Origin of the sequence: Streptomyces griseoloalbus (assembly GCA_014650015.1) — a bacterium.
GTDB classification, from domain to species: domain Bacteria; phylum Actinomycetota; class Actinomycetes; order Streptomycetales; family Streptomycetaceae; genus Streptomyces; species Streptomyces griseoloalbus.
This window is the reverse complement of sequence record BMUD01000006.1, coordinates 129,378-244,720: the sequence shown is the minus strand read 5'-3', so window position 1 is coordinate 244,720 and position 115,343 is coordinate 129,378. Positions and strand designations below refer to the sequence as shown.

Below are 115,343 nucleotides of genomic sequence, written 5' to 3'. Positions count from 1 at the left end.
TGGCGGCACAGCCCCATGCCGCCCATCGGCACGGCCTCGCCGTCCAGCACACAGACGTCGATGCCGCCCCGGTCCAGCTCCGTGAGCACGGCGGCCGGGGTCGCGCACTCCACGAACTCCACGACGGGCACGTCCGGCGCCGGCCGCCGCCCGGTGGCCAGCCGCACCTGCTCCCGGGTGTTGGCGTCGTCGCTGTAGACCAGCACCGTGGCGGTCGCCTGCATTGTTCCTCCACGCGTAAGAGAGAGGGCACGGCTCTGTCGGGAACTTCGGGTACCGATGGCGCGGATGCTACCCCCTCGGACCGCTTGTCAACACTGGTTCGGACACGGCTTCGAAGGGGCGTCCGGTGGGCCATCCGGGCAGTACAGGACGGGCGAACACACCGAACGGCACCCCCGGGAGTGAGGGCGGGATAAGCGACCGACATAATGTCGGCGTGGCGACAGCAACGACAGTAGATACCGGGCACGCGCACCCGTCGGTCAACCGACCGAACCTCACCAGCGTCGGAACCATCATCTGGCTGAGTTCCGAGCTGATGTTCTTCGCGGCCCTCTTCGCGATGTACTTCACCCTGCGATCGGTGACCGGTCCGGAGTTCTGGGCCGAGAAGGCCGACACCCTGAACTTCCCGTTCTCGGCGACGAACACCACGATCCTGGTGCTCTCCTCGCTCACCTGCCAGCTCGGCGTCTTCGCCGCCGAGCGCGGTGACGTGAAGAAGCTCCGGATGTGGTTCATCGTCACCTTCATCATGGGTGCGATCTTCATCGGCGGTCAGGTCTTCGAGTACACCGAGCTGGTCAAGCACGAGGGCCTGTCCCTCTCCTCCGACCCGTACGGCTCGGTCTTCTACCTGACCACCGGCTTCCACGGCCTGCACGTGACGGGCGGTCTCATCGCCTTCCTGCTGGTCCTGGGCCGGACCTACGCGGCTCGGAGGTTCACCCACGAGCAGGCGACCGCGGCCATCGTCGTGTCCTACTACTGGCACTTCGTCGATGTCGTCTGGATCGGCCTCTTCGCCACGATCTACATGATCAAGTAGCCGGGCCCACACCCGCGCGCGCTCGAAGCGGCGCACCAACCAGAAGCATCGACGCAGAAGATCCTGACACCGGGGTAATCCGTGAAAAAGCTCTCCGCACGACGACGCCACCCGATGGCGGCGCTCGTCGTCCTACTCCTCGCGCTGGCATGCACCGGGGGGCTGTACGCCGTGTTCGCACCCGCGGGCAAGGCACAGGCCGACGAAACTGCCCAGTCCCTCACGATCGAGGAGGGCAAGAAGCTCTACTCGGTCGGCTGCGCCAGCTGCCACGGCACCGGCGGTCAGGGCACGTCCGACGGCCCGAGCCTGGTGGGCGTGGGCGCCGCGGCCGTCGACTTCCAGGTGAGCACCGGCCGCATGCCGGCCGCCACCTCGCAGGGCGCGCAGGTCCCGCGCAAGAAGAACATCTACAGCCAGGCCGAGATCGACCAGCTGGCGGCGTACATCGCCTCCCTGGGCGCCGGCCCGGCCGTTCCGACCGAGCAGCAGTACGGCCCCCAGGGTGCCGACATCGCCAAGGGCGGTGAGCTGTTCCGCAACAACTGCGCGCAGTGCCACAACTTCACCGGTAAGGGCGGTGCGCTCACGCACGGCAAGTACGCCCCGACCCTCGAGGACGTCACCCCCAAGCACATCTACGAGGCCATGCTCACCGGCCCGCAGAACATGCCCTCCTTCCCCGACAGCACGCTGTCGGAGCAGAATAAGAAGGACATCATCGCGTACCTGCACGCGGTCAACGGCGAAGAGACCGAGAGCCCCGGCGGCCTGGAGCTGGGCGGCCTCGGCCCGGTCTCGGAGGGGCTGTTCGCGTGGGTCTTCGGACTGGGCGCGCTGATCGCGGTCGCCGTCTGGGTCGCCGCTCGGACCGCAAAGGCCAAGAAGTCATGAGTAGCCAAGACATTCCCGAAGAGAACCTGCCCGCTGAGCAGGGCACCGCACACGGCGCGGTACGCGTCGCGGACGAGAAGAACCCGTTCGCCGACCCGGGCCTGCCGCCCCACGAGCACCGGATCCAGGACATCGACGAGCGGGCCGCCAAGCGGTCCGAGCGCACGGTCGCCCTGCTGTTCACGCTGTCGATGCTGGCCACCGTCGCCTTCATCGCGTCCTACGTGACGATCCCGGTCGACAGGTCGGTCTACATCTTCCCGCTCGGTCACCTCAGCGCGCTGAACTTCGCGCTCGGCATGACCCTCGGTGTCGCCCTGTTCGCCATCGGCGCCGGCGCGGTCCACTGGGCCCGCACGCTGATGTCGGACCAGGAGCTCGCCGACGAGCGGCACCCGATCGAGGCACCTTCCGAGGTCCGGGCGAAGGTCATGGACGACTTCCGCCAGGGTGCCAAGGAGTCGGCGCTCGGCCGCCGCAAGCTGATCCGCAACACGATGTTCGGCGCGCTCGCCCTGTTCCCGCTCTCCGGCGTGGTGCTGCTGCGTGACCTCGGGCCGCTGCCCGGCACCAAGCTGCGCCACACCCTGTGGTCCAAGGGCAAGCTGCTCGTGAACATGAACACGAACGAGCCGATGCGGCCGTCCGACATCATCGTGGGCTCGCTGACCTTCGCCAAGCCCGAGGGCCTGGAGGAGCACGACCACGAGTTCCAGACCGAGATCGCCAAGGCCGCCCTGATGCTGGTCCGTATCCAGCCGGACGACATCAAGGACAAGCGCCAGCTCGAGTGGTCGCACGAGGGCATCGTCGCGTACTCGAAGATCTGCACCCACGTCGGTTGCCCGATCTCGCTGTACGAGCAGCAGACGCACCACGCGCTGTGCCCCTGTCACCAGTCCACCTTCGACCTCGCCGACGGTGCCCGGGTGATCTTCGGTCCCGCCGGTCACGCCCTGCCGCAGCTGCGCATCGGCGTGAACGACGAGGGCTACCTCGAAGCGCTCGGCGACTTCGACGAGCCTGTCGGTCCTGCCTTCTGGGAGCGCGGATGAGTACTACGACCTCCACCACGGGCACACCGGCCGCTGACGCGGCGGGCCGCTCGCGCGGTAAAGCCCCGGCCGGCGAACGCGTCGCCGACTGGGCGGACGGCCGGCTGGGGATCTACTCCCTGGCCAAGGCCAACATGCGCAAGATCTTCCCCGACCACTGGTCGTTCATGCTGGGTGAGGTCTGCCTCTACAGCTTCCTCATCATCATCCTCACGGGTGTGTACCTGACGCTGTTCTTCCACCCGTCGATGAACGAGGTGGAGTACCACGGCAGCTACGTCCCGCTGCAGGGACAGCTGATGAGTGAGGCCTACAAGTCGACGCTGGACATCAGCTTCGACGTCCGCGGCGGTCTGCTGATCCGGCAGATCCACCACTGGGCCGCGCTGGTCTTCCTGGCCGGCATGTTCGTGCACATGATGCGCGTGTTCTTCACCGGCGCGTTCCGCAAGCCGCGTGAGATCAACTGGCTGTTCGGCTTCCTGCTGTTCGTCCTGGGCATGTTCACCGGTTTCACCGGCTACTCGCTCCCGGACGACCTGCTCTCCGGCACCGGTATCCGCTTCATGGAGGGCGCGATCCTGTCCGTGCCGATCGTCGGCACGTACCTCTCGTTCTTCCTGTTCGGCGGCGAGTTCCCCGGCGACGACTTCGTGGCCAGGTTCTTCTCGATCCACGTCCTGCTGCTGCCGGGCATCATGCTCGGCCTCGTGGTGGCCCACCTGATCCTGGTCTTCTACCACAAGCACACGCAGTTCGCGGGCCCCGGCAAGACCAACAAGAACGTCGTGGGCATGCCGCTGCTGCCGGTGTACATGGCCAAGGCCGGAGGCTTCTTCTTCCTGGTCTTCGGTGTACTCGCGGCCATCTCGGCGATCGCCACGATCAACCCGATCTGGGCGCTCGGCCCGTACCGGCCGGACATGGTCTCCACCGGCGCCCAGCCCGACTGGTACATGGGCTTCTCCGAGGGCCTGATCCGTGTCATGCCGGGCTGGGAGATCAACTTCTGGGGCCACACGCTCGTCCTGGGCGTGTTCATCCCGCTGCTGATCTTCCCGCTGGTCCTGGTCGCCATCGCGGTGTACCCGTTCATCGAGTCCTGGGTCACCGGCGACAAGCGCGAGCACCACATCCTGGACCGCCCGCGCAACGCCCCGACGCGCACCGCCTTCGGCGTCGCCTGGATCACGCTGTACTTCGTGCTCCTGGTCGGTGGTGGCAACGACATCTGGGCCACCCACTTCCACCTGTCGATCAACGCCATCACCTGGTTCGTGCGGGTCGCGTTCTTCGTGGCGCCGGTCGTGGCGTTCATCGTCACCAAGCGGATCTGCCTCGGCCTGCAGCGCCGGGACAAGGACAAGGTGCTGCACGGCCGCGAGTCGGGCATCATCAAGCGCCTGCCGCACGGCGAGTTCATCGAGGTCCACGAGCCGCTCAGCCAGGAGCAGCTGCACACCCTCACCGCGCACGAGCAGTACAAGCCGGTCGAGATCGGCCCGACGGTCGACGAGAACGGTGTCGAGCGCAAGGTGAAGGCGACCGAGAAGCTGCGCGCCAAGCTGAGCAAGGGCTACTACGGCGAGGACGCCCAGATCCCGAAGCCGACCGTCGAGGAGTACAAGGAGATCACGAGCGGCCACGGCCACCACTGATCACCCGATCGCCTCACCGACGTCGCCACACGACGGCGAAGGGCCCCCGTCCGTTCTGCGGACGGGGGCCCTTCGCCGTCCCCGGACCTGGATAGGGTGGGTCGCGGGACCCTTCCGGTCCCCGCGACTCTTCTACGACCATCAGGAGCGGCCATGAGCGCTGTGACCCCCGCTGGAGGCGACACCGCGGCGGGCCGCTCCTGGCCCGCCCTGCTGAACGGACTGCTGGACGGCCGGGACCTGTCCGCCGACGACACCGCCTGGGCGATGGACCTGATCATGCGCGGTGAGGCGACCGACGCGCAGATCGCCGGGTTCGCGGTGTCCCTGCGGGCCAAGGGCGAGACCGTCGAGGAGATCACCGGCTGCGTGCGGGCGCTGTACGACCACGCCAACGTGATCGAGGTGCCCGGGGCCACCGTCGACATCGTCGGCACCGGCGGGGACGGCGCGAAGACGGTGAACATCTCCACCATGTCCTCGATCGTCGTGGCCGGCACCGGCGCGAAGGTCGTCAAGCACGGCAACCGGGCCGCGTCCTCCGCGTCCGGCGCCTCCGACGTCCTGGAGAAGCTCGGCGTCAATCTGGAGCTGACCCCGCGACGGGTCGCCGAGGTCGCCGAGGAGGCCGGGATCACCTTCTGCTTCGCGGTGAAGTTCCACCCGGCGCTGCGCCATGTGGCCGCCGCGCGAGGACAACTGGGCATCCGCACGGTCTTCAACTTCCTCGGCCCGTTGGCCAACCCGGCGCGCGTACGGGCACAGGCGGTCGGCGTCGCCGACCCGCGGATGGCCCCGATCATGGCCGGCGTCTTCGCCGAACGCGGCAACTCCACGCTGGTGTTCCGCGGCGACGACGGGCTGGACGAGCTGACCACCACCGCCACCTCGCGGGTGTGGGTGGTCCGCGACGGCAAGGTCGACGCGCAGACCTTCGACCCCCGCGAGGTCGGTATCGAGCTGGTGCCCGTGGAGGCCCTGCGCGGCGCCGACGCCTCCTACAACGCCGAGGTCGCCCGCCGGCTGCTGGACGGCGAGCCGGGTCCGGTGCGGGACGCGGTGCTGCTGAACTCGGCGGCGGCGCTGGTCGCCCTGGAGCCGGGCGGCGGCAGCCTGACGGAGCAGATCCGCGCCGGCATGGCGAAGGCGGCCGAGGCGATCGACTCGGGGGCCGCCAAGCGGGTCCTGGAGCGCTGGGTGACCGTCAGCAACGCGTAGCGCCGCCCCGGGAGATGTCCCGCGATCCGGATACGGGTTGCGGGACATCGATCATTTCACGTACCTTCCTGTCCAGGTCATGAGTGACAGCCATCAGGCCCCGGCCGGCTGTCCGGCAACCCTCCGTCCGTGGCGGGGTGCCCCGGGTGAAGACCAGGCCGTGAGCAGCAAGGCGCACGGCAAGCGCGGACCCCTCGCGAGCCAGGGGTCCTGGTCGTCGAGGAGCCTTCCGTGAGCAAGCGAATGCGATAGGGCCGCAGAGCCCCGCCTCCGCACACCCTTTTTTCCTTCCCCGCCGTGCTTGGTGTCGAGCGCTCGCGCGGGGGATTCCGCCTGCCTCACCGGGAGTTCCGTCATGTCCGTCTCCACCGCTGCCGCCGACCAGTCCGTTTGTGCCCCGCTGCCCGTTCTGGGACAGGATGTCACCGTCCCGCTCGTCACCGGTGGCGAGGTCACCTACGCCGCCCTCGACTACGCCGCCAGCGCCCCCGCACTCCAGCGCGTGTGGGACGACGTCGCCGCGTACGCGCCGTACTACGGCAGCGTCCACCGGGGCGCGGGTTACCTCTCCCAGCTCTCCACCGACCTGTTCGAGAACGCCCGCCGGACCGTCGCGGAGTTCCTCGACTGCCGCGCCGGGGACCAGGTGGTCTTCACCCGGTCCACCACCGACTCCCTCAACCTGCTCGCCGCCGCGCTCCCCGGCGACTGCGAGGTCTTCGTCTTCGAGACCGAGCACCACGCCTCCCTGCTGCCCTGGCGCGACGCCCGTGTCACCTACCTCGACGCACCCGACAGCCCGCGGCAGGCCGTGGAGACCCTGGAGCGCGTCCTCGCCGGCCGCGACCCCCGCGGCCCGGCCCTGGTCTGCGTGACCGGCGCCTCCAACGTCACCGGCGAGCTCTGGCCCGTACGGGAACTGGCCGCCGCCGCCCACGCGCACGGTGCCCGGATCGTGCTGGACGCCGCCCAGCTCGCCCCGCACCACCCGGTGAGCGTCCGCGACCTGGACGTCGACTGGGTGGCGTTCTCCGGGCACAAGCTGTACGCCCCGTTCGGCTCCGGTGTGCTGGCCGGCCGCGCCGACTGGCTGCGGGAGGCCGAGCCCTACCTCGCGGGCGGCGGCGCCAGCCGCAGGGTCACCCGGCGCGCGGACGGGGGAGTGGACGTCGAGTGGCACGACAGCGCCGCCCGCCACGAGGCCGGCTCGCCCAACGTCATCGGCGCCCACGCCATCGCCTCCGCCTGCAAGGCGCTCACCGAGGCCGGATTCGACACCCTGCTCGCCCGCGAGGAGCAGCTGATCCGCGCGGTGCGCGAAGGGCTCGCGGACGTTCCCGAGGTGCGGTTCCTGTCCCTGTTCGGGGACGACGCCCCGCGCGTCGGTGTGCTCTCCTTCGTCGTCGAGGGCTGGAACAGCTCCCACTTCGCCGCCGCGCTGTCCGCCGAGTACGGCATCGGCGTACGGGACGGGCTGTTCTGCGCGCACCCGCTGGTGCGCACGCTGCTCGGCGGTGACCCGCAGGCCCAGGGCGAGTGCGGCGCCCCCGAGGCGGCCCCCGGGGAGAAGTCGCTCAACGCCATCCGGGTCAGCTTCGGCGCGGGGACGCCCGACGAGCACGTGGAGCGGTTCGTGCGGGCGGTGCGGGAGCTCGTACGGGACGGGGCGCGGTGGAGCTACCGCACCGAGGACGGGCGCTGCGTGCCGGACACGTCCGGCCGGGCCTGAGGGTCCCACCGGGGGCGTTGCCCGCCCCCGCCGTCCCGTCCCGTCCCTGGGGCTGCGCCCCCGGACCCCCGCTCCGGCCCCGGACGGACCTCGTCCTCAGACGCCGGACGGGCTGAATCCAGCCCCTTCGGCGTCCGAGGAGCGGAATCCGGGGCGGAGCCCCGGGTCGGGCACGCCGGCCGGTGCCGGCAGCCGGGTGCCCAGCACGATCATCCGCAGGGCACGTTCCGTCGCGTCGGTGAGGAGTTCGGCGCCCCGGACCAGGGCCTCCGCCAGGGCCATCGGGGCGGGCAGGATGCCGTGGCAGGCGTCCACGCCCGGCACCTCGTGCGCACCCTCGCCGAGCGTCCCCGCCAGGGCCAGCACCGGACGCCCCGACAGCTTGGCGCGGCGGGCCACCTCCGCCGGGACCTTGCCGCGCGGCGTCTGGAGATCCAGGGCGCCCTCGGCGGTGACCACCAGATCGGCGCGGGCCAGACGGGCGTCCAGGTCGAGATGGTCCAGCAGGACGGGGAACCGCGGGAGGAGGGACGCCCCCAGGGCGGCGAGTCCGGCGCCGAGCCCGCCGGAGGCGCCCGTACCGCGGCCGTGGCGCAGATCGATGCCGGTGACGGCGAGATCCCGGGTCAGCACCCGCGCCCAGTTCTCCAGCCCCGACGACAACTCCTCGACCTGCTCCGGGGTCGCCCCCTTCTGCGGCCCGAACACCCGGGCCACTCCCCGCTCCCCGCACAGCACGTTGAACGGGTTGCAGGCGACGAGGAGTTCGACATCGGCGAGGCGGGGATCGACGCCGGTCGGGTCGATGCGCGCCAGTCGAGTCAACTCGCTTCCGCCGAGGGGTAGTTCGAAGCCGTCCGCGTCCAGCAGTCGGGCGCCGAGGGCCTGGAGGGCACCGGCGCCGCCGTCGGAGGTGCCCGAGTCGCCGCAGCCCACCAGGACGCGCCGTACGCCCTGGTCGAGCGCGGCGCGGATCAGTTCCCCGACGCCGTAGGTGGTCGTGGCGCCCGGGTCGCGCCGGGTGCGGGGGACGAGGGAGAGGCCCGCGACCGCCGCCATCTCCACCACCGCCGTGTCGCGGGAGCCGAGCAGCGCGAAGTGGGTGCCGACCGGTTCGCCGACCGGGCCGGTGGCGGCCAGCTCGACCAGCCGGCCGCCGGTCGCCGCGGCCAGCGCCGAGGCCGTGCCCTCACCGCCGTCCACCAGCGGGATCCGGTCGATCTCGGCGTCCGGCAGGACCCGGCGCACGCCCGCCGCGATGGCGTCGGCGGCGGCCTGGGCGGACAGCGACTCCTTGAAGCCGCTGGGGGCTACGACGACACGGGTGAGCATGGGACGACTCCTCGCGGGTCGGGTCCCCGGCGGTCCGGGGGCCTCGGTGGTACGGGTGGGTCAGCGGGTCACGGGCACGCCGAGCAGCGGCCACACCGCGACGGCGAACAGCAGGACCAGGGCGGCGGTCAGCGGGGCCAGCACCGCGGACAGCCGCAGCAGGTCGCGGGGGGTGTAGGTGGGGGTGCCGGGGATGTCGGCGAACAGCGTGACCGGCTTCGCTGAGGCCGGCAGCGTGTGGCAGAAGCCCGCCGCCGCGGTGGAGGCGAGCGCCGCCGCGACCGGGTTGACCCCGGCGCCCACGGCCGCCGCGACCACCAGAGGGACCAGCACCGAGGAGCGGGCGGAGCGGGACTGCAGGACCAGATGGGCCGCCGTGCTGACCGCGACGACGACCGCCAGGAACATCACCGGGGTGACCCCCTCCGGCAACCCGCCGACCAGCCACTGCGCCGCGCCCGACGCGCCGAGCGCCACGCCCATCGCCATGGTGGCCGCCATGAACAGCAGCAGCGACCAGGGGACCGTCTTCAGCGCGTCCTTCAGCCGTACGGTGCCCAGCGCCGGCGAGGCGGCGACGATCGCGCCGATCAGTGCGACCACGGCCGGCGGCACCCGGTGCAGCGGCTCACTGCACCACAGGGCGACGACGGTGGCCAGCAGCAGGGCGCAGCGCTTCTCGGCCTGCGTCCAGGGGCCGGTGACCGGGCGGTCGCTGTGCCGCTGGATCTCCTCGGCGGTGATGTGCACCGGGCCCTCGCGGTCCGCGCGCCGGGTGGTGGTGAACAGGACCACCTCGGCGGCGAGATGGGAGGAGGCCACGGCCAGCGGCAGTCCCAGCAGCAGCCACTCGGTGAACCCGACCCGCTCCCCGGCCGCCTCCCACAGCACCGACACGGTGATCAGATGTGCGCCCGCGCCGATCAGTGTCGCCACCGCCGACAGGAGGATCACGGTCGGGAAGAGCAGCGCCAGCATCACGACCAGTCGTCTGCGGTCGGCGAGGGCCTTGGCGAGGGCCAGGAACACGGGCAGGGCGAGCGCGGCCCGGCCCGAGGTGGCGGGCACCGCGAACGCGGTGACGACCAGCGCGGCCGTCGTCAGGTGCGTCAACTGCCGTACGGTACGCGCCCCGCCGACCAGGAAGGTGGCCGCCCGCCCCGCGAGCCCGGTCCGGGCCACCGCGGCCGCGAGCACGAACGCGCAGATCAGCAGCCACACCGTCGAGTCGCCCAGGGTGCCGAAGAGGGTGTCGCTGCTGATCACCCCGGTGACCGTCAGCGCGAGTCCGGCGCCCAGGGCGATGTACGTGTCGTCGATCGGCGTACCGATCCAGGCGCAGGTCGCCAGCGCGAACACGGCGAGGGTGACACGCGCGTCCCCGCCGAGGCCGGGGAAGTTGCCGGGCACCGCGAGCAGCGCGCACAGCGAGAGGGCCACGCACAGGGCGGCTGTCAGTCGGGGATTCAGGCTCACGTCTTCGACGATTCACCCCGGCCGTGAGCCGCCGATGAGCCGAAGATGAGGGGAACTTCACCCGGGGAGCCGGTAGCCCATCCCGCGGACCGTCTCCACCTTCTCCGCGCCGAGCTTCTTGCGCAGCGCCCGCACGTACACGTCCACGATGTTGGAGCCCGGGTCGAAGTCGTAGCCCCACACATGGGAAAGGATCTGCTCGCGGGAGAGTACCTGCCCGGGGTGCCTCAGGAACAGTTCCAGGAGCACAAATTCACGGGCCGTCAGATCGACCGTGCGCTGCGCGGCCCGCGCCCTGCGGGTCCGCAGGTCCAGGGTGAGGTCGCCCGACTTGAGCACCGTCACCTCGGGCGCCCGGGCCGCCGTGCGCAGCCGCAGCCGCACCCGGGCGAGCAGTTCCTCGAAGCGGAACGGCTTGGTCATCCAGTCGTCGGCGCCGCCCTCCAGGCCGGCCACCGTGTCCCGTACCGAGTCCCGCGCGGTCAGTACGATCACCGGTGTGGTCACCCGGGACTCGCGCAGTTCGCGCAGCACCGTGAAGCCGTCCCTGCCGGGCAGCCCGATGTCCAGCACGACCAGGTCGAAACCGCCGGTCAGCGCGTACTCGTAACCGGCCTCCCCGTCGGGGACGACGGTGGTGGTGAAGCCGTTGGCGCGCAGGCCCTTCTCCACGAAGGAGGCGATGCGCTCCTCGTCCTCGACGATCAGAATGCGGTTCACGGGCGTGCCTCTTCTCGGGATCGGTCCAGCGTCAGTACGAAGGTGGCGCCGCCGCCCTCGGTGTCGTGCAGGCGGACCCGGCCGCCGTGGCCCTCCGCGATCGCCTTGACGATCGACAGGCCGAGTCCGGCGCCCGAGCCGCGCGCGCCGCGCCGGGCGGTGCCGCGCCGGAACCGTTCGAAGATCAGCTCCCGGTCCTGCACCCGGATTCCGGGGCCGGAGTCGGCGACGTACAGCTCGATCCGGTTGCCCTCGGCGCGGGAGCCGATGCGGATGGTCTGGCCGGCGGTGGTGTGCTGCACCGCGTTCTGCGCCAGCTGCACCATCGCCTGGGTGATCCGCTGCGGATCCAGTTCCGCCTCCCGGTCGGCTATGTCGGTGAGCTGCCAGTCGCGCTCGCCCAGGGTGCGGGCCTTGACGTAGACGTCGGCGGTGAGTTCGGCGAGCTGCACGGGCTCGGGCGTGACGAAGTCGGGGCGTTCGGCCTTGGCGAGCAGCAGCAGGTCCTCCACGATGCGGCTCATCCGGTCCAGTTCGTCGGTGACCAGACGGACGGTCTCCTCGCGTTCGGCCGGGTCGTCGCCCATCAGCTCCAGATGGCCGCGCACGATGGTGATCGGGGTGCGCAGCTCGTGGCCGGCGTCGTCGGCGAACTGGCGCTGCGCGGCGAAGGCCCGTTCGAGGCGGTCGAGCATCGCGTTGAACGTCTCGGCGAGGGCCGCGATGTCGTCCCGGCCGCGCACCGGGATACGGCGGGTGAGGTCCTGCTCGGTGAGCTGCGCGGCGGCGGTGCGCACCAGCCGCACGGGCTGCAGGATGCGCCCGGCGACCGCCCAGCCGATGCCGGTGGTCAGCAGCAGGGCCACCCCGGAGATGGCGAGCAGCACCCGGAACACCTCGTCCGCCCGGGCCACTTCACGCTCGGGGTGGAAGGCGACGACGAACGCCGCCGCGGGCGCGCCGCCGCCGGCCGGGGCCACGGTCACCTTGGCCCAGCGGATCTCGCCCTCGGGCCGGTGCAGCACACCGGTGGGGTCGGGCGAGTCGAAGATGCGGCGCCGGGCGTCGGGGTCCCGGTGCAGGGGCAGGGCGACGGGCAGGTCACGCGGCTGGATGATCTGCGCGGGTCCGCCGCTGTGCCGCGCCACCAGGCCGAGCAGTTCCTCGTCCGGGTCGGCGTACTGCCGCTCCAGGAAGACCCGCAGCAGCCGGTCCGGTGCGGTGAAGGGCCGGCCCGTCTCCGGGTCGAAGCCGCGCTGCTCGAAGTTGACGAACTCTCCGGCCTCCTGGGTGAGCAGGCCGTTGATCCGGTGGTCGACGTCCCGCAGCAGGAAGGAGCGGGTGGTCGTGGCCACCGAGGCGAGCGCGACCGCCATGACGAACAGCAGCCAGAGCAGGATGCGGACCCGGGCGGAGAGCCGCCGCCGCGGGCCGTCAGCCGTCGTCGCCCGGTCCGTCGTCCCCGCCGGGGCCGTCGTCCGAGGAGTCCTGGCCTCCGTCGTCGTCATCGTCATCACCCGCCGGGCTGTCGGTCAACGGAGGCCGGGAGACGACCTCGTCGCTCGGCGTGGGGTCAGGGCTCGCCGACGGCGCTGTGGACGGGGGAGTGGGCGAGCCGCTGTCCAGCTCGACCCGCGGCGGCACCTTGGGCCGCTCGGGGCTGTCGGAGAGCGCGAAGCTGGTCGCGGCGACGCCCAGCGGGATCAGTACGACGGCGGCCAGGGCCGCCATCCGGCGAGTGAAGACCATGACCCGATCCTGCGGCCCGATCCGGACGGCCCGGATGAGTCCTCGATGAAGAACTCTTCATCCGCCCGAGCCGTCCATGACCTCAGCTGTCCAGGCCGATGGCGAACGCCGCCTCCAGGTCGTGCTGCGAGTAGGTGCGGAACGCCACGTGCGTGTCGGTCCCCTCCACGCCCGGGATCCTGCTGATCCGGCCGGGGATGACCTCCGCCAGGTCCTCGTGCTCCCGGACCCGGACCATGGCGATCAGGTCGTAGGTGCCGGTGACGGAGAAGACCTCGCTGACGCTGTCCAGCGCGGCGATCTGTTCCGCGATCTCGGGAATCCGGTCCACGCTGGTCTTGATGAGGACGATCGCGGTGATCACGGCTGGTTCTCTCCCTCGGGGGCCGGAGCGGGGGTGGCCTTCACTGTAGTCGCCCTGCCGGAACACACCCACGCGTAGCCGAAGCCCAGCCCGAACCCCACCAGGTGCGCCAGATACGCGACCCCCGGCCCGTCGTCCGCCCGCCCCGCCGCCAGCCACTGCAACGCCGCCCAGAACGGCACCACCACCCACGCCGGCAGGCGCACCGGCAGGAAGAACAGGAACGGCAGGAGACTGGTCACCCGCGCCCGGGGGAAAAGGAAGAGGAACGCGCCGAGAACCGCCGAGATCGCCCCGGAGGCACCGACCAGGGACCGCTCGGAGTCCGCGTTGGCGGCGGCGTATCCCAGCAGCGCGAGGGAGCCGCAGCCGGCGTAGCACAGGGTGAACCGCACCCGGCCCATCCGTGCCTCGGTCATCGTTCCGAAGACGTGGAGGAACAGCATGTTGCCGAGCAGATGCACCCAGCTGCCGTGCACGAACAGTGCCGTGGCCGGGGTGAGGACGGCCCCGGGGGATCCTTCGAACAGGTCTGCGGGAATCACCCCCCAGTGCCGGAAATAGGCCCGCTGCGCGGCGACCAGTTCCTCCCCGGAGCCGTGGGCCGGATCGAGGCCCGAGGCGGGCCCGATCAGGAAGACCAGGCAGCACAGGACGATGAGGGTGCGGGTCACCGGCGCGGAGGCGCCCCGGATCGCCCCGGCGGCCGACGCGGTCCACTTGCGGATCATGAACACAGAGCATGACGTAACCGGACGCAACCGCACAGACCGCCTCGCCGCCGTGGACGGGCGGGCGACGGGCAGCCGCCAGGCCGTAGGGTTACGTGCCACACGCACCGGGGAGACCGGTGCGTCACGGACACTGGAAGGAAGGCGAACAGCCACGATGACGGTTCCTCTGCCGACCGCCTCGACGCGGTGGCGCTGCACCCTCTGCGGCAACCTCACCCGCTTCGACGTGACCCGCTCGTCGAAGGTCGTCGAGTACGTCCACCTCGACCTGGCGGGAGAGCCCGAGGTCGAGGAGCGCGAGGTGCTCGATGAGACGATCGAGTCGGTGCGATGCCGCTGGTGCAACGCGGTCGACCAGGTGGAACTCGTGGACAGGCCGGGCGCCGGCTCCTGAGCGAAGGGGGTCCCTCCCGCTCGAGCGAAGTCGAGACTGGGGGAGGGCCCCGCTGACGGCGACCCCGCACGTGGGGTCGCACACAGGCATTGGGGTGTGACGGATGGTGGAGAGCACGGGCAGGGGGCCGCAGGACGGCACCGCCGAGGTGCTCGACCGTCCGCTGCCCGACGGAGTGCGCCGCCGGGTCGTCCAGATCGTCGCCGACGGCTTCGGCGGGCTCACGGTCACCGAGCTGCCCGCCCAGCTCAGACAGTACGCCCGGTTCGCCCCGAACCGGCGCGCCAAGTTCGCCGGCAACGCCATGGCCGCGGCGCTGGAGACCGATCCGCTGTTCCGGCAGCGCATCGGGGAGCGGCTCAAGGAGGCCCAGCCGGAACTGACCGGCGCCCTCGAATCGGGCTCCCCGCCCCCGGCCGCCGACCCGCTCGACGTGGCGGCCGCGGCCTATGTGCTGCGCCCGGCAGGCTGGGTGAAGCTGGTGACCGCCGCCGGCGAGGAGGCGCAGCGCGCCGACGCCGAGCGCGCCGACGAGGAGAACCGGGCCGAGCTGGAGCGGCTGCGCGCCGACCTCGCCCGCGCCCGCGAGCACACCAAGGCCGAGACCGAGCGGCTGCGCACCGAGCTGGAGTCGGCGAAGAAGGAAGCCGACGCGCTGCACCGCAAGCTGCGGTCCGCGCTCAGCGACGTCAAGCGCGGCGAGGCCGCCCTGCGCAAGCTGCGGGGCGAGATGGAGACCGTGCGCGCCGAGGGGCACGCCCAGGTGTCGGCCGCCGAGAGCGAGAGCCGCCGTCTCAAGGCCCGGCTGGGGGAGACCGAGGCCGCGCTGGAGGCCGCGCGCCGGGCCGCCCGGGAGGGCCGCAGCGTGGAGGACATGCGCGTACGGCTGCTGCTGGACACCGTGCTGGACGCCGCCCAGGGGCTGCGCCGCGAGCTGGCGCTGCCCCCGGTGTCCGTGCGGCCCGCCGAGACCGTGGACGCCGTCGAGCCGGGGCGCATGACCCCGAAGGACATCGCCGCCCGCGCGCTGTCCGAGCACGACCCGGCCGTCCTGGACCAGCTGCTGGCGCTGCCGCAGGCGCATCTGGTCGTCGACGGCTACAACGTCACCAAGACCGGCTATCCCCAGATGCCGCTGGAGAAGCAGCGCCTGCGCCTGCTGGGCCAGCTCGCCCAGCTCGCCGCCCAGACCGGCGCCGAGGTCACCTGTGTGTTCGACGGCGCCGAACTGGCCGCGCCGGTGCTGCTGGCGCCGCCGCGCGGGGTGCGGGTGCTCTTCTCCAAGCCGGGCGTCACCGCCGACGAGCTGATCCGCCAGCTGGTGCGCGCCGAGCCGCCCGGGCGGCCCGTCATCGTCGCCTCCACCGACCGCGAGGTCGCCGACGGAGTCGCCCGCGCGGGCGCCCGCCCGGTCGCCTCGGCGATGCTCCTCAAGAGGCTCTCCTGAGAGCGGTTCGTCCCACCGCTCTCTTCACACCGCTTTCATGGCACCTGATTGACTTCCATCCCCCCTGCAACGTACGTGATCTATGCCCGAATTGACGGTTCCGTCACGCAACGTAGCGTCAAGGAAGCATCACTGCAGGTGAGTTGAGACCAAATACACGCGCTGTAACGGAGATTTTGTGCCCAGGGATTTGAACTGATCACAAGAGAATCACTAGGGTCTGCCTTCGAACCCGCGACCGCGCGATCACTCTCGAGAAGGAGCTCGTCTCCGTGGCGTCCCACCGTCGTCCCAAGCAGCCGAGCCGCGCACGTGTGACCGTGCTCACCACCGCTGCCGCAGCTGCCGTAGTCATGAGCTCGCAGGCCGCCAACGCCGCTCCCAGCGAGAAGCCGAGCAAGGACGAGGTCAAGGCCAAGGTCGACAAGCTCTACGAGCAGGCGGAGCAGGCCACCGAGAAGTACAACGGGGCCAAGGAGAAGCAGGAGAAGCTCCAGAAGGAGATCTCCACCATCCAGGACAACGTCGCCCGCGGCCAGCAGGAGCTCAACGAGCTGCGCGACGGCCTCGGTTCGATGGCCAGCGCCCAGTACCGCAGCGGCGGCATCGACCCCTCCGTCCAGCTCTTCCTCTCCTCGGACCCGGACGACTACCTCGACAAGGCGTCCACCCTCGACCAGCTGAGCACCCAGCAGGTCGACGCGCTGAAGAAGATCCAGGAGAAGCAGCGCGAACTCGCCCAGCAGCGCTCCGAGGCGTCCGAGAAGCTCGAGGACCTCGCCTCCACCCGCACCGAACTGGGCAACAAGAAGAAGGAAGTCCAGGCCAAGCTCGCCTCCGCGCAGAAGCTGCTCAACAGCCTGACCGCCGCGGAGAAGGCCCAGCTCGCCGAGGAGCAGAACCGCGCCACCCGCACCAGCGAGCGCGACGCCCTCACCACCAACGTCCCGGCCGGCTCCGGACGCGCCGCCGCGGCCTACGCCGCCGCCCAGAGCAAGCTCGGTTCCCCCTACGTCTACGGCGCCACCGGCCCGTCCTCCTACGACTGCTCGGGCCTGACCCAGTGGGCGTACGCCCAGGCCGGCGTCGCCATCCCGCGCACGTCCGAGGCCCAGACCGGCGCCGGCACCAGGATCTACTCGGTGAGCCAGCTCAAGGTCGGCGACCTGGTCTTCTTCTTCAACGACCTGCACCACGTGGGCCTCTACGCGGGCAACGGCCAGATCATCCACGCCCCGCGCACCGGCACCGTCGTGCGCTACGAGTCGATGAACACCATCGGCGGCCCGTTCATGTTCGGCGTCCGCGTCTAGCTCCTCCCCGGCCCCCGCACCGGACCCGGTGCCGCCGTTCGGGGGATTCGCACCGGCCCCGTCCGGCCCCACGCCCCGCCTGTGACCTGCGTCAGAGGCGGGGCGTCACCGTGTGCGGCCGCCGCGGCCGTTTGGTCCGGCCGCCGCCGTGGGGGCTACTGTCTGCCGCGTTTCCCTGTCCGTCAGCGGAAGGAGCACGGCTTCCCGTGGGGTCCCATCGCCGTATCGCACCGTCCTCCGGATCCGACCGGGGTGCCGTCGTCGCCCTCGGTCTGCTGTCCGCAGCGGCCACCGCCCTCGGCGCGGTACCGGCCGCGGCCACGCCGTTCGACGACACCCGTGCCGAGGTGGACCGCCTCTACCGGGAGGCGGAGAAGGCGACCGAGGCGTACAACGAGGCCGACGAGCGCTGCGACGGCCTGCGCCGGGAGATCGCCACCGCACAGGACAAGATCGCCCGGCGGCAGGAACGCGTCAACACCGTGCGGGAGTCGCTGGGCTCGCTCGCCGGCGCCCAGTACCGCTCCGGCGGCTTCGACCCCTCCCTCGCCCTGCTCTTCGCCGACGACCCGGAGGACTACCTCGCGAAGGCCTCCGTCCTCGACCGGATCACCGTCCACCAGGCCGGTGAGCTGAAGAGACTCCGGGGCGCCCTGCGCTCCCTCGCGCAGGACCGCGCGGAGGCGGCCGGCAAGCTCGGCGCGCTGGAGAAGAGCCGCAGGGCCGTCGCCGCCCACAAGCGGACCGTGGAACGCAAGCTCGCCGAGGCCCGCCGACTGCTCAACTCCCTCCCGGCCGGCGAACGCGCCACCTGGGACCGCGCCACCCGCTCCGCACGCGCGGACCTGCTCGGCCCCGGCGGCACCCCCGCCTCGGCACGCGCCGCCGCCGCCCTGGCCGCCGCCCGCGCCGCCCTCGGCAAGCCCTACGTCTGGGGCGCCAACGGCCCCGCCGGCTTCGACTGCTCCGGACTGATCCAGTGGTCGTACGCGCAGGCCGGGGTGTCCCTGCCGCGCACCTCGCAGGCCCAGCGGTACGCCGGCCGGCAGGTCCCGCTCTCCGAGGCGCGGCCCGGCGATCTCGTCGTCTACCGCTCCGACGCCGGCCATGTCGGGATGTACGCGGGCAACGGCCAGGTGATCCACGCGCCCTACCCCGGTGCCCCCGTGCGCTACGACCCGGTCGGGATGATGCCCGTCTCGTCGGTCACCAGGGTCTGACCGTCACGGCCCGGCGCCCGTACCCTCGGACAGGTGGCTGGTCGAAGGCGGGTGTCGGGGGCGTCGGTGGTGGCGCTGTGTCTGCTGCTCGTCTCCCTGGTCGCGTGCGGCGGGGGAACGGCCGTCGACGGCGCCCGCGCGCAGGTGCAGTCGCTCCTCGACCGGCGCGCTCGGGCCGTCCTCGAGCAGGACGCCGCCGCCTACGCCCGCACCGGCACCCGGGCCGGGTTCGGCAACCTGCGCGCGGTACCGCTCGCGGACTGGTCCTACCGGGTCACCGCCCTCGACCGCACCGGTGACACCGCCACCGCCTCCGCCGACCTGAGCTACCGCGTCGAGGGCTACGACCGGTCCCCGGTCACCACCGCCCGCTCCCTGCGCCTGAGCCGGGACCGGGACGGCCACTGGTCCGTCGACTCCGACCGCCCCGCGAGGAAGTCCGGCCAGCAGCTGTGGGACCAGGGCACCGCACGGGCCGTCCAGGGCGAGCACAGCCTGGTGCTGGGCGTCGGACGGACCGGGGCGGAACTGCGTGACTACGCCGAGCTGGCGGACCGCGCGGTGCCCGCCGTGTCCGACGCCTGGGGCCCGCGGTGGTCCCGCCGGGTCGTCGTCCTGGTGCCGGAGTCGCTGGAGGGCATGGCGGGCCTGCTGGCCTCGCCCGCCTCCTCCTACCGGGGCATCGCGGCGGTCACCACCGGCGCGACCGGTCCCCAAGTGCGGGCGCCGGCGGACCGGGTCATCGTCAACCCGGACGCCTTCGGACTGCTCGGCGACTCGGGCCGGCAGGTCGTCCTCACCCACGAGACCACCCATGTCGCCACCCGCGCCCACACCTCCGCAGCGACCCCGCTGTGGCTCTCCGAGGGCTTCGCCGACTGGGTCGGCTACCGCGGCGGCGACCGCACCCCCGACGAGGCCGCGCCGGAGCTCGCCTCCGCGGTGGGCCGCGGCGAGGTACCGGACGCACTGCCGGACGACGAGGACTTCGGCTTCTCCGGCGACGCCGACCGCCTCGCCCGGGCCTACGAGGGCGGCTGGATGGCCTGCCGCCTGATCGCCGACCGCTGGGGCGAGGAACGCCTCGGCGCGTTCTACCGCGCGGTGGGCGCGCATCAGGGGCGCGACGGCGCGGTCGAGGACGCCATGCACCGCGTCCTCGGCATCACCCCGCAGGAGTTCACGGCACAGTGGCGGCAGTACGTGGTGGACCGGCTGGGCTGAACGGACCCGGCCTCGCGGGCGGCCTCGACGGACTCGGCCTCGCGGGCGGCCTTGACGGACTCGGCCCCGCGGACGGACCCGGCGGCATCGACGCGGCGCCCGCCACCGCTCGGACGTACGCCGACCGGCTCGGCCTGCCCGGTGGGCTCTGGGCGGGCGCGAGTCCGGGGGCGGCCGGGGCAGGGCGGGCCGGGGTTCGTGGGGGCCGCGACGGATGCGCGCGGCGCAGGGGCGGCGTGCGACGGTCGGGGGGTGCCGGTTCGGCCGCGCCGGGACCGGTGGGCCGTGCGCAGGCGCTCGTCCGGGCCGTACGCCTGCGCTCGTCCGGTCGTGCGCAGGCGCTCGTCAGGGCGGCGCGGGGCCGGATTCCGGTGGCGCGGGATCAGGGTGCGACCGGGGCCTCGCTGGAGCGGGCGGTCGGCTGTCGGGGGAGCGGGGCCGGAAGCGGGACCGTGGCGCACCACAGCCTGCGGGCCGCGAGGAGCGACGCCGCCACCAGCAGCCCGTTGCGGAGCACCAGCAGGCCGATGCCCAGCGGGTCGCCGGCCACGACATGGGCGAACCAGAGCGGGAACTCCAGCACCGTCACGAACGACGCCGCCAGCACCAGCGCGACCGGCAGCCGCATCCGGCTGCCGCGGAAACAGCGGCAGACCGCGCCCAGCCCGACCAGCCACACCATGTACTGGGGGCTGATCACCCGGCTGGTGGTGGTGAACAGCAGCACCGCCACGAACGCGGCGTCGGCGACGGTGTGCGCCTCGAAACGGGTGGCCAGCAGCCGCCACAGCACCAGCCAGGCCAGCGCCACCCCGGCCAGCACCAGCGCGCCCGTGCTCACCCAGGTCACGTACGGCCCGAGGAACTCCACCGAGCCGTAGTTGAGCAGCACCTCACCCTCCCAGCCGTGATGCCGGGCCACATGGAAGACGAGGGACCCCAGCGACTCGATCTCCGTGCCCCGGTCCCGCTGGAAGGTGAGGAACGCGAACGCCCCCGGCATGAGCACGGTGAACACGGCGGCCACGGCGACGCCGGTCACCGCCGCCGACACCCACGCACCGCGCCGGCGCACCGCGAGGAGCAGCAGGGCCGGCCACACCTTCAGCAGCGCCCCGAAGCCGGCCAGCGCGCCCATCAGCCGGGGGTACCGGGCGGCGGCCAGCAGCGCGGCCACCGCCACCGCGGTCACCATCACGTCGTAGCGCGCGTACACCGTCGGCCCGAGCAGTGGCACGCCCGCCACCCACACCAGGGCCCCGCCCCACGTCCGGGCGGGGCCACGGCCCGCGTACAGCAGCAGGGCCAGCGTGACCAGGTCGGCGACGAGGGCCAGGACGAAGAACGCGGTGGCGTACTGCAGGAAGGGCAGCAGGCCGGGGGAGAGGATCGCCAGGGCCGCTGCGGGCGGGTACTGCCAGGTGACGTCGTCCAGCGGGAACGTTCCGGCGCGCAGGACGTCGTACCAGCCCCGGTAGATCACCGACACATCGCTGGTGACGTCCGGGCCGGGGAAGACGATCACCTTGAGGACGCACAGCAGCAGGGCCGTTCTCGTCACTGCCCAGATGCCCAGGAGCCATGCGAGGGACCCTCGTGCGGCCGTCGTCTTCACGCGATTCCTGTCCGTCCGGTGTGCGGTCCTGAGGGCCCATGATGGCGCGGACCCCCGTGTACGTGCCACAGAGCGCCGCCGTGGCGAACGGTGGAACCCCGTTCGGTAGGGTCGGCGGCGATGCACAAGACCCTGATCGTGACCAACGACTTCCCGCCCCGGCCCGGCGGCATCCAGGCGTTCCTGCACAACATGGCGCTGCGGCTGGACCCGGAACGGCTCGTCGTCTACGCCTCCACCTGGAAGCGCACCCGGGAGGGCGTCGAGGCGACCGCCGCCTTCGACGCCGAGCAGCCCTTCACCGTCGTACGCGACCGCACGACGATGCTGCTGCCGACGCCGGGGGTCACCCGGCGGGCCGTCGGGCTGCTGCGCGAGCACGGGTGCACCTCGGTGTGGTTCGGGGCGGCGGCGCCGCTCGGGCTGATGGCACCGGCGCTGCGCCGGGCGGGCGCCGAGCGGATCGTGGCCACCACCCACGGCCACGAGGCCGGATGGGCCCAGCTGCCCGCCGCGCGGCAGCTGCTGCGCCGGATCGGCGAGTCCACCGACACGATCACCCACCTCGGCGAGTACACCCGCTCCCGGATCGCCGCCGCGCTCACCCCCGAGGCTGCCTCGCGGATGGTGCAACTGCCGCCCGGGGTCGACGAGAAGACCTTCCACCCCGGCTCGGGCGGCGACGAGGTCCGGGCACGGCTCGGGCTGACCGACCGGCCGGTGGTCGTGTGCGTCTCGCGGCTGGTGCCCCGCAAGGGGCAGGACACCCTGATCCGGGCGATGCCCGCGATCCTGGCGGCCGAGCCGGACGCCGTGCTGCTGATCGTCGGCGGCGGCCCCTACGAGAAGGACCTGCGCGCCCTCGCGCGCGACACGGGTGTCGCCGCCTCCGTGCGCTTCACCGGCTCCGTCCCCTGGTCCGAGCTGCCCGCCCACTACGGCGCCGGGGACGTCTTCGCCATGCCCTGCCGCACCCGGCGCGGGGGACTGGACGTCGAGGGGCTCGGCATCGTCTACCTGGAGGCTTCCGCGACCGGCCTGCCCGTCGTCGCCGGCGACTCCGGCGGCGCCCCCGACGCGGTCCTCGACGGGGAGACCGGCTGGGTCGTCCGCGGCGACTCCCCCGACCAGACCGCCGATCGCGTCGTCACCCTTCTGGGCGACGAGGAACTGCGCCGCAGGATGGGCGAGCGGGGCCGCGCATGGGTCGAGGAGAAGTGGCGCTGGGACCTGCTGGCGGAGCACCTGAAGCGACTGCTGTAGGACGACACCCTCGGCGGCAAACCCCTCAGCGGCAGCGGGGCCGCGACATCATGCGGCTCCGCCGCGAGGGCGCGACCAGCCACGAACGACGGAAAGCCGCCGACACAGCGCGCCCCCGGCACCCTCATGGGCACCGACGTCCTACTTCGCGTAGATCGCCTCGATCTCGTGCGCGTAATCCTTCGCCACCACGCTCCGCTTCAGCTTCAGCGACGGGGTGAGATGCCCCGACTCCTCGGTGAACTGCGCGGGCAGGATGCGGAACTTGCGCACGGACTCCGCCTTCGACACCGCCGCGTTGCCGTCGTCGACCGCCGACTGGACCTCCGCGAGCAGGTCCGCGTCCTCGCTCAGCGACGCCGCCGTGGAACCCGCCGGCTTGCCGTGCTCGGCCGCCCAGCGGCCCAGGAACTCCTCGTCGATGGTGACCAGCGCGCCCACGAACGGCCGCCCGTCGCCCACCACCATGCACTCCGCGACCAGCGCGTGCGCACGGATACGGTCCTCGATCACCGCCGGGGCGACGTTCTTGCCGCCCGCCGTCACCAGGATCTCCTTCTTGCGGCCGGTGATCCGCAGATAGCCGTCCTCGTCCAGGGTGCCGATGTCCCCGGTGTGGAACCAGCCGTCGGCCAGGGCCTCGGCGGTCGCGCCCGGGTTGTTCCAGTACTCCTTGAACAGGTGCTCACCGTGCAGCAGCACCTCACCGTCGTCCGCTATGCGGATCACCGAGCCGGGCAGCGGCTGGCCGACCGTGCCGATCTTCTGCCGGTCCCACGGGTTGAACGCGGTGGCCGCACAGGACTCGGTCAGGCCGTAGCCCTCCAGCACGCTGAAGCCGATACCGCGGAAGAAGTGGCCCAGACGCTCGCCCAGCGGGGCACCGCCGGAGATGGCGTACTCACCGCGCCCGCCCAGTACCGCGCGCAGCTTGCCGTAGACCAGCTTGTCGAACACCCTGTGCCTGATCCTCAGGCCGATCGACGGCCCGGACGGCGTGTCCAGCGACCGGCTGTAGGCGATCGCCGTGTCCGCCGCCTTGTCGAAGATCTTCCCCTTGCCGTCGGCCTGCGCCTTCGCCCGCGCCGAGTTGTAGACCTTCTCGAAGACCCGCGGCACGCCCAGGATCAGCGTCGGCCGGAAGGAGGCCAGCTCGTCCGTGAGGTTCTTGATGTCGGGCAGGCAGCCCAGCTTGATCGGCGCCATCATGGGCGCGATCTGCACCAGCCGCCCGAAGACGTGCGCCAGCGGCAGGAACAGCAGCACCGAGCACTCGCCGGTACGGAACAGCGGGCGCAGCCGCTCCACGATGTTGCCGCACTCGGCGAAGAAACTGCGGTGCGTGAGCACACAGCCCTTGGGGCGGCCCGTCGTACCGGAGGTGTAGACGATGGTCGCCGCGTCGTCCGCCTTCGCGAAGGAGCTGCGCTCCTCGACCGTCTCGTCGCCGACGTCCCGGCCGAGCCGGCCCAGCTCCTCGATGCCGTCGGCCTCGATCCGCCACAGGTTCTTCAACGCGGGCAGCCGGTCGCGCACCGACTCCACGGTCGCGGCGTGCGTCTCGAGCTCCACGAAGCAGGCCGTGGCACCGGAGTCGCCGAGGATCCACGCCACCTGCTCCGGCGAACTGGTCTCGTACACCGGCACGGTGACCGCGCCGGCGCTCCAGATCGCGAAGTCCAGCAGCGTCCACTCGTAACGGGTGCGGGACATCAGGCCGACCCGGTCGCCGGGCTGCACCCCCGCGGCGATCATGCCCTTGGCGGCCGCCCGCACCTCCGCCAGGAAGGTGGTCGCCGTCACGTCCTGCCAGCTGCCGCCGACCTTGCGGGCGATGACGGCGACGTCGGGGTGCTGCGCGGCGTTTCTGCGGACGATGTCGGTCAGATTGCCGTCCGCTGGGACCTCGTACAAAGCCGGAAGGCTGAACTCGCGCAAGACTGCTGCTCCTCTTAGGGCGCCGGCGCCACTACGTGGTGCGATGCGACGGTGCGGTCCAAGGCTCGGGGCGGATGCTCGCGAATTCACCTGTTGAAATCCCGAGCACGACTGGACTGCCCGGACGTTACCCGCCGGTATGGCGTCTACGACAGGGGGGCCCGGCGAGATGTTCGCTGCGTCACACAGGCTGGTGTTCCATAGCGCACAGTAGTCCACCCCCTCACCGACGAGCCAGTAACCGCAGGTCCGCCCGCCATTGTTCACGCATGCCGCACACGCTTACCCTTGATCGCCATGGCACCCACTCCAGGCGGCAAGCACCGCACGCGTGTCCACGTGGTCAGTGACGTGCACGGCAACGCCCGTGACCTAACCCGGGCCGGCGAGGGCGCCGACGCCCTGATCTGCCTGGGCGACCTGGTGCTCTTCCTCGACTACGCCGACCACTCGCGCGGCATCTTCCCCGACCTGTTCGGCACCGGGAACGCCGACCGCATCGTGGAGCTACGCACCGCCCGCCGCTTCGAGGAGGCGCGCGAGTTCCAGCGCCGGCTGTGGGCGGGCATCGGCACGGACCGGGCCGCGGCGATCGAGAAGGCGGTGCGCAAGCAGTACGCCGAGCTGTTCGCCGCCTTCCCCACCCCGACGTACGCCACCTACGGCAACGTCGACATGCCACCCCTGTGGCACGAGTACGCCGGGCCCGGTACGACCGTCCTCGACGGGGAGCGGGTGGAGATCGGCGGCCGGACCTTCGGCTTCGTCGGCGGGGGACTGCGTACGCCCATGCGCACGCCGTACGAGATCAGTGACGAGGAGTACGCGGCGAAGATCGAGGCCGTCGGCGAGGTCGACGTGCTGTGCACCCACATCCCGCCGGAGGTGCCGGAGCTGGTGTACGACACCGTCGCGCGCCGCTTCGAACGGGGCAGCCGGGCGCTGCTGGACGCCATCCGCCGTACCCGGCCCCGCTACGCACTCTTCGGGCATGTGCACCAGCCCCTGGTGCGGCGGATGCGGATCGGCGCCACCGAGTGCGTCAACGTGGGGCACTTCGCGGGCAGCGGGCGGCCCTGGGCACTCGAGTGGTGAGGCCCGAAGGGCGTGGACGCCCCAGGTGGGGTGAGTTGCGCCGGTCGGCTGCGCGGTAGCCTTCCGCTGCACAGGCGTGCGCTGCACTCGCGCACGGCGATCCGAGTACCGGCCGCATCCGGAGGAGCCACGGCGATGGCGGAACACACCAGCTCGAGCATCACGATCGAGGCGGCACCGGCCGACGTCATGGGGGTGATCGCCGACTTCGCACGCTATCCGGACTGGACGGGCGAGGTGAAGGAGGCGGAGGTCCTCAAGACCGACGGCGAGGGCCGCGCCGAGCAGGTGCGCCTCGTCATGGACGCCGGCGCGATCAAGGACGACCAGACACTGGCCTACACCTGGACCGGCGAGCACGAGGTCTCCTGGACCCTGGTGAAGTCCCAGATGCTCCGCTCCCTCGACGGCTCCTACCTCCTCACCCCGGCCGGCACCGGCACGACCGAGGTCACCTACCGGCTGACCGTCGACGTCAAGATCCCCATGCTCGGCATGATCAAGCGCAAGGCCGAGAAGGTCATCATCGACCGCGCCCTGGCGGGCCTGAAGAAGCGGGTGGAGGCGGGCCCCGAGTAGGGCTCCGCAAGGGCGGGCGCCGGAGCCGTGGCCGGGAGGGCCGGGGTGCTGGGGCCGGGAACTGTGACACCTTCCTGGAAAGTGACACAGTCCGGCGGCCGCACGACCCGGGTCCGCCCGACCTAAGGCAGCGCCCCGACCGGTGGGACCCCGAGGCGAGCGGAGGTTCCGGCCGCGCCCGCCGACCCGACCGGTAGCGTTCACCCCCATGCGCACTCTCCTGATCACGGGCCCCGGCGGCAGCGGGCGTACGACCGTCGCGGCCGGCACCGCGCTCGCCGCAGCCCGTGAGGGCGCCCGCACCCTGGTGCTCGGCACCGACCGGACGGACACCCTGGGCGCGGTGCTGGGGGTGCCCGTCGGGTCCGGGCCGGTCGAGGCCGCCCCGGGACTCACCGCGCTCAGGGTCGATCCCGACGCGGGCTTCCGCGCCGATCTGGCCGCCCTCCAGGACCGCGCCGCCTCCATGCTGGACCTGCTCGGCGCCTCCCGGCTCGAACCCGAGGAGACCGGTCCGCTCCCCGGCGCCGAGGAACTCGCCGTCCTGCGGGCCCTGCGCGACGCCGCGCTGTCCGAGGCGTACGACCTCCTCGTCGTCGATCTCCCGCCCGCCCCGCGCGCCCTCTCCCTCCTCGCTCTCCCCGAGGAACTCCGCCGCTACCTGCGCCGCCTGCTCCCGTCCGAGCGGCAGGCCGCCCGCGCCCTGCGCCCCGTCCTCGGCCGCCTCGCCGGCGTCCCGCTGCCCGCGCAGTGGCTGTACGAGACGGCGGCCCGCCTGGACCTCCAACTCGCCGCCGTCGAGGCCGTGCTCGCCGACCGCGGCACCGCCGTACGCCTGGTCGCCGAACCGGGCCCCGCCGGTGCCGACGCCATCCGCACCACGGCCCTCGGCCTCGCCCTGCGCGGACTGCGCACGGACGCGCTGATCGCGACCCGCGTACTCCCGGAGAGCGTCGAGGACAGCTGGCTCGCCGGCCCCGTCGCCCAGCAGCGCAAGACCCTGGAGGAGTGGCGGGAGTCCTACGACGTCCACCCGGTCGCCCACCTGGGACGCGACCCGCGCGGCACGGACGACCTCGCCGCCCTCGCCGTGCCCGGCGCCGGGGCGGGGACCGTTACGGTCGAGTGGCCGGTCACCGACCGCCTCGCCCAGGACGGCGTCCTCGTCTGGCACCTCCCCCTGCCCAACGCCCGCCGCGACGAACTGGACCTGATCCGGCGCGGTGACGAACTCGTCGTCACCGCCGGACCGTTCCGCCGCATCGTCCCGCTGCCCTCCGCACTGCGTCGCTGCACCGTCGACGGCGCCGCCCTGCGCGAGGGCGAGCTGCGCATCCGGTTCCGGCCGGATCCGGAGCTGTGGCCGCGCACCCCGTGAAGCGACCGCGGCCGTTCGGGTAACGTCGGAGGGGCCATCCGCAGTCAGGAGTCCGTCATGAGCGAACAGCTCCCCCCGTCCGACGACGCCTGGGAGAAGGCCGGGGACGACACCGTGGACAAGCCGGTGGACGACGTACGGGCGGCCGGCACCGAAACCGACACCGACGCCTGGGCCGCCGCCTGCGCCGAGGACCTCGAGGCGGAGAAGGCCCGCCGCCGCACCCAGTACGGACCGCCCGCCGGCTCGGCCGCCGAGGAGCTGAAGAAGCTCGTCGACGCCGTCGCGGACAAGCTCTCCGGACTGCGGTCCCCCTTGTTCGGCGCGGTCGCCGGACCCGCCGCTCAGCAGGTGGTGCGCCAGGTCGTCCAGCAGGCCAAGGCCGCGGTCGACCCCGTCATCGAACGCAACCCGGACGTCTTCGACCACCTCGCCGCCGCCGGCAACGAACTCCTCGCCGCCTACCGCTCCGCGGTGCGCGAGCAGGAGCGCCGCTGGACGGCCGGCGAGACCGATCCCCGCGACCTCGACGAGCGCCGGGACGGGGACGACGACCCCGGCACCGGCCCCGGCCAGCGCATCGACCTGGACTGACACCGCGGTACCCGGCGGGGACCCATGATCCCCGCCGGGCCCGCTCACCGTACGGACGCCGGGCCCCCGAGGGCAGGGCCTCGGGTACCGTTGGCGGTAGCGGGGCTCGACCGGAACTGAGGGATTCATGGGACTCACCATCGGCGTCGACATCGGCGGCACCAAGATCGCGGCCGGTGTGGTCGACGAGGAAGGCAACATCCTCTCGACCCACAAGGTGCCGACCCCGGGCACGCCCGAGGGCATCGTGGACGCCATCGCCTCCGCGGTGGAGGGTGCCCGCGCCGGGCACGACATCGTCGGCGTGGGCATCGGTGCGGCCGGGTACGTCAACCGCCAGCGTTCGACGGTGTACTTCGCGCCCAACATCGACTGGCGCAACGAGCCGCTCAAGGCCGAGGTCGAGGCCCGCACGGGTCTCCCGGTCGTCGTGGAGAACGACGCCAACGCCGCGGCCTGGGGCGAGTACAGGTTCGGCGGCGGCAAGGGCCACCGCAACGTCATCTGCATCACGCTCGGCACCGGCCTCGGCGGCGGCATCATCATCGGCAACAAGCTGCGCCGGGGCCACTTCGGCGTGGCCGCCGAGTTCGGCCACATCCGCATGGTGCCGGACGGCCTGCTGTGCGGCTGCGGCTCCCAGGGCTGCTGGGAGCAGTACGCCTCCGGCCGCGCCCTCGTCCGCTACGCCAAGCAGCGCGCCAACGCCACCCCCGAGAACGCCGAGACGCTGCTCGCCCTCGGCGACGGCACCCCCGACGGCATCGAGGGCAAGCACATCTCCATGGCCGCCCGCCAGGGCGACCGGGTGGCCGTCGACTCCTACCGCGAACTGGCCCGCTGGGTCGGCGCCGGCCTCGCCGACCTGGCCTCCCTCTTCGACCCGTCGGCGTTCATCGTCGGCGGCGGCCTCTCCGACGAGGGCGAACTGGTCCTCGGCCCGATCCGCAAGTCCTACAAGCGCTGGCTGGTGGGCGGCAACTGGCGCCCCGTCGCCGACGTCCTCGCCGCCCAGCTCGGCAACAAGGCCGGCCTGGTGGGCGCGGCGGACCTGGCCCGGGAGCCGGATCCGATCATGTGACCTCCGCCCCTGCGCACGGCGGCGCCCGCCTGGTCCCTCCGGGGGCGGCGGGCGCCGCCGTGTGGTCGGCTGATCGTCCGGTGACCCTTCCAGCCGTCACTGATCTCGCTCACTCGATGACGTGAGGCGGGGCGTGCCAGGCGCCCGGCGCGGGCCCTCCCGCCCATTCCGCGGGCACCCGTCCCTCACGGCTCAGCATCCGCGTCGCCGGCACCCGCAGGGCCGCGGCGAAGAGCACCGGATCGCGCAGGAACTCCATGTGGATGCCGGGGAACTCCGCCCACGGCCCACCGATCCGGCGGGCGATCTCGGTGGAGGGCCGCGCGGAGTACGCACCCCGGTCGACGGCGTCCTCGCCGCCCGTGTGCCGCGGCAGCACCGACTCCTCGACGATGAAGCCGAACGCGCGTGACGTCCTCGTCCGTGCAGAGCGCCGACCCGCGTCACGTCGTGCCGGTCGGCGTATCTTGATCCGCATGGCGACGACTCCGCTGCTGCCCGATTCCCGGACCGAGTCCGACGGTTCGGCCGTCATCCGGGTCCTGAGTTACAACATCCGCTCGATGCGCGACGACACCGGCGCCCTCGCCCGGGTGATCACCGCGTGCGCCCCCGATCTGGTCCTGCTCCAAGAGGCGCCGCGCTTCTTCCGGTGGCGCAAGAAGCTGGCCCGGCTCGCCTCCGCGTCCGGGACGGTGGTCCTTTCCGGGGGTGCCACGGCCGCCGGGCCCGCGATCCTGTGCTCCCTGCGGGCGACCGTCGAGCGCACCGAGGACGTCCTGCTGCCGCTCACCCCGGGGCAGCACCGGCGCGGCTTCGCGACCGCCGTCGTCCGGTTCGGCGGTGCCCGGATCGGCGTGCTGAGCTGTCATCTGTCGCTGCGGGAGGACGAGCGGTACCAGCAGGGCGGCATGCTGCTGGACCGGCTCGCCGCGATGGGCGTGGAGCACGCGGTCGCCGGCGGGGACCTGAACGAGCGGCCTGAGGGGCGTACGTTCCGGCGGTTGAGCGAGTCCCTGACCGACTGCTGGGCGGCGGAACCCTGGGGCGGCGAGCACACCTGGGTCCGTGACGCCCCGCACCGCCGTATCGACGCCCTCTTCGCCACCAAGGGCGTCGAGGTCCTGGGGTGCGGCGTCCCGCTCGAGCAGCCCGGGGTGACCGAGCGCGACCTGAGGGCGGCCACGGACCACCTTCCGGTCCTGGCCGCCCTCAGAATCCCGGGCGTCTGAGAGCCCTCAGACCACCGCGCCCCGGCCCGGGTCGCCGTCGTCCTCGTCGTCCGTGCGCATGCGCATCACCAGGGTGGCGAAGCCGCCCAGGAAGCCGCCGATGCACAGGGTGGTCAGCCACCACGTCATCTCCCAGCCGAGCAGTATCGCCAGCAGCAGGAGCAGCGGGCCGCCGAGCACGCCCAGCCAGGCGAACCTCGAGGTGACGTCGGCATCCGGCAGCGGCGGCGGCTCCGGCGGCACGAAGTGGCCCTCGTCGCTCTCGTCGAGGTCGTCGTCCGACGGCTCGGCCACGCTGTAGTCGCGCGGGCCGCCGACCCCGGGTGCGAAGGAGACGGAGCCGCCCAGCGGCTTGGTCGGCTTGTCCTCGGCCTTCCGCGGCGCCTCGGTCTGCACGCCGCCCCCCTCGTTGGTCTCGGGCTCCAGCAGCGCCAGGTCCTCGATCGACTTGAACGGCTTGGCGCCCGGCGGGTCCGGCGGCTCCTCTCCGTACCCGGCGACGATCGCCGCCCACGCGGCGTCCTCGTCGAAGGGGACGCCCTGCTCCTCCGGCTCGCGGCCTTCACGGCCTTCACGGCCTTCGCGGCCCTCGCGGCCCTCGCGGCCTTCTCTGCCTTCACGGCCCTCGCGGTCCTCGCGGTCCGAGTCGTGCTCAGCCACCTGCGGTCGTCCCTTCCTTGCCGAGACCGGGCTCCTTGACGGCGCCGGGTGCGAGCCGGCCGATGAACGCGGTGCTCTCCTGGAAGATCCGCTCCGCGTCGTAGTCCAACGTCGCCACGTGGTAGCTCTGTTCCAGCAGGATCTCCGTGACGTCCGTCGACGACACGCGGCCGAGGATCCGCGCCGAGTCCGCGGGCGGCACCACATGGTCCTGTGGGCTGCGCAGCAGCAGCAACGGCTGGGTGACCTGGGGCAGCTCACCGTCGACGAGCCGGAAGAGGTTCCGCAGGGAGTGGGCCGCGTGCAGCGGCACCCGTTCGTACCCGAGCTCCGTGCTCGACGGCATCGCGATGTCGCTCGCGATTCCCTTCGTCGCGGGCACCAGGTGACGGAGCACCGGAAGGGCGTGCGCGGCCACCCCGTGCACCCGGTTCGCCGGGTTGACGACCATCACCCCGCTCACCGCGTCACCGTGCCGCGCGGCCAGCCGCAGGGCCAGCGCGCCGCCCATCGACAGCCCGGCCACGAACACCCGCTCGCAGCGGTCCCGCAGCAGTCGCAGCTCGCGGTCCACCACCGCGTACCAGTCCTGCCAGCCGGTGACCCCGAGGTCCTGCCAGCGGGTGCCGTGCCCGGGCAGCAGCGGCAGCGAGACGGTCAGTCCGCGCTCGGCGAGATGCTCCGCCCAGGGGCGCAGCGACTGCGGCGAACCGGTGAAGCCGTGGCAGAGAAGGACGGCGGCGTCCCCGCCCTCATGGCGGAACGGTTCGGCTCCGGTCAGGAGCGGCACCTTCGGCCTCCTGTTCGTGAGAAGGGCCGGCACGTCATGACGGCCGGGGAGGGGGGCACACGGATTGCAGGACCTTCACCGTACGCGACCGCACTGACACCGACCAGGGCCGTCGGGGCCTTTGACGGTGCTCCGGGATATGGTCTGACCAACACGCACAGGAGGCACTCGGTTGTTGTACGGCACGATGAAGGTCGCCATCGGAGGGCCGCTGAAGCTCGCCTTCAGGCCCTGGGTGGAGGGCCTGTCGAACATCCCCGCCGAGGGCCCCGCCATCCTGGCCAGCAACCACCTGTCGTTCTCCGACTCGTTCTTCCTGCCCGCCGTCCTGGACCGCAAGGTCACCTTCATCGCCAAGGCCGAGTACTTCACGACGCCGGGCGTGAAGGGCAGGCTGACGGCCGCCTTCTTCAAGGGTATGGGCCAGCTCCCGGTGGACCGCTCCGGCGCGCGCGGCGCGGGCGAGGCGGCGATCAGGAGCGGCATAGAGGTGCTGGAGCGCGGCGAGCTGTTCGGGATCTACCCCGAGGGCACCCGCTCGCCCGACGGCCGGCTCTACCGGGGCAAGCCCGGCGGCCTCGCGCGCGTGGCGCTGGCCACCGGAGCGCCCGTGATCCCGGTCGCCATGATCGACACGGAGAAGATCCAGCCGCCCGGGCAGGTCGTGCCGAAGCTGATGCGGCCCGGTATCCGGATCGGCAGGCCGCTGGACTTCAGCCGCTACCAGGGCATGGAGCACGACCGCTTCGTCCTGCGCGCGGTGACCGACGAGGTCATGTACGAGATCATGAAGCTCTCCGGCCAGGAGTACGTCGACATGTACGCCACCGCCATGAAGCGGCAGCTCACGGAGGCGGCCAAGGCCGAGAAGGAAGCGGAGAAGGCGGCCAGGGCCGCACTCGCGCGCGCGGAGAAGGAAGCCGAGAAGGAACGGGCCGAGAAGCTGAAGGCCGCCATGGACCAGGCCGAGAGCGAGCGGGCCCAGAAGACGCGGGCCCAGAACGAGCGGCCCGAGGAGGAGCGGTCCGAGGAGGAGAGGCCCGAGGCGGAGCGGACCGAACATGATCGGTCCGGGCGTGATCGCTCCGGGCGCGCCCGGTCCGAGCAGCGGCGGTCCGAACCCTAGACGGGGTTCCGGGCGGCAGACCAAGGGGGGGACGTGCCAGGGCGCGAGAAGGTCATGAGAATGTCGGTCGAGCAGCCGCTGTGGCGCGCCCTCACCGGCTACCGGGTCCTCGCCCTGGTGTACGCGGTCGGCCTGTTCGCCACCGCCTACGAGAAGTTCACCCGCCCCTGGCTCGCCGTCGCCTACTTCGCCGTACTGGCGGTGTGGACCCTGGCCACCCTGCCCAAGGTCGCGAACGCCGCCGCCTGCACCAAGCGCTTCCTCACCGCCGACCTGACCATCGCGCTCGCCGGCATCCTGCTCACCCCCCTCGCCGACGCGCACGAACGCGTCCAGGCGGGCGGTCCGACCCTGCCGTCCATCTGGACCGCCGGATCGGTGCTCGCGTTCGCCGTCAAGGGCGGCTGGCGCTGGGCGGCCCTCGCGTCCACCCTCGTCGCCGCCGCCAACCTGGTCGAGCGCGGCAGCCCCGCCCGCGACACCGTGCACAACGTGATCCTCGTGTGGGTCGCCTCCATCGCCATCGGCTACGTCGTCGAGGTCGCCCGCGCCTCCGAGCGCACCCTCGCCCGCGCCCTGGAGATCGAGGCCGCGACCAGGGAGCGGGAGCGGCTCGCGCGGGACATCCACGACAGCGTCCTCCAGGTCCTCGCCATGGTGCAGCGGCGCGGCGCGGTGATCGGCGGCGAGGCCGCCGAACTGGGACGGCTGGCCGGGGAGCAGGAGGTGGCGCTGCGCACGCTGGTCGCCGGCGGCCTCCTGCCGGTCTCCCGGGTCTCGGAGGACGCCGCCGAGGGTGCCGTCGTACGGGTCGTGGACCAGGACCACGAGGACACCGGGAACGAACCGGTCGACCTGCGCACCCTGCTCGCCCCCTACGCCGGCGCCCTGGTCAGCCTCGCCGAGCCCGGAGCGCCGGTCCGGCTCGCGCCGGCCGCCGCGCGGGAGGTGGCCGCCGCCGTCGGGGCCGCCCTGGACAACGTCCGCAGGCACGCGGGGGAGCAGGCGCGCGCCTGGATCCTGGTCGAGGACGAACCGGACGAGGTGATCGTCACCGTCCGCGACGACGGACCCGGCATCCCCGAGGGCCGGCTCGCCCAGGCCGAGGGCGAGGGACGGCTCGGCGTGGCCCTGTCCATCCGGGGCCGGCTGCGCGACCTCGGCGGCAGCGCGGAGCTGATCTCGGTGCCGGGGCAGGGCACCGAGGTCGAGCTGAAGGTGCCCAAGGACTTCAAGGACGCGAACGAACCGCGGGGGAAGGCGGAGCAGCGATGACCGACACGGCAGCCGGACCGGAGACCGGCCACGACGGACGGCCGGACCCGATCAGGGTGATGGTCGTCGACGACCACCCCATGTGGCGTGACGCCGTCGCCCGCGACCTGTCCGAGTCCGGCTTCGAGGTGGTCGCCACCGCCGGCGACGGCGACCAGGCGGTGCGCCGCGCCAAGGCCACCGCACCCGACGTCCTCGTCCTCGACCTGAACCTGCCCGGCAAGCCCGGCGTCCAGGTCTGCAAGGAGGTCGTCGCCGCGAACCCCGCCGTCCGCGTGCTCGTGCTGTCGGCCAGCGGCGAGCACGCCGACGTCCTGGAAGCGGTGAAGTCGGGCGCCACCGGCTATCTGCTGAAGTCCGCCTCCACCGGGGACCTGCAGGACGCGGTGCGGCGTACCGCCGTCGGCGACCCGGTGTTCACCCCCGGCCTGGCCGGACTGGTCCTCGGCGAATACCGCCGCCTCGCCTCCGAACCGGCCGGCCCCGCCCCGGGAGACGGCGAGGCCGGGGCGCCCCGGCTGACCGACCGCGAGACCGAGGTCCTGCGCCTGGTCGCCAAGGGACTGAGCTACAAGCAGATCGCCGAACGGCTCGTCATCTCCCACCGCACGGTGCAGAACCACGTGCAGAACACCCTCGGCAAGCTTCAGCTGCACAACCGCGTCGAACTCGTCCGCTACGCCATAGAGCGCGGCCTCGACGACGAGTAGTGGGGCCCAACCGCCGTTGCTTCCGCGGGAATTGACCGTCCCGGCCATGTCGATGTGACCCGGATCACCCTTACCGTGCCAGGTGGGAACGAACGGCATTTCGGCAACCATGGCGAAGGGACACTTCCATGCGGGTCGGAGTACTGACCGGAGGCGGCGACTGCCCCGGGCTCAACGCCGTCATCCGGGCCATCGTCCGCAAGGGCGTCCAGGAGTACGGCTACGACTTCACCGGATTCCGGGACGGCTGGCGCGGTCCCCTCGTCGGGCAGACGGTCCCCCTCGACATCCCCGCCGTACGCGGCATCCTGCCCCGCGGCGGCACGATCCTCGGCTCCTCCCGGACCAATCCGCTGAACGAGGAGAACGGCATCCGCCGGATCAAGGACAACCTCGCCGCGCTGGGGGTGGACGCGCTCATCACCATCGGCGGCGAGGACACCCTGGGCGTCGCCACCCGGCTCGCCGACGAGTACGGCATCCCGTGCGTGGGCGTCCCCAAGACCATCGACAACGACCTCTCGGCCACCGACTACACCTTCGGCTTCGACACCGCCGTCGGCATCGCCACCGAGGCCATCGACCGGCTGCACACCACCGCCGAGTCCCACATGCGGGTCCTGGTCGTCGAGGTGATGGGCCGGCACGCCGGCTGGATCGCCCTCCACTCGGGCCTGGCCGGCGGCGCGAACGTCATCCTCATCCCCGAGCAGCCCTTCGACGTCGACCAGGTGTGCACCTGGGTCACCTCCCGCTTCCGCGCCTCGTACGCGCCGATCGTGGTCGTCGCCGAGGGCGCCGTACCGAAGGACGGCGACATGGTGCTCAAGGACCAGTCGCTGGACTCCTTCGGTCACGTCCGGCTCTCCGGGGTCGGCGAATGGCTGGCCAAGCAGATCGAGAAACGCACCGGCAAGGAGGCCCGGACCACGGTGCTGGGGCACGTGCAGCGGGGCGGTACGCCCAGCGCCTTCGACCGCTGGCTCGCCACCCGCTTCGGACTGCACGCCATCGACTGCGTGCGCGACGGGGACTTCGGCACCATGGTCGCCCTCAGCGGCACCGGCATCGTCCGCGTCCCGATCGCCGACGCCACCGCCCGGCTGAAGACGGTGGACCCGGAACTCTACGACGAGGTCGGCGTGTTCTTCGGCTGACCGCGACCCGGGGGCGTCGCCCGGCGTCCGCGCGGGGGCCGACGGGCCCCCGCGTCCGCCCCGGGCGCACCCTCCCCGGCCCCGGGTCACCACGAGGTACGCGGTCCCGACGTCCTCCTCGACGAGGACACCGCCCCCATCCCGGCCACCACCGGCCGCAGGGCAGCCGCCCTCATGCCGCTCCGCCGCCGGCCACGTGATCGTCTCCACCGGCGTCAACCGACTACACCGCCGGCCGCCGCTCCGAGAACCTGCTGGTGCCCCGCAGCTGACCCATCAACTCCCGTACGAGTGCCGCGCCGTTCAGGGTCAGCACCGACTCGGGATGGAACTGGACCCCCGCGAAGCCCGGCCCGCGCAGCGCGTGCACCTCGCCGTTCGCGGCACGGCTCACCTTGACGCCGTGCGCGCCCAGTTCCCGCAGGCCGTCCTCGTCGCAGTGCGCCACGAAGCTGTTGTAGAAGCCGACCGTCTCCGGCCGCCCGAACAGGTCGATCTCCGTCTGCGCGCCCTGGTACGGGACCTCCTTCCGCACGATCTCCAGCCCCAGCCGCGCCGCGATCAGCTCATGACCGAGGCAGACCCCGAGGACCCCGTGCCGGTGCTCCCCGACGACCTCGGCGGTCAGCGCGCGCAGGAACCGCATCTTCGGGTCGGCCGTGTCGGACGGGTCACCCGGTCCGGGCCCCAGCACCAGCGGCCCCTCGTGCCCGAGCACCGTCTCCCGCAGCCCCGGCTCGTCGTAGCGCCGCACGGTCACCTCCAGTCCGGCCGCCCGCAGCACATGGGCGAGCATCGCGGTGAAGGTGTCCTCCCCGTCGACCACCAGGGCATGACCGGTCAGCGCGTCCGACCGTTCCTGCATCCGCAGCCAGAACGGCGCCAGCGCGGCCCGGCGTCCGTCCAGCGCCGCCCGCACCCGGGGGTCGTCGGCGAGCCCCTGCCGTACGGACCGCGCGCGGGGCCGTCCCGGACGCACCCCCAGTGCCGCCAGCACCCCGGCCGCCTTGGCGTGGGTCTCCGCGACCTCGCCCGCCGGGTCCGAGCCGCGCACCAGCGTGGCCCCGACCGGCACCCGCAGCCGTCCGGACGCGTCGATGTCGGCGGTACGGATGAGGATGGGGGAGTCCAGCGTCTGGGCCCCCTGCGCGTCCCGGCCGATCAGCGCCAGTGCCCCCGCGTAGTAACCGCGTCCGACACCGTCCCGCCCGAGGGGCTCGTACCGCTCGATCACCCGGCAGGCGTTCTGCACCGGCGACCCGGTGACGGTCGCCGCGAACATGGTCTCCTTCAGCACCTCGCGCACATCGAGCGAGGACCGGCCGCGCAGCTCGTACTCGGTGTGCGCCAGATGGGCCATCTCCTTCAGCCGGGGCCCGACCACCACGCCGCCCATGTCGCCGACGGTGCACATCATCTTGAGCTCCTCGTCGACGACCATCGACAGCTCCTCGATCTCCTTGCCGTCCGCGAGGAACTCCAGCAGATGCTCGGGGGTCGGCCCCTCGGCCGGGTAGCGGTAGGTTCCGCTGATCGGGTTCATCACGACCGTCCCGCCGGACGCCCGCACGTGCACCTCCGGGCTGGCCCCCACCAGCGTCCGCTCCCCGGTGTGCACCACGAACGTCCAGTACGCGCCCCGCTCGCCCTCGAGGAGGCGCCGGAACAGCGCGAGGGCGTCGGCCCGCCCGAACCCGGGGATCTCGCCCTCGTAGGTCCGCCGGATCACGAAGTTGGCGCCCTCGCCCCGCCCGATCTCCTCCCGCAGCACCCGGCCGACGATCTCGCCGTACTCCTCGTCGGCCACGTCGAAGCCGCCGCCCGTCACCCGCACGGCGTGCGCGGGCAGCCCGGACAGGGCGTCGGCGAGGGAAATCTCGTGGCGCTCCTCGGGCGTCAGCACCAGCAGCGGAGTGCCGTCGTCGCGGACCTCGAAGCCGCGCTCGCGGATCTGCCGGAAGGGGACGAGCGCCAGGCCCTCGTCGGGCAGCTCGGCCAGGCGCTCACGGGCGCCGACGGGGCCGATCAGCAGCTCGACCACGTCGTGGTCGAGCCCCGGCGTGCGGCGGCGCAGCAGGGCGAAGGGACGGTCGTCGGACGCGAGCTCTGCCAGATCCATGGTGGGCGTTCCTCTTTCGTCAGTGGGAGGAGCGACCCGGGAAACGCCGAAGGCCGCCCCTCGGGCGGCCTTCGCGAAGTCTGTGCGTACGCGCAGTCAGTGGGCCGCCGGATGAGCGGTCCACCACCAGGTGCGGGTCGAGTGCGCGAACATGGCAGGCACGCTACACGATGTGACGCGTGACGCGAGTGGTGGGCGTCGCACGCATGATGTTCCCCGCCGAGGCGGGGATGGTCCCGAGCCGAAGACGTTCCTTCACATGGGCGCGGCTTGACCCCGTGGGCGCGGGAATGAGGACGTCCGGCCGATCGGCCGGACGGAGCCGTCTCACAGGCTGAGCGCGGCGAAAGGCACCCGAACCCACCGCGTAGTGTTGAGCGCGTGACCGTGAACGCTGATTCTCGAAGCGTCGCCGCTCAGGCGACATGGCGAAACCTGCCCGCGGCGCAGCAGCCCGAGTACCCGGATGCCCAGGCTCTGCGCGATGTGATCGCCGAGCTCGAAACGTATCCCCCTCTGGTGTTCGCCGGCGAGTGCGACCAGCTGCGCGCGCGTATGGCGGCCGTCGCCCGGGGAGAGGCGTTTCTGCTCCAGGGCGGTGACTGCGCCGAATCGTTCGACGCGGTGTCCGCCGAGCACATCCGGGCGAAGTTGAAGACGTTGCTCCAGATGGGTGCCGTCCTCACGTACGCCGCGTCCGTGCCCGTGGTGAAGGTCGGCCGGATCGCCGGGCAGTACTCCAAGCCGCGCTCCAAGTCCACCGAGACCCGCGACGGCGTGACGCTGCCCACCTACCGGGGCGACTCCGTCAACGGCTTCGACTTCACCGAAGAGGCCCGCATCCCGGACCCCGAGCGGCTGAAGCGCATGTACCACGCCTCGGCGTCCACCCTGAACCTGGTGCGCGCCTTCACCACCGGCGGCTACGCCGACCTGCGCCAGGTGCACGCCTGGAACCAGGACTTCGTGAAGTCGTCCCCCTCCGGCCAGCGCTACGAACAGCTCGCCCGCGAGATCGACAACGCGCTGAACTTCATGCACGCCTGCGGGACCGACCCGGAGGAGTTCAAGACCGTCGAGTTCTTCGCCTCGCACGAGGCGCTGCTGCTCGACTACGAGTCCGCGCTCACCCGCGTCGACTCCCGCACCGGGCACCTGTACGACGTCTCCGCGCACATGGTGTGGATCGGTGAGCGCACCCGGCAACTGGACCACGCGCACATCGAGTTCGCCTCGCAGATCCGCAACCCGATCGGCATCAAGCTCGGCCCGACCACCACGGCCGAGGAGGCGCTGCAGTACATCGACCGCCTCGACCCCGAGCGTGAGCCCGGCCGGCTGACCTTCATCGTGCGCATGGGCGCCGACAAGGTCCGCGACAAGCTTCCCGAGCTCGTCGAGAAGGTCACCGCGTCCGGTGCCACCGTCGCCTGGGTGACCGACCCGATGCACGGCAACACCTTCGAGGCGGCCTCCGGTCACAAGACCCGCCGCTTCGACGACGTGCTCGACGAGGTCAAGGGCTTCTTCGAGGTCCACAAGGCGCTCGGCACGCACCCGGGCGGCATCCACGTGGAGCTCACCGGTGACGACGTCACCGAGTGCGTGGGCGGCGGCGACGAGATCTTCGTCGACGACCTGCACCAGCGCTACGAGACGGCCTGCGACCCGCGGCTCAACCGCAGCCAGTCCCTGGACCTGGCGTTCCTCGTCGCGGAGATGTACCGGGACCAGTGACCGGCTCCGCCGCCGACCAGCGGTGAAGGGGGGTGGGGCGCGGATCACATGGGACCGCGCCCCACCCCCCTTTTGTGCCCTCCGGACGACGGGTAAGGTTAGGTTTGCCTCACCGATCAGGGGTCGGTATGGCACGACCCAGCACTTCGTCGGGAGGTGAACCGCGTGTTCGTCTGCAGTTGCTTCGGTGTGACCGAGGAACAGGTGAAGAGCCACGCGGAAGCCGGCGCGTGCACCCCTCGGCAGATCGCCTCCGCCTGCAAGGCGGGCACCGACTGCGGCGGCTGTGTACGGCGCATCCAGGCACTGCTCGGCCGCGGCGCCTGCCCCCGTCGGGAACTGATCGACCAGGGGGAGCCGTCGCTCACCGTGGAGCTGCCGGAAGCCGCCTAGGTCTGTCTGACAATTCGCGTCGTCGCCCGCGAGACAGGCGGCAATTGCCAGGACAGAACACCTAGTGCCCCGGGCCTGAGGTGTCGGGCTGGGACTGCTCGACGACCGTCGACAGGTACAGCGCCTCGCCCAGCTTCTCGATCAGCTCCAGCTGTGTGTCCAGGTAGTCGATGTGGTGCTCCTCGTCGGCCAGGATCGCCTCGAAGATGTTGGCCGACGTGATGTCGTTCTTGTTGCGCATGACCTCCACCCCGCGGCGCAGACGGTCGATCGCCTCGAGTTCGACCTCCCGGTCGGCCTGGAACATCTCGGTCACCGTCTGGCCGACCCGGACGTGGAACAGCCGCTGGTAGTTCGGCAGGCCGTCGAGCAGGAGGATGCGGTCGGTGAGCACCTCGGCGTGCCGCATCTCGTCGAAGGACTCGGCGCGCGTGTACTCGGCGAGTTTCGTCCAGCCCTTGTGGTCCTGCAGCTTCGAGTGCAGGAAGTACTGGTTGATCGCCGTGAGCTCGGCGGTCAGCTGCTCATTCAGGAATTCGATGACCTCGGGGTCGCCCTGCATCGCATGGGCTCCTTCCGCGCGGGAACTGGCAGGTTGGGGCGCATGATTGCACCGGCGCGAAAGATCGTCCAGTAAGTCTTCACTTAGTAAGTAAGTCCATGCTTAGTGATTTCATACCCGATTGCCCGAATCTGCCGGGCCCGGTTCAGGGGCATCGCCCCCGGTCTGTCAGGATGGAGACATGGGTCAGCCGGCGGAACGCGAATCGGGGGAGCGCGCATCACGAGGAGCGGCGCGGTTCGAGCTCCCGCCGGGGCAGCGTCTGCAAAAGGGCTGGCCGGTGACGCATTACGGGCCGGTTCCCAAGTTCCGGCCCGAGCGCTGGGAGTTCCGGGTCTTCGGCGCCACCGCCGACGGTGAGAAGCACTGCTGGAACCACGAGGAGTTCACGGCCCTGCCGTACACCACCGTCGTGGCCGATCTGCACTGCGTCACCAAGTTCAGCATGGTCGGCGCCGAGTGGGGCGGAATCCCGGCGCGCACCATCGTGGACATCGCCCCGCCCGCGCCGGACGTCACACATGTGATGGTGTGGGCGGAGTACGGATTCAGCTCCAACCTCCGCCTGGCCGACTTCACGTCCGAGCGCGCCCTCTTCGCCACCCACAAGGACGGCGAGCTGCTGACCGCCGAGCACGGCTTTCCGCTGCGCCTGATCGTCCCCCATCTGTACGCCTGGAAGGGACCCAAGTGGGTCCGCGGCGTGGAGTACATGAACGCCGACCGCCGGGGCTTCTGGGAGGAGCGCGGCTACCACAACGTCGGCGACCCCTGGAAGGAACAGCGCTACTCCTACCAGGAGGAGCCCGGGGACGGCCCCGAGCCCTGACCCCCGTGCGGTGGCGTCAGGAGTCCCGCAGTTTCTTCAGCCGCTCCACATCCGCGGCGTGTCCCTCCTTGCCGCCCGGTGTCTCGATGATCAGCGGTACGCCCTCGGTCGCCGGGTGCGTCATCAGCGCCCGGAAGGGGTCCTCACCGATGTGTCCGCCGCCGATGTTGGCGTGCCGGTCCTTGTGCGCGCCGACCACGTCCATGGAGTCGTTGGCGTGGATCAGCTTCAGCCGTCCCGCGCCGACCGTCCCCACCAGCAGATCCAGCGTCTGATGCATCCCGCTGGGCCCGGTCAGGTCGTGGCCGGCCGCGAAGACGTGGCAGGTGTCCAGGCAGACGCCCAGCTTCGGATGGGCGTCCAGCGCCTCGAAGTACGGCCCGAAGTCCCAGGTCCGTGAGCACAGCGAGGCCCCCTGCCCCGCGGTCGACTCCAGCAGCAGGAACGGGTCGTCGTCACGGGTGAGCTCGTCGAGCAGCGGCAGCAGGTGCTCCCGTACCTGCTTCAGCGCCACCGACCGCTCCCGCCCGCCGGTCGCGCTGCCCGTGTGCACCACCACGCCCAGCGCGCCGATCTCACGCCCGCGGCGCAGCGAGTGCCGCAACGACTCGACGGACCGCTCGACGGTCGCCTCCGTGTGGGACCCGAAGTTGATCAGATACGGGGCGTGCACATACGCCGGGATCGACTCGGCGGCGCAGGCCGCGCGGAACGCCTCGTCCTGCTTCGGGTTGCCGGCCGGTGTGGCCCAGCCGCGCGGATTGGCGACGAAGACCTGCACGGTCTCGGCGTTCAGCTCGCGGGCGTAGGACAGACCGACGGAGTGCAGACCGCCGGCCACGGGGACGTGGCCGCCGATCGGGTTACGGGCGGGGCCGGACAGGTGACTCTTCACCCGTCAAGGGTGTCATGAGCGCCGGGGCCGCCCGGCAGCGCGTTCGGCGGACTCGGCGGATCCGGCGGACTCAGCGGATCTCGATGGTGATCGTCGAACCCTTGGGCGCGGTGTCGCCACCGTCCACGGACTGGCCCTTGACGGTGTCGCCGAACAGGCCGAGCAGCCCCCGGTCCTCCTTCACCCCGAACCCGGCGCCCTCCAGCTTCTCCTTGGCCTCGTCGACGCTGTCACCGACCACGTCCGGCACCGCGATCATCTCGGGGCCCTTGGACAGCGTCAGCGTGACGGTGCTGCCCTCGGCGGCCTGACGGCCGACGCCCGGGGTCTGCCGGGCGACCCGGCCCGCGTCGTGCGGGGAGTTGACCCGCTCGGTGGCGATCTTCACCTCGAGGCCGGCCCGCTGCAGCGCGGCGCGGGCGTCCGTGACATCGTCACCGACCACCTCGGGCACACTCACCGGGCGGCCCTTGCTCACGGTCAGCGCCACCGCGGAACTCGCGCGGACCTTGGTGCCCTTGCCCGGCTCCGTGGAGATCACGGAGCCCCGCGGCACGGTTCCACTGAACTCGCGGGTGACCATGCCCGGCTCCAGGCCCTCGTCCTCCAGCAGCGACCGCGCGTTGTCCAGCGGGTAGCCGTCGAGGTCGGGCACCCGGACGGTCTGCGGGCCCTTGGAGAGGGTGAGCGACACCGAGTCGTGGCTGCGGATGCGGGCGCCCGCCTTCGGATCGGTGCTGATCACCGTGCCCCGCTCGACGGTGTCGCTGTACGCCTCCTTCACCTGGCCGACGTCCAGCCCGGCATCCGCCAGCCGGTCCGCGGCCTCCTCCTCGGTCTTCGCCAGCAGCGGCGGGACCTTGGTGAACTGGCCGGAGTTGATGTACCACACGCCGGTGCCGGCCCCGAGGACCAGCAGTACGACCACGACGATCGCCATCGGGCCGCGCCGCAGCGCCGTACGGCGCCGGGGCGGCAGCGGCGGCGGGGACTGGAGCCGGCTGGTGCGGTGCAAGGAGTCCGCCGCGTCGTCGCGCCCCTCGTCCTCGTCGACCGGCAGCGGGCGGGGCACCGTCAGCGCGCGCGGGATGACACTCGTACGGTCCCCGGCGTTGTCGTGCTCCGCCGTCAGCGCCTGCGGCGGCACCGCGTCGAGCTGCTCGGCACCGAGCCGGCCGCGCGCCGCGCGGACCTGCGCGAGGAGCGCCACCGCGTCGTGCGGACGGGCCTCGGGGTCGCGGGCGGTCCCCGACGCGACCAGCTCGTCCAGCTCGTACGCCATCCCGGGCACGGTGGCCGACGGGGGCGGCACGTCGTCGTGCAGGTGCTTGTAGAGCACGATCGCGGGGGAGTCGCCGTCGTGCGGCTTCTCGCCGGTCAGCATCTCGTACAGCAGGATGCCGCAGGCGTAGACGTCCACGCGGGGGTCGGCGGTGCCGGCCTCGATCTGCTCCGGCGCCAGGTACGAGACCGTGCCGAGCACGGTGCCCGTGGTGTTCGTCACCGTGTCCACGGCGCGGACCAGCCCGAAGTCGGCGACCTTGACCCGGCCGTCGTCCCCGATCAGCACGTTCTCGGGCTTCATGTCCCGGTGCACGAACCCGGCCCGGTGCGCCGCGCCGAGCGCGGCCAGCACCGGCTCCAGGATGTCCAGCGCGGCCCGCGGCTGGAGCGCCCCGCGCTCGCGCAGCACGTCGCGCAGGGTGCAGCCGGCGACGTACTCCATCGCCAGGTAGACGTACGCCCCGTCGGTGCCCTGGTCGAAGACCTGCACCACGTTCGGGTGGGCCAGCCGGGCGACCGACTTGGCCTCGCGGATGAACCGCTCGACGAAGGAGACGTCGGCGGCGAGGGAGGGGTGCATCACCTTGAGCGCGAGGATGCGGTCCAGACGGGTGTCCACGGCCCGGTAGACCGTGGCCATCCCGCCGACCGCGATCCGCGCGTCGACGCGATACCGGCCGTCGAGCACCTGCCCGACCAGAGGGTCCTGAAGGGTCGTGTCCACGCACGAGAGTCTACGAGCCCCCACCGACACCCCCGCCCCGTTCACCCCCGTTGGAGCGGACCTGTGACGTGCGCCGCCTCACCGCGCGGGCGGGCCCGCCCGCCGGCGCTCACGGGGTGCCGCCCGGCGATCCACCGCAACCGCGGGGAGATCCGGGAGATCTTCGCCCGGGAGATGAGCGAGTGGGGCCGCCCCGCCCCCGAAGGGCTGACCGACACGCCCGCCGAACTCGCCGAGGCCGCGCCCACCCGTGCCGCCCAGCGGCCCGACCGCCCGCGGTGACGCGCAGGCCCTAGAAGGCGGGCCGCTCCGGATCCAGCACAGCCAGCCCCTGCGCGGGAGACGACGCCTCGGCGAAGTGCCGCCGCGGGATCCGCCCCGCCAACCGGGCCAGCCGCCCCGCCTCCACCGCACACCGCATGGCGGAAGCCATCAGCACGGGCTCCTGAGCCCGAGTGACCGCCGACGCCAGCATCACCCCCGCACACCCCAGCTCCATCGCCAGCGCCGCGTCCGACGCCGTCCCCGCCCCCGCGTCCAGAATCACCGGCACGCGCGCGTGCTCCACGATCAACTGGAAGTTGTGCGGGTTCCGGATCCCCAGCCCCGACCCGATCGGCGACCCCAGCGGCATGATCGCCGCACAGCCGACGTCCTCCAGCTTCCGCGCCAGCACCGGGTCGTCGTTGGTGTACGGCAGCACCGTGAACCCGTCGTCGACCAGTGTCTCCGCCGCCTCCAGCAGTTCGATCGGGTCCGGCAGCAGGGTCCGCTCGTCGGCGATGACCTCCAGCTTGATCAGATCGGTACCGAGCGCCTCCCGCGCGAGACGCGCCGTGAGCACGGCCTCCCCGGCGGTGAAGCAGCCCGCGGTGTTCGGCAGCACCCGGATGCCGAGCCGCTCCAGCACCGACAGCACGGAGCCGTGCACCGAGGGGTCCACCCGCCGCATCGCGACGGTCGTCAGCTCCGTACCGGACGCCACCAGCGCCCGCTCCAGCACGTCGAGGCTCGGCGCCCCGCCGGTGCCCATGATCAGGCGGGACGTGAAGGACGTATCGCCGAGGACGAACGGATCGTCGGCCATGGTCAGCCTCCTTGGACGGCGGTGAGGACTTCCACCCGGTCCCCGTGCGCGAGGGGGGTGGTGGGCCACTGCGCGCGCGGGACGACGGTTTCGTTGAGGGCGGCGGCCACTCCCGAGGGCGCCGCGGTGAGCGTCCTGACGACGAGGTCGAGAGCCGTGCCGGGCGCGAACGTGCGGGGCTCCCCGTTGACCGAGACGGTGACCGTGGCGTTCATGCGGGCTGCTCCGTGAGGACGGCGGCGCCGAAGCGCCGGGGGGTGAACGGGCGGGCCTCCTCCGGCAGTTCACCGGTGGTCAGGGCATGCGCCATGACGTCGCCGGTGACCGGCGTCAGCAGGACGCCGTTGCGGTAGTGGCCGGTGGCCAGCAGCAGACCCTCGAGACCGGTCGGGCCGAGCAGCGGCGCGTTGTCGGGGGACCCGGGACGCAGTCCGGCCCGGGTCTCGGTCAGCGGCAGCTCGGTGATCCCGGGGACGAGCTCGTGGGCGTCGCGCAGCAGCTCGTACACGCCGCCCGCGGTGACCGTCGTGTCCCAGCCCATCTCCTCGCTGGTCGCGCCGATCACCAGCTCGCCGCTCTCGCGCGGCACGAGATAGACGTGGCTGCCGCGCACCACGGCCCGCACGGTCCGGTTCAGGAACGGACCGAGGCGCGCGGGCATCGTCAGCCGTACCACCTGCCCCTTCACGGGACGCACGGGCGGCAGGACATCCGGTGGGACGTCCGCGAGCCGTCCGCTGAGGCTGCCTCCGGCGAGCACCACCTGTCCGGCGCCCAGCTCGGTGCCGTCGGCGGTGACGACGCCCGTCGCCCGGTCCCCCGCGAGGGCGAGCCGCTCGGCCCACGCCCGGTGGACGACCACGCCCGCCCGCTCACAGGCGGTCACCAGGGCGGCCGCCAGCCGTCGCGGATCGATCTGGTGGTCGCCGTCCACCCGCAGACCGCCGCGCACACCCGGCGCGAGCATCGGCTCCAGGCGCCGGCACTCCCGCCCGGACAGCCACTGCGAGTCCAGGCCCGAACGCTGTTGCAGGGCGTGCAGTTCCCGCAGATGGGCGCGGTCGTCGGCGTCCAGCGCCACGGCGAGCGTGCCGCACCTGCGGTAGCCGAGGTCGTGGCCGGTCAGCTCGGTCAGCTCGGCCGCGAAGTCGGGGTAGCGCCGCGCGGAGGCGAGGTTGAGACCGAGCAGGGTCTGCTCGCCGTAGTGCAGTTCCGTGACGGCCGCCAGCATTCCGGCGGCCACCCGGGCGGCGCCGCCGCCCGGCTCGGGGTCCACCACGGCCGTGGCCAGACCGCGCTGCGCGGCCCGCCACGCCGTGACCAGACCGATGATTCCGCCCCCGACGACGAGGACGTCTGACGTATGCGTGGGCGACATGGGCGTCCAGCCCCTCCCTTCGCCGGCATGACCCGGATCAGGTTCGTACGGTCGGAGGCCGCCAGCCTCCCTCTCAGCCCGGTGCGTCCGGGCTCCCGCGAGTGTTTTACGACGGCCACCCTAGCCCTCGGCGCACCGGCCGGGTAAGGGAGCCTCCGCCCGGCACGCCCGCGCGACGGGCTCGTCCCCGCTCGTCTCCCCGCCCGTCCCCGCCGGAACCGGCTGATCGATGCGCTGTCAGGTGCCTATGGTGATCGGGTGAGCGAGCAGACGCAGCAACCGGGACGGTCCGAGCCGCGGCGAGTGGTGGTGGCGGGCGCGGGCATGGCCGGGGTGCGGACCGCGACCGCCCTGCGGGAGCAGGGCTTCACCGGCACCGTGACCGTGATCGGCGCGGAGCCCCACCAGCCCTACGACCGGCCGCCGCTGTCGAAGGCGGTGCTGCTCGGCACGGCCGAGGGTTCCGCCTTCGACGTCGACTTCGAGGAACTCGGCATCGAGCTGCGGCTCGGCTGCGAGGTGCTCGGCCTGCGCCCCGGCGACCACGAGCTGGACACGGAGAACGGGCCCGTCCCGTACGACGTGCTGGTGATCGCCACCGGTGCGGAACCGGTGCGGCTGCCGGGCGCCGAGGGCGTCCCCGGCGTGCATCTGCTGCGCACCCTGGACGACGCCGAACGGCTGCGGCCGGTCCTCGCGCGACAGCACGACATCGTGGTGGTCGGCGCCGGCTGGATCGGCGCGGAGTTCGCCACGGCGGCACGTGAGGCGGGCTGCGCGGTCACCGTCGTGGAGGCCGAGGAACGGCCGCTCGTCGAGGCCCTGCCCGCCGAGGTGGCGGCCCCGATGACCGCCTGGTACGCCGAGGCCGGGGTCGTGCTGCGCACGCACGCGCGCGTGGAGCGGGTCGAGCCCGGCGTCGTGGTCCTGGACGACGGCTCGCGGCTGCCCGCCGGCGCCGTGGTCGTCGGCATCGGGGCCCGGCCCGCCACGGCCTGGCTGGCGGGCTCCGGGATCGAGCTCGGGCAGCGGGGGGAGGTGGTGGCCGACCGTCATCTGATGACCTCCGTGCCGGACGTGTACGCGGTCGGGGACTGCGCGTCCTTCCCGTCGGGGCGCTATGGCGAGCGTCTGCTGGTCCACCACTGGGACAACGCTCTCCAGGGGCCGCGCACGGTCGCCGTGAACATCCTCGGCGTCGCCACCGGCCGGGCGCCGGCGGTGTACGACCCGGTGCCGTACTTCTGGTCCGAGCAGTTCGGGCGCTTCGTGCAGTACGCGGGGCATCACGCGGACGCCGACCGGACCGTGTGGCGCGGGGACCCCTCGGGGACGGCGTGGAGCGTGTGCTGGCTCCGGGAGTCCCGCCTGATCGCGCTGCTCGCGGTGGGGCGGCCCCGGGACCTGGCCCAGGGGCGCCGGCTGATCGAGGCGGGCACGGTGATGGACGCCGGGCTGCTGGCGGATCCGGCCGCGCCGTTGAAGTCGGCGACGGCGTGACCCCGGTCCGGCGTGTCCGTGACGCTTCGGTCCGGCGTGTCCGTGACGCCCCGCTCCGGTGGGCCGGGGCGACGCGTCCGCCCGGGTGGACGGGGCTGACTTCCGACTGTCAGTGGCAGGTGGCAGGCTTGGACCCGTGACCGAGATTGACGCAAAGATCGATGCTCTCGTCCCCGCCTGGCTCACTCTCCCCGACATCGCCGACATGCTCGGCGTCGAGGTGACGCGCGTCCGGCAGCTGGTCAAGGAGGGCCAGCTCATCGCCGTACGCCGAGGTGAGAACCGCGCGCTGCACGTCCCCGCCGCCTTCATCGACGGGGACAAGGTGGTCAAGGGCCTGACCGGGACCCTGACGCTCCTGCGGGACGACGGCTTCACGGTCGAAGAGATGCTGGAGTGGCTCTTCACTCCCGACCCCACCCTGCCGGGCACGCCCGCACAGGCACTGAGCGAGAACCGTGGCACGGAGGTGAAGCGCCGGGCCCAGGCGCTCGCGGTCTGACCCGCGTCCGACCGACGCAGCCGAAGAACCACCCGGCGCCACGCGACGACGTGGCGCCGCCCCTTAGGGCCGGTCTGACCATTCGCGTCGTCGCCCGCAGGGCAGGCGGGAATGGTCAGACAGGCCCCAGCAACACCGGCCGGGGCATCCCGTGCCCCGGCCGCCGGCCCCGCAGGGGGTGTCCCGCGGTGGACGAGCCATCGGCATAGGGTCCCTCCGGGTGCGCGCCGCGCCGGCCCGTGGCGGGCGGGGGCGCGCTCGCCGATGACACACCGGGCCCGCCGGGTCCGTACGCCACTGACATTCCGGGGGTACCCGCATGACCGACACCGCTCGCGCCCGGCTCGCCGACGCCCGGGTGTACCTCTGCACCGATGCCCGCAAGCGGCAGGGCGATCTCGCGGAGTTCCTGGACGCGGTCCTGTCCGGCGGGGTCGACATCGTGCAGCTCCGGGACAAGGGCATGGAGGCCGGCGAGGAGCTGGAGCACCTGGCGGTCCTCGCGGACGCCTGCGCCCGGCACGGCAAGCTGCTCGCGGTCAACGACCGCGCGGACGTCGCCCACGCCGCCCGCGCCGACGTCCTCCACCTCGGCCAGGGCGACCTCCCCGTCCCCGCCGCCCGTGCCGTCCTCGGCGACGGCATCCTCGTCGGCCGCTCCACCCACGCCGAGTCCGAGGCCGCTGCGGCGGCCGTCCAGCCCGGCGTGGACTACTTCTGCACCGGTCCCTGCTGGCCCACCCCCACCAAGCCCGGCCGCCACGCGCCCGGCCTGGACCTGGTCCGGTACACCGCGGCCCTCGGCACCGACCGCCCCTGGTTCGCGATCGGCGGCATCGACCTCGGAAATCTCGACGAGGTCCTGGACGCCGGGGCCCGCCGGGTCGTCGTCGTCCGCGCCCTCACCGACGCGGACGACCCGGGCGCGGCGGCCGCCGAGTTCGCCAAGCGGCTGCGGCAGGCCGCTCGGGACGCCGGCTGACCCGTGTGCGTCCAGGGTTGTCCAAGGGATGGACAACAAGTCGGCTTTTCCGGCAAATCTCCCGCATGCGGTTGGGGTACCGCCGTCCCCTGGCTAACCTGCCGGTATGGCCCTCGGAACCGCATCCACCAGGACTGATCGCGCACGCACCGTGCGCGACATGCTCGCCGCCGGAAAGACGACGTACTCGTTCGAGTTCTGGGCCCCCAAGACGGAGAAGGGCGAGCGCAACCTGTGGGACGCGCTCCGCAGGGTCGAGGCCGCCGCCCCCAGCTTCGTCTCCGTGACGTACGGCGCGGGCGGCTCCACCCGCGCGGGCACGGTGAAGGCGACCGAGCGGATCGCCGCCGACACGACCCTGACCCCGGTCGCCCACCTCACCGCGGTCGACCACTCCATCGCGGAGCTGCGCAACATCATCGGCCAGTACGCCGACGCCGGGATCCGGAACATGCTCGCCGTGCGCGGCGACCCGCCCGGTGACCCGATGGGCGACTGGGTGCCGCACCCGCAAGGCCTGACCTACGCCGCCGAACTCGTCCGGCTCATCAAGGAGTCGGGCGACTTCTGCGTCGGCGTCGCCGCCTTCCCGGAGATGCATCCGCGCTCGGCCGACTGGGACACGGACGTCGCCCGCTTCGTCGACAAGTGCCGGGCCGGCGCCGACTACGCGATCACCCAGATGTTCTTCCAGCCCGAGTCCTATCTGCGCCTGCGTGACCGAGTCGACGCGGCCGGCTGCGACACCCCGGTGATTCCCGAGGTCATGCCGGTGACCAGCGTGAAGATGCTGGAACGGTTGCCAAAACTCAGTAACGCATCGTTCCCGGACACCCTCAAAGAGCGGATCCTCACAGCGAAGGACGATCCGGCGGCGGTACGCTCCATTGGCATCGAGTTCGCCACGGAGTTCTGCGCGCGGCTGCTGGCCGAAGGAGTGCCCGGACTGCACTTCATCACGCTGAACAACTCCACGGCGACGCTGGAAATCTACGAGAACCTGGGCCTGCACCACCCACCGCGGGCCTAGACCGGTCGCACGCACATACGACACACTGCGTAGCGACCACTGGGAGAGGGGCGTACATGGGCTGGACGGTCCTCTACATCGCGTTCGGCATCGTCGCGCTGTGGTTGCTCGGCGAGGTGCTGCTGCAGTACAAGGCACGGCTGCGCTGGAGGCTGCTCGCCTTCGGCGGCTTCCTCGGTGTCGTGCTCGGTGTGCTGATCCCGTCCGTCGTCGTCATCGGGCTGGGCGCCGCCGCCTTCGCGGTCGGCCAGACCTACGTCACGCTGTCGTTCCGCCGCGGCTTCGCGTCCGGCTGGGCGGTCAACGCGCCGATGCTGGCCGCAGCCAAGGGCCGCCGCGGCGGCCGCGGGCGCCAGGAACCGACCCTGGAGGTCTCCGACCTGGAGGCGTCCGCCGGCGGCTACGGTGGCGAGGACGACGGCCGGCACGACCGGGCCGCCCACGGCACGGACGACGACTACGACCGCGACGACGTGTTCACCCCCGTGCGCGCCGCCCAGCCGACGGCCGCCGACACCACCGCCGTCTACGAGCCGCAGCCCCTGCCCGACGACACCGGTTCCTACGGCGTCTACGGCGGTGACCCCGGATACGCGGCCCCGTCCCAGGACCAGTACGCGGCGGCCGCGCACGGAGCCGACCAGAACCACGCCTACGACTACTCCGGCTACGGCCAGCAGCAGGGCTACGACGCCACGGACCAGCAGCAGTACGCCGCCTACTCCGACCCGTACATCGGCAACCCGACCTACGGCGCCACCTCGTACGACACCGGCTACGCCGACCCCCAGCAGTACGGCCAGCAGGGCTACGCCCAGGACCCGTACGCCGGCACCTACGCCGCCGAGACCCCGGCCGGCGGCCTGTGGGTCCCGCAGCAGCGCAGCCCCGAGGACCCGTACGGCGGTGAACTCCCGCCGGAGCAGCCGTACCCGTACCAGGGCGACGGGCAGACCCACGGGAACGGCGGCGGCAACGGCAACGGGTACGACGAGCAGTACCGCTACTGACCGCGCTCACTGCGACCCGCGGAACTCCGGTCCCTCCACGATCAGTCCGGCGACCAGCGCCCCCGACATACCGGCGTGCGGGAGACCGCCGCCGGGGTGGGACCAGCCGCCGACCGTGAACAGCCCCGCCAGCCGGGTGCCGTTGGACGGATGCAGCAGCCGCCCGCCCGCCGCCGCCAGGGCCGGCGCCGGCACCGCGCCGCCCCCCGCACCGGTCTCCGCGGCGATGTCGGCCGGGGTGCGCACCTCGTGCCACAGCAGCCGGTCGCGCAGGCCGGGTATCGCCCGCTCGGCGACGGTGACCAGCTTCTCGGCGAGCGCGTCCGGGGCCCCTCCGCCTCCCTCGGGTACCACCGTCGTCACCGTGACCGCCTCGTGGCCGGCGTCCGGGACCAGCGCCGGGTCGTCCGGCCGCAGGACCGTGACCGTGGGGCGGGCGGGCAGGCCCGCGGGCTGTCCGAACAGCGACTCAAGCTCCGTCTCCCGGTCCTCGGTGTGCACGACCGTACGGTGCGGGGTCCCCTCCGGGCGCCCGCCCCGCAGCGCCAGCAGCACCGTGACCCGGCTCGCCGCACTCCGCTGTGCCGGAACCTCGCCCGCACCGCGCACCGGCGTCCCCCGGCCGAGCCGGTCCAGCACCCCGGGAGCCACCCCCGCGACGACGAAGTCCGCCTCCGCCACCGCGCCGTCGGCGAGCTCCACCCCCGCCGCCCGGCCGTCCTTCTCCACGATCCCGGCGACCCCGGCACCGAAGTGGAACTCCACCCGGCGGGCCAGACACCGTTCGTACACCGCCCGCGCCAGCTCCCGCAGGCCGCCCCGCACGTACCAGGTGCCGAAGGCGTGCTCCATGTACGGCAGCACGGCGGCGCTCGCCGGCGCCTCGCGGGGATCGAGGCCGTACGCGAGCGCGTGGCTCTCCAGCAGCGCGATCAGCCGGGGGTCGCGCAGCTCCCAGGCGCCGACCTCGGCGAGCGTGCCCGCGACGCGGGTGCGCAGCAGCTTCTTGTGCGGGACCGCAGGGTAGGGCTCACGCTCGGCGAGGATCTGCCAGTTGGGCCACAGCGGCTCCTCCAGCAGGGGCCGGCGCGACCGGTCCCAGGCCTCCCGGGCCCGCACCAGGAAGTCCCCCCAGCGCCGGGCGGCGGCCGGTCCGAGGGTCTCCTCCAGGGCGGAGACGACGCCCGCGCGCGAGGCGTTGGGCAGCGACACGCGCGTGCCGTCCGCGAACACGTGGTGCGACGACGGATCCACCTGGGCCAGCCCGACGCACTCCTCCAGCGGCTCCCGGCCGGTCTTCACGAACAGATCGCGGTACACCGCGGGCAGGGGGAGCAGCCCGGGTCCGGTGTCGAAGGAGAACCCGTCCCGCTCCAGACGGCGCAGCGCACCGCCGTACGTGTCCGTCCGCTCGTACACCGCCACCCGGTGGCCCGCGACGGCCAGCCGGGCGGCGGCCGCCATCGCGCCCATCCCGGCGCCGATCACCGCAATCCGTGCCATGCCAGGGACTTTATCCGCCGGCACCGACAAGCCCGTCCCCGAGCACCCGCGCCCCCGCCCCGGGGACCAGGCGGCGTCCGGCGGGCGTGGGCACGGGTGCGCAGGGCTGAGTACCCGTACCTAGTCACCGAGATGAGTACGCGCGCGGATGGGGGCCGACCTGCGGGAACGAGAGAGTGGAGACCACGGAGAGGGGCACGGCCCCCGGAACCGGCGACACGGGGCGCCGGAACGGGACGGGCCCGCGATCCGCTCCTTCCGCCGCACCTGTCGGCGGGAGCGAGGCACGGGGGAACCCGGGGGACGACCGCAACGGGGGTTGTGGGGGGACGTACGGGGGAGCAAGGAAGGCGCCGGTCCGACCGGTGGCCCGCGGGGGACGCGGCCACCGCCCGGACCGGCGCCTTCGTACGTCCGAGGCGCCGGGGTGTTCGAAACGTCGAGGGTGTCGACCGGCTCAGGGACGGCCGCTGACCCGCCCCTGGAGCAGCCGGGACAGCGCCGCGTGCACCTCGTCCAGGGAGCGCTCCGGCTGGAAGGACTGCCAGTCCAGCGCGGCCACCAGCACCATGCCGACCAGCGCCGCCGCCGTCAGCGGGACGTCGATCTCCTCGCTGAACTCGCCGCCGGCCACGCCCTCGCGCAGCACGTCCTCGACCACCGCCACGGCCTGCTGCCGCACCACCAGCAGCGTGGACTGCCAGGCCCGGTTGGTGCGCCACAGCTCGGCCACGTACAGCTGGGTGAAGGCCGGATAGCGGTCGATGAAGACCAGCCCCGCGCGGATCATCGCGTCCAGGGCGTCGACCTTGCTGCCGCCCTCCCCGGCCGTCTTCTCGGCCGCCTCCCGCAGCGAGGCGGTCAGCAGACCGACCCCGTGCCGCAGCAACTCCTCGAAGAGGACCGACTTGCTCGCGAAGTTGTAGTAGACCGTGCCCTTCGCGACTCCCGCCCGTTCGGCGATCTCGTCCACGGTGGTGGCGGAGAAGCCCTGTTCGGCGATGAGGGTGACGGCCGCCTCGTAGAGCCTCTGCCGGGTGGCCTCGCGGCGGGCGCTGCCGCCCGGCGTGGTGCTGCTGCTTTCCATGGCCCCGATTGTCACAGCAAGGCCGGTCCGTGCGTTCACAGGCTCAGCTCCGGGTGCGGCCGGTCCAGGGTCCACACCTGACGGCGGCGGGCCGCCGGCCGAGGTCAGCTGGAGCGTCAGCAGCGCCAGGACGAGGAACCGGCCGGCCCCTCCGAAGCGTGCGTGCGGCCACCGCACGATCGCCGCGAAGCACGCCGTCACCAGGAACCCGTATGGCCGATCGAAGCAAAACCCCAGGTCGGAACGGATTGTCAGTGCCATACCTCACGATGTGCGCATACGGCACCTCGTGTCGCAGTGTGCCGTCACGAAGACGACAGGAGGTTCGTCATGGCCAACTCGTCCGCAGCCGCGGCCCGTCGGCACCGCGCAACCCGCCCTGCCCCCTCGCTGAACGGCCCGGCGAGCGACATCCACCCCGTGCCGCGCCGCGCCGCGGCCCCGCCCGCCGCCCTCGACCTGCTCGCCCAGGCGCGTGCCGGACTCGACGAGGCCACCGTCCTCGACACACCCAACGAGCGCTACGCGACGGCCCATCTCGCCGCCCTGCGCACCGCCGCCGCCGTGCTCGCCGCACGCGGGCGGCCCGAGACCTCGCCCCGGGCCCGGGCCAGGATCCGCAGCGCCTGGGAAGTGCTCCCCGAGATCGCCCCCGAGCTGACCGAGTGGAGCGCGCTGTTCGCCTCGGGGGCCCGGCGCCGAGCCCGGGCCGAGGCGGGCATCCAGGGCGCGGCGACCGCCCGGGACGCCGACGACCTGATACGGGACGTGGCGATGTTCCACCGGCTGGTCGAGCGCATGCTCGTTCTCCAGCCGGTCCTCCCACAGCCCCGCGGCGACGGGGACCACCCTCCGGCACCGGCCCCGCACCATGATCCCCGGGGCATACCGGACGCGGGCTGACGGTCACGGGCCCCGCGCCGCCGGACCGCCGTCGGCACCCGTCTCACGGGGGCGCGGGCAGGTGGGCGGGTGCCGCGGGGTAGGCAATAGGGTGGGCAGCGCCTGAACGCCTCCCCGGCCGGTACCCGGCCGGGGAGGGAGCCCGCATGCTCCGCCGAGGTGGCGGTGCCACGCCGAGGAGTCAACTGCCGTGTCGGACCCGATGCGATCCCGCGCCGCTCTCCGTACCGCCGTGGTCCGGGAGGTCCTCCAGGACGCCCTGGAACGCCGGGTCGAGGCCACCGGACGGCAGGCGCTGGACGTCCTCGACACCGGCGGCGGCAGCGGCAACTTCGCGGTGCCCCTCGCCCGGCTCGGCCACCGGGTGACCGTCGTCGACCCCAGCCCCAACGCGCTGTTCGCCCTGGAGCGCCGCGCGGCCGAGGCCGGCGTCGCCGACCGGGTCCAGGGTGTGCAGGGCGACGCCCACGGCCTCTTCGACGTGGCCGAGCGCGGCGGCTACGACGCCGTGCTGTGCCACGGCGTCCTGGAGTACGTCGACGACCCGGCCGAGGGCGTCCGCAACGCGGTGGCCGCCCTGCGCCCCGACGGCGTCCTCAGCCTGCTCGCCGCGGGCCTCGGCGGTGCGGTGCTCGCCCGCGCCCTCGCCGGTCACTTCACGGAGGCCAAGCAGGCGCTCGACGACCCGAACGGCCGATGGGGCACGGGCGACCCCATGCCGCGCCGCTTCACCGCCGACCAGCTCACCGCGCTCGTGGAGGGCGCCGGCCTCAGGGTCGGTGCCGTGCACGGCGTGCGCGTCTTCGCCGACCTCGTCCCCGGTGTGCTCGTCGACACCGAGCCCGGAGCCCTGGACGCGCTGCTGAAGCTGGAGGCCGCGGCGGCCGAGCTCGCCGCCTTCCACGCCGTGGCCACCCAACTCCATGTGCTCGGTGAGACGCAGGGGACCGGCGCGGCCTGAGCGCTCGGGCGTGGCGCGCCGCTGATCAGCGGCGCGTCCGTCGTCCCCGCTGCGCATGGAGTGCGCCACAGGCCCCCCGAATGGCGGCTTGGCGCCGTATGATCGAAGGAGACCGCCCGGCATGACGGGTCGGCCGCCGGGGAATGAGAAGCCTCAGCGGACCGGGACACGCATGGCGGGATCCGGTTGGCCAATTGGCGCAGAGGGGCGGGTTTCACGGGGGCGATTCCCTGCCTATCCTGAAGGGACCCCCCGGGTCGCCCCGGCGACTGCACGATGAGGAGGACTCCGTGCCGCTCTCGGAGCACGAGCAGCGCATGCTCGAGCAAATGGAGCGAGCGCTGTACGCCGAAGATCCCAAGTTCGCGACGGCGCTCGAGGGAAGCGGGCTGCGTACGTACACCCGGCGACGGGTCTACCAGGCGGTCGCGGGCTTCCTCGTGGGTATTGCGCTCCTCATGGCCGGTATGGTCGCTCAGCAGGTCTGGCTGAGTGTCGTGGGCTTCCTCGTGATGCTGGGCTGCGCGGTACTCGCGGTGACCGGCTGGCGCAAGGCCCCCAAGCCGGGCGAGCAGGCGGCCGGTACCCCGGGTGCGCCGCAGGCGGGCCATCAGGGCAGACAGCGTCGTTCCGTGATGGACCGTATCGAACAGCGCTGGCAGCGCCGCCGCGACGAACAGGGCGGCCACTAGCGCACAGGGTCCCGGCCCAGCAGATACGTGAAGACATGCGTCAGGGGGTGACCACCAAGCCGGTGGTCACCCCCTGACGCATGTCGTCGAGGGACGCGTTCCCGCCGGGGCGTGTCTGCGGGGGGTGCGTCTCCGCCGGGTGTGCACCGAGGGACGTGTCGCCGGGAGATGCGTCCCGCCGGATGCGTCCCGCCGGACGTCTCCCGGTGGACGTCTCCCGCCGGACGTGCCCTCGGGACCGCCGGACGTGCCCTCGGGACCGGTGGGGTGTCCTCAGGACCGGTGGGGTGTCCTCGCTGACCGTGTTCTCGCTGATCGTGTTCTCGCGTCACGTCTCCGTGTTCTCGCGTCACGTCTCCGCGCCCGCCGTCCCGCCCCACATGGCCGGGCGGGACGGCCGAAGCCGTCCCGCCTCGGGGTCAGCCCTGCTGCCGCGACGGCTTCCGCCAGGTCGGCCGCAGCGCGACGACCCGCTCGCGCACGCCGGACCACCAGGCCGACACCGCCCACACCACGCGCACGGTGGAGCGCGGGGCGAACACCGCGCGCAGTCGCGTCCCGCGGCCCGCCGGGGCCCGCAGACCCGCGACCACCCGGCGCACATCGTCCGCCAGACCCGCCACCGGCCGCGGCCTCGGCGCGTACAGGACCTGCTCCACCGCATCGGCCACCCGGTGCACCGACGCCGCCGCACCCTGGTCGAGACGGCCCAGCCGCACGATCCTGGCCGCCGCCCCGCGCGGGGTCAGCGACTCGTCCGGCGAGACGCCGTAGTCCCACGCCGTGTCGGTCAGCTCGTCCCAGACGGCCAGGGCGTACGACCCCGCGTCCGCCTCCGAGCGGCCGTGCGCACCCAGGCGCACCGATCGGGTCCTCGTGCGCCACAGCATCGGCGACAGCGGCAGCACCAGCACGGCGAGACCGGCCAGCGCCCACGCCAGCAGCGCGTACCACTTCGGCCCGTCGCCGTCCGTGGGCAGGGCCGCCTGCGGCGACTCGTCGGCGCAGGCCTCCAGCTTCTTGTCCTGCGCCGTGCAGCTCTCGCTCTGCGAGGGCGCGGCCGACGGCTCCACGGGCGCGGCCCGGGACGGCCGGGCCGGGTCCGGCACCGTGCTGTCGGCGGCGTCCGGCACGGTGTACGACGGCGTCGAACCACGGGTCGGGGTCGGCTCGAAGCGGGTCCAGCCCACGCCCTCGAAGTACAGCTCGGGCCAGGCGTGCGCGTCCCGCAGCCCGACCGCTACCGTGCCGTCCGCCTGCGGGGTGCCGGGCGCGAAGCCCACCGCGACCCGCGCCGGTATCCCCAGCGAACGGGCCATCGACGCCATCGCGAAGGAGAAGTGCACACAGAAGCCCTGCCGGTCGCGCAGGAAGCGGGCGATCGCCTGCGAGCCGCTGCCGACGTCCACCTCGGTGTCGTACTCGAAGCCGCCGTTCAGCGTGAAGTACTCCTGGAGCTCGACCGCCTGTTCGTAGGGGTTGTCCGCGCCCTCGGTGACCTCGCGGGCGGTCCGGGACACCACGCCCGGCAGGGAGTCCGGCAGCTCCGTGTACTCGCGCTCCAGGGCGGGCGGCGGCTCCGGCGCGTCGGACAGCTGCTCGGGCGTGGGCTGCACATGGAGGCTGCGCACCTCGTACGACAGACCGCGCGTGTTCTGCCCGTGGTCGCCGACCAGGGTCATGCCGACCGGTTCGTAGCGCCAGTTGCCCCCGATGCTCACCCCGCTCGGCGGGTACGGCATCGGCAGCCAGTCCTGGCCGTACCCGTCGGCCGTCGAGATCGTCGTGCCGACCTCCGTGCGCCTGGTGTCCGGGCCGAGGCCCGGCGGGGTCGGGAACGTGCCGTCGGGCACGGTGGTGATGGACCGCTTCGACGGCTTCCACGTGGTGCCGTCGAAGTCGTCCAGGGACACGATCCGCAGGTACAGGTCCGACACGTCCGTCATCTCGGAGCGCACCGACATGACCTGGCGGTCCTCGTCCACGTTCAGCGAGTCGCGCAGCGACACCAGAGGGTTCACCGCGGAGATGGTGCCGCCCCCGCCGCTGCCCGAGCCGACGCCCGCGCCGGTGGCGTCCAGCAGACCGCCGTTCATCGCGGGCAGGCCGAGCGGCACCACCAGGGCGATGCCCAGCGCGACCACACCGATCCGCCGGCCGGTGCGCACCGGAGCGACGGCACCGGGCGGCCGGTCGCCCGGTCCGCGGGTCGCCCCGCCGAAGACCCGGCCCCACTGGGAGAGCCGGTCACGTCCCTCGGCGAGCAGCAGCATCAGATAGCCGGCCGCCGCCAGCAGGAACCACAGCCAGTCGACCCCGTTGTCCGCCAGCCCCGCGGCCACCGAGTACAGGGCCAGCAGCGGAAGCCCGGCCGGGGCCGCGCTGCGGAAGGTCACCGCGAGGGCGTCCACCAGCAGCCCGATCACCAGGACACCGCCGACCAGCATCAGCCGGATGCCGTCGGACAGCGGCGCGGGTATCGCGTACCGGCTGACGTCGTCGCCGCCCTGCTCCAGCAGGTCGGCGAAGAAACGGAAGGCGTCCGGTCCGGGTATCAGCCCCGCGACGGCATGCTCGCGCGCGAAGACCAGGGTCAGCAGCACCAGGGTGACAAGGACCTGGGCCCCCACCGTCACCGGACGCGCCAGCGGCACCCGCCGGGCCGCCGCGCCCACACCCGACTGCACCGCCAGCAGCAGCGCCGCCTGAAGCATCCAGGACGCCGGCTCGACCAGCGGAAGCAGGGCGCTCGCCGCCATCAGCGTGGCCGCCCACGCGCACAGTGCCAGCCTCGCCCGCCCGCTGATCACGGTCCCTCCCCACCGCTCGCAGCGGCCAGGCCCGAGCGCTCCCGGTCCGCCTGCCGCCACAGCTCGTCCATCGGAGCGCCCCGCGGCACCGCCAAGGCCGTCCAGCCCGCCTCGCGCAGCATCCGCAGCCGATCCCCGCCCCTGTCCGACGGACCGGGCACGTCGGCCGGTTCCCGCAGCCAGGACTCACTGTCCAGCAGGAAGGCGACGGCGCCTTTGCTGCGCTGCCGCATCCGGGCGAGCACCGCGGCCTGCTCCTCGTCGAGGTCGCCGAGGAAGGCCACCAGCAGCCCCTCGTTCCCCCCGCGCAGCACGTCGTAGGCGCGGGACAGACCGGCCTCGTCGGAGTGGTCCACCACGGCGAGGGTGTCCATCATCAGCCCGGCCGCGTCCGCCGACCCCTGGCTCGCGCCCGCGAACCCGTCGGGCCCCTCGCCCGGCACCGAGCTGCCGGTGTCGGTCAGCAGCCGCACCGAGAACCCCCGCTCCAGCATGTGCACCAGCACGGAGGCCGCCCCCGACACCGCCCACTCGAACGCCGAGTCGGGACCTGCGCCCGAGTAGGCGACGGCCCGGGTGTCCAGCAGCACCGAGCACCGGGCGCGCTGCGGCTGCTCCTCGCGGCGCACCATCAGCTCGCCGTAGCGCGCGGTGGAGCGCCAGTGCACCCGGCGCAGATCGTCGCCGTAGCGGTATCCGCGCGGGATCACGTCGTCCTCGCCGGCCAGCGCCAGCGCACGCTGCCGCCCGTCGCCGTATCCCTTCGCCTCGCCGCTCAGCCGCACCGGCGGCAGCGGCTCCACGCGCGGGATCACCGTCAGCGTGTCGTACGTCGAGAAGGAACGGGTCAGCTCGCACATCCCGAACGGATCGCTCAGCCGCAGCTGGAGCGGGCCCAGCGGATAGCGGCCGCGCAGATCGGAGCGGACCCGGTAGGACACCTCGCGGCGCCCGCCCGCCTCCACCCGGTCCAGCACGAACCGCGGACGCGGACCGAGCACGTACGGCACCCGGTCCTGGAGCATCAGCAGGCCCGTCGGCATCCGCGAGACGTTCTCCATCCGCAGCTGCACCCGCGCCTCGGAGCCGGCGGGCACCCGCCCGGGCGACAGCCGACGGCTGCCGGCGACCCGGTAGCGGGTGCGGTAGAGCACGGCCGCGCACACCAGCGGCAGCACCGACAGCAGCAGCCCGACCCGCAGCAGATCGCTCTGCCCGAGCACATACGCGCAGATCGCGGCCGCCACCCCGGCGGCCAGGAAGGAGCGCCCGCGGGTGGTGAGTCCCGCCAGGGCCGTCCGGACACCGCTGCGGTCGCCCCTGTCGCCCTCCGCGTGGACGGCGCCCGCGGTGGTCATCACAGCCTCCGGGGCGGCTGCTGGCCGTATCCCTGGCCGCCGCGGCCCAGGCCGAGACCGGGCTGCTGCGCGGCCGCCGCGGGCACCGGGGTGCGCTGCAGGATCTCCAGCACCACCTGCTCCGCGGTACGGCGGTTCAGCTGGGCCTGGGCGGTGGGCAGCAGGCGGTGGGCGAGCACGGCCACGGCGAGCGCCTGCACGTCGTCCGGCAGCGCGTACTCCCGGCCGCTGAGGGCCGCGGACGCCTTCGCCGCGCGCAGCAGGTGCAGGGTCGCGCGCGGGGAGGCACCGAGTCTGAGGTCGGGGTGCGTGCGGGTGGCGGAGACCAGCTCCACCGCGTACCTGCGCACCGGCTCGGCCACGTGCACGCCGCGCACCGCCTCGATCAGCTTCAGGATCTCATGGGCGTGCGCCACCGGCTGGAGGTCCTCCAGCGGGGAGACGCCGCCGTGCACGTCCAGCATCTGCAGTTCGGCCTCCGCGCTCGGATAGCCGACCGAGACACGGGCCATGAAACGGTCGCGCTGCGCCTCCGGCAGCGGGTAGGTGCCTTCCATCTCGACCGGGTTCTGCGTCGCGACGACCATGAACGGGCTGGGCAGTTCATAGGTCTTGCCGTCGATGGTGACCTGGCGCTCCTCCATCGACTCCAGCAGCGCCGACTGCGTCTTCGGTGACGCGCGGTTGATCTCGTCGCCGATCACCACCTGCGCGAAGATGGCGCCCGGCTTGAACTCGAAGTCGCGGCGCTGCTGGTCCCAGATGGACACACCGGTGATGTCCGAGGGCAGCAGGTCCGGCGTGAACTGGATCCGCCGCACCGAGCAGTCGATGGACCGCGCCAGTGCCTTGGCCAGCATCGTCTTGCCGACTCCCGGGACGTCCTCGATGAGCAGATGTCCCTCGGCCAGCAATACGGTCAGCGAGAGCCGTACGACCTCGGGCTTCCCCTCGATCACGCCTTCCACCGAACCCCGCACGCGCTCCACCACGGCGGTCAGATCAGTGAGGCTCGCTCGATCGTCATAGGTCGTCACCCGGCCCTCCTCGGCCTTTCCCCACGCTCCGGAGAGGAGCGGGGTCCCCAAATGTCCCGAGCCGACGCCTTGCTGTGCGGACCGGCCCACCCCGAATCACGGACGCCACGCGGGAAAAGTTCCGCGTGACACCACTCCCGCATTCTTGCCGCCGTTACCGATTCGTGTCACTCGCCTGTGGACAACTGGCGGCGACATGTAAGGCTTTGCGGGCTTTGCGAATCCCGGAGTTCAGGTGTCTCCGGGGCGGGCGGCCAGCACTCTCGTCAGGTCAGGCGGGGTCGACCTCGCGCAGCAGGCCCGTCTTCACGTCGAAGACGAAGCCTCGCACGTCGTCGGTGTGCGGCAGGAACGGGGAGGTGCGCACGCGCTGCATCGACTGCCGTACGTCCTGGTCGACGTCCCGGAAGGCCTCCACGGCCCAGGACGGACGCTGTCCCACCTCCATCTCGAGGTCGTGCCGGAATTCCTCGGTGAGGGATTCCAGACCGCAGCCGGTGTGGTGGATGAGGACCACGCTGCGGGTGCCCAGGGCCCGCTGGCTGATGGTCAGCGAGCGGATCACGTCGTCGGTGACGACGCCGCCCGCGTTGCGGATGGTGTGGCAGTCACCGAGCGAGAGGCCGAGCGCGTCGTGCAGGTCCAGGCGCGCGTCCATGCAGGCCACAACCGCGACGTGCAGTACGGGACGGGCGTCCATCCCGGGATCGGTGAAGGCGGCGGCGTACTGCTCGTTGGCCTCGACCAGACGGTCGGTGACCGTGCCGTGGGTGACGGTGGCGTTTCCGGAGCCGGGGGGAACGGATGCAGAAGTCGTCATACCCATGACGTTACTGGTCACAGGGGCGTCAGGCCCGTTGTGAGAGGGGACAAAGAACGTCAGCGGTCCTTGGTGTGAGGTAACCCACAGGGGTGGTGTGAGTTCCCTCCCGCGGGTGATTCGCCCGCCGTACGTCTTGACCCGGCCGCGCGGGCCGCGACGCGCAGGCCGGTTGATTGACCGGGCGACACCGTGGACTAAAGTGACGCGAAGCGGGAGGCGACACCGCCCGCTGCACTGATTTCCCCCGGAGATCCCGGTGACGACCCGGGGAACTCCCCGCGTGCGCGGCGCGTACGCACGGCTCGGCCTCCTCCCGCCGCCGGCCGGCTGACGCCTCCGGCGACGGCCGCCCCTTCACCGGGGGGAGGGCGGGAACCCGGCGGTGCGTGACGGCCGTGCCGGATTTGAGAGGGCCACTTGAGCCAGAGTCGACACGTCCCGGTGATGCTCCAGCGGTGCCTGGACCTGTTGGCGCCCGCCCTGGAGCACCCGGGAGCGGTGGTGGTCGACTGCACCCTCGGCCTCGGCGGCCACAGCGAGGCCCTCCTCCAGCGGTTCCCCGAGGCGCGGCTCGTCGCCCTGGACCGCGACAAGGAAGCCCTGCGCCTCTCGGGCGAGCGGCTCGCGCCGTTCGGTGAGCGGGCCACCCTGGTGCACGCCGTGTACGACGAGCTCCCCGACGTCCTGGCCCGGCTGGGCGTCCCGCGCGTGCAGGGCGTCCTGTTCGACCTCGGGGTGTCCTCCATGCAGCTCGACGAGGCCGGCCGCGGCTTCGCCTACGCCCAGGACGCCCCGCTCGACATGCGGATGGACCAGACGACCGGGATCAGCGCCGCGGAGGTCCTCAACACCTACCCGCCCGGCGAACTCGTCCGCATCCTGCGGGCCTACGGCGAGGAGAAGCAGGCCAAGCGGATCGTGTCCGCCATCGTGCGCGAGCGCGACAAGGAGCCGTTCACGAACAGCGCGCGGCTGGTCGAGCTGATCCGGGACGCGTTGCCGCAGGCCGCCAAGCGCACCGGCGGCAACCCGGCCAAGCGCACCTTCCAGGCCCTGCGGATCGAGGTCAACGGCGAGCTCTCGGTGCTGGAGCGGGCGATCCCGGCGGCGGTGAAGGCGCTCGGCGTCGGCGGACGGATCGCCGTGCTGTCGTACCACTCCCTCGAGGACCGCCTCGTCAAGCAGGTGCTCGCGGCCGGCGCCGCCACCACCGCCCCGCCCGGGCTCCCGGTCGTACCCGAGCACCACCAGCCCCGGCTCAAGCTGCTCACGCGCGGTGCCGAACTTCCCACCGAGGAGGAGATCGCCGAGAACCGGCGCGCGGCCCCCGCGCGGCTGCGCGGCGCCCAGCGGATCCGGGAGGACCTCGATTGAGGCACGTGACGGCGCATGGGGCGGGTGACGACGGGCCGGGCGTACGGGTGGGAACAGCGAACTCAGGGGAGCATGAGTGAGTAGGAAACCCGAACTGAGGGGGAGGCCCGGGCCGAAGGCGCAACCGGGGCAGCAGGGGCGACCCCGGCTGAGGGGCAGGGCGGCCCGGCTCGCGCACCTGCTGCCCACCGGACGCGCCCAGGCGGCGCGCACCCCCTTCGTCCTCCTCGTCGTCCTGCTCCTCGGCGGCGGCCTGATCGGCCTCCTGGTGCTGAACTCCGCCCTCAGCGAGGGCGCTTTCCACCTCGACGACCTCCAGCGGGAGACCAAGAACCTCACCGACGAGGAACAGGCCCTGCAAGGGGACATCGACGCCTACTCCGCCCCCGACGCCCTCCAGGACCGTGCCCGTGAGCTCGGCATGGTGCCCGGCGGCGACCCCGCCTTCCTCGGCCCCGACGGCAAGGTCAAGGGCGTCCCCGGCGCCGCCTCCGCCGTCCGGGCCCCGCTGGTCCTCGCCCCCGAGGCGCTGGCCACCGCGTCGGTCCCGGCCTCCGACTCGGCACCGGCGGCCGCCACCCCGATCCCCGACCCCACGCCCTCCGCGTCGACATCGAATCCCGGCAGGTGACGGAAGTGTCCGACAGGGAACCGCCCCTCCGCCGGGTGCCCGGACCCGCCAGGCCCGTCCGACCGGGCGCCGGGCGCCCCGGACCCGGTGCCGGACGGCGCCCGGGACCCGGCGCCCAACCGGCCCGCCGGCCCGCGGGGCCCCGGACCGGGGCTCCGAAGGCCATCCGGCTGGGCAGTCCGCGCCCCCGCCTGCGCCTGGTCGGCGTGCTCCTGACCCTGGTGCTGCTCGCCTTCGTCGTACGCCTCTTCCAGGTGCAGGCCGTCGACGCGAGCACCTACGCCGCCAAGGCCGAGCAGAACCGCTACGTCGGGCAGGTGCTGGCCGCCGAACGCGGCGAGATCACCGACCGGAGTGGCGTGGCCCTGGCGACCAGCGAGGACGCCTACGACATCACCGCCGACCCCACGATGTTCGCCCCGGACGAGCTGGAGATCGACGACGGCCCCGAGCAGGCCGCCGCCCTCCTCGCCCCGATCCTCGACGAGGACCAGGACGACCTCGTCAAGAAGCTGCGGCCGGAGAACGAGGCCCTGCGCTACGTCAAGCTGGCCGGCCGTCAGACCCCGCAGGTCTGGAAGCAGATCAAGGACCTGAAGACCGCGCTCGCGAAGAAGGCGGAGACCGACGAGTCCACCGCCAACGTGCTGGCCGGCGTCTTCTCCGTGCCCACCAGCAAGCGCGTGTACCCCAACAACGAGCTCGCCGCCGGGATACTGGGCTGGGTCAACGCCGAGGGCAAGGGCGGCGGCGGCATCGAGCTCCAGCTGGACAAGCGGCTCGCCGGCAGGGACGGCAAGATCCGCTACGCCCAGTCCGGCGGCCGTCTCGTCCCGACCGCCGGCTCCACCGAGACCCCGGCCGTGCCCGGCAGCGACATCGAGCTCACCATCGACCGCGACATCCAGTGGGCCGCGCAGAACGCCATCGGCAAGCAGGTGAAGGAGTCCGCGGCCGACCGCGGCTACGTCATCGTCCAGGACACCCGCACCGGCCAGGTCCTCGCGATGGCCAACGCGCCCGGCTTCGACCCCAACGACCTCTCCGAGGCGGATCCCACGGCGCTCGGCAACGCCGCCCTCCAGGACGCCTACGAGCCCGGCTCCACCGCCAAGGTCCTCTCGATGGCGGCCGTCCTGGAGGAGAACGCCGCCACCCCCGAGACCCATGTCGTCGTGCCCAACCGGCTGCACCGCGGCGACCGGCTCTTCAAGGACGACATCGACCACCCGACCTGGTACCTCACGCTGAACGGCGTGCTCGCCAAGTCCAGCAACATCGGCACCATCCTCGCCACCGGCCAGCTCGGCAAGACCCAGGCGCAGGCCAACCGGGTCCTCTACGACTACCTGCGCAAGTTCGGCCTGGGCGACCACACCGGGCTGGGCTTCCCCGGCGAGACCAAGGGCATCCTCGCCCCGCCGGACACCTGGTCCACCTCGCAGCAGTACACGATTCCTTTCGGCCAGGGCGTCTCCATCAACGCCATGCAGGCCGCGTCGGTGTACTCGACCATCGCCAACGGCGGCGTCCGTATCGAACCCACGCTGGTGCGCGGTTCCAAGGGCCCCGACGGACGCTTCACGCCCGCCCCGGAGCCCGGGAAGACCCGGGTCGTCAGCGAGAAGACGGCGAAGACGCTCGCCCGGATGCTGGAGTCGGTCGTGGACGACGAGGAGGGCACCGGCACCAAGGCGCGCATCCCGGGCTACCGGGTCGCGGGGAAGACCGGTACGGCGAACCGCGTGGATCCGGCCACCGGCAAGTACCACGGCTACACCTCGTCCTTCGCCGGGTTCGCACCCGCCGACAAGCCCAGGATCACCGTCTACTGCGTCATCCAGAACGCCACCGAGGGCAACTACTTCGGCGGCCAGATCTGCGGACCCGTCTACAAGCAGGTCATGGAGTTCGCCCTGAAGACCCTCCAGGTGCCGCCCACCGGCGCCGCCCCCGCCAAACTCCCGGTCACCTTCACCCCCTGACCCGTACCGAGTACCGAGCCACCAGGAACCACCCCGTGACGACGATCACCCCCGACCCCGGGAACCAGAGCACCCCCCGCCCCTCACTTGGCCCCCGAGCCGGTACGCCCGGTACGCTCACCGCCGTGCCACACGCCGATCAGTCCCAAACCACCCAGAAGGGCCACCCCGTGACATATCCGGGACCGCCCCGTCCGGTTCAGGTCTCCGCCACATCCCTGGCGGAACTCGCCGGTCAGCTGGGTGTCCCCGCGCCGGAGAAGACCGCCGAGATCACGGGCATCACCCACGACTCGCGCGCCGTCCGGCCCGGCGACCTGTACGCCGCCCTCCCGGGCGCCCGCGCCCACGGCGCAGACTTCGTCACCCAGGCCGCCGGCCTCGGCGCGGTCGCCGTGCTCACCGACCCGTCCGGTGCCGAGCGCGTCGCCGAGACCGGGCTGCCCGTGCTGGTGGTCGACGACCCGCGCGCGCGGATGGGCGAGCTGGCGGCCACGATCTACGGCCACCCGGGCCGCGATCTGCTCCAGATCGGCATCACCGGCACCTCCGGCAAGACCACCACCGCCTACCTGGTCGAGGGGGGCCTGAAGACCGTCCGCAGCACGGGTCTGATCGGCACCGTCGAGATGCGCATCGGCGACGAGCGCATCAAGTCCGAGCGGACCACGCCCGAGGCCACCGACCTCCAGGCCCTGTTCGCCGTCATGCGGGAACGCGGCACCGACGCGGTCGCCATGGAGGTCTCCAGCCACGCCCTGGTCCTCGGCCGGGTCGACGGCTGCGTCTTCGACATCGGCGTCTTCACCAACCTCAGCCCGGAACACATGGAGTTCCACTCCGACATGGAGGACTACTTCCGGGCCAAGGCGCAGCTGTTCACGCCGAAACGCAGCAGACTCGGCGTGGTCAACGTCGACGACGAGTACGGCCGCCGCCTCGCCAAGGAGGCCGGCGTCCCGGTCGTCACCTACTCCGCCGAGGGCCACCCCGACGCCGACTGGCGCGCCGAGGACGTCAAGGTCGGTCCGATGGACTCGGCGTTCACCGTGGTCGGCCCCCAGGGCGAGCGGATCACCGCCCGCTCGCCGCTGCCGGGCCCCTTCAACGTCGCCAACACCCTCGCCGCGATCGTCGCCCTCGCCGCCGCCGGGCTCGACCCGCAGGCCGCCGCCGACGGCGTCGCCGCCGTGCCGGGCGTGCCGGGCCGGCTGGAGCGCGTGGACGCCGGACAGCCGTACCTCGCGGTCGTGGACTACGCCCACAAGACCGACGCCGTCGAATCGGTGCTGCGCGCCCTGCGCAAGGTCACCGAGGGCAAGGTGCACGTCGTGCTCGGCTGCGGCGGCGACCGCGACACCACCAAGCGCGCCCCCATGGGCGCCGCCGTCGCGCGGCTGGCCGACACGGCCGTACTGACCTCCGACAACCCCCGCTCCGAGGACCCCCTCGCGATCCTCGCCACCATGCTCCAGGGCGCGGCCTCCGTGCCCGCCCACGAGCGCGGCGAGGTGCAGGTCTTCGAGGACCGTGCCGCCGCGATCGCGGCCGCCGTCGCCCGGGCGCGTCCCGGCGACACCGTGCTGGTCGCCGGCAAGGGCCATGAGCAGGGGCAGGACATCGCCGGGGTGGTGCGTCCCTTCGACGACCGCCAGGTGCTTCGCGAAGCCATCAAGAAGACCCAGGGATGAACTTGTGATCGCCCTCTCCCTCGCCGAGATCGCTGAAGTCGTCGGCGGGCAGACGCACGATATACCGGACCCCTCCGTCCAGGTCACCGGACCGGTCGTCCGTGACTCCCGGGAGGCGGGTCCGGGCAGCCTGTTCGTCGCCTTCGTCGGCGAGCGCGTGGACGGACACGACTTCGCGTCCGCGGTCGTCGAGGCGGGCGCGGTGGCCGTGCTCGCCTCCCGGCCCGTCGGGGTCCCCGCGATCGTCGTCGAGGACGTCCAGGCGGCCCTCGGGGCCCTCGCCCGGCACGTCGTCGGCCGGCTCGGCACCACCCTCGTCGCGCTCACCGGATCGGCCGGCAAGACCAGCACCAAGGACCTGATCGCCCAGGTGCTCCGGAGCAAGGCGCCGACCGTCTTCACCCCCGGGTCCCTCAACAACGAGATCGGGCTCCCGCTCACCGCGCTCACCGCCACCGAGGAGACGAAGTTCCTCGTGCTGGAGATGGGAGCGCGCGGAATCGGCCATATTCGGTACCTCACCGGTCTGACGCCCCCGAAGGTCGGCCTCGTCCTGAACGTCGGCTCCGCCCACATCGGCGAGTTCGGCGGCCGGGAGCAGATCGCCGAGGCCAAGGGGGAACTGGTCGAGGCCCTGCCCCCGGCCGAGGAGGGCGGCGTCGCGATCCTCAACGCGGACGACCCCCTCGTACGGGCCATGGCGTCCCGTACGAAGGCGAAGGTGATCCTTTTCGGAGAGTCCGACGAAGCGGACGTCTCCGCCGAGAACGTGCGACTCACGGACACCGGACAGCCCTCCTTCAGGCTTCACACACCCTCCGGTGCAAGCGATGTGACCATGCGCCTGTACGGTGAGCATCACGTGTCGAACGCGCTCGCCGCGGCCGCCGTCGCCCACGAGTTGGGCATGTCCGCTGACGAGATCGCCCGTGCGCTCTCCGAGGCGGGCTCCCTCTCCCGCTGGCGGATGGAGGTCACCGAGCGCCCGGACGGCGTGACGGTCGTCAACGACGCCTACAACGCGAACCCCGAGTCCATGCGGGCCGCCCTGCGCGCCCTGGCAGCCATGGCGGGCGGGCGTCGTACGTGGGCGGTGCTCGGCAAGATGGCCGAGCTCGGGGACGAGGCGCTCGCCGAGCACGACGCGGTCGGACGGCTCGCCGTCCGACTCAACGTCAGCAAGCTCGTCGCGGTCGGGGGCAGGGAAGCCGCCTGGCTGCAACTGGGCGCATATAACGAGGGTTCGTGGGGTGAGGAGTCGGTGCACGTGTCCGACGCACAGGCGGCGGTCGACCTGTTGCGCAGCCAATTGCGCCCGGGAGACGTCGTTCTCGTGAAGGCGTCCCGTTCGGTCGGGCTCGAGAGCGTGGCGCAGGCGCTGCTCGAGACCGGTGCCGAGGGTGAGGTCGCCGCCCGATGATGAATCAGATCCTGTTCGCAGGAGTCATTGGCCTCTTCCTCACGCTGGTCGGCACTCCGCTGCTGATCAAACTGCTCGCCCGCAAGGGCTACGGGCAGTACATCCGTGACGACGGCCCGCGCGAGCACGCCAGCAAGCGCGGTACGCCGACCATGGGCGGCATCGCCTTCATACTGGCGACGGTCGCCGCCTACTTCCTGTCCAAGGTGATCAGCGGCGAGCCGCCGAGGTACTCCGGGGTGCTGGTGCTGGGCCTGATGGTCGGCATGGGCCTGGTCGGCTTCCTGGACGACTACATCAAGATCGTCAAGCGGCGTTCGCTGGGTCTGCGGGCCAAGGCGAAGATGGCCGGCCAGCTGATCGTCGGTGTCGCCTTCGCGGTGCTGTCCCTGCAGTTCGCGGACTCCCGCGGGCAGACCCCGGCCTCCACGAAGCTGTCGTTCATCACGGACTTCGGCTGGACCATCGGCCCGGTGCTGTTCGTCGTCTGGGCACTGTTCATGATCCTCGCGATGTCGAACGGCGTGAACCTGACCGACGGTCTGGACGGCCTCGCCACCGGCGCCTCCGTCCTCGTCTTCGGTGCCTACACGTTCATCGGCGTCTGGCAGTTCCAGGAGTCCTGCGCCAACGGCGACACGCTGACCAACCCGGGCGCCTGCTACGAAGTGCGCGACCCGCTGGACCTCGCCGTCGTCGCCTCCGCGCTGATGGGCTCCTGCCTGGGCTTCCTGTGGTGGAACACCTCGCCGGCCAAGATCTTCATGGGTGACACCGGTTCGCTGGCGCTCGGCGGTGTGCTCGCGGGTCTCGCGATCTGCTCCCGCACCGAACTGCTGCTGGCCATCCTGGGCGGTCTGTTCGTCCTCATCACCATGTCGGTGGTCATCCAGGTCGGCTCGTTCCGGCTCACCGGGAAGCGGGTCTTCCGGATGGCGCCACTCCAGCACCACTTCGAACTCAAAGGCTGGTCCGAGGTCCTTGTGGTGGTCCGCTTCTGGATCATCCAGGGTATTTGTGTGATTGTCGGACTGGGCCTCTTCTATGCGGGATGGGCAGCGGAAAAGTGACCTCCTCGGTGCCTTTCGAATTCCAGGGCAAGCACGTCACCGTCGCCGGGCTCGGCGTCTCCGGCGTCCCGGCGGCCAAGGTGCTGCACGGCCTCGGCGCACGCGTCACGGTCGTCAACGACGGCGACGACGAGCGCGCCCGGGCCCAGGCGGCCGAACTGGAGCAGCTCGGTGTCACCGTCCGCCTCGGCGACGGCGCCACCCTGCCCGAGGGCACCGACCTCATCGTCACCGCGCCCGGCTGGAAGCCGGACAAGCCGCTGTTCGCCGCCGCCGGGCGGGCCGGCGTCCCCGTCTGGGGCGACGTCGAGCTCGCCTGGCGGCTGCGCGGCCCCGACGCGGCGCCCTGGCTCGCGGTCACCGGCACCAACGGCAAGACCACGACCGTCCGGATGCTCGCCGCCATCCTGGAGGCTGCGGGCCTGCGCACCGCCGCCGTCGGCAACATCGGCGTCTCCCTCCTCGACGCGGTCCTCGGCGAGGAGCGGTACGACGTGCTCGCCGTGGAGCTGTCCAGCTACCAGCTCCACTGGGCGCCCTCCCTGCGCGCCCACTCGGCCGCCGTGCTGAACCTCGCCCCCGACCACCTCGACTGGCACGGCTCCATGGAGGCGTACGCCGCCGACAAGGGCCGTATCTACGAGGGCAACCGCGTCGCCTGCGTCTACAACGTCGACGCAGGCGACAAACCGTCCACCGAGGACCTGGTCCGCGAGGCCGACGTCGAGGAGGGCTGCCGCGCCGTCGGCTTCACCCTGGGCACCCCGGGACCCTCCCAACTCGGCGTGGTGGAAGGCATCCTGGTCGACCGGGCGTTCGTCGAGAACCGGCAGAAGAACGCCCAGGAGCTCGCCGAGGTCGCCGACGTCAACCCGCCGGCCCCGCACAACATCGCCAACGCCCTGGCGGCCGCCGCCCTCGCCCGCGCCTTCGGGGTGCCGGCCGGAGCCGTACGGGACGGCCTGCGGGCCTTCACGCCCGACGCCCACCGCATCGCGCACGTCGGCGACGTGGACGGGGTGGCGTACATCGACGACTCCAAGGCCACCAACACGCATGCCGCCCAAGCCTCGTTGGCGGCGTACGAGTCGATCGTGTGGATCGCCGGCGGCCTCGCCAAGGGCGCCACCTTCGACGAGCTGGTCGCGGGGTCGGCGAAGCGGCTGCGCGGTGTCGTACTGATCGGCCAGGACCGCGCCCTGATCCGCGAAGCCCTCGCGCGACACGCGCCGGAAGTACCCGTGGTCGACCTCGACCGGACCGACACTGGGGCGATGCTCCAGGCCGTCCGCGAGGCACAGCGGCTCGCACGGCCCGGCGACACGGTGCTGCTGGCCCCGGCCTGCGCCTCGATGGACATGTTCGCCAACTACAACAAGCGCGGTGACGCGTTCGCACAGGCGGTGCGCGAGCTCGGCGCCTGACCCGGCCGCCTGGCGCCGGGCGACCTTGGGAGGGACGCGTGAGAGGCCCCAGGCCCTGTCCGGCGTACAGCGGAGGCCGTGATGCCCAGTAGCCGTACCGGCCGCCCGCCCGTGCAGCGGGCCGCCCGCAGACCCGTCGTACCCGGGCCCCCGCGCGAGAACCCCTTGCGCACCCTGCACACCAGGGCACGCAAGGCCTGGGACCGGCCGCTGACCGCGTACTACGTGATCCTCGGCGGCAGTGCGCTGATCACCGTGCTGGGCCTGGTGATGGTCTACTCGGCTTCCCAGATCACGGCGCTGCAGATGTCGCTGCCGGGCTCGTACTTCTTCCGCAAGCAGCTCCTGGCCGCCGTGATCGGGTCCGTCCTGCTGCTCGTGGCCTCCCGGATGCCGGTGAGGCTGCACCGGGCGCTGGCCTACCCCATCCTCGCGGGCGCCGTCTTCCTGATGGCCCTGGTGCAGGTGCCGGGGATAGGAGTCGCGGTCAACGGCAACCAGAACTGGATCGCCCTCGGCGGTTCCTTCCAGATCCAGCCCAGCGAGTTCGGCAAGCTCGCGCTCGTGCTGTGGGGCGCCGACCTGCTCGCCCGCAAGCAGGACAAGCGGCTGCTGGCCCAGTGGAAGCACATGCTGGTGCCACTGGTGCCGGCCGCCTTCATGCTGCTCGGGCTGATCATGCTCGGCGGCGACATGGGTACGGCGATCATCCTGACGGCGATCCTGTTCGGCCTGCTGTGGCTGGCGGGAGCGCCCACGCGGCTGTTCGTCGGCGTGCTCTCCATCGCCGCGCTGATCGGGGCGCTCCTCATCCGCACCAGCCCCAACCGCATGGCCCGGCTCGCCTGCCTCGGCGCCACCGAACCCCAGTCGGGACCGGTCGACTGCTGGCAGGCCGTGCACGGGATCTACGCCCTCGCCTCCGGCGGGCTCTTCGGTTCCGGACTGGGCGCGAGCGTGGAGAAATGGGGCCAACTACCGGAAGCCCACACGGACTTCATCTTCGCCGTCACCGGTGAGGAACTGGGTCTGGCGGGGACGCTGTCGGTACTCGCCCTGTTCGCGGCTCTAGGCTATGCGGGTATCCGCGTGGCCGGACGCACGGAGGACCCCTTCGTCAGGTATGCCGCGGGAGGCGTGACCACCTGGATCACGGCCCAGGCCGTGATCAACATGGGTGCGGTGCTCGGTCTGCTGCCGATCGCCGGAGTCCCGCTCCCGCTGTTCTCCTACGGAGGGTCCGCCCTGCTGCCGACCATGTTCGCCATCGGGCTGCTGATCGCCTTCGCGCGTGAGGACCCCGCTGCGCGGATGGCGCTTGCGATGCGGCAACCCCGCTTTGGTAAAAAGCGGAACGGGGGCTCTCAGCGGCCCCGGAGATGGAACACGATGCGACGGCGCGCCCCGGTGGCGCGTTCGTCCGGAGAGCGGTGAATTTCGGTGCATGTCGTACTCGCCGGCGGAGGAACCGCGGGCCACATCGAGCCCGCGCTCGCCCTCGCGGACGCCCTGCGCAGGCAGGATCCGACCGTGGGCATCACGGCCCTGGGCACGGAGCGCGGCCTCGAGACCCGTCTCGTACCCGAGCGCGGGTACGAGCTGGCGCTGATCCCCGCGGTACCGCTGCCACGCAAGCCAACCCCCGAGCTGATCACCGTTCCGGGCCGGCTGCGCGGCACGATCAAGGCGACCGAGCAGATCCTGGAGCGCACCAAGGCGGACGCCGTGGTCGGCTTCGGCGGTTACGTCGCCCTGCCCGGGTACCTCGCGGCCAAGCGGCTCGGCGTGCCGATCGTCATCCACGAGGCCAACGCCCGGCCCGGTCTGGCCAACAAGATCGGCTCCCGGTACGCCGCCCAGGTGGCCGTCTCCACGCCCGACAGCAAGCTGCGCAACTCCCGCTACATCGGCATCCCGCTGCGCCGCTCCGTCGCCACCCTCGACCGGGCCGCCGTGCGCCCCGAGGCCCGCGCCGCGTTCGGGCTCGACCCCAACCTGCCGACGCTGCTGGTGTCCGGCGGCTCGCAGGGCGCCCGGCGCCTCAACGAGGTGGTCCAGGCGGTCGCCCCCTGGCTCCAGCAGGCCGGGATCCAGATCCTGCACGCCGTCGGCCCGAAGAACGAACTGCCGCAGGTGCACCAGATGCCGGGGATGCCCCCCTACATCCCGGTAAGTTACCTGGATCGGATGGACCTCGCGTACGCGGCGGCCGACATGATGCTCTGCCGTGCGGGCGCGATGACCGTCGCCGAACTCTCCGCCGTCGGGCTCCCGGCCGCCTACGTCCCGCTGCCCATCGGCAACGGCGAACAGCGGCTCAACGCCCAGCCGGTGGTCAAGGCAGGCGGCGGACTGCTGGTCGACGACGCGGAACTGACGCCGGAATGGGTGCAGCAGAACGTGCTGCCGGTGCTCGCCGACCCGCACCGGCTGTACGAGATGTCCCGCGCCGCCGCCGAGTTCGGCCGGCGGGACGCCGACGACCTGCTCGTCGGCATGGTGTACGAGGCGATCGCCGCCCGCGCGCGTCGCTGAACGGCGAGTGGGCCGAAGGGGCGTGTCGCCGCCGGGCGGCCGAGCGCGCGAAGGCCCGAAGGGCCCTGAGCACGGCCGGCCGCCCGGCACCGAGCGAGGTGCCCCGGAGGCGAACCGGGCCCTGAGAGGAGAAGCGTGGCCGGATCGACCACCGCCGAGCGCGGTGAACGCCAGCAGAGGTCGTCCGGCCCGCCGCCGCCCGTCCGGCGGTTCGGGCAACGGCACGTTCGTCGGATCATCGTTTCGGCCGTCGCCCTGGTCTTCCTCGGCAGCGGGGCGTTCTGGCTCCTGTACGGCTCGGACCTGGTCCGCGTGGAGCGCGTGTCGGTGTCGGGAACCCGCGTCCTGACACCGGCTCAGGTGCGCGGTGCCGCCGAAGTTCCCCTCGGGGAGCAGTTGATTTCCGTCGACACCGAAACGATCGAGGCGCGGCTCGCCAAGACACTGCCCCGAATTGACACGGTTGATGTGGTCCGTTCCTGGCCGGACGGAATTGCACTGAAAGTGACGGAACGTACCCCGGTCCTTCTCGTCCACAAAGGCGGGAAGTTCATCGAAGTGGACGATGAAGGTGTCCGGTTCGCTACGGTTTCCCGGGCTCCCAAAGGCGTTCCCGCTCTGGAATTGGCCATCTCCAGGACCGGTTCCACGGCGGCGAGCCTGCGCCGCTTCGGCGAGGACCGGCTGGTGCGGGAGGCGGTGCGGGTGGCCGGCGCCCTTCCGGCCTCCGTGGCGCACGCGACCCGGAGCGTCAAGGTCCGTTCCTACGACGACATCTCGCTGGAGCTGACGGACGGCCGGACGGTGGACTGGGGAAGCAGTGAGAAGAACGCCGAGAAGAGCCGTACTCTCACCGCACTCATGAAAGCGGAGCCCGGCGCGCGGCACTTCGACGTCGGCGTTCCCACCGCCCCGGCGTCATCGGGCAGTTGACGCACATCAGCGCAGGCCAGCACCCTGGTTGGGCAGCGCTACGGCTGATCACATAGGGTGAAAAGAAAAACGGGAGGTTCGGCGTGTTCGTTGAACGCGCGCCACTTGTCGACTTAGTGTCCTGTTCAGAAGACTCCAGGGAACAGACACACTGGTAACCCTAAACTTCAACGTTAGGGTTCGGGTCGGCGATACGAACCGTCCCATTCGGCATCAGTCGTCGGATCGCGAGGCGCAGCTGCGTCCCGGTGATTCGGCGACACGTAACTCGAGGCGAGAGGCCTTCGACGTGGCAGCACCGCAGAACTACCTCGCAGTCATCAAAGTCATCGGTGTCGGCGGCGGTGGTGTCAATGCCATCAACCGGATGATCGAGGTCGGTCTCAAGGGCGTCGAGTTCATCGCCATCAACACCGACGCGCAAGCTCTGTTGATGAGCGACGCCGACGTCAAGCTCGACGTCGGCCGTGAACTCACCCGCGGACTCGGCGCCGGAGCCAACCCGGCCGTCGGCCGCAAGGCCGCCGAGGACCACCGCGAGGAGATCGAGGAGGTCCTCAAGGGGGCCGACATGGTCTTCGTGACGGCCGGTGAAGGCGGCGGCACCGGAACCGGCGGCGCGCCCGTCGTGGCCAACATCGCCCGCTCGCTCGGCGCCCTCACCATCGGCGTGGTCACGCGCCCGTTCACCTTCGAGGGACGGCGCCGCGCGAACCAGGCCGAGGACGGCATCGCGGAGCTCCGCGAAGAGGTCGACACCCTCATCGTGATCCCGAACGACCGGCTGCTGTCCATCTCGGACCGTCAGGTGTCGGTCCTCGACGCCTTCAAGTCGGCCGACCAGGTCCTGCTCTCCGGTGTGCAGGGCATCACCGACCTCATCACCACGCCCGGTCTGATCAACCTCGACTTCGCCGACGTCAAGTCCGTCATGTCCGAGGCCGGTTCGGCCCTCATGGGCATCGGCTCGGCCCGCGGCGACGACCGCGCGGTGGCCGCCGCCGAGATGGCCATCTCCTCGCCGCTGCTGGAAGCCTCCATCGACGGCGCCCGCGGCGTGCTGCTCTCCATCTCCGGCGGCAGCGACCTCGGCCTGTTCGAGATCAACGAGGCGGCCCAGCTGGTGAGCGAGGCCGCGCACCCCGAGGCCAACATCATCTTCGGCGCGGTGATCGACGACGCCCTCGGCGACGAGGTCCGGGTCACCGTGATCGCTGCCGGTTTCGACGGCGGTCAGCCGCCGGCCAAGAGGGACAACGTCCTCGGCTCGTCCTCGGCCAAGCGCGAGGAGCCCGCCCCCGCGCGGCAGCCCGAGAGCCGCCCGTCCTTCGGCTCGCTCGGCAGCGTCACGCCGAAGGAGGACCCGGAGCCGGTCGTACCGGAGCCGGTGCACGACATCCCGGTCGCCCAGCCCCCGGTGCCGCCGTCGCGGTCCTACGACAGCGCGGCCGAGGAACTGGACGTACCGGACTTCCTGAAGTGATAGGACAGCGCGAGAGCGTGAGCGGCGCGCACTTCGCCTTCACCGACCGGTGGGGCGGGGTGAGCGCCGCTCCGTATGAGGAGCTCAACCTCGGCGGAGCGGTCGGCGACGACCCCGGCGCGGTCCGCACCAACCGCGAACTGGCCGCCAAGTCCCTGGGCGTGGACCCGGCCCGGGTGGTCTGGATGAACCAGGTGCACGGGGCCGACGCGGTCGTGGTCGACGAGCCGTGGGGCGACCGCCCCGTACCGGAGGTCGACGCGATCGTCACCGCGGGGCGAGGACTCGCCCTCGCGGTGCTCACCGCCGACTGCGTGCCGGTGCTGCTCGCGGACCCGGTCGCCGGAGTCGTCGCGGCGGCCCACGCGGGCCGGCCGGGACTGGTCGCCGGGGTGGTCCCCGCCGCCGTACGGGCCATGACCGGACTCGGTGCCGAACCCTCACGGATCGTCGCCCGCACCGGACCGGCCGTCTGCGGCCGGTGCTACGAAGTGCCGGAGGCGATGCGCGCCGAGGTGGCCGCCGCCGAACCGGCGGCGCACGCCGAGACGCGTTGGGGCACGCCGGCGGTGGACGTGGGCGCGGGCGTACGGGCGCAGCTCGAACGGCTCGGGGTGCGCGACCGGGAGCAGTCGCCGGTGTGCACGCTGGAGTCGGCGGATCACTTCTCGTACCGCCGCGACCGCACCACCGGGCGGCTCGCGGGCTATGTGTGGCTGGACTGAGGGACATGACGGACCGTAAGGACGAACTCGCCGTGAATCTGGCGGGAGTGGAGGAGCGGATCGCCGCCGCGTGCGCCGCCGCCGGACGCGCACGCGAGGAGGTGACCCTGATCGTGGTCACCAAGACCTACCCCGCGAGCGACGTGCGGATCCTGTCCGGACTCGGTGTGCGCCATGTCGCCGAGAACCGGGACCAGGACGCCGCCCCCAAGGCGGCCGAGTGCTCGGATCTGCCCCTTACCTGGCATTTCGTCGGTCAGCTTCAGACCAACAAGGTGCGCTCTGTGGTCGGTTACGCCGATGTCGTGCAGTCCGTGGACCGTTCCCGGCTGGTGACGGTCCTCTCCAAGGAGGCCGTGCGGGCGGGGCGCGAGGTGGGCTGCCTCGTGCAGGTCGCCCTCGACGCCGACGCGAGCGGCCGGGGGGAGCGCGGAGGTGTCGCGCCCGGCGCGGTCGCGGAGTTGGCCGACCTCGTCGCCGGAGCCGAGGGGCTGCGGCTGGACGGGCTGATGACGGTCGCCCCGCTCACCGGCGAGTACGCGGGGCGCGAACAGGCGGCGTTCGAGCGGTTGATGGATGTGTCGACCGACCTGCGCCGGAACCATCCGACTGCGAACATGGTCTCGGCAGGGATGAGTGCGGACCTCGAACAGGCTGTGGCCGCCGGAGCGACACATGTGCGCGTCGGCAGTGCGGTACTCGGACTCCGCCCCAGGCTCGGGTAACGTCGCCAAGAAGTCGGACCACAGCAGAAAATATGGTCATTTCCGCCAAATAGCGGACATAAAGGCCTAGTGGATCGCGGGCACTTGGCGGTCGTCAGCAGATCCACCACAGAGCGGAGGACTCGGAGCATGGCCGGCGCGATGCGCAAAATGGCGGTCTACCTCGGCCTCGTGGAGGACGATGGGTACGACGGCCGCGGATTCGACCCAGACGACGACTTTGAACCCGAACTCGACCCGGAGCCCGAGCGGGACCACCGGCGACATGAGCCATCTCACCAGTCGCATGGTGCACATCAGTCCCAAAGGGATGAAGAGGTGCGAGTGGTGCACCCTCCCGCGCCACGCGAACCGGTCGCCCGTTCCGCTTCGCTCCCCGCGGAATCGCCACGCCCGGCGCGGATCGCGCCCGTGGCATCCATCACACAAGAACGCGCAAGCCTGGAGAAGAACGCACCGGTGATCATGCCCAAGGTCGTGTCCGAACGAGAGCCTTACCGGATCACCACGCTTCACCCCCGGACCTACAACGAGGCCCGTACCATCGGGGAACACTTCCGTGAGGGCACGCCGGTGATCATGAATCTCACTGAGATGGATGACACAGACGCGAAGCGACTTGTCGACTTCGCGGCCGGTTTGGTGTTTGGTCTTCACGGCAGCATCGAGCGGGTGACGCAGAAGGTGTTCCTGTTGTCGCCTGCTAACGTCGATGTCACGGCGGAGGACAAGGCCCGCATCGCAGAGGGCGGGTTCTTCAACCAGAGCTGAGACGCAGGACCGGATCGAGCAGTGCACAGGGGAGAGGGAAAAACAGACCATGAGCGTGTTCGCGCAGGTGATCTACATCGCGCTGATGGTGTTCCTCATCGTGCTCATCTTCCGGTTGGTCATGGACTATGTGTTCCAGTTCGCCCGCTCGTGGCAACCCGGCAAGGCGATGGTGGTCGTCCTGGAGGCCACCTACACTGTCACCGATCCACCGCTGAAGCTTCTGCGGCGGTTCATCCCGCCGCTGCGTCTCGGGGGCGTGGCGCTCGACCTGTCCTTCTTCGTACTGATGATCATCGTCTACATCCTGATCTGGATCGTGGGCAATCTCGCGAGGTGACTGTGGACGATACGGTCTTGCCGACTGCCGATGACTACGTTGAGGTGAAGAGATGCCGTTGACCCCCGAGGACGTGCGGAACAAGCAGTTCACGACCGTCCGCCTCCGAGAAGGCTATGACGAGGACGAGGTCGATGCCTTCCTCGACGAGGTCGAAGCCGAACTGACGCGCCTGCTCCGCGAGAACGAGGACCTGCGCGCCAAGCTGGCCGCGGCCACGCGCGCTGCTGCCCAGAACCAGCAGAACATGCGCAAGCCTCCTGAGCCACAGGACCAGCAGCAGCAACAACCGCAGCAGGGGCCGCCGCAGGGCATGCCCCAGCAGGGGATGCCGCAGCAGGGCATGCCACAGCAGGGCATGCGAGGTCCCGGCGCTCCGGTGCCCGCCGGCATATCGGGCCCGCCGCAGCAGCAGATGGGTGGCCCCATGGGTGGTCCGCCCCAGCTGCCGAGCGGTGCGCCGCAGCTGCCCGCCGGCCCCGGCGGACAGGGCGGCCCGCAGGGCCCCGGCCCCATGGGTCAGGGTCCCGGGCCGATGGGCCAGGGTGGCCCGATGCAGGGGCAGATGGGCCCCGGTGGCCCGATGGGCGGTCCCATGGGCGGCCCCGGTATGCCCGGTCAGGGCGGTCCCGGTGGCGACAGCGCCGCCCGGGTGCTGTCGCTGGCCCAGCAGACCGCCGACCAGGCGATCGCAGAGGCCCGTTCCGAGGCCAACAAGATCGTCGGCGAGGCGCGCTCGCGTGCCGAGGGTCTCGAGCGGGACGCCCGTGCCAAGGCCGACGCCCTGGAGCGGGACGCGCAGGAGAAGCACCGCGTCGCGATGGGCTCCCTGGAGTCCGCCCGCGCCACGCTGGAGCGCAAGGTCGAGGACCTGCGCGGCTTCGAGCGCGAGTACCGCACGCGGCTGAAGTCCTACCTCGAGTCCCAGCTGCGCCAGTTGGAGACCCAGGCGGACGACTCGCTCGCCCCGCCGCGCCAGGCCGCGTCCGCCGCCCCGTCGCTGCCGCCGTCCCCGGCGCCCTCGATGGCTCCGGCCGGTGCCGGTGCGCCGTCCTACGGCGGCAACCAGACGATGGGTGGTTCGCCGGGCCAGTCCGGCCCGTCCTACGGCGGTCAGCAGCAGATGCAGCCGGCGATGACCCAGCCGATGGCGCCGGTACGTCCGCAGGGCCCCTCGCCGATGGGCCAGGCCCCCTCGCCGATGCGCGGCTTCCTCATCGACGAGGACGACAACTGACGGCCCCTGTGGCCATGAGTACGGCGTAGCAGTCGGCAGCGTTCAGGGCGGGGCCCCGGATTCGGAAGATTCCGGGGCCCCGCCCTTTTGCTGTGCGCGTTCGTTTCCCTTGCGGCGGCTGTTCGACGGCGGGGGCAGCTGTCCGTCGGACACAACGCCGAGGGCCCGGGGCCGCCAGGATTCTTCTCGGCGGCCCCGGGCCCTCGTGTGCGGCGCCTCGCGCGTTACGCCTTGCGCAGGCGGAACGTCAGGGACAGGCCCTCGTCCGTGAAGGCGTCGCCGTAGCCGGCGTCCGCCTCGCCTTGGGCGCCGTGCTCGTTCAGGAAGGTCGTGGCGAGGACCTCGTCGGCGATCAGGGCGGAGTGGTCGGTCAGGGCCGCGACGGTCGCGGGCTCCGTGGCCGTCCAGCGCAGGGCGATCCGGTCGGCCACATCGAGCCCGCTGTTCTTGCGGGCTTCCTGGATGAGGCGGATCGCGTCCCGGGCGAGGCCCGCGCGGCGCAGCTCCTCCGTGATCTCCAGATCGAGGGCGACCGTGGCACCGGCGTCGGACGCCACCGACCAGCCCTCGCGCGGGGTCTCCGTGATGATCACCTCGTCCGGGGCGAGGGTGATCGTCTCACCGTCGACCTCCACCGAGGCCGTGCCCTCGCGCAGGGCCAGGGACAGGGCCGCGGCGTCCGCGTTCGCGATCGCCCGGGCCACGTCCTGGACCCGCTTGCCGAACCTCTTGCCCAGTGCGCGGAAGTTGGCCTTCGCCGTGGTGTCCACCAGCGAGCCGCCCACCTCGGACAGCGACGCCAGGGACTCGACGTTCAGCTCCTCGGTGATCTGCGCGCGCAGCTCAGGGTCGAGGGCCGCGAAGCCGCCCGCCGCGATCAGCGCCCGCTTCAGCGGCTGGCGGGTCTTGACGCCCGACTCCGCGCGCGTGGCGCGGCCCAGCTCCACCAGGCGGCGTACCAGCACCATCTGCTGCGACAGCTCCGGGTCGATCGCGGCCAGGTCCGCCTGCGGCCAGGACGACAGGTGCACCGACTCCGGGGCGCCGGGGCTGACCGGAACGATCAGGTCCTGCCAGACCCGCTCGGTGATGAACGGCGTCAGTGGGGCCATCAGCTTGGTGACCGTCTCGACGACCTCGTGCAGCGTGCGCAGCGCGGCCTTGTCGCCCTGCCAGAAGCGGCGCCGCGACCGGCGGACGTACCAGTTGGACAGGTCGTTGACGAAGGCGGAGAGCAGCTTGCCGGCGCGCTGGGTGTCGTAGCCCTCCAGAGCCTGGGTCACCTGGTCGGTGAGCGCGTGCAGCTCGGAGAGGAGCCAGCGGTCGAGAACCGGACGGTCGGCCGGGGCCGGGTCGGCCCCGGACGGGGCCCAGTTCGCCGTACGGGCGTACAGGGCCTGGAAGGCGACCGTGTTCCAGTAGGTCAGCAGCGTCTTGCGGACGACCTCCTGGATGGTGCCGTGGCCCACCCTGCGGGCCGCCCAGGGGGAACCGCCGGCCGCCATGAACCAGCGGACCGCGTCCGCGCCGTGCTGGTCCATCAACGGGATCGGCTGGAGGATGTTGCCCAGGTGCTTGGACATCTTCCGGCCGTCCTCGGCGAGGATGTGGCCGAGGCAGACGACGTTCTCGTAGGACGACTTGTCGAAGACCAGGGTGCCGACCGCCATCAGCGTGTAGAACCAGCCGCGGGTCTGGTCGATGGCCTCGGAGATGAACTGCGCCGGGTACCGGCTCTCGAACAGCTCCTTGTTCTTGTACGGGTAGCCCCACTGCGCGAACGGCATCGAGCCCGAGTCGTACCAGGCGTCGATGACCTCCGGCACGCGCGTGGCCGTCTTCCCGCAGCCGTCGTGGCGGCAGCCGAAGGTGACCTCGTCGATGTAGGGGCGGTGCGGGTCGAGGCCCGACTGGTCGGTGCCGGTCAGCTCGGTCAGCTCCGCGCGGGAGCCGACGACCGTGAGGTGGTCGTCCTCGCAGCGCCAGATGGGCAGCGGGGTGCCCCAGTAGCGGTTGCGGGACAGCGCCCAGTCGATGTTGTTGTTCAGCCAGTCGCCGTACCGGCCGTTCTTGACGGAGTCCGGGAACCAGTTGGTCTTCTCGTTCTCCTGGAGCAGGCGGTCCTTGATGGCCGTGGTGCGGATGTACCACGACGGCTGCGCGTAGTAGAGCAGCGCGGTGTGGCAGCGCCAGCAGTGCGGGTAGCTGTGCTCGTACGGGACGTGCCTGAAGAGCAGGCCGCGCTGCTGGAGGTCCTCGGTGAGCTTCTCGTCGGCCTTCTTGAAGAAGACGCCGCCGACCAGGGGGACGTCCTCCTCGAAGGTGCCGTCGGGGCGGACGGGGTTCACGACGGGCAGGCCGTAGGAGCGGCAGACCTTGAGGTCGTCCTCACCGAAGGCGGGGGACTGGTGGACCAGACCCGTGCCGTCCTCGGTGGTGACGTACTCGGCGTTCACCACGTAGTGGGCCGGTTCGGGGAAGTCCACCAGCTCGAAGGGGCGCTGGTAGGTCCAGCGCTCCATCTCGGCGCCGGTGAACGACCGGCCGGTGGTCTCCCAGCCCTCGCCGAGCGCCTTGGCGACCAGGGGCTCGGCGACGACCAGCTGCTCCTCGCCGTTCGTGGCGACGACGTAGGTGACCTCGGGGTGCGCGGCGACGGCGGTGTTGGACACCAGGGTCCACGGCGTGGTCGTCCACACCAGGAGGGCGGCCTCGCCGGCCAGCGGGCCGGAGGTGAGCGGGAAGCGGACGTAGACGGACGGGTCGACGACCGTCTCGTAGCCCTGCGCCAGCTCGTGGTCGGACAGGCCCGTGCCGCAGCGCGGGCACCAGGGGGCCACGCGGTGGTCCTGGACCAGCAGGCCCTTGGTGAAGATCTCCTTCAGCGACCACCAGACGGACTCGACGTACTCCGGGTCCATGGTGCGGTAGGCGTCGTCGAGGTCTACCCAGTAGCCCATGCGGGTCGTCAGCTCGGTGAAGGCGTCCGTGTGGCGGGTCACCGACTCGCGGCACTTGGCGTTGAACTCGGCGATGCCGTACGCCTCGATGTCCTGCTTGCCGGAGAAGCCGAGCTCCTTCTCCACGGCCAGCTCCACCGGGAGGCCATGGCAGTCCCAGCCGGCCTTGCGGGCCACGTGGTAGCCGCGCATGGTGCGGAATCGGGGGAAGACGTCCTTGAAGACGCGGGCCTCGATGTGGTGGGCGCCGGGCATGCCGTTGGCGGTGGGCGGGCCCTCGTAGAACACCCACTCGGGGCGGCCCTCGGACTGTTCCAGGCTCTTGGCGAAGATCTTCTGCTCGCGCCAGAAGTCGAGCACCGCGTGCTCGAGGGCGGGCAGGTCGACCTGTGCGGGCACCTGGCGGTACGTCGGCGTTGTCATCAGCGGGCTTCCTCCGGCGGACTTGCTGCCTTCCGTCCGGAGGGACGAGAGCTGTGTCGATCCCTGCGCCGCCTTGGCGCGCTCCCGCGGTACCACCCTCCTTGGCCCTCCGGTGCGTCGTGTGCGCCGGTGAGCCCCCTCATTGGGGTCGCGATGCCGGTTCTACTCGCCGCTGCTGTCACGCTTCGCTCGCTGCGGCTTTCTTCCGGCGGCTCCGGGGTGATCTTCACGCCGCGCTCGCCCCCGGGCTCACACCGTCCCCGGGTCGCTCTGGGCTGCGTACGCCGCTACTCGTCCCCATCCACGCTTTTCGCTCCGCCCAGTGTACGGCGCGCCGCGGACAGCGGCCGACCCGGTTTTCCGGTGGCCGGGAGAGGCGCGTCGTTTTGGCTACCCATGACCTGGTGTACTCCGAATGGCACGGTACGCGTGTTCGGATTCCGGGACGCCCTTCTCGGCGGCATACCCGGCGGGGAGCTGGGCACAACGCATGCAGGTTCGCCGCGCGGCATCCGCGGGGCGAGGGAATCGGGCGGTGTGCCCCGTTGCCGCGGGACTCGAGTCGATTTATCGTCCCAGCACGATTCGCGTGCAAGATCACAATATGTGAAGGGGCCGCGGCCATGGTGGCGAAGAAGACCGCCGTACAGCAGTCGGCGCCGTCCGGCAGGCCCGCACCCGTTCCCGGCGGTGGGGCCAAGGGGACGCGTGGGACGAAGAGCGCGAGGTCGGCGGGGACGGCCAGCGCTGCGGCACCGGCGAACGCGACGGCAACCGAGAAGACGACGGCAACCGAGAAGACGACGGCACCCGGGAAGGCGCGGGGCACGAAGGCAGCGGTTGCCGGGAAGGCGGCCCCGGGGGCGAAGGCGGCGAGCGCGGAAGCCGCGGCGCCGAAGGCGACCGCGAAGAAGGCGACCAGGCACAGGGCCGTCGGGAAGAAGGCGTCCGCCATGGACGAGCCTGCGAGGAGGCCGGCAACACGGGAGGCGTCCGCGCAGAAGGCGTCCGCGCAGAAGGCGGCGGCGAAGAAGACGGCGGCCGGGAAGACGGCGACCGGGGACGCGTCCGCCAAGGAGGCGCCTGCCGGGCAGCCGGCAGGGAAGAAGACACCCGCGAAGAAGGCGACGGGGAAGGCGCCCGCGAAGAGGGCGCCCGCGAAGAGGGCGGCGGCGGAGAAGACGGTGGCGGAGAAGACGGTGGCGCAGCCGCCCGCCGGGAAGGCGGCGCGGACGGCGCCCGTCGAGGAGACGGTGACGAAGAAGGCGGCGCCGGGGAAAGCGCCCGTGCCGGCCGAGGAGGCGGCGGCGGTGAAGAAGGCGCCCGTGCCCGCCGGGAAGGCGGGGGCCCGCAAGGTGTCCCCGAAGAAGGCGGCCGAGGCGAGGGCTGCCGCCGAGGTGGGGGCAGGGGGAGACGGGCCCGGGGGCTCGGACGGTGACGCCGGCGGGAAGCGGACGGACGTCGCCAGGACCATGGGGTCCGCTCAGGATGTGGCCGGGCACAGCGCGGCCGATGACGCGGACGCGGCCGAGGCCGCGACGCAGACGGGAGTGACGACGGTGGGTGCGAAGAAGACTCCTGGCACGGCAGCCACGGCAGCCACGGCGGCGAACACCGCCGTACCCAAGGCCCGGATCGGCGCGGCGGAGCCCGGCGATCTCGCGGTACGTCCGGGCGAGGAGCCCTGGACTCCGGACGAGGTCGAGGAGGCGCGGACCGAGCTGACGTCCGAGGTGCTGCGGCTGCGCGAGGAGATCACTTCCTCCGAGCAGTCGCTGGTCGGCCTGATGCGGGACTCCGGCGACGGCGCGGGCGACGACCAGGCGGACACCGGAACCAAGAACATCACGCGCGAGCACGAACTCGCGCTCGCCGCCAACGCGCGCGAGATGCTCACCCAGTTCGAACGCGCCCTCCAGCGCCTCGACGCCGGCACCTACGGCCTGTGCGAGAACTGCGGCAACCCCATCGGCAAGGCCCGGATGCAGGCCTTCCCCCGGGCCACCCTGTGCGTCGAGTGCAAGCAGAAGCAGGAGCGCCGGTACTGATCGGCGGGCGTACAGGCCGTGCCGTACCCTCGTCCTCAGTCAGGTACCTAGGTTGAGGGACTCACGTGGCAGAGGCGGAGCGCATCATCGGTACGCCGGACACCCCGGACGCGGACCGGGACGGGCAGGAGACGGCCGGCGCCGAGGGCACGGCGGCGGAGACCGAGCGGCCCCGCGGCAAGCGGCGGGTCGGCGTCCTGTTCGCCGTCGCCGCCTTCGCCTATGCCCTGGACCTGATCAGCAAGATGATCGTGGTCGCCGAGCTGGAGCACCAGGAGCCCATCGAGATCGTCGGGGACTGGCTGAGGTTCGAGGCGATCCGCAACGCGGGCGCGGCGTTCGGCTTCGGTGAGGCCTTCACCGTGATCTTCACGGTGATCGCCGCGTCCGTGATCGTGGTGATCATCCGTCTCGCCCGCAAGCTGTACAGCCTGCCCTGGGCGATCGCGCTCGGCCTGCTGCTCGGCGGCGCCCTCGGCAACCTCACCGACCGGATCTTCCGGTCCCCGGGTGTCTTCGAGGGCGCGGTCGTCGACTTCATCGCGCCCAAGCACTTCGCCGTGTTCAACCTGGCGGACTCGGCGATCGTGTGCGGCGGCATCCTGATCGTGCTGCTGTCGTTCCGCGGTCTCGACCCGGACGGGACCGTCCACAAGGACTGACCGCCGCGCGGGCCGAGAGGGCGTCCGGGCTGAACGCGCGTACGGGGTTGTCCGACCCGTCCGGCATACTCGACGGGTGAGCACCATTCCCGAGATCCGCACCCTGCCCGTGCCCGACGGCCTGGAGGGCGAGCGCGTCGACGCCGCCATCTCCCGCATGTTCGGCTTCTCCCGGACCAAGGCGGCCGAGCTCGCCGCCGCGGGGAAGGTCACGGTCGACGGATCGGTGGTCGGCAAGTCGGAGCGGGTGAGCGGCGGCGCCTGGCTCGAGGTGGAGATGCCGCAGGCGCCCGCGCCGGTTCAGGTGGTGGCCGAGCCGGTCCAGGGCATGGAGATCGTGCACGACGACGACGACGTGGTCGTGATCGTCAAGCCCGTCGGCGTCGCCGCCCACCCCTCGCCCGGCTGGACCGGCCCGACGGTGATCGGCGGTCTCGCCGCCGCCGGGTACCGCATCTCGACCTCCGGCGCCGCCGAGCGCCAGGGCATCGTGCACCGCCTCGACGTCGGCACCTCCGGCCTGATGGTCGTCGCCAAGTCGGAGTACGCGTACACGTCGCTGAAGCGCCAGTTCAAGGAGCGCACGGTCGACAAGCGCTACCACGCGCTCGTCCAGGGCCACCCCGACCCCACCAGCGGCACCATCGACGCCCCCATCGGCCGGCACCCGCAGCACGACTACAAGTGGGCGGTCACCGCCGACGGCAAGCCGTCCGTCACGCACTACGACCTCATCGAGGCCTTCCGCGCCGCCTCCCTCCTCGACGTCAAGCTGGAGACCGGCCGCACCCACCAGATCCGCGTCCACATGGCCGCCCACCGGCACCCCTGCGTCGGTGACCTGACCTACGGCGCCGACCCCACGCTCGCCAAGCGGCTCCGGCTGACCCGCCAGTGGCTGCACGCGGTGCGGCTCGGCTTCGAGCACCCCGGCGACGGGCAGTGGGCCGAGTTCTCCTGCGACTACCCGGAGGACCTGCAGCAGGCGCTGGACCAGGTCCGCGAGGAGACCTACGCATGAGCACCTCCTACGTCGTCCGCGTGGCGGAGGAGCCCGCGGACCGCGAGGCGTGCTTCGCGGTCCGCAAGGACGTCTTCGTCGCCGAGCAGGGTGTCCCCGAGGACATCGAGTACGACGCCTACGACGCCGGTGCCGTGCACGTACTGGCGGTCCGGGAGGACGGCGTACCGCTGGGCACCGGACGGCTGCTGCACGGCGAGGCCGCCGCGGCGAAGAACGGCGGCGATCCGGCCGTCGGATCCCTGGGACGGCTCGCGGTGACGCGGGCGGCCCGGGGCCTCGGGGTGGGGGCGGCGCTGGTGCGGGCGGTCGAGGAGGCGGCCCGCGTGCGCGGCCTCACCGCCGTCGACCTGCACGCGCAGACCCAGGCCCTCGGTTTCTACGAGCGGCTGGGATACGAGGCCTACGGGCCCGAGTTCCCGGACGCGGGGATGGCGCACCGGGCCATGCGGCGCGTTCTGTAGCCGGAGGCCGCGAACGGCCTGGTGAGGGCGTCGACGTGGCAGGGTGGAGATCCGTCCTGCGATCGCCGATCCGTCCGGAGTGCTGACCGTGGATCAGTTGACCCTGCTGTTCGCCCTGCTGCTCGGGGCCGTGGTGAGCGTTCCGGTCGGAGAGCGGCTGGGGCTGCCGGCGCCGGTGCTGATGACGGTCCTCGGTATCGTCCTGGCGCTGCTGGAGTTCGTGCCGAACGTCGACATCCCGCCCGACCTGATCCTCCCGCTGCTGCTGCCGCCCCTGCTCCACGCCGCCGTGCGGCGCACGTCCTGGCGGCAGTTCGCGGCGAACGTCAGACCGATCCTGCTGCTCGCGGTGGCGCTGGTCTTCGTCACCATGCTGTGTGTGGCCGCCGTCGCCCACGCGATCGTGCCGGGGCTGCCGCTCGCCGCCGCCGTGGCCCTCGGCGCGCTGGTCGCGCCGCCCGACCCGGTCGCGGCGACCGCCGTGGCCGGGAAGCTGGGGCTGCCGCGCCGGCTGGTGTCGATCCTGGAGGGCGAGGGGCTCTTCAACGACGTCACGGCGATCGTCCTCTACAACGTGGCGATCGCCGCCGTCGTGAGCGGCGCCTTCTCGCCCTGGGAGGCCGGGCTCGACCTGGTGCTGTCGGCCGTGGTGGCGGTGGCGGTCGGGCTCGCGCTGGGCTGGGGCGCCAACAGGCTGATGGATCTGCTCGGGGACGCGACCCTGCAGATCGGGCTCAGCCTGCTGGTGCCGTACGCCTCCTACGTGCTGGCCGAGGAGCTGCACGGCTCCGGGGTGCTCGCCGTGCTCACCACCGCGCTCTTCCTCGTCGAGTACGCCACCGACGCCGACGACGTCATGACCCGGCTCGCCGGGCACACCTTCTGGGACATCGTCGACACACTGGTCACCGGCGTCGCGTTCGGCCTGGTCGGGCTCGAACTGCACAACGCGATCCGGACCGCGTCCGGCCGCTGGACGGAGTTGCTGGGCTGGGCGGCGGCGATCGTGGGTGTGGTCGTCGTGGTCCGGCTGCTGTGGCTGCTGCCGGCGACCTGGCTGACGAAGCGGCTGCACGCCGCGCGGGACACCGACGAGGAGATCCCGGTCAGCTGGCGCGAGACCGTGGTGATGTGGTGGGCGGGGATGCGCGGGGTGGCCTCCGTAGCGCTGGCGCTGGCGATCCCGCTGGAGACCGATGCCGGAGACGATTTCCCCGGCCGGAGCGAGATCGTCTTCATCGCGTTCGGCGTGATCATGGCGACGCTGCTGCTGCAGGGGCTGAGCCTGCCGTGGCTGGTGGGGCGGCTGGGCGTGCGGGCCGACACCGGGCGCGAGAAGCAGTTCGAGCACGACCTGGCCGTCCGGGCCGCGAAGGCGGCCAAGCGCAGACTGCGGGAGATCGAGGAGGTCGAGGAGCTCCCGGAGGAGCTGTCCGAGCAGATGCTGCGCAGCGCCTTCGACATCGGGGTGCGGATCAGTCCGGACCTGGCGGAGGACGAGCGGCGGGAGGCGCACCGGCAGCGGGCGCGGCGGCTGAAGCGGGTGCGCCGGATCCAGCGGGAGATGCTGAGCGCCGCGCGGCACGAGGTACTGGCGGCGCGGAGCGAGGCGGGGGCGGATCCGGAGGTAGTGGACCGGGTGCTGCGGCACCTCGATGTACGCAGCCTGCGCTAGTAGGGCCTGTCTGACAATTCCCGCCTGCCTCGCGACGCCATGCATGCACTCTCGCCGCACCGGGCGCAGAGCCGAGTACATCCAGTACGAGGCTCTACGCCCGGCACGCCGAGAGCACGCACCTGACGCCGCGAGACCGCCCTGCGGGCGACGACGCGAATGGTCAGGTCGGCCCCAGGGGGGTCTCCCGCTGACGCGCCGCCCCTCTCGTTCGCCGGGACGTTTCCCGTGGGGTGCGGCGTCGTCGGAGGCTTTCGTTCGTAAAGTGCCGTTATGACTCGGAATGTTGTGATCAGCGGGGGCGGTACGGGGATCGGTTTGGCCGCCGCGCGGGTGTTCGCCGCCGACGGGGACCGTGTGCTGCTGCTCGGCCGGCGCGGGGACGTGCTGGAGCGGACCGGGGTGCCGGGGGCCCTGACGTACGCCGCCGATCTGGCCGATCCGCAGGCCGTGCGCGGTGTCGCCGGCTTCGTCGGCCGGGAGTTCGGGGCGGTGGACGTCCTGATCCACAGTGCCGGAGGCAACGGGCTCCTCGAACCCTTGGACGACGACGCCGGCGACGACCCGCTCGACGCCGTCGCCCGCGCCTGGACGCTCAACTTCCGGCTCAACCTGCTGACCGCCGCACTGCTCACCGAGGCGCTGAGGGAGCGCCTCGCCGAACCGGGCGGGCGGGTGCTGTTCCTCAGCTCCATCGCCGCCTACCGAGGACACGGCCAGGTGGCCTACGCGGCGGCCAAGGCGGGGCTGCACCCGTACGCGCACGACCTCGCCCGGAAGCTCGGACCGCACGGCATCACCGTGAACGTGGTCGCGCCGGGCTACATCGAGGACACCGCGTTCTTCGGTGAGGGCATCGACGAGGACCTGCGGGCGTGGCTGGTGGACGAGACCCTGAACGGGCGGGCCGGGACGCCCGGGGACGTGGCGGCGACCCTGCACTGGCTCGCCTCTCCGGGCGCCGCCCACATCACCTCGCAGATCGTCCAGGTCAACGGCGGGGCCGAACGCGGTCACTGAGTGCCGGTCAGCGCTCCCTCGGATGGCTGTGCACACGGCGGGCCGCCGGTATGCCGTCGGGGAAGCGTCGGCCGTCGCGGCTCGGCGGCAGCACCGCGTCCGCCGTGTTGACCCGGGGCAGCGCGTACGGGTGCGCGTCGGTCAGCCAGCGGATCATCTGCTCGCGGACCTCGACCCGTACCGTCCATATGTCGTCCGCGTCCTTGGCCGTCACCAGGGCCCGCACCTCCATGGTGCTGGGCGTGCTGTCCGTCACGGAGAGGTTGTAAGCGCGGCCGTCCCAGGCCGGGCACTCCCGCAGGATGTCGCGGAGCTTGTCGCGCATCGCCTCCAGTGGTGCCGAGTGGTCGAGGTGCCAGAAGACGATGCCGGTCATCTGCGGCGTACCGCGCGACCAGTTCTCGAACGGCTTGGACGTGAAGTACGACACCGGCATGGTGATCCGGCGCTCGTCCCAGGTGCGCACGGTGAGGAAGGTCAGCGTGATCTCCTCGACCGTGCCCCACTCCCCGTCCACGACCACCGTGTCCCCGATGCGCACCATGTCGCCGAAGGCGATCTGCAGCCCGGCGAACAGGTTGCTCAGGGTGGACTGGGCGGCCACACCGGCGACGATGCCGAGGATGCCGGCCGAGGCCAGCAGCGAGGCTCCGGCCGCGCGCATCGCGGGGAAGGTCAGCAGCATCGCGGCCACCGCCACCACGCCGACGATCGCCGAGACCACCCGCCGGATCAGCGTCACCTGGGTGCGCACGCGGCGGACCCGGGCGGGGTCGCGCTGGTGGCGGGCGCTGGCATAGCGCGTGTACGAGGTCTCGACGACCGCGGCCGCGATCCGGATCACCAGCCAGGCCGCCGAGCCGATCAACACCAGCGTCAGCGTCCTGCCGACACCGCTGCCGTGGCTCCGCAGCAGTTGGGCCTCGTCGTACGCCCCTCTGAGCAGGGCCGCGCAGAGCACCAGCTGGTAGGGGATGCGACCGCGGCGCAGCAGGCCCCACAGCGGAGTCTCGTGGTGGCGTTCGTCGGCCTTGCGCAGCAGCAGATCGGTGGCCCAGCCGAGCAGCAGCGTGAGCACGACCGAGCCGCCGACCACGATCAATGGGCGGAGCACGTCATCCATGCCCTCGAACCTAACCGGCTCGGCGCGGGCCTGAACATGTGACTTCCGCACCATCGCGGGTAGTGCCGGAATCCGGCGTCGTCACACCGGCTGGCACCATGGCCTCATGAACATCGTGCTCTTTCACTCGACCTACGGTCTCAGGCCCGCGGTGCGGCGGGCCGCCGACCGGCTGCGCGCGGCCGGACACGAGGTGTGGACGCCCGACCTCTTCGAGGGCCGTACGTTCGACACGGTCGAGGAGGGCATGGCGTACAAGGAGGAGACCGGCAAGGACGAACTGCTGAGGCGTGCCGTGCTGGCCGCCGCGCCCTACTCGGAGCGGGGGCTGGTGTACGCCGGGTTCTCCTTCGGCGCCTCCGTGGCCCAGACACTGGCCCTCGGCGACGAGAAGGCGCGCGGACTGCTGCTGGTGCACGGCACGTCCGACATCGCGGAGAACGCCTCGGTGGACGAGCTGCCGGTGCAGCTGCACGTCGCCGAGCCGGACCCGTTCGAGACCGACGACTGGCTCACCGCCTGGTACCTGCGGATGGGCCGGGCGGGAGCCGACGTGGAGGTGTACCGGTACGCCGGGGCCGGCCACCTCTACACCGACCCCGACCTCCCGGACTACGACGAGGAGGCCGCCGAGGCCACGTGGCGGGTGGCCCTCGGCTTCCTGGACGCGCTCTAGGAGGATCAGCCGGCGCGGTAGGCGGCCCAGCTCTCCTGCATCCGCGTCACCTGACCCGCGGTGAACTGGTACATGCACGCGTCGTACGTGTAGTCCATGAAGTTGTGGATCGGGTCGGCGCCCGTCTTGCGGGTGCACGTGTCGCGGCCCTCGGGGCACTCGTAGGCGGGGCTCTTCTCGGCCGCCGTGTCCTCGACGTAGTCGCCGCTGCCGTTACAGCCGCCCTGGAAGGTGTGGTAGAGGCCCATCCAGTGGCCGACCTCGTGGGTGGCGGTGTCGCCCTCGTCGTAGTGGGTGGCCGAGCCGCCGGGCAGCGAGGAGTCCAGGACGACCACACCGTCCATCTCCGGGCTGGACCGGTACGAGCTGGGGAAGGTGGCCCAGCCGAGGAGGCCGTCGCCGATGTTGGCGGTGTAGAAGTTGAGCGCGCCCGCGCCGCCCTGGTGCAGGGCGGTCTTCATCGCCTTCTCCTCCGGCGAGCCGTAGCCGACGGTGTACCAGGCGGCGTTGTCGGTGTAGTCGGTGCCGGCCAGCGTGAACTGGAAGCCCGAGTCGGTGTTGCCGGTGCCCTGGCCGGCGTAGGCCGCGTTCAGGACGTTCATCTGGGCGGTGATGTCGGCGGAGCCGAGCTTGCCGGTCTCGCCGTCGTGGATGACGTGGAAGTAGACCGGGATGGTGGCCGAGGCGGCGGTCGCGGTGCTCCTGTCGTTCGCGCGCAGCTTGTCGAGCTTGGCGCGCAGGTCGGCGTCCATGGCCTGGGCGCGGGCCTCGCTGACCGCGTTCGGCTCGGTGGCGTGCTCGCCGTGTCCGGGGTGGGCCTTGCGGGCCGCGGTGTGGGCGTCGTCGGCGCACTCGGTGGCCCGGGTCCCCGCCGCGGCGACGGTGGTGGGCGCGGACAGGGGAGTGAGCATCAGGGTTCCGGCCACGACGGCCGTACCGAGCAGGCGTCTGCGCGACAGGGACGATATCCGGGCAAGCGTACGCATGAGGGCTCCTGGCGGATGCGGTGGGGAGAGAGGCCAGGGATCTTCCTGGCCGCCGCCGGGAGATTACGTGGACATGACGATGCGCCAAGAGGAGTGATCAGGCCCAATCAACCGCCCGTCAAACCGGGGCAATCGGGAAAGTGGCGCTTGCGGAAACGTTACGGTGGCCGGAGTTTGAGAGCGCGATGTCATCGATCCGGCCATCGGGCGGGTGGTGTGTCCGGATTCGACTCACCGTCCACGCCACCCGCCGTAGCGATGCGATCTGCCCTGAACGGCCCGCCCGGCGGTCGGGAGTGGCCGAAAATCGCCTCTTCGGAGGCGTGGCTACACCGGGTCGTACGTGCGCTCGGCCTTCTGCGTGCCGCTGCGCGTGCGGTAGGAGCGGGCCCACGCCGACGTGGCGTCCGCCGCCGTACGGCTGGAGACCACGTAGTAGTCCATCTGCGCCCGCTCGGCGGTGATGTCCAGGACGCCGTAGCCGTGGCGGTCGGTGTCGACCCAGTGGACGTGCCGGTTGGCGGCGCGGATCAGCGGTGCGGCGAGGGCGGAGACGGTCCCCTCGGGAACCTTGACGATGTCGTCGAGGTTGTCGGAGGTCACCGAGGTGACGACGAACTCCGTGGCGGCCGAGGCGGACAGCGGGTAGGTGCCCGCGTTCACCGGCACGTCGTTGGCCCACGCCATGTGGATGTCGCCGGTGAGGAAGACCGTGTTGCGGACGGCGTTCGCGCGCAGGTGGGCGAGGAGTTCGCGACGGTCGTCGGTGTAGCCGTCCCACTGGTCGGTGTTGAGGGCGAGGCCCTCCTGCGGCAGGCCCAGCAGCTCGGCGAGCGGCTTCAGGATGCTCGCGGGAAGGGAACCCACCGCGAACGGTGAGATCATCACCGAGGTGCCGACCAGCCGCCAGGTGGTGTCGGACGCCGTCAGGCCCGCCTTCAGCCAGTCCAGCTGGGCGCGTCCGGTGAGCGTGCGGTCCGGGTCGTCCACGGCACCGTCACCGGTGGAGACCTGCTGGGAGCGGAACGATCGCAGGTCCAGCAGGGACAGGTCGGCGAGCTTGCCGAAGCGCAGCCGGCGGTAGGTGGTGCCGGCCAGCGCGGGGCGTACCGGCATCCACTCGAAGTAGGCCTGCTTGGCGGCGGCCTGACGCGCGGCCCAGGTGCCCTCCGCGCCCTCGGTGTGGTTCTCGGCGCCGCCCGACCAGGTGTCGTTGGCGATCTCGTGGTCGTCCCACATCGCGACGACCGGCGCCCTGTGGTGCAGGGCCTGGAGGTCGGGGTCGGTCTTGTACACGCCGTGCCGGACGCGGTAGTCGGCGAGGGTGACGATCTCGTGGGCGGGCGCGTGCGGGCGGACGACCTCGCCCCGGGCGCCGTACTCGCCGGTGCCGTACTCGTAGAGGTAGTCGCCCAGGTGCAGCCAGGCGTCCAGATCGGACCGGGCGGCGAGGTGGCGGTACGCCGAGAAGTGGCCGGCCTCCCAGTTGGAGCAGGAGACCACGCCGAAGCGCAGCCCGGTCACGGCGGCGTCGGCGGCCGGGGCGGTGCGGGTGCGGGCGACGGGGGAGTCGGTGCCGCCCGCGGAGAAGCGGAACCAGTAGTCGGTGGCCGGTCGCAGGCCCCGGATGTCCGCCTTGACGGTGTGGTCGGATGCGGCGGTGGCGCGGGTCGAGCCCGTGGCGACCACGTCGGTGAGCGCCTTGTCCCGGGCGACGGTCCAGCTCACCTCGGTGTCCGGGCCCCGCCCCGAGCCGGGTGTCGCCTCCGGCGTCGGCGTCACCCGGGTCCACAGCAGGATGCCGTCCGGCAGCGGGTCGCCGGAGGCCACGCCGTGCAGGAAGGCCGGGGCCGGCGTCGCGGCGCGGGCGGGCAGGGACGCGGCGAGCGGTCCTGCCAGCGCCGCGGTGGCGGCGGCTGCCTTGACGACCGTACGACGGCGCGGGGAAAGGGAGTCGGGATCCGCGGTGGCGGAGACGGCACTCTCGGATGATCTGTGTCGGCTGGTCACAGCCGATCAGGTTACTGACAGGTACACGCGAGAGCGGGCGAACCCGCGAAAGTTCGCCCGCTCTTCAGCGCGCGGTCAGCCGGCCGGGGCTCAGGCCTTGAGGGCCGTGTCGAGCGCCGTGGTGAACTCGGCGACCGTCATGGGCGCGTTCTTGCCGTCGGAACCGGTGAGCTTCTTGCCGTCCATCATCAGCGTCGGGGTGCCCTCGGCCTCGCTCTTGTCGAACACGTCGGACATCTCCAGCGCCCACTTGTCGTAGGTGCCGTCCTTCACGGCCGTCTGGAACTCCTTGTTGCCCTTCAGGGCGTCGACCGTGTTCGCGACCTCGATCAGGTACGCGTCGTCCTTGAACTTGTCGTCCGTCTCCTCGGGGTGGTACTCGGCCGAGTAGAGCGCGGACTTGTAGGCGAGGAACGCATCGGGGCCGACGTTCAGCGCGGCGCCCAGGGCGCTCAGGGCGTTCTTGGAGCCCTCGCCGGTCAGGTTGCGGTCGAGGAACGAGGCACCGATGAAGCGGATCTTGTACTTGCCGTCCTCGACGTCCTTCTCGATCGCCTTGCCGACCGTCTGCTCGAACGAGGCGCAGACCGGGCAGCGCGGGTCCTCGTACAGCTCCAGGGTCTTCTTCGCGTCGGACTTACCGATGACCACGGTCGTGCCGTTCTCGCCGCTGGTGTTGGCCGGCTTGACGAGCTTCTCGTCCGCCGCGGCCTCCCAGTGGTCGGGCTTGTTGCCCTGGACGACCGCGTAGCTGATGCCGCCGGCTATCGCCAGCACACCGACGAGGGAGCCGGCGACGATGAGCTGCCGCTTGACCTTGTCGCGCTTGGCCTGGCGCTCGCGCTCGGCGCGCAGCCGCTCACGGGCCGCCTGCTTCGCCGTCTGGCTGTTCCGCTTGCTCATGGTGATGTTCTCCACGGGGGACGCACACGTCGTGTGCGGGATACGTATGGGGGAGTGTTCGTGCTCAGGGGGCGCCGGTCACCGGGGGCCGCGGGGTGCCGCGGGCGACGGGGGTCGCCGGTACCGGGCCCCGGGGTGCCGCGGGCGACCGGGGCTGCCGGTACCAGGGCCGGGGTCGCCTCAGGCGACGGCGGTCGAGCACGGCGGTCCACGCCGTCCCAGGGAGTGCACGAAGAGCAGGGTCCGGGCCGTGGTGGCGGGGCGCGCCGGACGGAACGGGCGGCGCGCCTGCGGGGCCCGGCGCACGGCCACCGCCGCGACCGCGAGCAGCAGCGGCCGGAAGGTGGTCGCCGCCACCGCGCTCAGCAGCTGGCCCAGCGCCCGCTCCCCGCGGCGCAGCCACGCGGCGGCGAGCAGGCCCACCCCGATGTGCGCGCCCAGCAGTGCCCACGCGGTGGCCGGGTCGGCCTGGGCGAGCAGGCCCGCCAGCCGGTCGCCGCCCTCGGCGGAGGACCCGGTGACCCGGGCGAGCGGGGCGCCCACGTCGGTGCCGCCGCCGCACAGCACGTCGAAGCCGACGGAGCGCAGCGGGCCCGCCACCGGGCCGCCCATCCGGCCGTAGCAGACGTGCTGGCCGGTGGTGAAGACGGTGTCGGCGGCCAGTTCCAACGGGATCAGCAGGGCGGCGATCCGCCCGAAGGAGCGTTCCCGGCCCGCCATGACGTACGCCAGGAGGAACACGGCGGCGGCGATCGCGGCCACCGTGTTCACCGGCAGGGGAGCCCCGGACAGCAGCACGTGCGACGCGGTGCTGAGCGTCACGACGACTGCCGTGAACAGCGCCGCGCGGACGGCTCTGAGCTGGGTTCCGGATATGTCCATGGCGGGGAAGAGTCTGTCACGTGCTCCGGTAAGGGATCCCTAAAGGGTTCCTGTGGACAAGGGAATGGTCACAGCCCCGGAATCCTGCCGTTGCGGAACAGGTCCAGGAAGATCTGGTGGTCGCCGCGGGCGCGGGCGCCGTAGGCGTGCGCGAAGTCGACCAGGAGCGGCACCAGCGCGTCCTCGTCGGCCGCGATCGCGGCGTCGATGGCCCGCTCGGTGGAGAACGGCACCAGGGACTCGCCGGAGGTGTCGTCCGCCGCCGAGTGCATCGTGGCCGTGGCCCGGCCCAGGTCGGCGACGACCTGGGCGATCTCCTCCGGCTCGTCGATGTCGCCCCAGTCCAGGTCCACGGCGTACGGCGAGACCTCGGCGACCAGCTGGCCCGCTCCGTCCAGCTCGGTCCAGCCCAGCCACGGGTCGGCGTGCGCCTGGAGGGCGCGCTGGGAGATCACCGTGCGGTGGCCCTCGTGCTGGAAGTAGTCGCCGATGGCCCGGTCGGTGATGTGCCGGGAGACGGCCGGGGTCTGGGCCTGCTTGATGTAGATCACGACATCGTTCTCCAGGGCGTCGCTGTGACCCTCCAGGAGGATGTTGTACGACGGCAGCCCGGCCGAGCCGATGCCGATGCCGCGGCGGCCCACGACGTCCTTCACCCGGTAGGAGTCCGGGCGGGCCAGCGAGGCGTCCGGCAGCGTCTCCAGGTAGCCGTCGAAGGCGGCGAGCACCTTGTAGCGGGTCGCGGCGTCCAGTTCGACCGCGCCGCCGCCGGCGGCGAAGCGGCGCTCGAAGTCGCGGATCTCGGTCATCGACTCCAGCAGCCCGAAACGGGTCAGCGAGCGGGCGTCGCGCAGCGCGTCGAGCAGCGGCCCCTGGGCGGTGTCCAGCGTGAACGGCGGCACCTCGTCGCTCTTCGCGCCGGTGGCCAGCGCGTGGATCCGCTCCCGGTAGGCGGCCGCGTAGATGGTGACCAGCTCGGTGATCTGCTCGTCGCTGAGCGCCTTCGCGTAGCCGATCAGCGCGACGGATGCCGCGAAGCGCTTGAGGTCCCAGGTGAAGGGGCCGACGTAGGCCTCGTCGAAGTCGTTGACGTTGAACACCAGGCGGCCGTTGGAGTCCATGTACGTGCCGAAGTTCTCCGCGTGCAGATCGCCGTGGATCCACACCCGGGACGTCCGGTCGTCCAGGTAGGGGCCGCCGTGTATCGTCCCACCGCCCCGCCCGGACTTCTCCGCGTCCAGATCGTGGTAGAAGAGGCACGCCGTCCCGCGGTAGAACGCGAACGCCGAGGCCGCCATCTTCCGGAACTTCACGCGGAACGCGGCCGGGTCGGCGGCCAGGAGCTCGCCGAAGGCGGTGTCGAGGACGGCGAGGATCTCCTCGCCGCGGTGCTCGTCGTTGAGCTGCGGGACCGACATCGCTGGGTGCCTCCTGGTGCGGGATGTTCCGGGACGGGTGGCCCGTCCCCTGCCTAACGTGCGAAGGGGCGCGGGAGTGCCCACGACCCCCGCTCGAAGGTACGCGGCGATGCCCCCCGAGTGTCAGTGCCGGGGCATAGACTTCGACGCTGTCCCCAGGACTGTCCGCGGGCCGTCCGCGGACCGTCCCCAGCCCGTCGCCGGGTGCCCGTCCGTCGCCCGACGGCCACCCCTCAACGAGGCGCTTCGCGCCACAGCGTTTGCTCTTGGAGGCCGCACCGTGTCAAAGCCGCCGTTCACGCACCTGCACGTCCACACCCAGTACTCGCTGCTGGACGGTGCCGCGCGGCTGAAGGACATGTTCAACGCCTGCAATGAGATGGGCATGACGCACATCGCCATGTCCGACCACGGCAACCTGCACGGGGCGTACGACTTCTTCCACTCCGCGCAGAAGGCCGGAGTCACCCCGATCATCGGGATCGAGGCCTATGTCGCGCCCGAGTCCCGGCGCAACAAGCGCAAGATCCAGTGGGGCCAGCCGCACCAGAAGCGGGACGACGTCTCCGGTTCCGGTGGTTACACCCACAAGACGATCTGGGCCGTGGACAGCACGGGCCTGCACAACCTCTTCCGGCTCTCCTCGGACGCCTACGCCGAGGGCTGGCTGCAGAAGTGGCCCCGGATGGACAAGGAGACCATCGCCAAGTGGTCCACCGGGCTCGTCGCCTCCACCGGGTGCCCCTCGGGCGAGGTGCAGACCCGCCTGCGCCTCGGCCACTTCGACGAGGCCCTCAAGGCCGCCGCCGACTACCAGGACATCTTCGGCAAGGACCGGTACTTCCTGGAGCTGATGGACCACGGCATCGAGATCGAGCACCGGGTCCGCGAGGGCCTGCTGGAGATCGGCAGGAAGCTCGGCATCCCGCCCCTGGTCACCAACGACTCGCACTACACGTACGCGCACGAGGCGGGCGCCCACGACGCGCTGCTGTGCATCCAGACCGGCAAGAACGTCTCCGACCCCGACCGCTTCAAGTTCGACGGCACCGGCTACTACCTCAAGTCCACCGACGAGATGTACGCCATCGACTCCTCGGACGCCTGGCAGCAGGGCTGCGCCAACACCCGGCTGATCGCCGAGATGGTCGACACCACGGGCATGTTCCAAAAGCGCGACCTGATGCCCAAGTTCGACATCCCGGAGGGCTACACCGAGGTCAGCTGGTTCCGCGAGGAGACCCTGCGCGGCATGAACCGCCGCTTCCCGGACGGCATCCCGGACGACCGCATGAAGCAGGTCGAGTACGAGATGGACACCATCATCTCGATGGGCTTCCCGGGATACTTCCTCGTCGTCGCCGACTTCATCATGTGGGCCAAGAAGCAGGGCATCGCCGTCGGCCCCGGCCGAGGCTCCGCGGCCGGCTCGATCGTCGCCTACGCCCTCGGCATCACCGACCTCGACCCCATCCCGCACGGACTGATCTTCGAGCGGTTCCTCAACCCCGAGCGCATCTCGATGCCCGATGTCGACATCGACTTCGACGAGCGCCGGCGCGTCGAGGTGATCCGGTACGTGACCGAGAAGTACGGCGCCGACAAGGTCGCCATGATCGGCACGTACGGCACCATCAAGGCCAAGAACGCGATCAAGGACTCCGCGCGCGTGCTCGGCTACCCGTACGCGATGGGCGACCGGCTCACCAAGGCGATGCCGGCCGACGTCCTGGGCAAGGGCATCCCGCTCTCCGGCATCACGGACCCGAACCACCCCCGGTACTCCGAGGCGGGCGAGATCCGCGGGATGTACGAGAACGAGCCGGACGTGAAGAAGGTCATCGACACCGCCAAGGGCGTCGAGGGCCTGGTCCGGCAGATGGGCGTGCACGCCGCCGGCGTGATCATGTCCAGCGAGACCATCACCGACCATGTACCCGTCTGGGTCCGGCACACCGACGGCGTGACCATCACGCAGTGGGACTACCCGAGCTGCGAGTCGCTCGGCCTGCTGAAGATGGACTTCCTGGGCCTGCGCAACCTGACCATCATGGACGACGCCGTCAAGATGGTGAAGGCCAACAAGGGCATCGACATCGACCTGCTGTCGCTGCCGCTCGACGACCCCACGACCTTCGACCTGCTCCAGCGCGGCGACACCCTCGGCGTGTTCCAGTTCGACGGCGGCCCGATGCGCTCCCTGCTCCGGCTGATGAAGCCGGACAACTTCGAGGACATCTCCGCCGTGTCGGCCCTGTACCGGCCGGGCCCGATGGGCATGAACTCGCACACCAACTACGCCCTGCGCAAGAACGGCCAGCAGGAGATCACGCCCATCCATCCCGAGCTGGAGGAGCCGCTCCGGGAGGTCCTGGACGTCACCCACGGCCTGATCGTCTACCAGGAGCAGGTGCAGAAGGCCGCCCAGATCATCGCCGGGTACTCGCTCGGCGAGGCCGACATCCTCCGCCGTGTGATGGGCAAGAAGAAGCCCGAGGAACTGGCGAAGAACTTCACCATCTTCCAGGAAGGCGCCCGCCGGAACGGCTACAGCGACGAGGCCATCCAGGCGCTGTGGGACGTGCTGGTGCCGTTCGCCGGCTACGCCTTCAACAAGGCGCACTCCGCCGCGTACGGACTGGTGTCGTACTGGACCGCCTACCTGAAGGCGAACCACCCCGCCGAGTACATGGCCGCGCTGCTCACCTCGGTGAAGGACGACAAGGACAAGTCGGCGGTCTACCTCAACGAGTGCCGTCGCATGGGCATCAGGGTCCTCCCGCCCAACGTCAACGAGTCCGAGTCCAACTTCGCCGCACAGGGCGACGAAGTGATCCTCTTCGGCCTGTCGGCGGTGCGCAACGTCGGCACCAACGTCGTGGAGTCGATCATCAAGTGCCGCAAGGCCAAGGGGAAGTACACGTCCTTCCCGGACTACCTCGACAAGGTCGACGCGGTCGTCTGCAACAAGCGCACCACGGAGTCGCTGATCAAGGCCGGTGCCTTCGACTCCATGGGGCACACCCGCAAGGGCCTCACCGCCCAGTACGAGCCGATGATCGACAACGTGGTCGCGGTCAAGCGCAAGGAGGCCGAGGGACAGTTCGACCTCTTCGGCGGCATGGGCGAGGCGGAGACCAGCGAGCCCGGCTTCGGCCTCGACGTCACCTTCACCGACGACGAGTGGGACAAGACCTATCTGCTCGCCCAGGAGCGCGAGATGCTCGGGCTGTACGTCTCCGACCACCCGCTGTTCGGCCTGGAGCACGTGCTGTCCGACAAGGCCGACGCGGGCATCTCCCAGCTCACCGGCGGCGACTTCGGTGACGGCGCGGTCGTCACCATCGGCGGCATCATCTCGGGCCTCCAGCGGAAGATGACCAAGCAGGGCAACGCCTGGGCCATCGCCACCGTGGAGGACCTCGCGGGCTCCATCGAGTGCATGTTCTTCCCGGCGACCTACCAGCTGGTGTCGACGCAACTCGTCGAGGACGCCGTGGTGTTCGTCAAGGGCCGGCTCGACAAGCGCGAGGACGTGCCGCGGCTGGTCGCGATGGAGCTGATGGTCCCCGACCTGTCCAACGCGGGCACCAACGCGCCCGTGGTCCTGACCATCCCGGCCACCCGCGTGACCCCGCCGATGGTCAGCCGGCTCGGCGAGATCCTCACGCACCACAAGGGCGACAGCGAGGTCCGTATCAAGCTCCAGGGGCCGACCAAGACGACGGTGCTGCGCCTGGACCGGCACCGGGTCAAGCCCGACCCGGCCCTGTTCGGCGACCTGAAGGTCCTCCTCGGCCCGTCCTGCCTGGCGGGCTAGGCGGGTTGGCGGGAGCAGGGCCCGGACCGGGTCCCTGCCCCTGCCGGCGCGCGTGAGGGGCGCACCCTGTGGCGGGTGCGCCCCTCTTCATGTGCCCGGGCCGCAACGGCCCGTGACGCGGATGTCAGTTGTGGCCGAAGCGCTTCTGCCGGCCCTTGCCCCGGCCGACCTCGCCGGGGATCACCTGCGTGGTGCGCTGCTCGTCCGGCGTCTCCATCGTGGACGGCTGCGTCGCCCGCTGCGCGCGCTCGGCCTGGGGCTGCTTACGGTCACGGTTCTTGTTCTTGGCCATGGTGATGCCTCCTGTGGGGGACTAGGGGCCAGGGCCGGGACCAGATTCACATAGCCCGACAACGCGCGCATGTCGGACAATTACCGTGTGTGACCGGGGTGGTCGGGGGAGGAAGTGTGGAAACGCCACGCCGAAGATCGAGTTCGGGCCGTTAACCCCGGCGTGGTCGGGCAGACTCGAAGCAAGCCCGAAGCAAACCTCCCGGAAAGAGGGTGGATCGCGTGGACCGCTGCATCGTCCTGGTGGATGCCGGGTATCTGCTGGGGGCCGCCGCCAGTCTCCTCGCCGGGGAGCCGTCGCGGTCCCGCATCACCGTCGACCACGCGGCCCTCATCCAGGGGCTGCGTGACCGCGCCGAGAACGACACGCGGCAGCCGCTGCTGCGCATCTACTGGTTCGACGGCGCCCCCGACCGCGTCCCGCAGCCCGAGCACCGCAGGCTGCGCGTGATGCCCCGGGTCACCGTCCGGCTGGGGGCGCTGACCCGCAGCGACGGCCGCTGGGCGCAGAAGGGCGTCGACGCCGCGATGCACGCCGAGCTGACCGAGCTGGCCCGCAATCGCGCCTGCTCCGACATCGTGCTGGTCACCGGGGACGGCGATCTGCTGCCCGGCATGATGGCCGCCAAGGAACACGGCGTCGCCGTGCACCTGTGGGCCGTGCAGGCCGCCGACGGGGACTACAACCAGTCAGAGGACCTGGTCGCCGAGGCCGACGAACGCCGGGTACTGGACCGGGCGTGGATCACCCAGGCGGTGCGGGCGAAGGACAGCACCGGGGTGTGCGCGCCGTCGCCCGTGCCCCGGCCGGAGATCGCGGCGATCCTCTCCGCGCCGCTGCCGGATTCCGCGCTCGCCGCGGCGGCCGAGCGGACCGCGCAGGAACCGCGGCACCCGGCCGCCGCCGGGGACAGCGGCACCGCCGAGCCGGCACACACGGCCAAGGGCGTGCCCACCCCGAAGGACCTGGCCGCGCTGCGCAGCCCGGCCCCGCACCAGGCCCAGCAGCCCGCCTCCGCCACCCTGCGCTGGTCCTCCGACAAGGGCTGGGTCGACCGGCCCGTCGCCGAGCCGCCGGACGCCGCCTCCATGCCGACCCTCGCCCAGCTGACCACCGCCGAGCAGCGGTGGGCCGACCGCGAGGAGGACATCACCACCGTCGGCGGCGACCCCTTCGAGGTGGGGCAGGTCTTCGCCCGGCGCTGGGTGGAGCGGCTCGGCGACCAGAGCCACATCCAGAAGCTGTCCGCCATGTACCCCCGCATCCCGCACCGCATCGACGGCGAGCTGCTGCGCTACGCGGCCCGCTTCGGGCTCCTGGCCCACAAGGACGACCAGATCGACGAACGCGACCGCTACGCCATCCGAGCGGGCTTCTGGCGGGAGCTCGACGTCCGCACCGGCACGGAACGGGCTCCCGCCGGGGAGTGAGCGGGCGGGCGGTGCGGAGGTTGGACCGTGTGTGGGGTGGTCGGGTCGGCTTGCGGCGCGTTCCTGCTCGTAGGGGCTGAAATGCGGAGCGGGGGTGACCCGGGAGCGGGGTGGAGGGCGGGACCCCGTAGGCTCGTTCCTTGTGAGTACGCGCGCGGCACAGGGATTCCGGCACGGTGATGACGTCGTGTGTGCGGTGCGCGGGCTGACCAAGACCTATCCGGCGGTGCGCGGACGGCGCGGAGTGCCGGCCACCCCCGAGGTCCGCGCCACCGACGACGTACGGCTCGACATCCGGCGCGGTGAGATCTTCGGCCTGCTCGGGCCGAACGGCGCGGGCAAGTCCACCCTCGTGCGCCAGCTGACCGGGCTGATGCGGCCCGACCGCGGCAGTGTGGAGATCCTCGGCCACGACATCGTGCGCCACCCCGAGCGGGCCTCACGCATCCTCGCCTACCTCGGCCAGGAGTCCAGTGCCCTCGACGAACTGACCGTGTCGCTGGCCGTCGAGACCACCGGCCGGCTGCGCGGGCTCGAGGCGCGGCGGGCGCGGGCCGAGCGGGACGACGTCCTCGACGAACTGGGACTCGCCCCGATCGCCGGGCGCCCGCTGAGGAAACTGTCGGGCGGCCAGCGCCGGCTGGCCTGTTTCGCCGCCGCGCTGGTGGGGGAGCGGCCCCTGCTCGTGCTCGACGAGCCCACCACCGGCATGGACCCCGTGGCACGGCGCGCGGTGTGGTCCGCCGTCGACCGGCGCCGCGCCGACCGCGGCACGACCGTGCTGCTGGTCACCCACAACGTCATCGAGGCCGAGACGGTCCTCGACCGGGTCGCCGTGCTCGACCGGGGCCGGGTCATCGCCTGCGACTCCCCGGCCGGACTCAAGGAGCAGGTCGCCGGCGAGGTCCGGGTCGATCTGGTGTGGCGCGAGGCCGCCCCCCTGCACGTGCCCGAGGTCGCCGCGCTGCGCGACCGGGTCGTCGAGTCGGGCCGCCGCTGGACCCTGCGCCTGGCACCCGAGGAGGCCCGTACGGTCGTCGCCACCGTCACCGGTGGGGCCGCCTTCGCCGCCCTGGACGACTTCACGCTGGCCACGCCCAGCCTGGAGGACGTCTACCTGGCGCTGGGCGGCGCCGTGCGGCAGGGGCTGGTGAAGGCGTGAGCACCCGGGCCGTGAGCTCACAGGCCGCCGTCTCCGCACAGAACGGAGCGGGCGCCGGAGCGAATCCTGACGAAGGGGAGCAGCACGACGTGAGTGTCGTACCCGCCGATGTCCTGCCGGGCGGCGCCCTGGCCCGGAAGCAGGCCGCGCCGGCACCGGCCGAGCTCGGCCCCCGGGCGCGGCTGTGGCCGTCGCTGGCGGCCGTGTACCGGGCACAGCTGTCCCGGGCACGGGTCGCGCGGATCCCGCTGCTGTTCGTGGCCACCTTCCAGTCGATCGGCATCATGATCCTGATGCGCGGGGTCGTGGACGGCGGCGGCGAGGCGCAGGCCGTGGTCGCCGGCTCGGCGGTGCTGGTCGTCGCCTTCGTCGCGCTGAACCTCCTCGCCCAGTACTTCGGGCAGCTGCGGGCCAGCGGCGGGCTCGACCACTACGCCACCCTGCCCGTGCCGCCGGCCGCGGTGGTGCTGGGCGCGGCCGGCGCGTACGCGTCGTTCACCGTGCCGGGGACCGTCGTGACCGCCCTCTTCGGGTGCGCGCTGTTCGGGCTGCCGGTGGCGCATCTGTGGATCCTGGTCGCGGTGATCCCGCTCGCGGGTGCCGCGCTCGCCGGGCTCGGGGCGGCCCTCGGCCTGCTCGCGCCCCGGCCGGAACTGGCCACGCTGCTCGGGCAGCTGGGTATGTCGGCGGCGCTGCTGCTGGGCGTGCTGCCACCGGAGCGGATGCCGGAGGCGGTGCGCCTCGCCCGCGACCTGCTGCCGTCGACGTACGGCGTCGAGGCCTTCGCGCGGACCTTCGGACCCCATCCCGACTGGGCCCGCGTGCTCGGTGACCTCGCCGTGTGCGTGGGCGTCGGCGTGATCTCGCTGGCCGTGGCGACCTGGGCGTACCGCAGGGCGGCCGTCCGGTGACGCGCCGCACAGCCGGGCCTGGCACGATGTCAGGGTGAGCGCACCTCTGACACCACCGCCGCCTCCGCATGAACCTTCCGCGCGGGACGCGTGGCAGACGCCGGCCGACGGGCCGGCGGCCGCCGCGTTCCAGCACTCCGGGGACACCGGGCACGCCGAGTATCCGCGGCACGGCTGGTGGTACGACCAGGACGGCCCCGGGATGAAGACCGAAATGCGGGAGGCCGCCGTGACGGCGGTGGCGGTGGCGCTCGGCGGGGTGCTGCTCGGTGTGCTGTGGTGGTGGCTGGCGCCGCGCGTGCCGCTGGTGGGTGACGTGGTCGGCGACACCTGGGTCGTCTACTTCAAGGACTCCGAGGGCGAGCAGGCCGTCGGGGTCGACGGGACGTTCTCGCTCCTCGCCCTGGGCTTCGGCGCGGTGAGCGCGCTCGTCGCGTTCCTGGTACGCCGCCGCGGAGGTGTGCCGCTGGTGGTGGCGCTGGCCGTCGGAGGGCTGCTCGGATCGCTGCTGGCCTGGCGGCTCGGCGTGTGGCTCGGACCCGCGCAGGATGTGGTCGCGCAGGCAAGGAGCGCCGGCAAGGGCGTCACCTTCGACGCACCGCTGAGGCTGAGCGCGAAGGGCGCGCTGCTGGTCTGGCCCTTCGCGGCACTCGTCCTGCACCTGGGCCTGACGGGCCTGTTCGGCCCCCGTGACCCGGACCCCCTCGCACCCCAGGGACCGTACGCCCCCCAGGGCGCCGGACCGAAGGCCTGAGTGGGCTGTCCCGGGACGTCGGTGGCACGCGTGCTGGGTGCTTGAACAGGTGAGGGCCTTCTGGGTTCGGTGTGGATCGCGACATCCGCGCCCGAGCGCGGGAGGCCCTCGTGTCCTACCGTCATGCCCCGTACCCCACCGTCATGCCCCGTACCCCACCGTAATGCCCCGCTGACGCCGACCGGCTACGCGCGCCCGATCGGGGCCAGGGTCGCGGAGGTCAGCTCGGTCAGGTCGTCGGGGGAGAGTTCGACCTCCAGGCCGCGGCGGCCGGCCGAGACGCAGATCGTCCCGTGCAGCCTGGCCGACTCGTCCAGGACCGTGGGCAGCCTCTTGCGCTGGCCCAGTGGCGAGATGCCGCCGCGGACGTATCCCGTGGTGCGCTCCGCCAGCGCCGGGTCGGCCATCGCCGCCCGCTTGCCGCCGACCGCCGCCGCGAGGGCCTTGAGGTCCAGCTGGCCTGCCACCGGGACCACCGCCACCGTCAGCGCGCCGTCGACGTCCGCCACCAGCGTCTTGAAGACCCGGTCCGGCGAGACGCCCATCGCCTCGGCCGCCTCCTCGCCGTACGACGGGTGGGAGGGGTCGTGGTCATAGGAGTGGACGGTGAACGGCACACCGGCCGCGGCGAGCGCGACCGTCGCGGGCGTGCCCCCGGACTGCTGCTGTTTCCTGGACTTCTTCGCCATCGCTGCGTGTACCCCCCAGACAGTCGTACGTCAGTTGAGACTCGTCGGGCCGCGCGTCAGGTCCGACGACGGCAACGAGGGCAGGTTACGGATGATGGCCGTCTCCCTGCGAAGGAGTTTCAGCTCGTCGCGGAGGCGGGAGGCGGTGTCCGGCGCCTGGAGCAGACGCTGCTTCGTCGGCGTGTCCAGCATCATCGCGGCGGCGACCAGATAGGAGACGACACCCGGCTCGTCCGGCAGGTCCGCGCCGGTCGTCAGCGACCGCTCCCGCGCTCCCGCCAGCCGCTTCTGGTACTGGCGGAACGCCCGCAGCACCCCCTCCGCCAGCGCCCCCGCCTCCTCGCCGGGATCCTCGGCCACCGGATCCAACTCGGCCGTCAGATAGGGCCCCGAGGAGTCGACCGACAGCAGCCGCACCCGGGTCGTGCCGGTCGCCAGCACCTCGAAGGTGCCGTCGGCCCGCTCCCGGATCGTCGCCGCGTCGGCCACGCAGGCCACCTTGTGGAAGGCGCGCAGCGGGTCGGTGCCGAAGCCGGCCGCCGGGCCCTGGTCGGGCACGGCCGTCGGGTCGGGCAGGCCGGGGACGCTCGGCGCCACCTCGTGGCCGTCCCGGATCGCCACGACGGCGAACCGGCGCGGCTCGTCCTCGGGGGTCTTGAGCAGCTCGCGCATCAGGGCGCGATAGCGCTCCTCGAAGACGCTGAGCGGAAGCACGAGCCCCGGGAACAACACCGTGTTCAGGGGGAAGAGCGGAAGCCGGACGGTGGTCACGACGCAAAAGCCTAATGGTCGCCGAAGCGGAGTCGCCCGCCCTGCCCACCCCTCGGACGATCGGAAGCCGAGTCGGAGGAGCCCATTGTGGCCGTGGGGGAGCCGTACGCGACCGCCGTGCGCACGGTCTGACGCACCTCCAGGAACCGGCCGAGCGGATCGTCGGCGTCCCGGTCCCAGGGGAAGGACGTCGCATACGGGCCGGTCAGGCGCAGTTGCTCCAGGGCGTCCTGCCAGCGTTCCAGGCGGACGAGGACGTAGGTCAGCAGATTGCGCAGCTCGGCCGGCCAGCACTGGCCCGTCGGCAGCCGGGCGGACAGCGCGACGGCACGGTCGGCCGCCGCGTCGAGCCGCTCGCGCCGCACTTCGGGACCGCAGTCGTCGGTCAGATAGCCGAAGGCCGCCCGCAGCGGCAGCGCCTGCGTGAGCGAGCCCTCCGGCGCGTCCTGCGCGGCCAGGTCCGCGAAGTCGAAGCACTCGCGGTGCGAACCGTGCCACGAGGACGCCAGATAGCGCAGGGCCGCCACATGGCAGCCGTGGTGGTGCGGGGCGCGGCGCACCGCCGCCTCCCACAGCTCCTCGACGTACGTGTGACCGGCGTGCGCGCCCCGGGCGTGGTCCAGGGCGAGCCGCCAGGGCACCGGATCGCGGCTGTCCGACCGCGCGGCGGTCGTGATCAGCGGGCTCACCTCGCGCAGCAGCTCGATCCGGGCCGGCGAGTCCCAGGCGCGGTCCACCGCCCGCTGGGCGTCCACCAGCAGCCCGTCCGGGTCGCGCGGGGCGAGAGCGCGCCAGGTGTCCAGCCACTCGGGGCGCGAACGCGCGAAGCGGGCGAGCCGCCGCACATACCGGTCGCGGTGCTCCCAGGCGCCCGCGCGCCGGGTGGCGGCGAGCAGTTCGACGGCCGGTGTGTGGTCACCGTCCGCCGCACCGACCAGCGCCCGGCCCAGCGCGTCGTCGGGTGCGTCGAGGAGCACCTCGTCGTCGGCGGGCAGTACGACGGGGGCGGGGGACGCGGCACCCGTCGATGTGCCTCGCACCCGGGACGTACGGGTGAACCCGTGCAACAGAGCCATGGTTGGACCATTGAAAGTCCGCAGGTCACAGCGGCGCCAGAGCCCACACGGAAGTCATGGAAAGTTGTACGGGGTTCGGTCAAAGCCCGGTAAAAAGCTGACAGTTTCTCACCTTGAAAGACCTCTCCGGCACCAGTGGCCCCATGCGTCACAGGTGCTTCAGGTGCTTCAGGTGCTTCAGGTGCTTCAGGTGCTTCAGGTGCGCCGCAGCGTCCGGGTGGCCCCCGCCGCCACGGTCGTCGCCAGGATCCAGCCCAGCAGGATGAACGCGGCCGACAGCCACTGCCAGCCGCCGCGCATCTGCCAGAAGCCCACCTGGCCCAGGTCGATCACCGGCAGCAGCAGGTCCAGGGCGAACAGGGCCGGGTTCCACGCCGGATGCTCACCGCTCTTGAGGGGCGGGAGGTCCGCGCGCGCGAAGGCCAGCGAACCGCACGCCCACAGCACCGCCATCCACACCGCGGCCCGGCCCGGACGATATCCGTAGGCGACCGTCCAGTCCTGCGCGTACCCCCACAGCTTGGCCGCCGGCGGCAGGCTCTCGCGGCGGCGGCGCTGCTTGGCGAGCAGCACCTCCCGGGCGTCCTCGTCCTCCCCGCCCTCGCGCAGCACGGCGGCCAGCCGCTCGTACGGCTCCGGGTTGTACTCGGCGCTCGCCGCGTCCACCCACCGCAGCCGCAGCGCCAGCGGGAACGGCCCGCGCGGCACCAGGTTCTCGTAGGTGAAACCGCCCATGTGCAGCCGGCCCGGGCCCGGCCAGCTGTCCGCCCGGTCCATCAGGTTGACCACCCGCGCCCCCGACAGCACCACCTTGCCGCGCGCCGGCCGCTCCCCGAGGAAGCGCAGCTCCGGCGTCTGCACCCGGCGCAGCGACAGCTCCTGTTCGTCGGTGAAGGTGAACCCCGCCCCCTCGAAGTCGACCGCGTCCCCGAACCGCCCGTCGTCCAGCCGCACCCCGCCCTGGCACTCGAACCGCTGGATCCGCGTCCCGCGCGCCGGAGTCATCCCGCTCCGCGCCTGGGCACCCACCCCCGCCGGGGTCAGATACAGCGAGCGCTCCACGGTCAGCTGGGGCGCGTTCAGCGCGAGGCGCGTGGACGGGTTGACCAGACGGGCACCGCGCAGGCTCAGCGAGACGCCTATCGTCGCGCTGCGCAGGCTCAGCTCGCCGTGCGACTCCAGCATCTCCGCCTGGAGGTCCTGGCCGACCGTCATCCCGTCGGCGGCGATCGAGCGGCCACTGCGGTCCCGGTGCACGATCGCCTGGTTGAGCAGCAGATCCGTACCGATCCGGGCGTCGGTGAGCCGTATGCCGCCCAGGAACCGGCAGCGCGGCAGATGCAGATCGCCCTCGGTGTGCAGCCGGGCGGCCTCCAGACGGGGTATCGAGCAGTCCACCAGCCGCACGGTCGTGAAGCGGGCCTCAGGCAGCAGCACGTCCCGCTCGAAGCGGCAGCCCCGCATCTCCACGTACGGCACCACCGTGCCGCCGGCGAGGTCCAGGGTGCCGCTGACCCGCACCCCGACCAGCTTCAGCGAGGAGACCCGGCCGACCAGCGCGGGCGGGCCGTCCAGCAGGAGCCAGCACACGACGCGCGCCCGGACCGTCCGCTCGGCGCCCCACGGATGCCCTCCGTGCGGATCGTCGACCACCGTGTCCCCGCTGCTCAGGTCGTACACACTGCCGTTGCGGAAGGCCTGCCACATTCCGGCCTCCGCGGCGGTCAGGTCCTCCGGCGGCTCTCCGGCGCCCGGTCCCACCCCCTCGGTCACGGAACTCCCCTCCTCCTCACATACTCGCGGGTTCGTCCCTTCGTACAACCGTTCATGCCCGGTCGGGTGACGCGTTGAACACGGAAAGTGAAGAAGATCTGCGGAATGTGCGCGGACCGTCACTGCCTGGGGCGCGTATCAGCCACTGGAACGGGCGAACGGCCCGCCGCGCGGGTCTGAGAGAATTGGGCACGTGCTCCAACATTCCTTCCTGGCCCGAATCGATCTGCGCGGCGACGCCCTCCCCGAGGGCCCCGCCCTGCGCGACCTGCTGCCCCGAGCCGACTTCGACGTCGCGGCCGCCCTGGAGAAGGTGCGGCCCATCTGCGAGGACGTGCATCATCGGGGCGACGCGGCGCTGATCGACTTCGCCGAGCGGTTCGACGGCGTCCGTCTGGAATCCGTCCGGGTTCCGGCGCGGGCGCTCACCGAAGCCCTGGAAGGGCTGGACCCGGCCGTCCGCGCGGCCCTCGAGGAGTCCATCCGCCGCGCCCGGCTCGTCCACCGCGAGCAGCGCCGCACCACCCACACCACCCAGGTCGTCCCCGGCGGCACCGTCACCGAGAAGTGGGTCCCGGTCGACCGCGTCGGCCTGTACGCGCCGGGCGGCCGGTCGGTCTACCCGTCCTCCGTGATCATGAACGCGGTGCCCGCCCAGGAGGCCGGTGTCCCGTCCGTCGCGCTCGCCTCCCCGGCCCAGGCCGACTTCGGCGGGCTGCCGCACCCGACGATCCTCGCCGCCTGCGCCCTGCTCGGTGTCGACGAGGTGTACGCGGCCGGCGGCGCCACCGCCGTCGCGATGTTCGCGTACGGCACCGAGTCCTGCCCGCCCGCGAACATGGTCACCGGCCCCGGCAACATCTGGGTCGCCGCCGCCAAGCGCTACTTCACCGGCAGGATCGGCATCGACGCCGAGGCCGGCCCGACCGAGATCGCGGTCCTCGCGGACTCCACCGCCGACCCGGTGCACGTCGCCTCCGACCTGATCAGCCAGGCCGAACACGACCCACTGGCCGCCGCCGTCCTGGTCACCGACTCGGCGGAGCTCGCGGACGCGGTGGAGAAGGAGCTGGAACCGCAGGTCAGGGCCACCAGGCACATCGACGACCGGATCGTCCCGGCCCTCAGGGGCCGCCAGTCCGCCATCGTCCTGGTCGACGGCCTCGACGAGGGCCTGCGCGTCGTCGACGCCTACGGCGCCGAGCACCTGGAGATCCAGACCGCCGAACCCGCCGCGCTCGCCGAGCGGGTGCGCAACGCGGGCGCGATCTTCGTCGGCCCCTGGTCGCCGGTGTCGCTCGGCGACTACGCGGCCGGCTCCAACCACGTCCTGCCCACCGGCGGCTGCGCCTGCCACTCCTCGGGCCTGTCCGTCCAGTCCTTCCTGCGCGGCATCCACATCGTGGACTACACCGAGGACGCGCTGGCCGAGGTCGCGCACCACGTGGTGACGCTGGCGGAGGCGGAGGACCTGCCCGCGCACGGCGCGGCGGTCAAGGCGAGGTTCGGCTGGAAGGTACCCGAGAGCAAGTGACCGGCATCGACGATCTCCCCGTACGGGACGAGCTGCGCGGCAAGTCCCCCTACGGCGCGCCCCAACTGGACGTCCCCGTACGGCTGAACACCAACGAGAACCCCTACCCGCTGCCCGAGCCGCTGGTCGAGCGGATCACCGAGCGGGTCCGTGAGGCCGCCCGGCACCTCAACCGCTACCCCGACCGGGACGCGGTCGAACTGCGCACGAAACTGGCCGAATACCTGACGAAGACGGCCGGCCACGAGGTCGGCCTGGAGAACGTGTGGGCCGCCAACGGCTCCAACGAGGTCATCCAGCAACTGCTGCAGACCTTCGGCGGACCGGGCCGCACCGCGATCGGCTTCGAGCCGTCGTACTCGATGCACGGCCTCATCTCGCGCGGCACCGGCACCGGCTGGATCTCCGGTCCCCGCAACGAGGACTTCACCATCGACCTCGCCGCCGCCGAGCGGGCCATCGCCCAGCACCGCCCGGACGTCGTCTTCATCACCACCCCCAACAACCCCACGGGCAACGCCGTCCCCCCGGAGACGGTCCTCGCGCTGTACGAGGCCGCCCAGTCCGCCAAGCCGTCGATGGTGGTGGTGGACGAGGCGTACATCGAGTTCAGCCACGGCGACTCGCTGCTCCGCCTGCTCGAAGGACGCCCGCACCTGGTCGTCTCCCGCACCATGTCGAAGGCGTTCGGCGCGGCGGGCCTGCGCCTCGGCTACCTCGCCGCGCACCCGGCGGTCGTCGACGCCGTCCAGCTCGTCCGGCTGCCGTACCACCTGTCGGCGGTCACCCAGGCGACCGCGCTGGCCGCCCTGGAGCACACCGACACGCTGCTCGGCTACGTCGAGCAGCTCAAGACCGAACGGGACCGGCTGGTCGCCGAACTGCGCGCCATCGGCTACGAGGTCACCGAGTCCGACGCGAACTTCGTCCAGTTCGGCAGGTTCGAGGACGCCCACGCCACCTGGCGGAAGATCCTCGACCGGGGTGTTCTGGTCCGGGACAACGGCGTACCGGGCCGGCTGCGGGTCACCGCCGGTACCCCCGCCGAAAACGACGCGTTCCTCGACGCGGTCCGTGATCTCAAGAAGGAACAGGAGCAGAGCGCATGACTCGCGAAGGCCGCGTGGGAAGAGTCGAACGCACGACGAAGGAAACGTCCGTCCTCGTCGAGATCGACCTCGACGGCACCGGGAAGACCGAGATCTCCACCGGGGTGGGCTTCTACGACCACATGCTCGA

General features: G+C 72.0%; 104 protein-coding genes and 2 riboswitches (2 of these 106 cut by a window edge). Of the genes, 65 read left to right on the top strand and 39 right to left on the bottom strand.

Annotated elements, in window-relative coordinates:
- On the bottom strand, positions 1-224 hold the 5' portion of the coding sequence (locus tag IE178_RS11785; protein ID WP_193512183.1) for a response regulator. Its footprint begins 178 nt before the window's first position; 224 of the gene's 402 nt are visible here — the first part of the coding sequence; its start codon is at positions 222-224; its stop codon lies off the left edge, out of view.
- Positions 225-439: 215 nt separating this feature from the next.
- Between IE178_RS11785 and ctaE the strand changes: the two genes are divergently transcribed.
- The 6 genes from ctaE to IE178_RS11755 all read left to right on the top strand — a co-directional run bounded on the left by ctaE (position 440) and on the right by IE178_RS11755 (position 7,605).
- On the top strand, positions 440-1,051 hold the full coding sequence (gene ctaE / locus IE178_RS11780) for an aa3-type cytochrome oxidase subunit III (RefSeq protein ID WP_142195845.1): 612 nt from the start codon (positions 440-442) through the stop codon (positions 1,049-1,051).
- Positions 1,052-1,132: 81 nt separating this feature from the next.
- The gene (qcrC, locus tag IE178_RS11775) at positions 1,133-1,945 is read left to right on the top strand and encodes a cytochrome bc1 complex diheme cytochrome c subunit (RefSeq protein WP_193512182.1); all 813 of its coding nucleotides are present in this window, start codon (positions 1,133-1,135) and stop codon (positions 1,943-1,945) included.
- Positions 1,942-3,000 (top strand): cytochrome bc1 complex Rieske iron-sulfur subunit, encoded by a 1,059-nt coding sequence (gene qcrA, locus IE178_RS11770; protein WP_184763323.1) that lies wholly within the window; start codon positions 1,942-1,944, stop codon positions 2,998-3,000. Before qcrC ends, qcrA begins: the two co-directional genes overlap by 4 nt.
- Positions 2,997-4,658 (top strand): cytochrome bc1 complex cytochrome b subunit, encoded by a 1,662-nt coding sequence (gene qcrB / locus IE178_RS11765; RefSeq protein WP_184763324.1) that lies wholly within the window; start codon positions 2,997-2,999, stop codon positions 4,656-4,658. The genes qcrA and qcrB overlap by 4 nt, the downstream gene beginning before the upstream one ends.
- Before the next feature lie 153 nt (positions 4,659-4,811).
- Complete coding sequence (trpD, locus tag IE178_RS11760) at positions 4,812-5,876, top strand: anthranilate phosphoribosyltransferase (protein WP_193512181.1); 1,065 nt, start codon at positions 4,812-4,814, stop codon at positions 5,874-5,876.
- A 75-nt stretch (positions 5,877-5,951) separates the two neighbouring features.
- A riboswitch (SAM riboswitch) is annotated at positions 5,952-6,068 on the top strand.
- Positions 6,069-6,231: 163 nt separating this feature from the next.
- Positions 6,232-7,605: an aminotransferase class V-fold PLP-dependent enzyme gene (locus IE178_RS11755; protein WP_193512180.1), complete on the top strand. Its 1,374-nt coding sequence runs from the start codon at positions 6,232-6,234 to the stop codon at positions 7,603-7,605.
- A 96-nt stretch (positions 7,606-7,701) separates the two neighbouring features.
- Here IE178_RS11755 and IE178_RS11750 read toward each other — a convergent pair whose 3' ends face one another.
- The 7 genes from IE178_RS11750 to IE178_RS11720 form a co-directional block, all read right to left on the bottom strand.
- Positions 7,702-8,937, bottom strand: coding sequence for a glycerate kinase (locus IE178_RS11750; protein ID WP_318279991.1), 1,236 nt, complete (start codon positions 8,935-8,937; stop codon positions 7,702-7,704).
- Between the two features lie 60 nt (positions 8,938-8,997).
- A complete protein-coding gene (locus tag IE178_RS11745; protein WP_184763328.1) occupies positions 8,998-10,413 on the bottom strand; it encodes an SLC13 family permease in 1,416 nt (471 codons plus the stop codon).
- A gap of 57 nt (positions 10,414-10,470) precedes the next feature.
- Entirely contained in the window at positions 10,471-11,133 is a 663-nt protein-coding gene (locus IE178_RS11740; protein ID WP_184763329.1) for a response regulator transcription factor, read from the bottom strand.
- Positions 11,130-12,641, bottom strand: a complete 1,512-nt coding sequence (locus IE178_RS11735; protein WP_184763330.1) for a sensor histidine kinase — start codon at positions 12,639-12,641, stop codon at positions 11,130-11,132. The genes IE178_RS11740 and IE178_RS11735 overlap by 4 nt, the downstream gene beginning before the upstream one ends.
- Positions 12,568-12,882, bottom strand: coding sequence for a small secreted hydrophilic protein (locus IE178_RS11730; protein WP_184763331.1), 315 nt, complete (start codon positions 12,880-12,882; stop codon positions 12,568-12,570). Before IE178_RS11730 ends, IE178_RS11735 begins: the two co-directional genes overlap by 74 nt.
- 82 nt (positions 12,883-12,964) lie before the next feature.
- Positions 12,965-13,246: an Lrp/AsnC family transcriptional regulator gene (locus IE178_RS11725; protein ID WP_103543497.1), complete on the bottom strand. Its 282-nt coding sequence runs from the start codon at positions 13,244-13,246 to the stop codon at positions 12,965-12,967.
- Positions 13,243-13,977 carry a rhomboid family intramembrane serine protease gene (locus IE178_RS11720; protein ID WP_184763332.1) on the bottom strand — a complete coding sequence of 245 codons (735 nt, stop codon included), beginning with the start codon at positions 13,975-13,977 and terminating at the stop codon, positions 13,243-13,245. The genes IE178_RS11725 and IE178_RS11720 overlap by 4 nt, the downstream gene beginning before the upstream one ends.
- Positions 13,978-14,134: 157 nt before the next feature.
- On the opposite strand from IE178_RS11720, the gene IE178_RS11715 reads away from it, so the two are divergent.
- The 5 genes from IE178_RS11715 to IE178_RS11695 all read left to right on the top strand — a co-directional run bounded on the left by IE178_RS11715 (position 14,135) and on the right by IE178_RS11695 (position 19,578).
- Positions 14,135-14,374, top strand: a complete 240-nt coding sequence (locus tag IE178_RS11715) for a hypothetical protein (RefSeq protein WP_106414590.1) — start codon at positions 14,135-14,137, stop codon at positions 14,372-14,374.
- 103 nt (positions 14,375-14,477) lie between these two features.
- Positions 14,478-15,821, top strand: coding sequence for an NYN domain-containing protein (locus IE178_RS11710; protein WP_193512179.1), 1,344 nt, complete (start codon positions 14,478-14,480; stop codon positions 15,819-15,821).
- 272 nt (positions 15,822-16,093) lie between these two features.
- Positions 16,094-17,134, top strand: a complete 1,041-nt coding sequence (locus IE178_RS11705; RefSeq protein ID WP_184763334.1) for a C40 family peptidase — start codon at positions 16,094-16,096, stop codon at positions 17,132-17,134.
- A gap of 206 nt (positions 17,135-17,340) precedes the next feature.
- Complete coding sequence (locus IE178_RS11700) at positions 17,341-18,354, top strand: C40 family peptidase (RefSeq protein WP_193512178.1); 1,014 nt, start codon at positions 17,341-17,343, stop codon at positions 18,352-18,354.
- A 33-nt stretch (positions 18,355-18,387) separates the two neighbouring features.
- Positions 18,388-19,578 (top strand): hypothetical protein, encoded by a 1,191-nt coding sequence (locus IE178_RS11695; RefSeq protein ID WP_318279990.1) that lies wholly within the window; start codon positions 18,388-18,390, stop codon positions 19,576-19,578.
- A 382-nt stretch (positions 19,579-19,960) separates the two neighbouring features.
- On the opposite strand, the gene IE178_RS11690 is transcribed toward IE178_RS11695, so the two are convergent.
- Positions 19,961-21,193: a glycosyltransferase 87 family protein gene (locus IE178_RS11690; protein ID WP_193512177.1), complete on the bottom strand. Its 1,233-nt coding sequence runs from the start codon at positions 21,191-21,193 to the stop codon at positions 19,961-19,963.
- A gap of 120 nt (positions 21,194-21,313) precedes the next feature.
- On the opposite strand from IE178_RS11690, the gene IE178_RS11685 reads away from it, so the two are divergent.
- A complete protein-coding gene (locus tag IE178_RS11685; protein ID WP_193512176.1) occupies positions 21,314-22,456 on the top strand; it encodes a glycosyltransferase family 4 protein in 1,143 nt (380 codons plus the stop codon).
- 141 nt (positions 22,457-22,597) lie between these two features.
- On the opposite strand, the gene IE178_RS11680 is transcribed toward IE178_RS11685, so the two are convergent.
- A complete protein-coding gene (locus IE178_RS11680; RefSeq protein ID WP_193512175.1) occupies positions 22,598-24,394 on the bottom strand; it encodes an AMP-dependent synthetase/ligase in 1,797 nt (598 codons plus the stop codon).
- A 297-nt stretch (positions 24,395-24,691) separates the two neighbouring features.
- On the opposite strand from IE178_RS11680, the gene IE178_RS11675 reads away from it, so the two are divergent.
- The 5 genes from IE178_RS11675 (at position 24,692) to IE178_RS11655 (ending at position 29,121) form a co-directional block, all read left to right on the top strand.
- Positions 24,692-25,489: a metallophosphoesterase family protein gene (locus IE178_RS11675; protein ID WP_193512174.1), complete on the top strand. Its 798-nt coding sequence runs from the start codon at positions 24,692-24,694 to the stop codon at positions 25,487-25,489.
- Between the two features lie 135 nt (positions 25,490-25,624).
- Positions 25,625-26,068 carry an SRPBCC family protein gene (locus IE178_RS11670; RefSeq protein WP_184763340.1) on the top strand — a complete coding sequence of 148 codons (444 nt, stop codon included), beginning with the start codon at positions 25,625-25,627 and terminating at the stop codon, positions 26,066-26,068.
- A gap of 208 nt (positions 26,069-26,276) precedes the next feature.
- Positions 26,277-27,446 carry an ArsA family ATPase gene (locus IE178_RS11665; RefSeq protein ID WP_184763341.1) on the top strand — a complete coding sequence of 390 codons (1,170 nt, stop codon included), beginning with the start codon at positions 26,277-26,279 and terminating at the stop codon, positions 27,444-27,446.
- A gap of 57 nt (positions 27,447-27,503) precedes the next feature.
- Positions 27,504-28,040, top strand: coding sequence for a DUF5304 domain-containing protein (locus tag IE178_RS11660; protein WP_193512173.1), 537 nt, complete (start codon positions 27,504-27,506; stop codon positions 28,038-28,040).
- A gap of 127 nt (positions 28,041-28,167) precedes the next feature.
- The gene (locus IE178_RS11655) at positions 28,168-29,121 is read left to right on the top strand and encodes an ROK family glucokinase (RefSeq protein ID WP_184763343.1); all 954 of its coding nucleotides are present in this window, start codon (positions 28,168-28,170) and stop codon (positions 29,119-29,121) included.
- 109 nt (positions 29,122-29,230) lie between these two features.
- Here the strand turns inward: IE178_RS11655 and IE178_RS11650 are convergent, their stop codons facing one another.
- Entirely contained in the window at positions 29,231-29,599 is a 369-nt protein-coding gene (locus IE178_RS11650; RefSeq protein WP_318279989.1) for a hypothetical protein, read from the bottom strand.
- Here IE178_RS11650 and IE178_RS11645 point away from each other — a divergent pair.
- Entirely contained in the window at positions 29,598-30,353 is a 756-nt protein-coding gene (locus IE178_RS11645; RefSeq protein WP_193512172.1) for an endonuclease/exonuclease/phosphatase family protein, read from the top strand. The two genes, IE178_RS11650 and IE178_RS11645, sit on opposite strands and share 2 nt — an antisense overlap.
- 6 nt (positions 30,354-30,359) lie before the next feature.
- On the opposite strand, the gene IE178_RS11640 is transcribed toward IE178_RS11645, so the two are convergent.
- Positions 30,360-31,013 (bottom strand): hypothetical protein, encoded by a 654-nt coding sequence (locus IE178_RS11640; RefSeq protein ID WP_193512171.1) that lies wholly within the window; start codon positions 31,011-31,013, stop codon positions 30,360-30,362.
- Entirely contained in the window at positions 31,006-31,803 is a 798-nt protein-coding gene (locus IE178_RS11635; protein ID WP_184763346.1) for an alpha/beta hydrolase, read from the bottom strand. The genes IE178_RS11640 and IE178_RS11635 overlap by 8 nt, the downstream gene beginning before the upstream one ends.
- A 187-nt stretch (positions 31,804-31,990) precedes the next feature.
- On the opposite strand from IE178_RS11635, the gene IE178_RS11630 reads away from it, so the two are divergent.
- The 4 genes from IE178_RS11630 (at position 31,991) to IE178_RS11615 (ending at position 36,071) form a co-directional block, all read left to right on the top strand.
- A complete protein-coding gene (locus tag IE178_RS11630) occupies positions 31,991-32,929 on the top strand; it encodes a lysophospholipid acyltransferase family protein (protein ID WP_193512258.1) in 939 nt (312 codons plus the stop codon).
- Positions 32,930-32,962: 33 nt separating this feature from the next.
- Positions 32,963-34,204 (top strand): MacS family sensor histidine kinase, encoded by a 1,242-nt coding sequence (gene macS, locus IE178_RS11625; RefSeq protein ID WP_193512170.1) that lies wholly within the window; start codon positions 32,963-32,965, stop codon positions 34,202-34,204.
- Complete coding sequence (locus IE178_RS11620) at positions 34,201-34,914, top strand: response regulator (RefSeq protein ID WP_184763348.1); 714 nt, start codon at positions 34,201-34,203, stop codon at positions 34,912-34,914. Before macS ends, IE178_RS11620 begins: the two co-directional genes overlap by 4 nt.
- Positions 34,915-35,042: 128 nt before the next feature.
- Complete coding sequence (locus IE178_RS11615) at positions 35,043-36,071, top strand: 6-phosphofructokinase (RefSeq protein WP_193512169.1); 1,029 nt, start codon at positions 35,043-35,045, stop codon at positions 36,069-36,071.
- 223 nt (positions 36,072-36,294) lie between these two features.
- On the opposite strand, the gene IE178_RS11610 is transcribed toward IE178_RS11615, so the two are convergent.
- Positions 36,295-38,190 carry an anthranilate synthase family protein gene (locus IE178_RS11610; protein ID WP_193512168.1) on the bottom strand — a complete coding sequence of 632 codons (1,896 nt, stop codon included), beginning with the start codon at positions 38,188-38,190 and terminating at the stop codon, positions 36,295-36,297.
- Between the two features lie 96 nt (positions 38,191-38,286).
- Entirely contained in the window at positions 38,287-38,343 is a 57-nt protein-coding gene (locus IE178_RS36595; protein WP_078493144.1) for a trp operon leader peptide, read from the bottom strand.
- A 228-nt stretch (positions 38,344-38,571) separates the two neighbouring features.
- Here IE178_RS36595 and IE178_RS11600 point away from each other — a divergent pair, with 228 nt between their 5' ends.
- Both IE178_RS11600 and IE178_RS11595 read left to right on the top strand, forming a co-directional pair.
- A complete protein-coding gene (locus IE178_RS11600) occupies positions 38,572-39,927 on the top strand; it encodes a class II 3-deoxy-7-phosphoheptulonate synthase (protein WP_184763352.1) in 1,356 nt (451 codons plus the stop codon).
- Between the two features lie 156 nt (positions 39,928-40,083).
- Entirely contained in the window at positions 40,084-40,320 is a 237-nt protein-coding gene (locus IE178_RS11595) for a (2Fe-2S)-binding protein (protein ID WP_193512166.1), read from the top strand.
- A 61-nt stretch (positions 40,321-40,381) separates the two neighbouring features.
- Here IE178_RS11595 and bfr read toward each other — a convergent pair whose 3' ends face one another.
- Positions 40,382-40,882 (bottom strand): bacterioferritin, encoded by a 501-nt coding sequence (gene bfr, locus IE178_RS11590; RefSeq protein WP_184763354.1) that lies wholly within the window; start codon positions 40,880-40,882, stop codon positions 40,382-40,384.
- A 181-nt stretch (positions 40,883-41,063) separates the two neighbouring features.
- On the opposite strand from bfr, the gene IE178_RS11585 reads away from it, so the two are divergent.
- Positions 41,064-41,711, top strand: coding sequence for a sulfite oxidase-like oxidoreductase (locus IE178_RS11585; RefSeq protein WP_184763355.1), 648 nt, complete (start codon positions 41,064-41,066; stop codon positions 41,709-41,711).
- A 16-nt stretch (positions 41,712-41,727) separates the two neighbouring features.
- On the opposite strand, the gene IE178_RS11580 is transcribed toward IE178_RS11585, so the two are convergent.
- Both IE178_RS11580 and pknB read right to left on the bottom strand, forming a co-directional pair.
- Complete coding sequence (locus IE178_RS11580; RefSeq protein ID WP_193512165.1) at positions 41,728-42,606, bottom strand: deoxyribonuclease IV; 879 nt, start codon at positions 42,604-42,606, stop codon at positions 41,728-41,730.
- Positions 42,607-42,676: 70 nt separating this feature from the next.
- Positions 42,677-44,614 (bottom strand): Stk1 family PASTA domain-containing Ser/Thr kinase, encoded by a 1,938-nt coding sequence (gene pknB / locus IE178_RS11575; RefSeq protein ID WP_193512164.1) that lies wholly within the window; start codon positions 44,612-44,614, stop codon positions 42,677-42,679.
- Between the two features lie 63 nt (positions 44,615-44,677).
- Here pknB and IE178_RS11570 point away from each other — a divergent pair, with 63 nt between their 5' ends.
- Positions 44,678-44,896: a hypothetical protein gene (locus IE178_RS11570; RefSeq protein WP_193512262.1), complete on the top strand. Its 219-nt coding sequence runs from the start codon at positions 44,678-44,680 to the stop codon at positions 44,894-44,896.
- Between the two features lie 10 nt (positions 44,897-44,906).
- On the opposite strand, the gene IE178_RS11565 is transcribed toward IE178_RS11570, so the two are convergent.
- From IE178_RS11565 to thiO, 3 genes are all read right to left on the bottom strand, one after another.
- Positions 44,907-45,701: a thiazole synthase gene (locus IE178_RS11565; RefSeq protein ID WP_184763358.1), complete on the bottom strand. Its 795-nt coding sequence runs from the start codon at positions 45,699-45,701 to the stop codon at positions 44,907-44,909.
- Between the two features lie 2 nt (positions 45,702-45,703).
- On the bottom strand, positions 45,704-45,916 hold the full coding sequence (gene thiS / locus IE178_RS11560) for a sulfur carrier protein ThiS (protein WP_193512163.1): 213 nt from the start codon (positions 45,914-45,916) through the stop codon (positions 45,704-45,706).
- On the bottom strand, positions 45,913-47,079 hold the full coding sequence (gene thiO, locus IE178_RS11555) for a glycine oxidase ThiO (protein WP_184763360.1): 1,167 nt from the start codon (positions 47,077-47,079) through the stop codon (positions 45,913-45,915). The genes thiS and thiO overlap by 4 nt, the downstream gene beginning before the upstream one ends.
- Positions 47,077-47,188, bottom strand: a riboswitch (TPP riboswitch). (Overlaps the previous gene by 3 nt.)
- Before the next feature lie 149 nt (positions 47,189-47,337).
- On the opposite strand from thiO, the gene IE178_RS11550 reads away from it, so the two are divergent.
- From IE178_RS11550 to IE178_RS11530, 5 genes are all read left to right on the top strand, one after another.
- Positions 47,338-48,579, top strand: coding sequence for an NAD(P)/FAD-dependent oxidoreductase (locus IE178_RS11550; RefSeq protein WP_193512162.1), 1,242 nt, complete (start codon positions 47,338-47,340; stop codon positions 48,577-48,579).
- Between the two features lie 136 nt (positions 48,580-48,715).
- Positions 48,716-49,081, top strand: coding sequence for an Rv2175c family DNA-binding protein (locus tag IE178_RS11545; RefSeq protein ID WP_184763362.1), 366 nt, complete (start codon positions 48,716-48,718; stop codon positions 49,079-49,081).
- A gap of 319 nt (positions 49,082-49,400) precedes the next feature.
- Positions 49,401-50,063 (top strand): thiamine phosphate synthase, encoded by a 663-nt coding sequence (gene thiE, locus IE178_RS11540; protein ID WP_193512161.1) that lies wholly within the window; start codon positions 49,401-49,403, stop codon positions 50,061-50,063.
- A gap of 106 nt (positions 50,064-50,169) precedes the next feature.
- Positions 50,170-51,093 (top strand): methylenetetrahydrofolate reductase [NAD(P)H], encoded by a 924-nt coding sequence (gene metF / locus IE178_RS11535; protein WP_184763364.1) that lies wholly within the window; start codon positions 50,170-50,172, stop codon positions 51,091-51,093.
- Positions 51,094-51,149: 56 nt separating this feature from the next.
- Positions 51,150-52,103, top strand: a complete 954-nt coding sequence (locus IE178_RS11530; protein ID WP_193512160.1) for an SCO2102 family sporulation regulator — start codon at positions 51,150-51,152, stop codon at positions 52,101-52,103.
- A gap of 6 nt (positions 52,104-52,109) precedes the next feature.
- Here IE178_RS11530 and IE178_RS11525 read toward each other — a convergent pair whose 3' ends face one another.
- On the bottom strand, positions 52,110-53,606 hold the full coding sequence (locus IE178_RS11525) for a phytoene desaturase family protein (RefSeq protein ID WP_193512159.1): 1,497 nt from the start codon (positions 53,604-53,606) through the stop codon (positions 52,110-52,112).
- A gap of 457 nt (positions 53,607-54,063) precedes the next feature.
- Positions 54,064-54,693: a TetR/AcrR family transcriptional regulator gene (locus IE178_RS11520; RefSeq protein WP_184763367.1), complete on the bottom strand. Its 630-nt coding sequence runs from the start codon at positions 54,691-54,693 to the stop codon at positions 54,064-54,066.
- A 330-nt stretch (positions 54,694-55,023) separates the two neighbouring features.
- Here IE178_RS11520 and IE178_RS11515 point away from each other — a divergent pair, with 330 nt between their 5' ends.
- The 3 genes from IE178_RS11515 to IE178_RS11505 all read left to right on the top strand — a co-directional run bounded on the left by IE178_RS11515 (position 55,024) and on the right by IE178_RS11505 (position 57,249).
- Positions 55,024-55,596, top strand: coding sequence for an SAV_6107 family HEPN domain-containing protein (locus tag IE178_RS11515; RefSeq protein WP_193512158.1), 573 nt, complete (start codon positions 55,024-55,026; stop codon positions 55,594-55,596).
- A 190-nt stretch (positions 55,597-55,786) separates the two neighbouring features.
- Positions 55,787-56,557, top strand: coding sequence for a class I SAM-dependent methyltransferase (locus IE178_RS11510; RefSeq protein WP_184763369.1), 771 nt, complete (start codon positions 55,787-55,789; stop codon positions 56,555-56,557).
- Positions 56,558-56,847: 290 nt separating this feature from the next.
- Complete coding sequence (locus IE178_RS11505; RefSeq protein WP_184763370.1) at positions 56,848-57,249, top strand: SCO2097 family morphological protein; 402 nt, start codon at positions 56,848-56,850, stop codon at positions 57,247-57,249.
- Positions 57,250-57,668: 419 nt separating this feature from the next.
- Here the strand turns inward: IE178_RS11505 and IE178_RS11500 are convergent, their stop codons facing one another.
- The 4 genes from IE178_RS11500 to IE178_RS11485 all read right to left on the bottom strand — a co-directional run bounded on the left by IE178_RS11500 (position 57,669) and on the right by IE178_RS11485 (position 63,274).
- Positions 57,669-60,008, bottom strand: coding sequence for a transglutaminase TgpA family protein (locus tag IE178_RS11500; protein ID WP_193512257.1), 2,340 nt, complete (start codon positions 60,006-60,008; stop codon positions 57,669-57,671).
- A gap of 47 nt (positions 60,009-60,055) precedes the next feature.
- Positions 60,056-61,417, bottom strand: coding sequence for a DUF58 domain-containing protein (locus tag IE178_RS11495; RefSeq protein ID WP_184763371.1), 1,362 nt, complete (start codon positions 61,415-61,417; stop codon positions 60,056-60,058).
- Positions 61,417-62,454 (bottom strand): AAA family ATPase, encoded by a 1,038-nt coding sequence (locus IE178_RS11490; protein WP_184763372.1) that lies wholly within the window; start codon positions 62,452-62,454, stop codon positions 61,417-61,419. The genes IE178_RS11495 and IE178_RS11490 overlap by 1 nt, the downstream gene beginning before the upstream one ends.
- 271 nt (positions 62,455-62,725) lie before the next feature.
- Positions 62,726-63,274 carry a beta-class carbonic anhydrase gene (locus tag IE178_RS11485; RefSeq protein WP_184763373.1) on the bottom strand — a complete coding sequence of 183 codons (549 nt, stop codon included), beginning with the start codon at positions 63,272-63,274 and terminating at the stop codon, positions 62,726-62,728.
- A gap of 420 nt (positions 63,275-63,694) precedes the next feature.
- On the opposite strand from IE178_RS11485, the gene rsmH reads away from it, so the two are divergent.
- The 16 genes from rsmH (at position 63,695) to IE178_RS11405 (ending at position 81,621) form a co-directional block, all read left to right on the top strand.
- Positions 63,695-64,651, top strand: a complete 957-nt coding sequence (rsmH, locus tag IE178_RS11480; RefSeq protein WP_184763374.1) for a 16S rRNA (cytosine(1402)-N(4))-methyltransferase RsmH — start codon at positions 63,695-63,697, stop codon at positions 64,649-64,651.
- 94 nt (positions 64,652-64,745) lie between these two features.
- Positions 64,746-65,282, top strand: a complete 537-nt coding sequence (gene ftsL / locus IE178_RS11475) for a cell division protein FtsL (protein ID WP_193512256.1) — start codon at positions 64,746-64,748, stop codon at positions 65,280-65,282.
- 5 nt (positions 65,283-65,287) lie between these two features.
- The gene (locus tag IE178_RS11470; RefSeq protein WP_438874366.1) at positions 65,288-67,267 is read left to right on the top strand and encodes a peptidoglycan D,D-transpeptidase FtsI family protein; all 1,980 of its coding nucleotides are present in this window, start codon (positions 65,288-65,290) and stop codon (positions 67,265-67,267) included.
- A 170-nt stretch (positions 67,268-67,437) separates the two neighbouring features.
- Positions 67,438-68,958 (top strand): UDP-N-acetylmuramoyl-L-alanyl-D-glutamate--2,6-diaminopimelate ligase, encoded by a 1,521-nt coding sequence (locus IE178_RS11465; RefSeq protein ID WP_193512255.1) that lies wholly within the window; start codon positions 67,438-67,440, stop codon positions 68,956-68,958.
- 4 nt (positions 68,959-68,962) lie between these two features.
- Positions 68,963-70,378: a UDP-N-acetylmuramoyl-tripeptide--D-alanyl-D-alanine ligase gene (locus tag IE178_RS11460; protein ID WP_193512156.1), complete on the top strand. Its 1,416-nt coding sequence runs from the start codon at positions 68,963-68,965 to the stop codon at positions 70,376-70,378.
- The gene (mraY, locus tag IE178_RS11455; RefSeq protein ID WP_193512155.1) at positions 70,375-71,448 is read left to right on the top strand and encodes a phospho-N-acetylmuramoyl-pentapeptide-transferase; all 1,074 of its coding nucleotides are present in this window, start codon (positions 70,375-70,377) and stop codon (positions 71,446-71,448) included. Before IE178_RS11460 ends, mraY begins: the two co-directional genes overlap by 4 nt.
- Positions 71,430-72,872, top strand: coding sequence for a UDP-N-acetylmuramoyl-L-alanine--D-glutamate ligase (gene murD, locus IE178_RS11450; protein WP_193512154.1), 1,443 nt, complete (start codon positions 71,430-71,432; stop codon positions 72,870-72,872). Before mraY ends, murD begins: the two co-directional genes overlap by 19 nt.
- Positions 72,873-72,953: 81 nt before the next feature.
- Positions 72,954-74,306 (top strand): putative lipid II flippase FtsW, encoded by a 1,353-nt coding sequence (ftsW, locus tag IE178_RS11445; protein WP_184763379.1) that lies wholly within the window; start codon positions 72,954-72,956, stop codon positions 74,304-74,306.
- 6 nt (positions 74,307-74,312) lie between these two features.
- Positions 74,313-75,407, top strand: coding sequence for an undecaprenyldiphospho-muramoylpentapeptide beta-N-acetylglucosaminyltransferase (murG, locus tag IE178_RS11440; RefSeq protein WP_184763380.1), 1,095 nt, complete (start codon positions 74,313-74,315; stop codon positions 75,405-75,407).
- 135 nt (positions 75,408-75,542) lie between these two features.
- Entirely contained in the window at positions 75,543-76,340 is a 798-nt protein-coding gene (locus tag IE178_RS11435) for a cell division protein FtsQ/DivIB (RefSeq protein ID WP_193512153.1), read from the top strand.
- Positions 76,341-76,629: 289 nt separating this feature from the next.
- Positions 76,630-77,823: a cell division protein FtsZ gene (ftsZ, locus tag IE178_RS11430; protein ID WP_184763382.1), complete on the top strand. Its 1,194-nt coding sequence runs from the start codon at positions 76,630-76,632 to the stop codon at positions 77,821-77,823.
- Positions 77,820-78,548 carry a peptidoglycan editing factor PgeF gene (gene pgeF / locus IE178_RS11425; protein WP_193512152.1) on the top strand — a complete coding sequence of 243 codons (729 nt, stop codon included), beginning with the start codon at positions 77,820-77,822 and terminating at the stop codon, positions 78,546-78,548. Before ftsZ ends, pgeF begins: the two co-directional genes overlap by 4 nt.
- A gap of 5 nt (positions 78,549-78,553) precedes the next feature.
- Positions 78,554-79,273, top strand: a complete 720-nt coding sequence (locus tag IE178_RS11420) for a YggS family pyridoxal phosphate-dependent enzyme (RefSeq protein ID WP_193512151.1) — start codon at positions 78,554-78,556, stop codon at positions 79,271-79,273.
- Positions 79,274-79,402: 129 nt separating this feature from the next.
- Positions 79,403-80,044, top strand: a complete 642-nt coding sequence (locus IE178_RS11415) for a cell division protein SepF (RefSeq protein WP_193512150.1) — start codon at positions 79,403-79,405, stop codon at positions 80,042-80,044.
- Positions 80,045-80,093: 49 nt separating this feature from the next.
- Positions 80,094-80,384: a YggT family protein gene (locus tag IE178_RS11410; protein ID WP_184763386.1), complete on the top strand. Its 291-nt coding sequence runs from the start codon at positions 80,094-80,096 to the stop codon at positions 80,382-80,384.
- A 52-nt stretch (positions 80,385-80,436) separates the two neighbouring features.
- A complete protein-coding gene (locus IE178_RS11405; protein ID WP_184763387.1) occupies positions 80,437-81,621 on the top strand; it encodes a DivIVA domain-containing protein in 1,185 nt (394 codons plus the stop codon).
- 224 nt (positions 81,622-81,845) lie between these two features.
- Here the strand turns inward: IE178_RS11405 and ileS are convergent, their stop codons facing one another.
- Complete coding sequence (gene ileS, locus IE178_RS11400; RefSeq protein WP_193512149.1) at positions 81,846-85,004, bottom strand: isoleucine--tRNA ligase; 3,159 nt, start codon at positions 85,002-85,004, stop codon at positions 81,846-81,848.
- A gap of 623 nt (positions 85,005-85,627) precedes the next feature.
- Here ileS and IE178_RS11395 point away from each other — a divergent pair.
- From IE178_RS11395 to IE178_RS11370, 6 genes are all read left to right on the top strand, one after another.
- Entirely contained in the window at positions 85,628-87,052 is a 1,425-nt protein-coding gene (locus IE178_RS11395) for a TraR/DksA family transcriptional regulator (protein ID WP_193512148.1), read from the top strand.
- A gap of 65 nt (positions 87,053-87,117) precedes the next feature.
- Positions 87,118-87,714 carry a signal peptidase II gene (gene lspA, locus IE178_RS11390; protein WP_193512147.1) on the top strand — a complete coding sequence of 199 codons (597 nt, stop codon included), beginning with the start codon at positions 87,118-87,120 and terminating at the stop codon, positions 87,712-87,714.
- 76 nt (positions 87,715-87,790) lie between these two features.
- Positions 87,791-88,735 (top strand): RluA family pseudouridine synthase, encoded by a 945-nt coding sequence (locus tag IE178_RS11385; RefSeq protein ID WP_184763391.1) that lies wholly within the window; start codon positions 87,791-87,793, stop codon positions 88,733-88,735.
- Positions 88,732-89,199, top strand: coding sequence for a GNAT family N-acetyltransferase (locus IE178_RS11380; RefSeq protein ID WP_193512146.1), 468 nt, complete (start codon positions 88,732-88,734; stop codon positions 89,197-89,199). The genes IE178_RS11385 and IE178_RS11380 overlap by 4 nt, the downstream gene beginning before the upstream one ends.
- Before the next feature lie 88 nt (positions 89,200-89,287).
- On the top strand, positions 89,288-90,874 hold the full coding sequence (locus IE178_RS11375) for a Na+/H+ antiporter (protein ID WP_184763393.1): 1,587 nt from the start codon (positions 89,288-89,290) through the stop codon (positions 90,872-90,874).
- A 273-nt stretch (positions 90,875-91,147) separates the two neighbouring features.
- A complete protein-coding gene (locus tag IE178_RS11370) occupies positions 91,148-91,894 on the top strand; it encodes an SDR family NAD(P)-dependent oxidoreductase (RefSeq protein WP_184763394.1) in 747 nt (248 codons plus the stop codon).
- Positions 91,895-91,901: 7 nt separating this feature from the next.
- On the opposite strand, the gene IE178_RS11365 is transcribed toward IE178_RS11370, so the two are convergent.
- On the bottom strand, positions 91,902-93,017 hold the full coding sequence (locus tag IE178_RS11365) for a mechanosensitive ion channel family protein (RefSeq protein WP_193512145.1): 1,116 nt from the start codon (positions 93,015-93,017) through the stop codon (positions 91,902-91,904).
- A gap of 106 nt (positions 93,018-93,123) precedes the next feature.
- On the opposite strand from IE178_RS11365, the gene IE178_RS11360 reads away from it, so the two are divergent.
- Positions 93,124-93,693, top strand: coding sequence for a dienelactone hydrolase family protein (locus IE178_RS11360; protein ID WP_193512144.1), 570 nt, complete (start codon positions 93,124-93,126; stop codon positions 93,691-93,693).
- A gap of 5 nt (positions 93,694-93,698) precedes the next feature.
- Here IE178_RS11360 and IE178_RS11355 read toward each other — a convergent pair whose 3' ends face one another.
- From IE178_RS11355 to IE178_RS11335, 5 genes are all read right to left on the bottom strand, one after another.
- Complete coding sequence (locus tag IE178_RS11355) at positions 93,699-94,679, bottom strand: zinc metalloprotease (RefSeq protein ID WP_193512143.1); 981 nt, start codon at positions 94,677-94,679, stop codon at positions 93,699-93,701.
- Positions 94,680-95,006: 327 nt separating this feature from the next.
- Positions 95,007-96,689: an alkaline phosphatase D family protein gene (locus IE178_RS11350; RefSeq protein ID WP_193512142.1), complete on the bottom strand. Its 1,683-nt coding sequence runs from the start codon at positions 96,687-96,689 to the stop codon at positions 95,007-95,009.
- A gap of 90 nt (positions 96,690-96,779) precedes the next feature.
- Positions 96,780-97,592 carry a DsbA family protein gene (locus IE178_RS11345; protein ID WP_184763398.1) on the bottom strand — a complete coding sequence of 271 codons (813 nt, stop codon included), beginning with the start codon at positions 97,590-97,592 and terminating at the stop codon, positions 96,780-96,782.
- A gap of 180 nt (positions 97,593-97,772) precedes the next feature.
- A complete protein-coding gene (locus IE178_RS11340; protein WP_193512141.1) occupies positions 97,773-98,474 on the bottom strand; it encodes a hypothetical protein in 702 nt (233 codons plus the stop codon).
- Positions 98,475-98,542: 68 nt separating this feature from the next.
- The gene (locus IE178_RS11335) at positions 98,543-99,892 is read right to left on the bottom strand and encodes a DUF2252 domain-containing protein (protein ID WP_193512140.1); all 1,350 of its coding nucleotides are present in this window, start codon (positions 99,890-99,892) and stop codon (positions 98,543-98,545) included.
- A gap of 280 nt (positions 99,893-100,172) precedes the next feature.
- On the opposite strand from IE178_RS11335, the gene dnaE reads away from it, so the two are divergent.
- Complete coding sequence (dnaE, locus tag IE178_RS11330) at positions 100,173-103,712, top strand: DNA polymerase III subunit alpha (RefSeq protein WP_193512139.1); 3,540 nt, start codon at positions 100,173-100,175, stop codon at positions 103,710-103,712.
- Between the two features lie 124 nt (positions 103,713-103,836).
- On the opposite strand, the gene IE178_RS11325 is transcribed toward dnaE, so the two are convergent.
- Complete coding sequence (locus tag IE178_RS11325; protein ID WP_184763402.1) at positions 103,837-104,004, bottom strand: hypothetical protein; 168 nt, start codon at positions 104,002-104,004, stop codon at positions 103,837-103,839.
- A gap of 221 nt (positions 104,005-104,225) precedes the next feature.
- On the opposite strand from IE178_RS11325, the gene IE178_RS11320 reads away from it, so the two are divergent.
- From IE178_RS11320 to IE178_RS11305, 4 genes are all read left to right on the top strand, one after another.
- Positions 104,226-105,434 carry an NYN domain-containing protein gene (locus IE178_RS11320; RefSeq protein WP_193512138.1) on the top strand — a complete coding sequence of 403 codons (1,209 nt, stop codon included), beginning with the start codon at positions 104,226-104,228 and terminating at the stop codon, positions 105,432-105,434.
- Between the two features lie 187 nt (positions 105,435-105,621).
- On the top strand, positions 105,622-106,596 hold the full coding sequence (locus tag IE178_RS11315) for an ABC transporter ATP-binding protein (protein WP_184763680.1): 975 nt from the start codon (positions 105,622-105,624) through the stop codon (positions 106,594-106,596).
- Positions 106,597-106,685: 89 nt separating this feature from the next.
- The gene (locus IE178_RS11310) at positions 106,686-107,507 is read left to right on the top strand and encodes an ABC transporter permease (RefSeq protein ID WP_184763404.1); all 822 of its coding nucleotides are present in this window, start codon (positions 106,686-106,688) and stop codon (positions 107,505-107,507) included.
- 34 nt (positions 107,508-107,541) lie between these two features.
- Positions 107,542-108,261 carry an AAA family ATPase gene (locus tag IE178_RS11305; protein WP_184763405.1) on the top strand — a complete coding sequence of 240 codons (720 nt, stop codon included), beginning with the start codon at positions 107,542-107,544 and terminating at the stop codon, positions 108,259-108,261.
- A gap of 185 nt (positions 108,262-108,446) precedes the next feature.
- Here IE178_RS11305 and ybaK read toward each other — a convergent pair whose 3' ends face one another.
- The 4 genes from ybaK to IE178_RS11285 form a co-directional block, all read right to left on the bottom strand.
- Positions 108,447-108,950 (bottom strand): Cys-tRNA(Pro) deacylase, encoded by a 504-nt coding sequence (ybaK, locus tag IE178_RS11300; protein ID WP_184763406.1) that lies wholly within the window; start codon positions 108,948-108,950, stop codon positions 108,447-108,449.
- A gap of 30 nt (positions 108,951-108,980) precedes the next feature.
- Complete coding sequence (locus IE178_RS11295) at positions 108,981-109,721, bottom strand: LON peptidase substrate-binding domain-containing protein (RefSeq protein ID WP_184763407.1); 741 nt, start codon at positions 109,719-109,721, stop codon at positions 108,981-108,983.
- 11 nt (positions 109,722-109,732) lie between these two features.
- On the bottom strand, positions 109,733-110,797 hold the full coding sequence (locus IE178_RS11290; protein WP_193512137.1) for a hypothetical protein: 1,065 nt from the start codon (positions 110,795-110,797) through the stop codon (positions 109,733-109,735).
- A 195-nt stretch (positions 110,798-110,992) separates the two neighbouring features.
- Positions 110,993-112,570 (bottom strand): oxidoreductase, encoded by a 1,578-nt coding sequence (locus tag IE178_RS11285; protein ID WP_193512136.1) that lies wholly within the window; start codon positions 112,568-112,570, stop codon positions 110,993-110,995.
- Between the two features lie 193 nt (positions 112,571-112,763).
- Here IE178_RS11285 and hisD point away from each other — a divergent pair, with 193 nt between their 5' ends.
- The 3 genes in view from hisD to hisB are tightly spaced (each overlapping or abutting the next) and all read left to right on the top strand, a layout consistent with a single transcriptional unit that may run on beyond the window.
- On the top strand, positions 112,764-114,104 hold the full coding sequence (gene hisD / locus IE178_RS11280; RefSeq protein ID WP_318279986.1) for a histidinol dehydrogenase: 1,341 nt from the start codon (positions 112,764-112,766) through the stop codon (positions 114,102-114,104).
- Entirely contained in the window at positions 114,101-115,213 is a 1,113-nt protein-coding gene (locus tag IE178_RS11275; RefSeq protein WP_193512135.1) for a histidinol-phosphate transaminase, read from the top strand. The genes hisD and IE178_RS11275 overlap by 4 nt, the downstream gene beginning before the upstream one ends.
- Positions 115,210-115,343 carry the 5' end (the start) of an imidazoleglycerol-phosphate dehydratase HisB gene (gene hisB / locus IE178_RS11270; RefSeq protein ID WP_193512134.1) on the top strand. It continues 469 nt past the right edge of the window, so the window shows 134 of its 603 coding nt (coding positions 1-134); it begins with the start codon at positions 115,210-115,212; its stop codon lies beyond the right edge, outside the window. The genes IE178_RS11275 and hisB overlap by 4 nt, the downstream gene beginning before the upstream one ends.

Excerpts from the sequence above, each read along its gene's own strand:
- qcrA (WP_184763323.1), top strand. The coding sequence starts at position 1,942 with ATGAGTAGCCAAGACATTCCCGAAGAGAACCTGCCCGCTGAGCAGGGC.
- qcrB (WP_184763324.1), top strand. The coding sequence starts at position 2,997 with ATGAGTACTACGACCTCCACCACGGGCACACCGGCCGCTGACGCGGCG.
- trpD (WP_193512181.1), top strand. The coding sequence starts at position 4,812 with ATGAGCGCTGTGACCCCCGCTGGAGGCGACACCGCGGCGGGCCGCTCC.
- IE178_RS11755 (WP_193512180.1), top strand. The coding sequence starts at position 6,232 with ATGTCCGTCTCCACCGCTGCCGCCGACCAGTCCGTTTGTGCCCCGCTG.
- IE178_RS11750 (WP_318279991.1), bottom strand. The coding sequence starts at position 8,937 with ATGCTCACCCGTGTCGTCGTAGCCCCCAGCGGCTTCAAGGAGTCGCTG.
- IE178_RS11735 (WP_184763330.1), bottom strand. The coding sequence starts at position 12,641 with ATGACGACGACGGAGGCCAGGACTCCTCGGACGACGGCCCCGGCGGGG.
- IE178_RS11730 (WP_184763331.1), bottom strand. The coding sequence starts at position 12,882 with ATGGTCTTCACTCGCCGGATGGCGGCCCTGGCCGCCGTCGTACTGATC.
- IE178_RS11720 (WP_184763332.1), bottom strand. The coding sequence starts at position 13,977 with ATGATCCGCAAGTGGACCGCGTCGGCCGCCGGGGCGATCCGGGGCGCC.
- IE178_RS11715 (WP_106414590.1), top strand. The coding sequence starts at position 14,135 with ATGACGGTTCCTCTGCCGACCGCCTCGACGCGGTGGCGCTGCACCCTC.
- IE178_RS11710 (WP_193512179.1), top strand. The coding sequence starts at position 14,478 with ATGGTGGAGAGCACGGGCAGGGGGCCGCAGGACGGCACCGCCGAGGTG.
- IE178_RS11685 (WP_193512176.1), top strand. The coding sequence starts at position 21,314 with ATGCACAAGACCCTGATCGTGACCAACGACTTCCCGCCCCGGCCCGGC.
- IE178_RS11675 (WP_193512174.1), top strand. The coding sequence starts at position 24,692 with ATGGCACCCACTCCAGGCGGCAAGCACCGCACGCGTGTCCACGTGGTC.
- IE178_RS11670 (WP_184763340.1), top strand. The coding sequence starts at position 25,625 with ATGGCGGAACACACCAGCTCGAGCATCACGATCGAGGCGGCACCGGCC.
- IE178_RS11665 (WP_184763341.1), top strand. The coding sequence starts at position 26,277 with ATGCGCACTCTCCTGATCACGGGCCCCGGCGGCAGCGGGCGTACGACC.
- IE178_RS11660 (WP_193512173.1), top strand. The coding sequence starts at position 27,504 with ATGAGCGAACAGCTCCCCCCGTCCGACGACGCCTGGGAGAAGGCCGGG.
- IE178_RS11655 (WP_184763343.1), top strand. The coding sequence starts at position 28,168 with ATGGGACTCACCATCGGCGTCGACATCGGCGGCACCAAGATCGCGGCC.
- IE178_RS11645 (WP_193512172.1), top strand. The coding sequence starts at position 29,598 with ATGGCGACGACTCCGCTGCTGCCCGATTCCCGGACCGAGTCCGACGGT.
- IE178_RS11650 (WP_318279989.1), bottom strand. The coding sequence starts at position 29,599 with ATGCGGATCAAGATACGCCGACCGGCACGACGTGACGCGGGTCGGCGC.
- IE178_RS11630 (WP_193512258.1), top strand. The coding sequence starts at position 31,991 with ATGAAGGTCGCCATCGGAGGGCCGCTGAAGCTCGCCTTCAGGCCCTGG.
- IE178_RS11620 (WP_184763348.1), top strand. The coding sequence starts at position 34,201 with ATGACCGACACGGCAGCCGGACCGGAGACCGGCCACGACGGACGGCCG.
- IE178_RS11615 (WP_193512169.1), top strand. The coding sequence starts at position 35,043 with ATGCGGGTCGGAGTACTGACCGGAGGCGGCGACTGCCCCGGGCTCAAC.
- IE178_RS11610 (WP_193512168.1), bottom strand. The coding sequence starts at position 38,190 with ATGGATCTGGCAGAGCTCGCGTCCGACGACCGTCCCTTCGCCCTGCTG.
- bfr (WP_184763354.1), bottom strand. The coding sequence starts at position 40,882 with ATGCAGGGCGACCCCGAGGTCATCGAATTCCTGAATGAGCAGCTGACC.
- IE178_RS11585 (WP_184763355.1), top strand. The coding sequence starts at position 41,064 with ATGGGTCAGCCGGCGGAACGCGAATCGGGGGAGCGCGCATCACGAGGA.
- IE178_RS11565 (WP_184763358.1), bottom strand. The coding sequence starts at position 45,701 with ATGGCCGACGATCCGTTCGTCCTCGGCGATACGTCCTTCACGTCCCGC.
- thiS (WP_193512163.1), bottom strand. The coding sequence starts at position 45,916 with ATGAACGCCACGGTCACCGTCTCGGTCAACGGGGAGCCCCGCACGTTC.
- thiO (WP_184763360.1), bottom strand. The coding sequence starts at position 47,079 with ATGTCGCCCACGCATACGTCAGACGTCCTCGTCGTCGGGGGCGGAATC.
- thiE (WP_193512161.1), top strand. The coding sequence starts at position 49,401 with ATGACCGACACCGCTCGCGCCCGGCTCGCCGACGCCCGGGTGTACCTC.
- metF (WP_184763364.1), top strand. The coding sequence starts at position 50,170 with ATGGCCCTCGGAACCGCATCCACCAGGACTGATCGCGCACGCACCGTG.
- IE178_RS11530 (WP_193512160.1), top strand. The coding sequence starts at position 51,150 with ATGGGCTGGACGGTCCTCTACATCGCGTTCGGCATCGTCGCGCTGTGG.
- IE178_RS11525 (WP_193512159.1), bottom strand. The coding sequence starts at position 53,606 with ATGGCACGGATTGCGGTGATCGGCGCCGGGATGGGCGCGATGGCGGCC.
- IE178_RS11520 (WP_184763367.1), bottom strand. The coding sequence starts at position 54,693 with ATGGAAAGCAGCAGCACCACGCCGGGCGGCAGCGCCCGCCGCGAGGCC.
- IE178_RS11515 (WP_193512158.1), top strand. The coding sequence starts at position 55,024 with ATGGCCAACTCGTCCGCAGCCGCGGCCCGTCGGCACCGCGCAACCCGC.
- IE178_RS11500 (WP_193512257.1), bottom strand. The coding sequence starts at position 60,008 with ATGGCGGCGAGCGCCCTGCTTCCGCTGGTCGAGCCGGCGTCCTGGATG.
- IE178_RS11495 (WP_184763371.1), bottom strand. The coding sequence starts at position 61,417 with ATGACCACCGCGGGCGCCGTCCACGCGGAGGGCGACAGGGGCGACCGC.
- IE178_RS11485 (WP_184763373.1), bottom strand. The coding sequence starts at position 63,274 with ATGACGACTTCTGCATCCGTTCCCCCCGGCTCCGGAAACGCCACCGTC.
- mraY (WP_193512155.1), top strand. The coding sequence starts at position 70,375 with ATGATGAATCAGATCCTGTTCGCAGGAGTCATTGGCCTCTTCCTCACG.
- murD (WP_193512154.1), top strand. The coding sequence starts at position 71,430 with ATGGGCAGCGGAAAAGTGACCTCCTCGGTGCCTTTCGAATTCCAGGGC.
- ftsW (WP_184763379.1), top strand. The coding sequence starts at position 72,954 with ATGCCCAGTAGCCGTACCGGCCGCCCGCCCGTGCAGCGGGCCGCCCGC.
- IE178_RS11420 (WP_193512151.1), top strand. The coding sequence starts at position 78,554 with ATGACGGACCGTAAGGACGAACTCGCCGTGAATCTGGCGGGAGTGGAG.
- IE178_RS11415 (WP_193512150.1), top strand. The coding sequence starts at position 79,403 with ATGGCCGGCGCGATGCGCAAAATGGCGGTCTACCTCGGCCTCGTGGAG.
- IE178_RS11410 (WP_184763386.1), top strand. The coding sequence starts at position 80,094 with ATGAGCGTGTTCGCGCAGGTGATCTACATCGCGCTGATGGTGTTCCTC.
- IE178_RS11405 (WP_184763387.1), top strand. The coding sequence starts at position 80,437 with ATGCCGTTGACCCCCGAGGACGTGCGGAACAAGCAGTTCACGACCGTC.
- ileS (WP_193512149.1), bottom strand. The coding sequence starts at position 85,004 with ATGACAACGCCGACGTACCGCCAGGTGCCCGCACAGGTCGACCTGCCC.
- IE178_RS11395 (WP_193512148.1), top strand. The coding sequence starts at position 85,628 with ATGGTGGCGAAGAAGACCGCCGTACAGCAGTCGGCGCCGTCCGGCAGG.
- IE178_RS11380 (WP_193512146.1), top strand. The coding sequence starts at position 88,732 with ATGAGCACCTCCTACGTCGTCCGCGTGGCGGAGGAGCCCGCGGACCGC.
- IE178_RS11370 (WP_184763394.1), top strand. The coding sequence starts at position 91,148 with ATGACTCGGAATGTTGTGATCAGCGGGGGCGGTACGGGGATCGGTTTG.
- IE178_RS11365 (WP_193512145.1), bottom strand. The coding sequence starts at position 93,017 with ATGGATGACGTGCTCCGCCCATTGATCGTGGTCGGCGGCTCGGTCGTG.
- IE178_RS11360 (WP_193512144.1), top strand. The coding sequence starts at position 93,124 with ATGAACATCGTGCTCTTTCACTCGACCTACGGTCTCAGGCCCGCGGTG.
- IE178_RS11355 (WP_193512143.1), bottom strand. The coding sequence starts at position 94,679 with ATGCGTACGCTTGCCCGGATATCGTCCCTGTCGCGCAGACGCCTGCTC.
- IE178_RS11345 (WP_184763398.1), bottom strand. The coding sequence starts at position 97,592 with ATGAGCAAGCGGAACAGCCAGACGGCGAAGCAGGCGGCCCGTGAGCGG.
- IE178_RS11340 (WP_193512141.1), bottom strand. The coding sequence starts at position 98,474 with ATGGACATATCCGGAACCCAGCTCAGAGCCGTCCGCGCGGCGCTGTTC.
- IE178_RS11335 (WP_193512140.1), bottom strand. The coding sequence starts at position 99,892 with ATGTCGGTCCCGCAGCTCAACGACGAGCACCGCGGCGAGGAGATCCTC.
- IE178_RS11325 (WP_184763402.1), bottom strand. The coding sequence starts at position 104,004 with ATGGCCAAGAACAAGAACCGTGACCGTAAGCAGCCCCAGGCCGAGCGC.
- ybaK (WP_184763406.1), bottom strand. The coding sequence starts at position 108,950 with ATGGCGAAGAAGTCCAGGAAACAGCAGCAGTCCGGGGGCACGCCCGCG.
- IE178_RS11290 (WP_193512137.1), bottom strand. The coding sequence starts at position 110,797 with ATGGCTCTGTTGCACGGGTTCACCCGTACGTCCCGGGTGCGAGGCACA.